At 71.1% G+C, this 114,772-nt stretch carries 96 protein-coding genes, 5 tRNA genes, 1 other RNA gene and 5 pseudogenes (1 of these 107 cut by a window edge); 45 read left to right on the top strand and 62 right to left on the bottom strand.

All coding sequences use genetic code 11. The annotated features are described in order from the left end of the window. The 5 genes in view from ACFHW1_RS22140 to ACFHW1_RS22120 are tightly spaced (at most 33 nt apart) and all read left to right on the top strand, a layout consistent with a single transcriptional unit that may run on beyond the window. Positions 1–2,163, top strand: partial view of an ATP-binding protein gene (locus ACFHW1_RS22140; RefSeq protein ID WP_416552046.1) — the 3' portion only. The gene continues 1,419 nt to the left of window position 1, outside the view; the window shows 2,163 of its 3,582 coding nt (coding positions 1,420–3,582); its start codon lies off the left edge, out of view; it ends in the stop codon at positions 2,161–2,163. Between the two features lies 1 nt (position 2,164). Beyond that, complete coding sequence (locus tag ACFHW1_RS22135) at positions 2,165–4,093, top strand: MFS transporter (RefSeq protein ID WP_416567928.1); 1,929 nt, start codon at positions 2,165–2,167, stop codon at positions 4,091–4,093. Positions 4,094–4,099: 6 nt separating this feature from the next. Continuing rightward, complete coding sequence (locus ACFHW1_RS22130) at positions 4,100–4,648, top strand: hypothetical protein (protein WP_416552048.1); 549 nt, start codon at positions 4,100–4,102, stop codon at positions 4,646–4,648. Beyond that, positions 4,645–5,772 carry a M23 family metallopeptidase gene (locus ACFHW1_RS22125; protein WP_416567927.1) on the top strand — a complete coding sequence of 376 codons (1,128 nt, stop codon included), beginning with the start codon at positions 4,645–4,647 and terminating at the stop codon, positions 5,770–5,772. The genes ACFHW1_RS22130 and ACFHW1_RS22125 overlap by 4 nt, the downstream gene beginning before the upstream one ends. Positions 5,773–5,805: 33 nt before the next feature. Then, on the top strand, positions 5,806–6,393 hold the full coding sequence (locus ACFHW1_RS22120) for a hypothetical protein (RefSeq protein WP_416567960.1): 588 nt from the start codon (positions 5,806–5,808) through the stop codon (positions 6,391–6,393). 10 nt (positions 6,394–6,403) lie between these two features. Here ACFHW1_RS22120 and ACFHW1_RS22115 read toward each other — a convergent pair whose 3' ends face one another. Beyond that, positions 6,404–6,955 (bottom strand): hypothetical protein, encoded by a 552-nt coding sequence (locus ACFHW1_RS22115; RefSeq protein WP_416567926.1) that lies wholly within the window; start codon positions 6,953–6,955, stop codon positions 6,404–6,406. Between the two features lie 216 nt (positions 6,956–7,171). Between ACFHW1_RS22115 and ACFHW1_RS22110 the strand changes: the two genes are divergently transcribed. Together ACFHW1_RS22110 and ACFHW1_RS22105 are read left to right on the top strand one after the other, a co-directional pair. Further along, positions 7,172–9,952: an FtsK/SpoIIIE domain-containing protein gene (locus ACFHW1_RS22110; protein WP_416552051.1), complete on the top strand. Its 2,781-nt coding sequence runs from the start codon at positions 7,172–7,174 to the stop codon at positions 9,950–9,952. Further along, a complete protein-coding gene (locus ACFHW1_RS22105; RefSeq protein WP_416552052.1) occupies positions 9,949–10,641 on the top strand; it encodes a hypothetical protein in 693 nt (230 codons plus the stop codon). The genes ACFHW1_RS22110 and ACFHW1_RS22105 overlap by 4 nt, the downstream gene beginning before the upstream one ends. Before the next feature lie 67 nt (positions 10,642–10,708). Here ACFHW1_RS22105 and folE read toward each other — a convergent pair whose 3' ends face one another. The 4 genes from folE to ACFHW1_RS22085 form a co-directional block, all read right to left on the bottom strand. Next, a complete protein-coding gene (folE, locus tag ACFHW1_RS22100) occupies positions 10,709–11,335 on the bottom strand; it encodes a GTP cyclohydrolase I FolE (RefSeq protein WP_416552098.1) in 627 nt (208 codons plus the stop codon). A 53-nt stretch (positions 11,336–11,388) separates the two neighbouring features. Then, entirely contained in the window at positions 11,389–13,428 is a 2,040-nt protein-coding gene (ftsH, locus tag ACFHW1_RS22095) for an ATP-dependent zinc metalloprotease FtsH (protein ID WP_416552053.1), read from the bottom strand. A gap of 274 nt (positions 13,429–13,702) precedes the next feature. After that, positions 13,703–14,278, bottom strand: a complete 576-nt coding sequence (gene hpt, locus ACFHW1_RS22090; protein ID WP_416616022.1) for a hypoxanthine phosphoribosyltransferase — start codon at positions 14,276–14,278, stop codon at positions 13,703–13,705. Positions 14,279–14,371: 93 nt separating this feature from the next. After that, positions 14,372–14,500, bottom strand: a complete 129-nt coding sequence (locus ACFHW1_RS22085) for a hypothetical protein (protein ID WP_416552055.1) — start codon at positions 14,498–14,500, stop codon at positions 14,372–14,374. A 199-nt stretch (positions 14,501–14,699) separates the two neighbouring features. On the opposite strand from ACFHW1_RS22085, the gene ACFHW1_RS22080 reads away from it, so the two are divergent. Then, positions 14,700–15,662 carry a GlxA family transcriptional regulator gene (locus ACFHW1_RS22080; protein WP_416552056.1) on the top strand — a complete coding sequence of 321 codons (963 nt, stop codon included), beginning with the start codon at positions 14,700–14,702 and terminating at the stop codon, positions 15,660–15,662. A gap of 3 nt (positions 15,663–15,665) precedes the next feature. On the opposite strand, the pseudogene tilS reads toward ACFHW1_RS22080, so the two are convergent. The 3 genes and pseudogenes from tilS to dacB all read right to left on the bottom strand — a co-directional run. Further along, a pseudogene (gene tilS / locus ACFHW1_RS22075) lies at positions 15,666–16,637 on the bottom strand (tRNA lysidine(34) synthetase TilS); the annotation flags it as partial. 7 nt (positions 16,638–16,644) lie between these two features. Then, entirely contained in the window at positions 16,645–17,718 is a 1,074-nt protein-coding gene (locus tag ACFHW1_RS22070) for a zinc-dependent metalloprotease (protein WP_416552057.1), read from the bottom strand. 51 nt (positions 17,719–17,769) lie between these two features. Beyond that, the gene (gene dacB, locus ACFHW1_RS22065) at positions 17,770–19,302 is read right to left on the bottom strand and encodes a D-alanyl-D-alanine carboxypeptidase/D-alanyl-D-alanine-endopeptidase (protein WP_416552099.1); all 1,533 of its coding nucleotides are present in this window, start codon (positions 19,300–19,302) and stop codon (positions 17,770–17,772) included. Positions 19,303–19,966: 664 nt separating this feature from the next. Between dacB and ACFHW1_RS22060 the strand changes: the two genes are divergently transcribed. Beyond that, positions 19,967–20,473 (top strand): inorganic diphosphatase, encoded by a 507-nt coding sequence (locus ACFHW1_RS22060; RefSeq protein WP_123603846.1) that lies wholly within the window; start codon positions 19,967–19,969, stop codon positions 20,471–20,473. 21 nt (positions 20,474–20,494) lie between these two features. Here the strand turns inward: ACFHW1_RS22060 and eccD are convergent, their stop codons facing one another. Then, complete coding sequence (gene eccD / locus ACFHW1_RS22055; protein ID WP_416616021.1) at positions 20,495–21,844, bottom strand: type VII secretion integral membrane protein EccD; 1,350 nt, start codon at positions 21,842–21,844, stop codon at positions 20,495–20,497. A 103-nt stretch (positions 21,845–21,947) separates the two neighbouring features. On the opposite strand from eccD, the gene eccCb reads away from it, so the two are divergent. Then, entirely contained in the window at positions 21,948–26,009 is a 4,062-nt protein-coding gene (gene eccCb, locus ACFHW1_RS22050; RefSeq protein WP_416590162.1) for a type VII secretion protein EccCb, read from the top strand. 39 nt (positions 26,010–26,048) lie between these two features. Then, on the top strand, positions 26,049–27,452 hold the full coding sequence (gene mycP, locus ACFHW1_RS22045; RefSeq protein WP_416552100.1) for a type VII secretion-associated serine protease mycosin: 1,404 nt from the start codon (positions 26,049–26,051) through the stop codon (positions 27,450–27,452). Here the strand turns inward: mycP and ACFHW1_RS22040 are convergent. The 6 genes from ACFHW1_RS22040 to ACFHW1_RS22015 all read right to left on the bottom strand — a co-directional run bounded on the left by ACFHW1_RS22040 (position 27,373) and on the right by ACFHW1_RS22015 (position 32,880). After that, positions 27,373–28,551 carry a MarP family serine protease gene (locus tag ACFHW1_RS22040; RefSeq protein ID WP_416552060.1) on the bottom strand — a complete coding sequence of 393 codons (1,179 nt, stop codon included), beginning with the start codon at positions 28,549–28,551 and terminating at the stop codon, positions 27,373–27,375. The two genes, mycP and ACFHW1_RS22040, sit on opposite strands and share 80 nt — an antisense overlap. A 62-nt stretch (positions 28,552–28,613) precedes the next feature. Next, positions 28,614–29,357 (bottom strand): NUDIX hydrolase, encoded by a 744-nt coding sequence (locus ACFHW1_RS22035; RefSeq protein WP_416552101.1) that lies wholly within the window; start codon positions 29,355–29,357, stop codon positions 28,614–28,616. 8 nt (positions 29,358–29,365) lie between these two features. Beyond that, a complete protein-coding gene (locus tag ACFHW1_RS22030; protein WP_416552061.1) occupies positions 29,366–30,088 on the bottom strand; it encodes a TlpA family protein disulfide reductase in 723 nt (240 codons plus the stop codon). Beyond that, positions 30,085–30,876: an endonuclease III gene (gene nth / locus ACFHW1_RS22025; RefSeq protein WP_416552102.1), complete on the bottom strand. Its 792-nt coding sequence runs from the start codon at positions 30,874–30,876 to the stop codon at positions 30,085–30,087. Before nth ends, ACFHW1_RS22030 begins: the two co-directional genes overlap by 4 nt. Before the next feature lie 86 nt (positions 30,877–30,962). Then, positions 30,963–32,072, bottom strand: a complete 1,110-nt coding sequence (locus ACFHW1_RS22020; protein WP_416552103.1) for a CapA family protein — start codon at positions 32,070–32,072, stop codon at positions 30,963–30,965. Between the two features lie 76 nt (positions 32,073–32,148). Continuing rightward, positions 32,149–32,880: an adenosylcobinamide amidohydrolase gene (locus ACFHW1_RS22015; protein WP_416552062.1), complete on the bottom strand. Its 732-nt coding sequence runs from the start codon at positions 32,878–32,880 to the stop codon at positions 32,149–32,151. A gap of 218 nt (positions 32,881–33,098) precedes the next feature. Between ACFHW1_RS22015 and ACFHW1_RS22010 the strand changes: the two genes are divergently transcribed. Next, complete coding sequence (locus ACFHW1_RS22010) at positions 33,099–33,776, top strand: Crp/Fnr family transcriptional regulator (RefSeq protein ID WP_123603854.1); 678 nt, start codon at positions 33,099–33,101, stop codon at positions 33,774–33,776. Positions 33,777–33,838: 62 nt separating this feature from the next. On the opposite strand, the gene ACFHW1_RS22005 is transcribed toward ACFHW1_RS22010, so the two are convergent. From ACFHW1_RS22005 to ACFHW1_RS21995, 3 genes are all read right to left on the bottom strand, one after another. Further along, positions 33,839–34,885: a hypothetical protein gene (locus tag ACFHW1_RS22005; RefSeq protein ID WP_416552063.1), complete on the bottom strand. Its 1,047-nt coding sequence runs from the start codon at positions 34,883–34,885 to the stop codon at positions 33,839–33,841. Further along, positions 34,882–35,832: a transporter substrate-binding domain-containing protein gene (locus ACFHW1_RS22000; RefSeq protein WP_416616020.1), complete on the bottom strand. Its 951-nt coding sequence runs from the start codon at positions 35,830–35,832 to the stop codon at positions 34,882–34,884. The genes ACFHW1_RS22005 and ACFHW1_RS22000 overlap by 4 nt, the downstream gene beginning before the upstream one ends. 149 nt (positions 35,833–35,981) lie before the next feature. Next, a complete protein-coding gene (locus tag ACFHW1_RS21995; protein WP_416552065.1) occupies positions 35,982–36,329 on the bottom strand; it encodes a hypothetical protein in 348 nt (115 codons plus the stop codon). Here ACFHW1_RS21995 and ACFHW1_RS21990 point away from each other — a divergent pair. Further along, positions 36,319–36,579, top strand: a complete 261-nt coding sequence (locus tag ACFHW1_RS21990) for a hypothetical protein (RefSeq protein ID WP_416552066.1) — start codon at positions 36,319–36,321, stop codon at positions 36,577–36,579. The two genes, ACFHW1_RS21995 and ACFHW1_RS21990, sit on opposite strands and share 11 nt — an antisense overlap. A 291-nt stretch (positions 36,580–36,870) precedes the next feature. On the opposite strand, the gene ACFHW1_RS21985 is transcribed toward ACFHW1_RS21990, so the two are convergent. The 6 genes and pseudogenes from ACFHW1_RS21985 to ACFHW1_RS21960 form a co-directional block, all read right to left on the bottom strand. Further along, positions 36,871–38,553, bottom strand: a complete 1,683-nt coding sequence (locus ACFHW1_RS21985; protein ID WP_416552067.1) for a serine/threonine-protein kinase — start codon at positions 38,551–38,553, stop codon at positions 36,871–36,873. Positions 38,554–38,605: 52 nt separating this feature from the next. Next, a complete protein-coding gene (locus ACFHW1_RS21980) occupies positions 38,606–39,058 on the bottom strand; it encodes a hypothetical protein (protein ID WP_416552068.1) in 453 nt (150 codons plus the stop codon). A 136-nt stretch (positions 39,059–39,194) separates the two neighbouring features. Beyond that, positions 39,195–42,791: pseudogene (locus tag ACFHW1_RS21975) on the bottom strand (adenylate/guanylate cyclase domain-containing protein); the annotation flags it as partial. Next, a complete protein-coding gene (locus ACFHW1_RS21970) occupies positions 42,788–43,684 on the bottom strand; it encodes an MBL fold metallo-hydrolase (protein ID WP_416552069.1) in 897 nt (298 codons plus the stop codon). The gene ACFHW1_RS21970 and the pseudogene ACFHW1_RS21975, both read right to left, overlap by 4 nt. Before the next feature lie 89 nt (positions 43,685–43,773). Beyond that, the gene (locus ACFHW1_RS21965; protein ID WP_416552070.1) at positions 43,774–44,235 is read right to left on the bottom strand and encodes a RidA family protein; all 462 of its coding nucleotides are present in this window, start codon (positions 44,233–44,235) and stop codon (positions 43,774–43,776) included. Further along, complete coding sequence (locus ACFHW1_RS21960; protein ID WP_123603862.1) at positions 44,232–44,387, bottom strand: DUF4177 domain-containing protein; 156 nt, start codon at positions 44,385–44,387, stop codon at positions 44,232–44,234. Before ACFHW1_RS21960 ends, ACFHW1_RS21965 begins: the two co-directional genes overlap by 4 nt. Before the next feature lie 148 nt (positions 44,388–44,535). Here ACFHW1_RS21960 and ACFHW1_RS21955 point away from each other — a divergent pair, with 148 nt between their 5' ends. From ACFHW1_RS21955 to ACFHW1_RS21945, 3 genes are read left to right on the top strand one after another with little or no spacing between them, the layout of a single operon-like run. Next, positions 44,536–45,207 carry a hypothetical protein gene (locus tag ACFHW1_RS21955; RefSeq protein WP_416552071.1) on the top strand — a complete coding sequence of 224 codons (672 nt, stop codon included), beginning with the start codon at positions 44,536–44,538 and terminating at the stop codon, positions 45,205–45,207. A gap of 28 nt (positions 45,208–45,235) precedes the next feature. Beyond that, entirely contained in the window at positions 45,236–46,246 is a 1,011-nt protein-coding gene (locus ACFHW1_RS21950) for an ArsA family ATPase (RefSeq protein WP_416616019.1), read from the top strand. Positions 46,247–46,283: 37 nt separating this feature from the next. Then, positions 46,284–47,429 carry an ArsA family ATPase gene (locus ACFHW1_RS21945; RefSeq protein WP_416616018.1) on the top strand — a complete coding sequence of 382 codons (1,146 nt, stop codon included), beginning with the start codon at positions 46,284–46,286 and terminating at the stop codon, positions 47,427–47,429. Between the two features lie 71 nt (positions 47,430–47,500). Here the strand turns inward: ACFHW1_RS21945 and ACFHW1_RS21940 are convergent, their stop codons facing one another. Further along, complete coding sequence (locus ACFHW1_RS21940; RefSeq protein WP_123603865.1) at positions 47,501–47,797, bottom strand: WhiB family transcriptional regulator; 297 nt, start codon at positions 47,795–47,797, stop codon at positions 47,501–47,503. A 394-nt stretch (positions 47,798–48,191) separates the two neighbouring features. On the opposite strand from ACFHW1_RS21940, the gene ACFHW1_RS21935 reads away from it, so the two are divergent. Beyond that, positions 48,192–50,636, top strand: a complete 2,445-nt coding sequence (locus ACFHW1_RS21935; RefSeq protein ID WP_416552104.1) for a penicillin-binding protein — start codon at positions 48,192–48,194, stop codon at positions 50,634–50,636. Positions 50,637–50,787: 151 nt separating this feature from the next. On the opposite strand, the gene ACFHW1_RS21930 is transcribed toward ACFHW1_RS21935, so the two are convergent. Continuing rightward, entirely contained in the window at positions 50,788–51,243 is a 456-nt protein-coding gene (locus tag ACFHW1_RS21930) for a GatB/YqeY domain-containing protein (protein WP_416552074.1), read from the bottom strand. A gap of 25 nt (positions 51,244–51,268) precedes the next feature. Between ACFHW1_RS21930 and ACFHW1_RS21925 the strand changes: the two genes are divergently transcribed. Continuing rightward, positions 51,269–52,162: a metallophosphoesterase gene (locus tag ACFHW1_RS21925; RefSeq protein WP_416616017.1), complete on the top strand. Its 894-nt coding sequence runs from the start codon at positions 51,269–51,271 to the stop codon at positions 52,160–52,162. Positions 52,163–52,271: 109 nt separating this feature from the next. After that, positions 52,272–52,348: transfer RNA gene (locus ACFHW1_RS21920), tRNA-Pro, on the top strand. 278 nt (positions 52,349–52,626) lie between these two features. Here ACFHW1_RS21920 and ACFHW1_RS21915 read toward each other — a convergent pair. The 4 genes from ACFHW1_RS21915 to ACFHW1_RS21900 are packed head-to-tail and all read right to left on the bottom strand — an operon-like array spanning position 52,627 to position 53,594. Then, on the bottom strand, positions 52,627–52,842 hold the full coding sequence (locus ACFHW1_RS21915) for a flavin reductase (protein WP_416552076.1): 216 nt from the start codon (positions 52,840–52,842) through the stop codon (positions 52,627–52,629). Continuing rightward, a complete protein-coding gene (locus ACFHW1_RS21910) occupies positions 52,839–53,042 on the bottom strand; it encodes a hypothetical protein (RefSeq protein ID WP_416552077.1) in 204 nt (67 codons plus the stop codon). The genes ACFHW1_RS21915 and ACFHW1_RS21910 overlap by 4 nt, the downstream gene beginning before the upstream one ends. Continuing rightward, positions 53,035–53,277, bottom strand: coding sequence for a hypothetical protein (locus ACFHW1_RS21905; RefSeq protein WP_416616015.1), 243 nt, complete (start codon positions 53,275–53,277; stop codon positions 53,035–53,037). Before ACFHW1_RS21905 ends, ACFHW1_RS21910 begins: the two co-directional genes overlap by 8 nt. Beyond that, positions 53,274–53,594, bottom strand: coding sequence for a DivIVA domain-containing protein (locus tag ACFHW1_RS21900; protein WP_416616014.1), 321 nt, complete (start codon positions 53,592–53,594; stop codon positions 53,274–53,276). The genes ACFHW1_RS21905 and ACFHW1_RS21900 overlap by 4 nt, the downstream gene beginning before the upstream one ends. Before the next feature lie 266 nt (positions 53,595–53,860). Between ACFHW1_RS21900 and ACFHW1_RS21895 the strand changes: the two genes are divergently transcribed. Beyond that, positions 53,861–55,267: a Tat pathway signal protein gene (locus ACFHW1_RS21895; RefSeq protein ID WP_416556614.1), complete on the top strand. Its 1,407-nt coding sequence runs from the start codon at positions 53,861–53,863 to the stop codon at positions 55,265–55,267. A gap of 423 nt (positions 55,268–55,690) precedes the next feature. On the opposite strand, the gene ACFHW1_RS21890 is transcribed toward ACFHW1_RS21895, so the two are convergent. Both ACFHW1_RS21890 and ACFHW1_RS21885 read right to left on the bottom strand, forming a co-directional pair. Next, entirely contained in the window at positions 55,691–56,770 is a 1,080-nt protein-coding gene (locus ACFHW1_RS21890) for an aspartate-semialdehyde dehydrogenase (RefSeq protein WP_416616012.1), read from the bottom strand. Between the two features lie 6 nt (positions 56,771–56,776). Beyond that, positions 56,777–58,042: an aspartate kinase gene (locus ACFHW1_RS21885; protein ID WP_416556612.1), complete on the bottom strand. Its 1,266-nt coding sequence runs from the start codon at positions 58,040–58,042 to the stop codon at positions 56,777–56,779. 276 nt (positions 58,043–58,318) lie between these two features. Between ACFHW1_RS21885 and ACFHW1_RS21880 the strand changes: the two genes are divergently transcribed. From ACFHW1_RS21880 to ACFHW1_RS21865, 4 genes and pseudogenes are all read left to right on the top strand, one after another. After that, positions 58,319–59,161: a hypothetical protein gene (locus tag ACFHW1_RS21880; protein ID WP_416556611.1), complete on the top strand. Its 843-nt coding sequence runs from the start codon at positions 58,319–58,321 to the stop codon at positions 59,159–59,161. A gap of 511 nt (positions 59,162–59,672) precedes the next feature. Next, on the top strand, positions 59,673–61,370 hold the full coding sequence (gene leuA / locus ACFHW1_RS21875) for a 2-isopropylmalate synthase (protein WP_416590197.1): 1,698 nt from the start codon (positions 59,673–59,675) through the stop codon (positions 61,368–61,370). Positions 61,371–61,466: 96 nt separating this feature from the next. Beyond that, positions 61,467–62,177: an HNH endonuclease family protein gene (locus ACFHW1_RS21870; RefSeq protein ID WP_416556610.1), complete on the top strand. Its 711-nt coding sequence runs from the start codon at positions 61,467–61,469 to the stop codon at positions 62,175–62,177. A 94-nt stretch (positions 62,178–62,271) separates the two neighbouring features. Further along, positions 62,272–62,514: pseudogene (locus tag ACFHW1_RS21865) on the top strand (hypothetical protein); the annotation flags it as partial. A 40-nt stretch (positions 62,515–62,554) separates the two neighbouring features. Here ACFHW1_RS21865 and ACFHW1_RS21860 read toward each other — a convergent pair. From ACFHW1_RS21860 to ffs, 9 genes are all read right to left on the bottom strand, one after another. Further along, entirely contained in the window at positions 62,555–63,646 is a 1,092-nt protein-coding gene (locus ACFHW1_RS21860) for an ABC transporter ATP-binding protein (protein ID WP_281552757.1), read from the bottom strand. Further along, positions 63,643–64,641, bottom strand: coding sequence for an ABC transporter ATP-binding protein (locus ACFHW1_RS21855; protein ID WP_416569250.1), 999 nt, complete (start codon positions 64,639–64,641; stop codon positions 63,643–63,645). Before ACFHW1_RS21855 ends, ACFHW1_RS21860 begins: the two co-directional genes overlap by 4 nt. Before the next feature lie 3 nt (positions 64,642–64,644). Beyond that, complete coding sequence (locus tag ACFHW1_RS21850; RefSeq protein ID WP_416556608.1) at positions 64,645–65,616, bottom strand: ABC transporter permease; 972 nt, start codon at positions 65,614–65,616, stop codon at positions 64,645–64,647. Positions 65,617–65,695: 79 nt separating this feature from the next. Next, positions 65,696–66,700, bottom strand: coding sequence for an ABC transporter permease (locus tag ACFHW1_RS21845; RefSeq protein WP_282232636.1), 1,005 nt, complete (start codon positions 66,698–66,700; stop codon positions 65,696–65,698). 140 nt (positions 66,701–66,840) lie between these two features. After that, on the bottom strand, positions 66,841–68,502 hold the full coding sequence (locus ACFHW1_RS21840; protein ID WP_416556607.1) for an ABC transporter substrate-binding protein: 1,662 nt from the start codon (positions 68,500–68,502) through the stop codon (positions 66,841–66,843). Positions 68,503–68,740: 238 nt separating this feature from the next. Beyond that, on the bottom strand, positions 68,741–69,334 hold the full coding sequence (recR, locus tag ACFHW1_RS21835) for a recombination mediator RecR (RefSeq protein ID WP_416556606.1): 594 nt from the start codon (positions 69,332–69,334) through the stop codon (positions 68,741–68,743). A gap of 10 nt (positions 69,335–69,344) precedes the next feature. Then, positions 69,345–69,653 carry a YbaB/EbfC family nucleoid-associated protein gene (locus ACFHW1_RS21830; RefSeq protein WP_416556621.1) on the bottom strand — a complete coding sequence of 103 codons (309 nt, stop codon included), beginning with the start codon at positions 69,651–69,653 and terminating at the stop codon, positions 69,345–69,347. 137 nt (positions 69,654–69,790) lie between these two features. After that, positions 69,791–72,172, bottom strand: coding sequence for a DNA polymerase III subunit gamma and tau (locus ACFHW1_RS21825; RefSeq protein ID WP_416616025.1), 2,382 nt, complete (start codon positions 72,170–72,172; stop codon positions 69,791–69,793). A 109-nt stretch (positions 72,173–72,281) separates the two neighbouring features. Continuing rightward, positions 72,282–72,372: signal recognition particle sRNA small type (gene ffs, locus ACFHW1_RS21820), an RNA gene on the bottom strand. Positions 72,373–72,459: 87 nt separating this feature from the next. Between ffs and ACFHW1_RS21815 the strand changes: the two genes are divergently transcribed. Continuing rightward, a tRNA-Ser gene (locus ACFHW1_RS21815) sits at positions 72,460–72,544 on the top strand. Between the two features lie 193 nt (positions 72,545–72,737). Here ACFHW1_RS21815 and ACFHW1_RS21810 read toward each other — a convergent pair. After that, entirely contained in the window at positions 72,738–73,280 is a 543-nt protein-coding gene (locus ACFHW1_RS21810; RefSeq protein ID WP_416556605.1) for a hypothetical protein, read from the bottom strand. Positions 73,281–73,609: 329 nt separating this feature from the next. Between ACFHW1_RS21810 and ACFHW1_RS21805 the strand changes: the two genes are divergently transcribed. Together ACFHW1_RS21805 and ACFHW1_RS21800 are read left to right on the top strand one after the other, a co-directional pair. Beyond that, complete coding sequence (locus ACFHW1_RS21805; RefSeq protein ID WP_416556604.1) at positions 73,610–73,828, top strand: hypothetical protein; 219 nt, start codon at positions 73,610–73,612, stop codon at positions 73,826–73,828. A gap of 115 nt (positions 73,829–73,943) precedes the next feature. Beyond that, positions 73,944–74,225 carry a hypothetical protein gene (locus ACFHW1_RS21800; RefSeq protein ID WP_416556603.1) on the top strand — a complete coding sequence of 94 codons (282 nt, stop codon included), beginning with the start codon at positions 73,944–73,946 and terminating at the stop codon, positions 74,223–74,225. 78 nt (positions 74,226–74,303) lie between these two features. Here ACFHW1_RS21800 and ACFHW1_RS21795 read toward each other — a convergent pair. Further along, a tRNA-Ser gene (locus ACFHW1_RS21795) sits at positions 74,304–74,393 on the bottom strand. Positions 74,394–74,483: 90 nt separating this feature from the next. On the opposite strand from ACFHW1_RS21795, the gene deoD reads away from it, so the two are divergent. Next, positions 74,484–75,191: a purine-nucleoside phosphorylase gene (gene deoD / locus ACFHW1_RS21790; RefSeq protein WP_416556602.1), complete on the top strand. Its 708-nt coding sequence runs from the start codon at positions 74,484–74,486 to the stop codon at positions 75,189–75,191. 41 nt (positions 75,192–75,232) lie between these two features. On the opposite strand, the gene ACFHW1_RS21785 is transcribed toward deoD, so the two are convergent. The 4 genes from ACFHW1_RS21785 to ACFHW1_RS21770 form a co-directional block, all read right to left on the bottom strand. Next, on the bottom strand, positions 75,233–75,706 hold the full coding sequence (locus tag ACFHW1_RS21785; protein ID WP_416616024.1) for a nucleoside deaminase: 474 nt from the start codon (positions 75,704–75,706) through the stop codon (positions 75,233–75,235). A gap of 85 nt (positions 75,707–75,791) precedes the next feature. Then, the gene (locus ACFHW1_RS21780) at positions 75,792–76,421 is read right to left on the bottom strand and encodes a tRNA adenosine deaminase-associated protein (protein WP_416556601.1); all 630 of its coding nucleotides are present in this window, start codon (positions 76,419–76,421) and stop codon (positions 75,792–75,794) included. Positions 76,422–76,614: 193 nt separating this feature from the next. Further along, positions 76,615–76,815, bottom strand: coding sequence for a hypothetical protein (locus ACFHW1_RS21775; protein ID WP_416556600.1), 201 nt, complete (start codon positions 76,813–76,815; stop codon positions 76,615–76,617). Between the two features lie 23 nt (positions 76,816–76,838). Then, positions 76,839–77,171 carry a hypothetical protein gene (locus ACFHW1_RS21770; RefSeq protein WP_416556618.1) on the bottom strand — a complete coding sequence of 111 codons (333 nt, stop codon included), beginning with the start codon at positions 77,169–77,171 and terminating at the stop codon, positions 76,839–76,841. Between the two features lie 235 nt (positions 77,172–77,406). Here ACFHW1_RS21770 and ACFHW1_RS21765 point away from each other — a divergent pair, with 235 nt between their 5' ends. After that, entirely contained in the window at positions 77,407–78,423 is a 1,017-nt protein-coding gene (locus ACFHW1_RS21765; protein WP_416556599.1) for a prephenate dehydrogenase, read from the top strand. A 47-nt stretch (positions 78,424–78,470) separates the two neighbouring features. On the opposite strand, the gene mtnA is transcribed toward ACFHW1_RS21765, so the two are convergent. Further along, positions 78,471–79,460 (bottom strand): S-methyl-5-thioribose-1-phosphate isomerase, encoded by a 990-nt coding sequence (mtnA, locus tag ACFHW1_RS21760; protein ID WP_416569254.1) that lies wholly within the window; start codon positions 79,458–79,460, stop codon positions 78,471–78,473. 63 nt (positions 79,461–79,523) lie between these two features. On the opposite strand from mtnA, the gene ACFHW1_RS21755 reads away from it, so the two are divergent. Beyond that, positions 79,524–80,597, top strand: coding sequence for a PHP domain-containing protein (locus ACFHW1_RS21755; RefSeq protein WP_416616011.1), 1,074 nt, complete (start codon positions 79,524–79,526; stop codon positions 80,595–80,597). Positions 80,598–80,729: 132 nt separating this feature from the next. Here the strand turns inward: ACFHW1_RS21755 and ACFHW1_RS21750 are convergent. Beyond that, positions 80,730–81,569 (bottom strand): annotated as a pseudogene (locus ACFHW1_RS21750) (DMT family transporter); the annotation flags it as partial. Between the two features lie 58 nt (positions 81,570–81,627). Between ACFHW1_RS21750 and ACFHW1_RS21745 the strand changes: the two are divergent. Further along, the gene (locus tag ACFHW1_RS21745; protein ID WP_416556596.1) at positions 81,628–83,295 is read left to right on the top strand and encodes a DUF885 domain-containing protein; all 1,668 of its coding nucleotides are present in this window, start codon (positions 81,628–81,630) and stop codon (positions 83,293–83,295) included. A 40-nt stretch (positions 83,296–83,335) separates the two neighbouring features. Here the strand turns inward: ACFHW1_RS21745 and ACFHW1_RS21740 are convergent, their stop codons facing one another. The 3 genes from ACFHW1_RS21740 to ACFHW1_RS21730 all read right to left on the bottom strand — a co-directional run bounded on the left by ACFHW1_RS21740 (position 83,336) and on the right by ACFHW1_RS21730 (position 84,945). Continuing rightward, the gene (locus ACFHW1_RS21740) at positions 83,336–83,743 is read right to left on the bottom strand and encodes a four-helix bundle copper-binding protein (RefSeq protein ID WP_416556595.1); all 408 of its coding nucleotides are present in this window, start codon (positions 83,741–83,743) and stop codon (positions 83,336–83,338) included. Between the two features lie 93 nt (positions 83,744–83,836). Continuing rightward, complete coding sequence (locus tag ACFHW1_RS21735; RefSeq protein ID WP_416556594.1) at positions 83,837–84,583, bottom strand: ATP-binding protein; 747 nt, start codon at positions 84,581–84,583, stop codon at positions 83,837–83,839. Beyond that, entirely contained in the window at positions 84,580–84,945 is a 366-nt protein-coding gene (locus ACFHW1_RS21730) for an STAS domain-containing protein (RefSeq protein ID WP_416556593.1), read from the bottom strand. Before ACFHW1_RS21730 ends, ACFHW1_RS21735 begins: the two co-directional genes overlap by 4 nt. A 261-nt stretch (positions 84,946–85,206) precedes the next feature. Between ACFHW1_RS21730 and ACFHW1_RS21725 the strand changes: the two genes are divergently transcribed. After that, on the top strand, positions 85,207–85,647 hold the full coding sequence (locus ACFHW1_RS21725) for a DoxX family protein (RefSeq protein WP_416556592.1): 441 nt from the start codon (positions 85,207–85,209) through the stop codon (positions 85,645–85,647). A 127-nt stretch (positions 85,648–85,774) separates the two neighbouring features. Here ACFHW1_RS21725 and ACFHW1_RS21720 read toward each other — a convergent pair whose 3' ends face one another. Beyond that, positions 85,775–90,160 carry an ExeM/NucH family extracellular endonuclease gene (locus tag ACFHW1_RS21720; RefSeq protein WP_416616010.1) on the bottom strand — a complete coding sequence of 1,462 codons (4,386 nt, stop codon included), beginning with the start codon at positions 90,158–90,160 and terminating at the stop codon, positions 85,775–85,777. 336 nt (positions 90,161–90,496) lie between these two features. On the opposite strand from ACFHW1_RS21720, the gene ACFHW1_RS21715 reads away from it, so the two are divergent. Next, on the top strand, positions 90,497–92,452 hold the full coding sequence (locus tag ACFHW1_RS21715) for a PhoX family protein (RefSeq protein WP_416556590.1): 1,956 nt from the start codon (positions 90,497–90,499) through the stop codon (positions 92,450–92,452). A 182-nt stretch (positions 92,453–92,634) separates the two neighbouring features. Here the strand turns inward: ACFHW1_RS21715 and ACFHW1_RS21710 are convergent, their stop codons facing one another. Beyond that, the gene (locus tag ACFHW1_RS21710) at positions 92,635–93,462 is read right to left on the bottom strand and encodes a helix-turn-helix domain-containing protein (protein WP_416556617.1); all 828 of its coding nucleotides are present in this window, start codon (positions 93,460–93,462) and stop codon (positions 92,635–92,637) included. Between the two features lie 250 nt (positions 93,463–93,712). Beyond that, complete coding sequence (locus ACFHW1_RS21705; protein WP_416556589.1) at positions 93,713–93,952, bottom strand: DUF397 domain-containing protein; 240 nt, start codon at positions 93,950–93,952, stop codon at positions 93,713–93,715. Positions 93,953–94,284: 332 nt separating this feature from the next. On the opposite strand from ACFHW1_RS21705, the gene ACFHW1_RS21700 reads away from it, so the two are divergent. The 3 genes from ACFHW1_RS21700 (at position 94,285) to ACFHW1_RS21690 (ending at position 97,098) form a co-directional block, all read left to right on the top strand. Then, positions 94,285–94,545, top strand: a complete 261-nt coding sequence (locus ACFHW1_RS21700; protein WP_416556588.1) for a hypothetical protein — start codon at positions 94,285–94,287, stop codon at positions 94,543–94,545. A 235-nt stretch (positions 94,546–94,780) separates the two neighbouring features. Continuing rightward, on the top strand, positions 94,781–95,926 hold the full coding sequence (locus ACFHW1_RS21695) for a hypothetical protein (RefSeq protein ID WP_416569257.1): 1,146 nt from the start codon (positions 94,781–94,783) through the stop codon (positions 95,924–95,926). Continuing rightward, on the top strand, positions 95,926–97,098 hold the full coding sequence (locus tag ACFHW1_RS21690; protein WP_416556586.1) for a 4-hydroxybenzoate 3-monooxygenase: 1,173 nt from the start codon (positions 95,926–95,928) through the stop codon (positions 97,096–97,098). The genes ACFHW1_RS21695 and ACFHW1_RS21690 overlap by 1 nt, the downstream gene beginning before the upstream one ends. On the opposite strand, the gene ACFHW1_RS21685 is transcribed toward ACFHW1_RS21690, so the two are convergent. Further along, positions 97,080–98,036, bottom strand: coding sequence for a 50S ribosomal protein L11 methyltransferase (locus tag ACFHW1_RS21685; protein WP_416616008.1), 957 nt, complete (start codon positions 98,034–98,036; stop codon positions 97,080–97,082). The genes ACFHW1_RS21690 and ACFHW1_RS21685 overlap by 19 nt on opposite strands. A gap of 82 nt (positions 98,037–98,118) precedes the next feature. Here ACFHW1_RS21685 and ACFHW1_RS21680 point away from each other — a divergent pair, with 82 nt between their 5' ends. Genes ACFHW1_RS21680 through ACFHW1_RS21670 form a run of 3 tightly spaced genes read left to right on the top strand, consistent with a single transcriptional unit; the run spans position 98,119 to position 100,637 of the window. Continuing rightward, complete coding sequence (locus tag ACFHW1_RS21680) at positions 98,119–99,348, top strand: nucleotide disphospho-sugar-binding domain-containing protein (protein ID WP_416616007.1); 1,230 nt, start codon at positions 98,119–98,121, stop codon at positions 99,346–99,348. Continuing rightward, positions 99,341–99,823 carry an NUDIX domain-containing protein gene (locus tag ACFHW1_RS21675; RefSeq protein WP_416556583.1) on the top strand — a complete coding sequence of 161 codons (483 nt, stop codon included), beginning with the start codon at positions 99,341–99,343 and terminating at the stop codon, positions 99,821–99,823. The genes ACFHW1_RS21680 and ACFHW1_RS21675 overlap by 8 nt, the downstream gene beginning before the upstream one ends. Then, positions 99,771–100,637, top strand: coding sequence for a DNA adenine methylase (locus ACFHW1_RS21670; protein ID WP_416616006.1), 867 nt, complete (start codon positions 99,771–99,773; stop codon positions 100,635–100,637). The genes ACFHW1_RS21675 and ACFHW1_RS21670 overlap by 53 nt, the downstream gene beginning before the upstream one ends. Here the strand turns inward: ACFHW1_RS21670 and ACFHW1_RS21665 are convergent. After that, positions 100,626–101,522, bottom strand: coding sequence for an SDR family oxidoreductase (locus ACFHW1_RS21665; protein WP_416556581.1), 897 nt, complete (start codon positions 101,520–101,522; stop codon positions 100,626–100,628). The two genes, ACFHW1_RS21670 and ACFHW1_RS21665, sit on opposite strands and share 12 nt — an antisense overlap. A gap of 135 nt (positions 101,523–101,657) precedes the next feature. Here ACFHW1_RS21665 and ACFHW1_RS21660 point away from each other — a divergent pair, with 135 nt between their 5' ends. Next, positions 101,658–102,083, top strand: a complete 426-nt coding sequence (locus tag ACFHW1_RS21660; RefSeq protein WP_416556580.1) for a winged helix-turn-helix transcriptional regulator — start codon at positions 101,658–101,660, stop codon at positions 102,081–102,083. A gap of 62 nt (positions 102,084–102,145) precedes the next feature. Here ACFHW1_RS21660 and ACFHW1_RS21655 read toward each other — a convergent pair whose 3' ends face one another. Together ACFHW1_RS21655 and ACFHW1_RS21650 are read right to left on the bottom strand one after the other, a co-directional pair. Then, positions 102,146–102,910 carry a DUF5995 family protein gene (locus tag ACFHW1_RS21655; protein WP_416556579.1) on the bottom strand — a complete coding sequence of 255 codons (765 nt, stop codon included), beginning with the start codon at positions 102,908–102,910 and terminating at the stop codon, positions 102,146–102,148. Between the two features lie 238 nt (positions 102,911–103,148). Continuing rightward, on the bottom strand, positions 103,149–106,244 hold the full coding sequence (locus ACFHW1_RS21650) for a helix-turn-helix transcriptional regulator (protein WP_416616005.1): 3,096 nt from the start codon (positions 106,242–106,244) through the stop codon (positions 103,149–103,151). A gap of 163 nt (positions 106,245–106,407) precedes the next feature. On the opposite strand from ACFHW1_RS21650, the pseudogene ACFHW1_RS21645 reads away from it, so the two are divergent. After that, positions 106,408–107,037: pseudogene (locus ACFHW1_RS21645) on the top strand (adenylate/guanylate cyclase domain-containing protein); the annotation flags it as partial. Between the two features lie 198 nt (positions 107,038–107,235). On the opposite strand, the gene ACFHW1_RS21640 reads toward ACFHW1_RS21645, so the two are convergent. Next, complete coding sequence (locus tag ACFHW1_RS21640) at positions 107,236–107,907, bottom strand: S1 family peptidase (protein ID WP_416616004.1); 672 nt, start codon at positions 107,905–107,907, stop codon at positions 107,236–107,238. A gap of 599 nt (positions 107,908–108,506) precedes the next feature. On the opposite strand from ACFHW1_RS21640, the gene ACFHW1_RS21635 reads away from it, so the two are divergent. The 3 genes from ACFHW1_RS21635 to ACFHW1_RS21625 all read left to right on the top strand — a co-directional run bounded on the left by ACFHW1_RS21635 (position 108,507) and on the right by ACFHW1_RS21625 (position 110,089). After that, a complete protein-coding gene (locus tag ACFHW1_RS21635; RefSeq protein WP_282232675.1) occupies positions 108,507–109,805 on the top strand; it encodes a multidrug effflux MFS transporter in 1,299 nt (432 codons plus the stop codon). An 85-nt stretch (positions 109,806–109,890) separates the two neighbouring features. Further along, positions 109,891–109,981: transfer RNA gene (locus tag ACFHW1_RS21630), tRNA-Ser, on the top strand. Positions 109,982–110,016: 35 nt separating this feature from the next. Further along, a tRNA-Arg gene (locus ACFHW1_RS21625) sits at positions 110,017–110,089 on the top strand. Between the two features lie 118 nt (positions 110,090–110,207). Here the strand turns inward: ACFHW1_RS21625 and ACFHW1_RS21620 are convergent. Further along, positions 110,208–111,386 (bottom strand): tyrosine-type recombinase/integrase, encoded by a 1,179-nt coding sequence (locus ACFHW1_RS21620; protein WP_416616002.1) that lies wholly within the window; start codon positions 111,384–111,386, stop codon positions 110,208–110,210. 643 nt (positions 111,387–112,029) lie between these two features. On the opposite strand from ACFHW1_RS21620, the gene ACFHW1_RS21615 reads away from it, so the two are divergent. Beyond that, positions 112,030–112,986, top strand: coding sequence for a hypothetical protein (locus ACFHW1_RS21615; protein WP_416616001.1), 957 nt, complete (start codon positions 112,030–112,032; stop codon positions 112,984–112,986). Between the two features lie 225 nt (positions 112,987–113,211). Here ACFHW1_RS21615 and ACFHW1_RS21610 read toward each other — a convergent pair whose 3' ends face one another. Beyond that, the gene (locus ACFHW1_RS21610; RefSeq protein ID WP_416616000.1) at positions 113,212–114,423 is read right to left on the bottom strand and encodes a site-specific integrase; all 1,212 of its coding nucleotides are present in this window, start codon (positions 114,421–114,423) and stop codon (positions 113,212–113,214) included. Positions 114,424–114,772: the final 349 nt, after the last annotated feature.

Raw genomic sequence — 114,772 nt, 5'->3', positions numbered from 1 at the left:
CTCGGCGACTCACTGTCCGAACGGGTGCTGCGGCTGTTCGGGCGCGGCGTCGCCGAGAGCGAACGCCGCCGGCTCGGCCGGATGGTCGAGCAGTTCGACGAGGTGCTGGGTGCCTTCGGCATGCGGGGTCGACGGGTCACCGCCGGCGAACTCGAATGGCTACTCTACCGGTCGGTCGCGCTCTGCATGAACCCGCCAACCATGCTCTCGCCGGTGCGGGACGGCAACTGGGACCGCGGCGACCTGCTCGCCCTCACCGAGCAGGTCGAGCGCTACCGTACCCCGTACGGCTCGACGCTCAAGCTGGTCAACCGGATGACCGGCGAGGAGCGGCACGTCGCGGTGCTGGCAGTCGGCCGAATGGAGCCGCTGGAGATCCCGGAGCGGCACGAGCCATGGATGCACTTCCACGAACGGCTGCCGTGGCCGATGGAAATCTCCTCCCGGATCGACCTGCTCGGACCAGCCGACTCGTTTCGCAACCTGGAGCACCGGCTCCGGATGATTCGCTCGCAGCAACTGGACTACGCCGAGCACGGCATCGACGCGCCGCCGGAGTTGGAACGGCTCGCCAAGCGGGCCCTGCACATCGGTGACGAGATGACCACCGGCCTGCCGGTCGAGTCCGCCCGAGCGCACGGCTGGCACCGGATCGCCGTCGGCGGCCGGACCCGCGAAGAGTGTCTGGAACGGGCCCGCCGGCTAATCCAGCTGTACTCCCGGGAGATGCGCATCTCGCTGCAGCATCCGAAGAACCAGGACTGGCTGGCCCGGGAGTTCATCCCTGGGGAGCCGGTGGCGAACACCGGATACATCCGGCGGATGCCGGTCAACCTGCTGGCCGCCGCGCTGCCGCAGGCCGCGTCGACGGTCGGCGACCGGCGCGGCGACCTGATCGGGCGTACCGCCGGCACCTGCCGCCGTCCGGTCTTCCTCGACCTGCACTTCCCGATGGAGGTCCGGGAACGTTCCGGGCTCGCCGTCTTCGTCGCCGAGCCGGGCGGCGGCAAGTCGACGCTGCTCGGCGCCCTCGGCTACCTGGCCGCCCGGCGCGGCGTGCAGGTCACCCTGCTCGACCCGTCCGGGCCGCTGGCCCGGCTCTGCGCCATGCCGGAGCTGCGGCCGTACTCGCGGGTGCTAAACCTGACCGGTTCCGAACAGGGCACCCTGGCGCCGTACTCACTCATCCCGACACCGGTGCGCGGCGAGTTCGCCACCGGAGCCGCCGGCGACCGCGAGTACGAGATTTCCGTATCGAACGCCCGGGCCGAACGCCGGATGCTGGTCCAGGACATCTGCATGATGCTGGTGCCGCCGCAGGTTGCCCGGGAGTCGTCGACGGCCACGCTGCTGCGGCACGCGGTCCGCCAGGTGCCCGCCGAGGAGACCTCCACCTTGGACGATGTGGTCGCCTGCCTCAGCGGGCTCGACGACGACGGCCGTGAGCTGGCCAACCTGCTGCTGGACACCGCCGAGATGCCGCTGGCCCTGCTGTTCTTCGGTGCACCGGAGCCGGGCCTGCTCGGTGCCGACGCCGCGCTGACCGTGATCACCATGGCCGGGCTACGGCTGCCCGACCTGAAGATCGAACGCGAGTACTGGTCGGCCGAGGAGGCGTTGGCGCTGCCGATGCTGCACACCGCCCACCGGCTGGCGGTACGCCGCTGCTACGGCGGCTCGATGGGGTCGCGCAAACTGGTTGGCCTCGACGAGGCGCACTTCATGGAGGGCTGGCGGTCCGGCCGGTCCTTCCTGGTCCGGCTGGCCCGTGACTCCCGCAAATGGAACCTGGCCGCGCTGGTCTCGTCGCAGAATCCACGGGACATCCTCGGGCTGGACGTGCAGAACCTGGTCTCCACCGTCTTCGTCGGCCGGATCGCCGAGGACGAGGAGATCGCCGCCGAGGCGCTGCGCCTGCTGCGCGTCCCGGTGGACGACGGTTACGAGGCGACGCTCGCCTCGTTGTCTAGCGTAGACAGTTCTTCCGCGAGCCGGCTGGGCTTCCGGGAGTTCATCATGCGCGACGTGGACGGTCGGGTGCAGAAGGTCCGGGTGGACGTCTCGTACGTGGACGGACTGCTCGATCATCTGGACACCACACCCGGTACGCCGCAGGCGGCACCCGCCGGTCTGCCGACCGCGCTCAGTGACCTGGAGGTATGACGTGGCGAGGACCGCGACCCGGTGCACCGCGCTCCTGCTCGCCGTCCTGACAGCCGCCGTGGCGAGCATCTCCTGGCCGGTGCTCGGCGCTACCCCGCCGGCCCAGGCCGCCCCGGTCGCGCCGGTCGCCCAGCTGCCCGCCCAGGCACCGGTCGACCTGTGTCCGGTCGAGGCCTGGCAGGCCGACTTCCGGGCCTGTCTGGACCGGCTGCAGGACGTCAGCTCGGCTCGTGCGCAGTGCCTCGACCCGCCGGCACCGAGCGCCCCCGACTCCGGCTTCGGCGGCTGGTTCGCCACCCAACCGGAGCAGACCGAAGGTGCCAGCGGGCTGTACATGAACTACGGGTACGCCGGCTACCGGTTCCCGACGTACGACCTCAACGGCGGGTGCGCCTCCTCGGTGGTGAACGCCGACGTCGGCGTGTTCAACGGGGTCGCCAACCTGGAGATGATGGTCGCCACCGCAATCGTCGGGGCGTCCAACGCGATCCGGGAACGGGCCTGGGACCCAGGGACCATGTACGCCTGGGCCGACCCGCTGGTGGCGCAGGCGACCACCGCGATCTACGACGAGGTCTTCACGGTCTTCGGGCTGATCACCCTCTGTGTGGTCGGTCTCTACCTGATCTGGCGGTCACGTCAGTCGGACATGAGCAACATGATCACGACGGCCGGCTGGGCAGTCCTGATCATGGTGGTGGTGACCGCGATCGCCGCTTGGCCGGTCCGCTCGGCGAACCTGGCGGACGACGCGCTGACCAGCACACTGGGTGTGGTCCACGAGGCTGTCGGACCGCGGGCCGTCGAGATCCCAGCCGAGGAGTGCCCGGAAGCTGACGCCAAACGCTGCTCCGATCAGCGTCCGCCAGCGGTCCGGGCCAGCGACACCATCACCTCGGCCATGTTGTACCGCAACTGGTTGCGCGGAGTACTTGGCTCGGCGGACAGCCCGACAGCGGAGAAGTACGGCTTCGCGCTCTACGACGCCCAGGCATTCACCTGGTCGGAGATCGAATTGATGCGTGCCGATCCACAGCGCCGGGATGCCATCCTTTCGCAGAAGAACCGGCAGTGGATGACGGTCGCCGAGCAGATCCGCACCGAGGATCCGGAAGCGTACGAGCATCTGCAGGGCATCCGGGAGATGGACCGGGTCGGCACCGGCCTGATCGCCATCTTCGCGGCAGCCATGTTCGCCATGTTCGACCTCGCCGCGTCGCTGCTGGTTCTGCTCGGGTTCCTGCTGTTCCGCTGGGCGGTCGTCGCCGCGCCGATCCTCGGGACCATCGGTCTGCTCCGGCCGGCCGGAGCGGGGATGCGTCGACTCGGCAACGCGGTCGTCGCCGCCGTCTTCAACATCGCGATCTTCGGCACCGGGGCGGCCGTCTACCTGTTCGCCGTCGACCTGATCATGAGCACGCCCACCTTGCCGGGCTGGCTGCAGGTGGTACTGATCTGGCTCTGCGGCATGGTCGGCTGGCTCCTGCTGCGTCCGTACCGACGGATCACCGACCTCGGCGGCCGGGACGGCGGCGGCAGTTCGTGGCACCTGCGGTACTTCCGGGAGACCCGGGAGACCCGCGAGCCCGAGCAGGTCGTGGTCAAGTCCAAGGACGGACGGGACCAGACCGTCGTCAAGCAGACCGTGGTGCGGCCGGAGGCCCGGTTGGAGGACCCGAGCAGCGACAGACCCGCCGGTGGTGCCGGCGGCACCGGACCGGCCAGGGATCGGCCGGACGGCCGGGAGGACGGCTCCGAACCCACCACCCTGCCCGGGTCGCCCCGACCATCGAGTCGCCCCCGTCGTGCGTCGACGTGGACCGCGCCCGACGTCCCAGCCGAAGAGCACCAGTACGCCGTCTACCGGCCCGACAGCACCCGCAAGTCCGACGAGGCGCCTAAGCCGCGCATCCGCACCGAGGCCCGGTGACCTGGAATGCGTACCGTCGTCGCCTTCCTGACCCGGTTCCTCTTCCGGTCCCGGGTCGGGCTGGCGGTCGTGCTGCTCGTCGTCGTGGTCAGCGTGGTCGGCGTCGGTCAGGTCGTCGGCCGTGATGACGGGACCAGCGGACCGCTACTGGGTGCACCGGGTCCGCAACCCGCGTTGACCATCGACCCGACCGCCGGTGACGACGGAATCCGGTCGGTGGCACCCGCACCCGATCCGGTGACCAGTCCCGGTGCCGCCGATCCGCCGACCGTCGCCGTCGCGTTCGCGACCGCCTGGCTCGACCGCGGCCTCGACGCCGAGCAGTGGCACGCCGGGCTGCGTCCGTACGCCACCGAGGAACTGGCCGGGAAGCTGGTCGGCGTCGATCCGGTGGCGGTGCCGGCCGAGCGGCTGACCGGTGAACCGGCGGTCATCCCGTACGGGACGAATCTGGTCGAGGTGGTGATCGAGGTGGATTCCGGTACGTTGCGGCTACGGTTGACCGGCCCCGACGGACAGTGGCTGGTCGACGGCGTCGACTGGGTGCGAGCATGAGCGACAACCCCGGCATGCGGACCCGTGCCGCCCGGCACGTCGCCTTGACCGTGGCGCTGACCGCGACGCTGGTGCTGCTCTGCTGCACCGGCGGGATCGGTGCCGTGCTGTTCAGCGACGACGAGCCGGACTCGGCGTTGTTCGCCACCTTCGGCTGCGGGCGGGACGGCCCGGTCGATCCCGACCAGGCACCCCGGGTCGGGCCGTACGGGCCGGACCAGGTCGCCAACGCGGCCGTGATCATCAACGTCGGTGCAGAGTTGTCGGTGTCACCGCGCGGCTGGGTGATCGCGGTGGCCACCGCCATGCAGGAGTCGGCACTGCGAAACCTGGGGCATCTCGGCGACCGCAACGACCACGACTCGGTCGGACTGTTCCAGCAGCGGCCCAGCCAGGGCTGGGGCACCCCGGAACAGCTACAGGATCCGGCGTACTCCTCGCAGAAGTTCTACCAGAAGCTGCTCACCATCGATGGCTGGGAGACGATGGCGCTGACCGACGCCGCGCAGCGGGTGCAGGTCAGCGCCTTCCCGGACGCGTACGCCAAGCACGAACCGTTGGCGACCCGGATCGTCAACATCCTCACCGGCGGCGCGGCCCGCGCGGTCGCCGGCCCGGACGGGCTGCTGCGCTGCGCCGCCGACGGCGAGGTCGCCGCCTCGGGATGGACCCGGCCGGTGCCGGGCAACGTCGGGTCCGGCTTCCGAACCAGCTCCCGGCCCGGGCACAACGGCGTGGACATCGCCCAGCCGAAGGGCACCCTGATCCGGGCCGCCTCGGCCGGCCGCGTCATCGTCTCCCGGTGCGACCCGGACCAGTACGGCCGCCTCGACTGCGACGTGGACGGCTCGCCCAGCAAAGGTGGCTGCGGCTGGTTCGTCGACATCCTGCACGCTGACCAGGTGATCACGAGATACTGTCACATGGTGAAGCGGCCGGAAGTTGACGAAGGCGACCTGGTCGACGCCGGACAGGTGATCGGCGAGGTCGGCTCCAGCGGCAACTCGTCCGGCCCGCACCTGCACTACGAGATCCACCTCAACGGAGACCGCAGCAGCCGCGGAGCCGTCAACCCGGTGCCGTTCATGCGGGAGCGGGGTGCACCGCTCGGCGAGAGTGGCTGACCGACCGGAGGAGCTGAGTTGACCCGGGAACCGATGCCGGATCCGTTCGCGGACCAGCCGGACTGGGCACCTCGACCGCCGCGACCGACGGCGCTGGTACCGGCCGCCGTCGCAGCCACGTTACGCGGCCGGCGGGTCTGGGTCGGCCTGCCGGGCACCGGATGGCGCGGCGACCTGCGCGGCGACGAGAAGGTCGTCCAGCGCAGCCGCACCTATGTGCCGGTGCTGCCGGAACAGGAGTGGTACCGGGCCGAATCGGAGGGGGTGGAGGTGTTCGCTCCCCTGGTGCCGGCCGACCGGGTCTGGGTCGAGCAGCCGGACGACACACTGACCGCCCCGGGGCGGGGCGACGTGCTGTCCCGGCTCGTGTCGCTGGATGCCCCGGCACCCCGCTTTCCGGTGCCGGTGGTCGACGCGGGGCCGTTGGTCGGCCGACGGCTGGTGCACATGGACGACGGTCAGGAACGCCGTGACCTACGCGCGGTGACCGAGTTGCACTCCGGCGCCGACGGGGACATCTGTGTCCGGGCGGCCACCGAGTTGGCCTGGTACCGGTGGGTGTGGACGGGCCAGCCGCCGGAGACGATCGAACTGCCGGTCCATCTGGTCTGGGTGGAGTGACATCGACCGGTCAGTCCAGCCGATCCACCTGGCAGACCCGCCAGTCGCCCTCGTCCACTGCAGTAATCCGCCAGCGGTCCGTCAGCCTGTTGATCAAGCCGCTGGAGGCCATCCGACGTTCGATCACCACCGTCAGAACCGCGTCGCTGTCCGTGGCGTTCTCGGTAGTGAGCTGCCCGATGGTTTTCGCGGACAGCGTCCCTTGGCGCTGCTCCCACTCGACGATGCTGTCGCGGTAGGCGGCAAGAGGTGCGATCGACGGATCCTCGCAGAGGTGCAGTGCGGCGACGGTGTCGTCGCGCTGTACCAGGTAGGCCTCGAGGAAGCCCAGCGTCGCTGATTCGGGGGTGCCCCGGTCGGGGGTGGTGACGCTCGTGTAGAGGACGAACGCGACGCTGACGCCACCGAGGCAGAGCAGCGCGGTGATCCCGGCGGCCAGCACCAGCGCCAGCCGTAGCCGGCGGCCGGGTGGCACCACGGGCGGTGCTCCGACGCCAGGAGCGGTCCGTTGCCGGGGCACCCGTTCGCGGCGTACGGGGGCCGCCGGCCGGGTCTGCTCCACCCCTCGACAGTATCCGCCGCGAACGTGAGACTGAATAGCCGGTCCGAGTCCTAATTGGTCGCATATCCGGCGAAGCACCCTGGCGAGTACTGATCGGGCGAGAAACGTCGGTCACCCCGCATCCGGTTGCGGACCGGCTGGGATACCGTCTCAGGTCTGAACTCAACCGGCGCCCACGGACGGGCTGCCGTACAGCGCGGTAGGCAGGTGGTCGACATGGGCAGGGACCTGGGCCGCGCCGCCGCGTTGCACCGCTCGGCGGCAGCCGTCGTCGCCGCGCTGAGCCAGGTGGAAGCGGCCGCCGGCCGACGTTCCACCGGCTCCGATCAGCATGAGGTCGCCGAGCAGCTCCGCAGCCTCGCGGCGCGGCTGGCCCCCGGCTGGTGGGGCGCTCCGCTCGACGCCCAGACCCCAGCAATGCCGATGGGCGGTCTCGACCACGTCGGCCACCTGCGGATCGGCATCGCCCAGCCACTGGACGACGCCCGGTTCCCGGTGGTCGTCCCGTTCCTCGGCAACGGTCATCTGACGCTCGACGGCGATATCCGCGACCGGCGGGTCGCCGGACTGCTGCGCGCGGTACTGCTCCGCCTGCTGGCCGCCGTACCGCCGCAACGGCTTTCGGTGCGTACGGTGGACGGCGTCGGCACTGCGGGCGAGGATGTACTCGGCCCCTTCCGGCCGCTGATCGGGGCCGGCGTCTTGCGTTCGGCCGCCACCGACGTCACCGGGCTGCGGGCCGCGCTGGCCGAAGCGGAGCAGTGGATCCGGCCGGCCCGACCGGCGGTCGCCCGACACCACCGGCAGGGCCGGTTCATGCTGCTGATGATCGCCTCGCTGCCCGAACTCACCGACGGTGCCGTACTCGACTGGATCGCCCGGCTTGCCCAGGTGGGCCCCGAGCATGGCCTGCATCTGGTCGTCGCCGGCTGGCCGCCACCTCCGCTGGACACCGAACAGGCCCGGGCCGACCTGCCGCGGAGCACCATGGTGCGGCTACGGAATCCGTACGTCCTAGTCGGTGACCCGCCCGGAGACACCTTCCGCGACCTGCCGGCCGGAGCAGGTGGTGACCACCTCGGCGGGCTCGACGCGCCGGTGTATCTGGACCGGCAACCGCCTCAGCAACTGATCGATCAGGTGTGCGCGGAACTCGTCACCCGGGCCGAGGCTGGTTCCCGTCCACCGCTAACCGATTTGCTGCCCGATCCGGTGGGCGGCCCGGTCGCCGAATCCGCCGCCGACGGGCTGATGGCCGCAGCGGGGTTCGACGGGCACCGCCCGGTCCTGCTCCGGTTCAACGACATCACCCCGCACTGGTTGGTGGCCGGCCAGGCCGGCTCCGAGGTGGACGGGTTCCTGACCACCATTCTGTACGGGTTGGCGGTTCGGCACGATCCCGCCGAGGTGACCGTACATCTGGTCGATATGTCGCCCGGCGAGTCGTTCGCCAGCGTACTGCCCGGCGCCACCGACCCGTCCGGGCTGCCGCACATCGCGTCGGCCGGGGTGGACGCCGACCCGGAGTACGGGCTGTCGGTGCTGCGTCAGTTGGCGGCGGAGGTCGACCGGCGATCCTTCCTGGCCGCCCGCAATGGGACGACCCGGTTCGCCGAGCTCGCCGCCGCCACGGGCACGACCCGCGTGCTCTGCGTCCTCAAGGACCCGGCTCCGATGCTGGACCTGAGCGAACCGGTCGCCGACGAGTCACTCGACCTGCTCGGACGGATCGCCAGGGGCGGACGCGGCAGCGGAGTCCACCTGCTGATCGCCGACTCCGGGACCGGCCCGGCTCCCAGGTCGGAGCAGAGCATCGGACCCGACGGGTCTGACGGGTCGGGCGGCTGGGCGGGGTCGGGCGGCTGGGCCGGCCCCGATCCGGCCGACAGGTCGACCGGCGGTGGCTGGTGGCGGCGGGAGTCGCTGCTGAGCCAGTTCCCGGTCCGGGTGGTGCTGGCCGGCGGTGACTGGCTCCTGGAGCCGAACAACGACGCCGCGGTCGGGCTGCCGGCAGGTCGGGCGGTGGTGAACACCGCAGGCGGGCTGGGCGGCCCGCGCGGGGCGACCCGCGGCCACGAACGCACCGTCGACTTTCCGGACCCGTACACCGACCGGCCGGGGTTGGCCGGGCTCCGCCGCAAGTTGTGGTCCCGCCGCGCGGCTGACGCCCGGCCGCCGCAGGTCTTCGCCGGCTACCGCCAGCCGGAACTCGAATCGGACGAGACATACCAGCGGGTGCTGGCCGACCCGCCGGACACCCCGGCCGGGCTCTTCGGCCGGGCCGTCGAGCTGCCGGGGCGGACAGCGGAGTTCCGGTTCGAACGCGCCCCCGGTCGCCACCTCGCCATCTTCGGCTCCCGGGACAGCACGGCGGATCTGCTGGCCACGGTGGTGCGCAGCGTCGCGGCGCACCACCGGCCCGGCACCGCCCGCATCCTGTTGCTGTCGATGGGCGAGCACGACCGGGAGCAGTTAGCCGGGCTCGCCCGAGCGGTCAACGGCCGTCAGCCAACCGAGGTCGTGGATCTGGAGGTACTTCGGACGCTGGGCGATGCGGCTGGCCCCGCGTACGTGGTCATCGCCACGGCCGACATTCTCGAACTCGGCGGGCCGGCCGCCGCCCGCCTGCGCAACCTGTTGGATTCCGGGCCGGCCCGCGGCATCCACCTGGTCTCCGGCTGGGAGCAGCCGGAGCCGTTCCTGGCATTCCTAGGTCCAAGTTCGGATCTGATCGCCGGGATCGTCCTGCTCGATCGACCAGTGACCGACCAGGTCGAGCGGGTCGCATCGGCTGGGTTGGCCGGTCCGACCAGGCCAGCTGGGTCGGGCGGGCTCGCCGGCCGGCTGCCGGCCTGGCGTCCCCGCCCGCAGCGTGGACTGTTGTACGACGCGCAGACCGACCGGCGCACCGTCTTCGTACCGTTCCAACCGGCCCGGTCCGTGGCCGGCACCGGGGAGGAACCCGCCGTGGCCGACACTGGGGAGGGCGCGGCGTGACGGGGAAAGGCACCGGAGGCGAGTGGGCGGAGTACGTGGCGGCCGCCCGGCGGCTGGCCCGGCTGCGCCACGGCCAAGGGCTACCGACGGACGGTCCAGCCGGCGACCGGCGCCAGGTGGACCTGACGGTGCTGCGCGACCGCCTCGCTGTCCAGCGGCGTCAGCTGGTCGGGTTCGGCGTACCGCCTGACGTGCTCGATCCGGTGCCGCCGGAGGTAGCCGCAGTCCACGCTGCGGTCAGTGCATCAGCCGAGGCTTCGGCCGGTGCCGCAGTGGGGATGCCTGCCTCCCTGACCGGCGAATCATCGGCTCGGCAGGCGGCGATCGCGCGGGCGCACGCGCAGATCGACGCCGCAAACGGCGACCTGGCCGTCGCAGCGGGTCCGTCCGGCGGTCCCCAGCCGTGGCTACGCAACCTGCTGGTGTACGGGCCGTTCGCGGCGATCGTACTGATGATCCAGTTGGCCATGTTCGTGGTTGCCGGAGACCGGGCGCCGGTGGGCTACGCCCTCGGCTGCGGACTGGTCCTGCCGCTGGTCGCGTTCGGCCTTGGTTGGCTGGCGATCGGTTTCGTGTTCGCCGGGCCGGGCCAACGGCCGGACCGCACACCGTTGGTGGGGGCGCTGGTCTGCGCGGTCCCGCTGGTGCTGGCGTTGGTGCTGGCGGCACTGATCTCGCTGCTCGGGTGAACCGGGCAACTGGTGTCAGCCGTGCGTGAACCTGAGCCGCCGGGCGAGAGACCGGAAACAGCCGGCGTCAGCTGTGGATGATCAGGCTCATCGCTTCGGCGCGGGACTTCGCGTCGCGTTGGAACACACCGCGGACGGCCGAGGTGATGGTGCGGGCGCCGGCCTTCTGGATCCCGCGCATCGCCATGCACATGTGTTCGCACTCCAGGACGGTCACCACACCACGCGGCTCCAGCCGGCTCATCAGCATGTCGGCGATCTGTGCGGTGAGCCGCTCCTGGACCTGTAGTCGTCGGGCGTAGACCTCGACCAGGCGGGCCAGCTTCGACAGGCCGGTTATCCGGCCGGTGGTGCCGGGGATGTAGCCGATGTGTGCCACGCCCCGGAACGGCAGCATGTGGTGCTCACACAGCGACATCACCTCGATGTCGCGAACCAGCACCAGCTCGTCGTGGTCAGCCTCGAAGGTGGTGGTGAGCACCTGGGCCGCGTCGGCCCGCAGACCCGCGAGCAGCTCGGCGTAGGCCCGGGCGACCCGGGCCGGCGTCTGGCGCAGCCCGTCACGGTCCGGGTCCTCGCCGACGGCGATGAGGATCTCCCGTACGGCGTGCTCGATCCGGGTCAGGTCGACGGAGCGCTCGACCGGCGTGCCGTTGAGTTTGCCGTTGATCAGCCGGGCGGCGAGATAGTCCAGCGCGTCGTCGTCCGGTTCGGTCGACGACGGGCTGGACGGTAGGTTCGGGCTGCTCAGGAGGTGCCGTCCGAGTTCGCGGACATGCCGCCGTCCGAGTTCGCGGACATGCCGCCGCCGAAGACGGCCTGTGCCCCGTCGGCGACCGCCTGCCGGCCGAGGTCCTCCTTCTCGGCCGGGGTCAGCACCGGCGGCTCGGTGGACGGTTGCCGCTTGCCGAAGCCGTTGAAGGGTGCCATCGGTGGCCGCTTGACCACTCGCTCGCAGATCCGGGCCATGTCGGACTGGGAGATGGTTTCCTTCTCCATCAGCTCCAGCACCATGGTGTCGAGCACGTCGCGGTACTCGACCAGGATCTCCCAGGCCTCGTCGTGGGCCAGCTCGATGAGGGCGCGGACCTCGCTGTCGATCTCGGCGGCGATCGAGTCCGAGTAGTCCCGCTCGTGGCCCATGGTCCGGCCGAGGAAGGGCTCGTCGCCGTTGGTGCCGTACTTGACGGCGCCGAGTTTGGCGCTCATGCCGTACTGGGTGACCATGGCCCGGGCCAGCGCGCTGGCCTTCTCGATGTCGTTGCCGGCACCGGTGGTGGGCTCGTGGAAGACCAGCTCCTCGGCGGCCCGGCCACCGAGGGCGTACGCCAGAGTGTCGATCATCTCGGCGCGGGTCTGGGTGTACTTGTCCTCGGTCGGCAACACCAGGGTGTGGCCCAGCGACCGCCCCCGGGACAGGATGGTCACCTTGTGCACCGGGGCGGCGTGTGGCAGGGCCCAGGCCACCAGGGCGTGACCGCCCTCGTGGTAGGCGGTGATCTTCTTCTCCTTGTCGCCCATCACCCGGGTCCGCCGCTGCGGGCCGGCGACCACCCGGTCGATCGACTCCTCCAGGGCCTCGTTGGTGATCGCCCGGGCGTCCTGCCGGGCGGTCAGCAGCGCCGCCTCGTTGATCACGTTGGCCAGGTCGGCACCGCTGAATCCGGGGGTGCGCCGGGCCACCGCGTCCAGGTCGACGTCCGGGGCGAACGGCTTGCCTCGGGCGTGCACCCGCAGGATCGCCTTGCGGCCCTCCATGTCCGGGGCGTCGACCGGGATCTGCCGGTCGAACCGGCCGGGGCGCAGCAGCGCCGGGTCGAGGATGTCGGGCCGGTTGGTGGCGGCGATCAGGATCACGCCGCCCTTGGTGTCGAAGCCGTCCATCTCGACCAGCAACTGGTTGAGGGTCTGCTCTCGCTCGTCGTGGCCGCCGCCCATGCCGGCACCACGGTGCCGGCCGACCGCGTCGATCTCGTCGACGAAGACGATCGCCGGGGCGTTCGCCTTGGCCTGCTCGAACAGGTCACGGACCCGGCTGGCACCGACACCGACGAACATCTCGACGAAGTCGGATCCGGAGATCGAGTAGAACGGCACACCGGCCTCGCCGGCCACCGCCCGGGCAAGCAGGGTCTTGCCGGTGCCGGGCGGGCCGAACAGCAGTACGCCCTTGGGGATCTTGGCGCCGAGGGCCTGGTACTTCGCCGGGTTCTGGAGGAAGTCCTTGATCTCCTGCAGCTCCTCGACGGCCTCCTCGGAGCCGGCCACGTCGGCGAAGGTGGTCTTCGGGGTGTCCTTGGTGATCACCTTCGCCTTGGACTTGCCGAAGTTGAGCACCCGGGACCCGCCGCCCTGCATCTGCGACATGAACAGCAGCAGCAGGATCACCAGGATGGCGATCGGCAGCAGGTTGACCAGCAGGGTGATGAAGATGCTGTCCGAGGAGACCTCGGCCTCGGCCGGGCCGGTGACCCGGCCGGCCTCCTTGGCGGCCAGCACGTCGGTCCAGATCTCGTCGCCGACCTCGTACGGGAACTGGGCCTCGATCCGGTCGGTCTCGGTGTCGCCGAACTCTTCCGGCTCGGCGAGGTCTAGCCGGAGTGTCTGCTCCCGGTCCTGGAATATCGCCTTGTCGATGCCGCCCCGCTCCAGCCGCTCCAGCGCCACCGAGGTGTCCACCTTGTGGTAGCTGGGGCCGTTGGTGAAGAACGAGCTGAGCGCTATCGCACCGATGATCACCAGGATGATCCAGACCACCGGCCGGCGGAAGAAACGCGTACGTTCCATACGTATGTCGAGCGCCGCAGCGCCCGGACCCTCCTGATCGACGTTCTGACCGTCTGGTTAGCCACTCCGGGGCGCCAACCGAGCGCCACGGTCATTCGAAGGTACACCGTGGTGACGAGGTGCGCGTCCGCGAGCCCGGTCGACCCGCGCTCCGTCCGCTGGTCCCACGTCGGCGCGTTCAGCTGACCCGCGCCACCGCATACCGTAGCGCTGTTTCCTGGGAGTGGCCTGGACGTCCCGGGGAGTTTCCCGACGGCTGACACACCAGCGGCGGTCAGCGACGGGCGTACACCTCGGGCTTGAGTACTCCGACGTAGGGCAGCTCGCGGTACCGCTCGGCGAAGTCCAGGCCGTAGCCGACCACGAACTCGGTGGGGATGTCGAAGCCGACGTACCGCACCGGGACCTGCGCCTTGACCGCCTCCGGCTTGCGGAACAGCGCGACCACCTCCACGCTCGCCGCCGACCTGGACGCCAGGTACTTCAGCAGCCAGGACAGGGTGAGGCCGGAGTCGATGATGTCCTCGACCACCACCACATGCCGACCGACGATGTCCCGCTCCAGGTCCTTGAGGATGCGGACCACGCCGGAGGAGGTGGTGCCCTGCCCGTAGGAGGAGACGGCCATGAACTCCAACTCGACGGGAGGGCCCTGCCGGCCGAGCTCGCGGGCGAAGTCGGCCATGAACATGACCGCGCCCTTGAGGACGCAGACCAGCAGCAGCCCACCCGTCACGTCGGCGTAGTCGGTGGCGATCTGCTTGGCGAGTTCCGCGGTCTTGTCGCGGATCTGTTCCTCGGAAATGATCACGTGGTCGATGTCGGCGTCGTACCAGGAGCCGTCAGCCATGCGCTAAGCCTGCCGCATCCGCCCGGCCGGCCGACACCGGGGCCGGCGGATGACCACGTGGCACCGATGGGTGACCGTGGGTCCAGCCGATGGTCACCGGGGCAGGCGGTCCCCGTCTCGGCTCGGCCGCCAGTCGGCCGAGTCACGGCTGTCCCGGGTGAGCCCGAACGCCGAGGCGGCGGCGAGCAGCAGGATGATCGATACGACGATGAGTAGTTCCATGGCGGCAGCCACCTTCACGCTGGTCCTGACGGGAGGTTCACCCTGGCCCCGATGGGTGTGTTCACCCTGGTCCTGGACGGGTGTGCCGCCGGTGCGCACCGGACGTCGATATCAGTCTGCGCGCCGACCTACGGAGCGAACAGCGGCAGAGATGCCACTGTTCATCGAAATCCTGCCACCGGTGAACTAGACTCGTCGCATGCTCCGTACCGTCGCGGTGATCGCGCTCGACGGCGTCGCCCCGTTCGAGCTCGGGGTGGTCTGCGAGGTCTTCGGGCTGGACCGCACCGCGGACGGCTTCCCTGGGTACCGCTTCGACGTCTGCACGGTCGACGGCGGCCCGGTCCGCACCAGCTCCGGCTTCTCGCTGCTACCCACCGCCGATCTGCGGCCGGTCGCCGACGCCGACCTGGTCGCCGTGCCCGCGGCCAGCTTCCACGACGCCGTCGCCGCACCGGTGGTCGACGCGTTGCGCGCCGCCGACCGCCGCGGCGCCACCCTGCTCAGCGTCTGCTCCGGCGCGTTCGTGCTCGGCGCCGCCGGCCTGCTCGACGGCCGCGAATGCACCACCCACTGGCGGTACGCCGACGAGCTGGCCCGCCGCCACCCGACCGCCCGGGTCCGGTGCAACTCGCTGTACGTGGCCGACGGCAACGTGCTGACCAGCGCCGGCACGGCCGCCGGGATCGACGCATGCCTGCACCTGGTCCGCCAGGAGCACGGCTCCGCCCTGGCGACCAGACTGGCCCGCCGGATGGTGGTGCCGCCGCACCGCGACGGCGGGCAGGCCCAGTTCATCGAGACGCCGATCGCGGACAGCCCGACAGCGGCCACGCTGGAACCAGTACTGGTCTGGATGCAGGAGCACCTGGACGCCACGATCAGCGTGGATGAACTGGCTGCCCGGGCACACATGGCGCCGCGTACCTTCGCCCGCCGTTTCCGCGCCGAGACCGGCACCACGCCGCACGACTGGCTCACCGGCCAGCGGGTGCTGCTGGCCCGCCAGCTACTGGAGGAGACCAGCCTGGGGGTGGAGACGGTGGCCCGACGGTGCGGCTTCGGTGACGCTGCGACCCTCCGGCACCACTTCGGCCGGCGGGTCGGTGCCACGCCCCAGGCGTACCGTGGCACGTTCCGCGACCGGGCCGCCGTCGGCTGAGCCGGCCAACAGTTCACCGCCGGCCCGGCGCACCTCGATACCACCCGGCAGGTGCACCGCCCGCTGCCCACGCCACCGCATGACCAGCGAGTCGAGGGCGGTGACATGCCGGTACGCCAGAGCCCCGGCCGGCGCGCCAAGCCGCAGCGCCCAGCGGTGCAGCACCCGGGTCCGCACCGCGTCCGGCAGCTCGGCCAGGACCGGTACCGTCAGCCCACCACCGGGTGTGACGGCTTGGGCCGACGCGGCGTCGGCCAGCCCGTCGAGCGCCGCGTTGTCGGCGGCTACCAGCGTGGCGGTGCGCGCCAGGTTCGTCACTACCGCAGCGCCGAGCGCGTCGACCAGGGCCGGCAGCACGTCGGCCCGGACCCGGGCCCGGGTGTACGCCGGGTCGGAGTTGTGCGGGTCGGTCCACGGGGTGAGGCCGAGCGCCACGCACGCCGCCCGGGTCTGCTCCCGACCCACGTCCAGCAGCGGACGCAGCACCGGCACGCCGTCGACCTGGCGCGCCGTCGGCATCCCGGACAGGCCGGCCGGACCGGCGCCCCGGGCCAGCGCCAGCAGCACCGTCTCCGCCTGGTCGTCGCGGGTGTGGCCGAGCAGCACCGCGGCCGCCCGGTGCCGGCGGGCAGCCCGGGTCAGCGCGGCGTAGCGGGCGGTCCGCGCCGCCGCCTCCGGGCCACCTTCGGCACCGACCTCGACGGCGACGGTCTCGACCGGGTCGAACCCGGCCCGGGCCGCCCAGCCGGCCACGTCCCGGGCCCGCTCGGCGGAGCCCGCCTGCAATCCGTGGTCAACGGTCACCAGTCCGGCGCAGACCCCGCAGCGGGGGGCGACGAACGCGACCGTGGCCGCCAGGGCCAACGAGTCCGGGCCGCCGGAGCAGGCCACCAGCACCAGCCGGCCGGCGTGCTCGCGCAGCACCTGCCGGACCGCGACACGCAGCTCGGCGACTGCTGGAGCGAGCCTGGGCACCTGCGACTCAGGCGACGGTCGGCGGTGAACCGGAGATCGGGCCGTGCACCCGGGCCACCCAGGCGTCCGGATCGCCCAACTCCTCCAGCCGGGGCAGGGTCAACGGGGAGTCGAAGACCTTGTTGAAGCCGGCCATGCCGACCCGGTCCACCACACCGTGCACGAACTTGCGGCCCTCGGCGTACTGGCGCATCTTGACGTCCACGCCGAGCAGCCGGCGGATCGCCTTCTCCAACGGGTTACCGGCCTCGCGGCGGCGGTTGAAGCTGGCCCGGATCTGCTCCACGGTTGGAATGATCTCCGGCCCGACCCCGTCCATGACGAACTCGGCATGCCCTTCCAGCAGGGTCATCAGCGCGGTCAGCCGGTCGAGTACGGCGCGCTGCGCGGGGGTCTGCACGATGTCCAGCACGCTGGCCCGGCTCTGCGGGTCGCGGATCGACTCGGCGAGGGTGCCGACCCCGCGCCGGACCCGGTCGACGAAGTTGTCGCCCCCGGCCTGTGAGGCGTCGACGAACGCCTGAACCTGGCCCAGGAAGTGGCCGCGCATCCACGGCACGGCGGTGAACTGGGTGCGATGGGTGACCTCGTGCAGGCAGACCCAGAGTCGGAAGTCGCGCGGATCGGCGTGCAGCTTCCGCTCCACTTCGACGATGTTCGGGGCGACCAGCAGCAACTGGCCGGGATCGCCGGAGAACACCTCGTACTGACCGAGCACCCGGCCGGAGAGGTAGCCGAGCACCGTGCCGGCCTGCACCCCGGTGACCCGGGAACCGATCGCGTCGGTGAGCGCGCCCGGCTGTCGGTCCCCGGCCGCCCGGGAGACCAGCGGTGTGATCACGTCACGCAGCCCGGCGATGTTGGCGACGGCCCAGTCCCGCCGGTCGACCACCCGCACCGGCGGGTGCGCGACCTGGGCCTGCAGACCGGTGTACGCCACGACGTGTCCGGCCGCTTCGTCGGTGAGCCGGCGGAGGTCGTTTACCACCTCGGTCGCTTCGTCGAGCGAAGCCTTCGGCCCAGACTTACTCAGCGCGCCGGCGGTTGCGGCGGCCAGATCCCAGTCCACGAACTGCGCCATGCACCCACCGTACCCGGGTGACGCCCGCCGACCCCGGTGATCATGCCCCGGTCAACGGCAACCGCACCTGACCAGGCTCGCGGCGATCCGGTCCAAGCCGGCCTGGGCGGCGTCGATGAGCAACGGCACCTCGTCGGCCAGCACCGCGAACGCCAGCAACCGGCCGTCAGCGGTGGTCAACGTGCCGGCCAACGCGTTGATGCCGGACAACGACCCGGTCTTGGCCCGCACCACGCCGGCGCCGATCCGTTGCGGGGCGTCCGCCGTCTGGTACCGACCCTGCAGGGTGCCGGACCAGGCGGCGACCGGCAGACCGGAGAACAGCCCGGTCAGCGCGGGATGGTCGCCGCTGCCGGCGAGCACGGTCAGCTCGGTCAGCAGCCCCGGGGTCACCCGGTTGCTACGGGACAGGCCGCTGCCGTCGTACAGGTCGCTCTGTTCGGCCGGCAACCCGAGTTCGGCCAGTACGGCGTCCATCGCGGCCGCCGCCCCGGCGAACGACGCGGGTTCGCCCCGGGCGATGGCGACCTGCCGGGCGAGCGCCTCGGCGAGGATGTTGTCACTGTCGGCGAGCATCATCTCGACCAGCCGGGCCATCGGCGGCGATTCGACCCGGGCCAGCTCGGCACCCGGACCGGCCTCCGTCGGCTGGTCGGGGTTCGCCCCCGACGACCGGCCGGGGGTCGCCGGCTGACCGGTAGCCGGCCGTCCGGTCGCCGACGAGGTCGGTGCGTCGACGACCGCGTCGGCGTCGCCCACGGGCTGCGCCGCCGAGCCGGAGAGCTGGCGGGTGTAGCCGGCCGGTGCGGTGTCTACCGCGTTAATCGGCAGCCCGAGAGCCCGGGCAAAGGCCCGGCCGGCCGCCAGGTCCGGTGCGGCCGAGCGCGGCGCCCAGCCTTTGGCGGCGGCGGGATCGGTCCGGGCACCGTCCACCATCAGCGCGGTGATCGCAGCCGCGTACCCGCCGGTCGGGATGTCGTCGTCCCACCCGGGCCCGAATGCCGGCCCGGAGAAGAGCGAACTGTCGATCAGCACCTTGGTCGGCGCCGTGTCGCCGAGGGCGGTACGGGTGGCGGCGGCCAGCACATCGAGCCGGGCGGCCCCCGGATAGAACCCGGTGTCGTCGATCGACACGGTTGGATCGCCGCCGCCGATCAGCACCACCTCGCCGGGCGCGGCTCCCGCGACCACCCGGGTCGGGATCTGGTGTGTCGGCCCGACCGCGGCGAGCACCGTCGCCGCGGTGACCAGCTTGGTGGTCGACGCAGGCACGGTCAGCACCGCCGGTTCGCGACCGTACAGGACCGCGCCGGTTGTCATGTCCCGGACCGAGACGTGCACCCGGTCACCGAGGCCGGAGCGGCTGATCGCCTTGTCCAGCGTCTCGGTCAGACCGGCCGCGGTGGGCATCGGGGCGTCGGCGGCCAACCCGGCCAGCACCGGGCCGGGCGTCGGCTCGGTGGACGCGCTCGGGCCAGGACTCACCTCGGCGGCGCCGAGCCAGCCGGCCACCGGCCCTGGTTGGAGCACCGCGATCGAGGTCCCGCCGGCCAGCAGGACGGCACCGGCGACGGCGGCGATCAGCGACCGGGCCCGGCGGTGCCGGTCAGGTGACGACTGGCCAACCGACGGCGCCGGCCCGGCCGGCGCAGACTCAGCCGGCGCAGACTCAGCCGGCGCAGACTCAGCCGGCGCAGGCTCGCCCGGCGGTACCGGTCTGGCGGTGTCACGAGCGGGCACTGACTCGCGTCCCCGGTGGCCGCCGGTCGAGACGTCGGCCGGAGCCGCGTCGGTGCCGCCGGTCGCGGTCGGCACGGTGGCCCGGCCGGTCACGGGCGCCGACCCGGTGACCGGCGGGGTCGCCGTAACAGATGCCGTACCGGTGGGCGGCGGCGGGGCGGCCGGCGGCGAGGCGGCCCGGCCCGATGCCGTTGGATCCGGATTGCGCACACCGGCCGGGGCGGCGGCAGAATCCTCCGACGGGACCACTCGGTCACTTTTCGCTGGCGGTCCACTACTCTGCGACGCGGGGTCGGGTGCTCCGCCAGCCCGATCGGGTTCACTGACGGCTCCAGCGGACTGTGAGTCTTCCCTCCCCACCGGCCCCACCTCCCAACTGACGAACGGACTAGGCGACACTACTTGTGTTCACAAGGCGAGCGGGAGCCGAAACGGTCGGGCGGGGCAACGCCCGGACGGCGTACCGCTCTATTTCCGTAGCCAGCGCGGGCGACGAGGGAGCGTGAGTATGGATTTCGACGTTACGGTTGAGATCCCCAAGGGTCACCGGAACAAGTATGAGGTCGATCATGCGACCGGCCGGATCCGGCTGGACCGCACCCTGTTCACTTCGACGCAGTATCCAGCCGACTACGGTTTCATCGAGGGCACCCTCGGGCAGGACGACGACCCGCTGGACGCCCTGGTGCTCGTACCGGAACCCACCTTCCCAGGATGCCTCATCCGGTGCCGGGCCATCGGCATGTTCCGGATGAAGGACGAGAAGGGCGCCGACGACAAGGTGCTCTGCGTGCCGTACGAGGACCCCCGTCAGGAGCACCTGCGCGACATCCACCACCTCGGCGAGTTCGACCGGCTGGAAATCCAGCACTTCTTCGTCGTCTACAAGGACCTGGAGCCGGGCAAGTCGGTCGAAGGCGCGACCTGGGTCGGCCGGGTCGAGGCGGAGGCGGAGATTCAGGCGTCGTTCCGCCGCCGGGAGGCCGCCTTGGAGCGCGGCGAGTCGGCCCACTGACCTGATCAGGCGTCGGGCTGCTCAGCCGGGCAGCCCGACCGCCCACCGGTAGAGCCCGAAGACGGCACCGGCCAGCGGAACGACGCAGATCAGCACGGTGATCTCCAGCAGGTCGGCCGCCCGGCTCAGGTACGGCGACGGTGACCGGCCGGCGTACCGGGCACCGGCTGCGGCGGTGGACACCGCGACCACGCCCCCAGCTACGACCAACGTCGGCGTCGACACCGGTAGGTACGCGGGCAGCACGCCGAACACGCACAGCGTCGTGGCCGCTGTCCCCGCCACGAGCAGCGGCAGCCGCTGCCGGGTACTGACGAACGTCCGCGAGCGCAGCGACATCGCCAGCCCGACGACGCCGACCAGCGCCACCCCGACCACCCCGCCGACCTGCACCAGCACCACACTGGCCGCGACGCCGGCGGCGGCGTACCCGATCAGCATCCCGGTGAGCAGCCGCTCGGCCCGGACCACGGTACGCGACACCAGGTCACCCGTCCCGACGACCGTCGGCACCTGGCCGAGCCGGACGGCGAGTCGGGGCAGCAACCCGACCCCGCAACCGACTACCACCAGCAGCCCGGCCGCCGCGCCGGACGCCCCGGTGACCGTCGACGCGGCGAGGGCCGCCATCGAGCCGAGCCCGGCCACGGTCGCCACGGCGACGAAGATCGGCCCGCCGGCGGCCACTGCGGCCCCAGCGGTCATCGTCGCGCCCAGCAGCACCAGCAACCCGGTCGCCATGGCCGCGGCGGTCGGCCAGTCGTCGGGACGGAGCCCGACCGGACCGCCGTCGCCGCCGGCGAGCAGACCCACGGCGAACGCGTACGGCAACGAGCCGGCCCCGAGCACGACGCCGGCCGCCGCGTCCCGCCGGACCCGCCCGGCCAGTACCCCGACGACCAGCACCGCAGCCCCGACGAGGGCCGCCGCCCATGCCCGCTCGGCCGTTGCGGTGCCGGCCCCGACCAGCACCAGCCATCCCACGCCGAGCCACAGGCCGGCCGCGCCGAGCGCGTACCCTCTGGTCGTCGCGGCCGACCAGACCCGGCCCTGCTGTCGGGCGGCGGCCGCGATCGCCTCGGCGACGTCGTCGTACTCCGGCTCCGGCCAGTAGATCCGCCCGGGCACCAGATGCAGCACGTCACCGTCGCGGACCCCCTGCTGGTGCAGCGCCTGCCCGGCGGACACCGGTACCCCGTCCGCCCGACGCAGCACCCAGCCGCCGTGCGGTTCACCGTCGTCGGCCAGCCCGTCCCCGTTGTGTCGCAGCAGTTCCGGCAGCAGTTCGGCGACCGGCACGTGTCCGGGCAGGGCGAGATCCAGTCGGCGGCGCGGTCCGCAGACGGTGATCCTGGCCAGGCTCACGTTCATCGTCCCTCCTCAACGCCGCACCGGCCGGGCCGGTGCCGGCCCGGCGACCGCCATCCACCGCCGATCCATTGCGGAACACTCTACGTAGGTGTTAGCTGACGCGATGACGGGCATCGTCCTCAAGAGATTCGAGCGTCGTCCGGCACCCGAGATCCCGGCTGGGGAGGTCCGCATCCCGCCGCCGCCGCAGGTCGCCGATCCGGACTCCGGCCGCTGGCAACGCCTGCTGGCCCTGCTGCCGATGGCTGGCGGATCGGTGGCGATGGCGGTGCTGCCGGGCCGCGACGGCGGGGTCTACCCGTACCTGATGGCTGCGGTGTTCGGGGTGTCGACGCTGGCCATGTTGGCGACCAGTTGGAACTCCACACCTGGCACCGGCGCGCGGTCCGCGACCGACCTGGCCCGGCGTCGCTACCTACGGCAGTTGGCCGGCCTGCGCAGCCAGGTCCGGGGGACCGTGGACCGGCAACGAACGGCGCTGAACTACCGGTACCCGGAGCCCGGTCGGTTGTGGTCGACGGCGGCGAGCAGCCGGGTCTGGGAGCGCCGACCGCAGGACCGGGATTTCGTGACCGTACGGGTCGGGGTCGGATCGCGCCCACTCGCCACCCCGCTCGTGCCGCCGGCCGACGACCGGCCGGTGGACGAGATCGAGCCGCTCACCGCCGCGGCGCTACACCGGTTCATCGACTCGTACTCGCTGGTACCTGGGTTGCCGATCGTGGTCGGACTGCGCGACGTCGCCCGAATCTTCGTCGTCGGACGGCCGGACGGCACCGACAGGTCCGGCGCCGAGCAGCTGCCGGCAGTCGACCCGGCGCTCGACGCCAGCGGGTCCGGCGACGATGCCCCGGACGGGGCGCCGGCCGCGCTGGTACGCGCGGTGCTGGCCCAGCTGGCCGTCCTGCACGCCCCGGACGACCTGCGCATCGCGGTCTACGCACCGGCCGACTGTCGCGACCGGTGGGAGTGGGTCAAGTGGCTACCGCACGCTGGTCATCCGCGGCGCGCCGACGCCACCGGCCCGCTGCGGTTGGTCACCGGCAGCGCCGTGGAGCTGGCCCGGCTGCTGGACTCGATGTCCCCCGCACACGTCGTGGTGGTGTGCGACGGCGCCGATCCAACCGGCGGGACCGGTGCGGACGACGGGACCGATCTGATCGACGGGGGCGGGAACGGCGTCACCGTGGTCCTGGTGGGCGTACCGGCACCACGGATACTCGACCGGGTCACCGTGGAGCTGTCGGTCGCACCGTCCGGTCGGCTGGTCGTCCGTGAGCCGACCGGGCCCACTCATACCGGGACGGCCGACAGGCTGGGTGTCGTCGAAGCGGAGGCCCTCGCCCGGCAGCTTGCCCCGTTACGGCTCGCGACGAACAGCGGGCCGGCCCGGTCCGCCGCAGTCGCCCAGGCGGACCTGGTCCAACTGCTCGGCTTCGGCAGCGGTGGGGCCGGCGCCCGCTGGTGGACGACGGCCGGACCGGACCGCAGCCCGTCAGTCGACCGCCACCTGCGGGTCCCGTTCGGGGTCACCGCCGAGGGGCACCCGGTCGAGCTCGATCTCAAGGAATCGGCGCTGCATGGCATGGGGCCACACGGGCTGGTGGTCGGCGCCACCGGCTCCGGCAAGTCGGAGCTGCTCCGTACGCTGGTCCTCGGGTTGGCGCTCACCCACCCGCCGGAGTCGTTGAACCTCGTCCTGATCGACTTCAAGGGTGGTGCCACGTTCGCCGCGCTGGATCGATTGCCGCACACCGCTGCGGTGATCACCAACTTGGCGCAGGAGCTACCGCTGGTGGACCGGATGGCCGACGCGCTGCACGGTGAGGTGGTCCGCCGCCAGCAGCTGCTACGCCGGGCGGGCAACCTGGCCAGCCGACACGACTACCTGCGGGCGCAGCCGGCCGACGAGACCCTGCCGCCGCTGCCGTCACTGGTGATCGTCTGCGACGAGTTCACCGAACTGCTCACCGCCAAGCCCGACTTCATCGACATCTTCCTGCAGATCGGCCGGGTCGGACGGTCCCTGGGGGTGCATCTGGTGCTCGCCGCACAACGAGTGGACGAGGGCCGGTTACGGGGACTGGACACCCATCTGGCGTACCAGATCGGGCTGCGGACCTTCTCGGCGCTGGAATCGCGGGCGGTCCTCGGCGTACCGGACGCGTACCACCTGCCCCGCGAGCCGGGCCACGGTTTCCTGCGGTACGGCGCCGGGGCACCGGTCCGGTTCCGGGCCGCCTACGTCTCCGGGCCGTACCGCCGACCGGCCCCGCGCCGGGCCGGTGGTCCCGGCTCGACGCCCAGGCTGTACGGCTTCCGGACACACCCGGTGCCAACGGCCGCCACCCGGCCGGAACCGGCAGGAGCGCCGTCGGGCGTCGACGCCAGCCTGCTCGAGGTGAGCATCGACCGGCTGGCCCGGTACGGTCCACCGGCGCATCGGATCTGGCTGCCGCCGCTGGGCGAGCCACCCCGGCTGGCCGACCTGCTCGGTCCGGTGCGGCTGGTGCCCGGTCGGGGTCCGGCCGTGGCCGATCCGGACCGGTCGGGGCGGCTGCGGGTGGCCGTCGCCGCCATCGACAAGCCGTACGAGCAGCGCCGGGATCCCTTGTGGTTGGATCTGGACGGGGCTGCCGGGCACGTCGCGGTGGTCGGCGCGCCGCAGAGCGGAAAGTCCCAGCTGATCCGGACATTGATCTGCGCCCTCGCGCTGAGCCGTTCCCCGGCCGAAGTGCAGGTGTACTGCCTTGACTTCGGCGGCGGGGCGTTGGCCGGGCTGCGGGACCTGCCACACGTCGGCGAAGTGACGGTCCGCGCCGAGCCGGCGACGGTACGGCGTACCGTCGCCGAGGTCACCGACCTGCTCGCGAGCCGGGAGCGGCGGTTCGCCCGGGACGGGGTGGAGTCGATGGCCGCGTACCGCGCCCGCCGCGCGACCGGGTCCGGCAGTACGCCGGACGACCCGTACGGTGACGTCTTTCTGGTCGTCGACGGCTGGACCACCCTGCGCGGCGAGTACGACGACCTGGAACCGTCGATCACCGACCTGGCCACCCGCGGCCTGTCGTACGGGGTGCATCTGGTCGCCTCGGCACCCCGCTGGGCTGACTTCCGGCCGGCGCTGCGGGATCTGTTCGGCTCCCGACTGGAGCTGCGACTCGGCGACCCGATCGATTCGCTGGTGTCGCACCGGTCGGCGGCCAACGTGCCACCGGGGTCGCCGGGTCGCGGGATCACCAGCGACGGCCTGCACTTCCTCGCCGCCGTAGCCTCGGTGTCCACCCTGGCCGATGCATTCGCGGACGGCTGGGCGGGGCCGGCGGCACCGCCGATCCGGCTGCTACCGAACCTGCTGCCGTACGCCGCATTGGACCGCACCGGCACGGCCGGGCTCCGGCTGCCGATCGGGCTGGCCGAGTCGGATCTGCGGCCGGTGTCGATCGACTTCGCCGCGGATCCGCACCTGCTGCTGTTCGGCGACGCGGAGTCCGGCAAGTCGAGTTTCCTGCGCGCCCTCGCCACCACCGTCGCCGGTCGGTTCGCCCCCGAACAGGCCCGGTTGATCATTGTCGACTACCGCCGCGGCCTGCTCGGCGCGGTGGACACCGACCACCTGATCGGTTACGGCGGCAACGCGTTGCATACCACCGACCTGATCGACTCGGCCGCGGATCATCTGCGTCGGCGGCTGCCCGGGCCGGACGTCACCGCCGCGCAGTTGGCCGGCCGATCCTGGTGGACCGGGCCCGAGTTGTTCGTCCTGGTCGACGACTACGACCTGGTCGCGGCCGGATCGGTGAACCCGATCCAACCGCTGTTGGAGTATCTGGTGCATGCCAGGGACGTCGGCCTGCACCTGGTGCTCGCCCGCCGCGTCGGGGGTGCCGGGCGGGCCCTGTACGAGCCCGTCGTCCAGCAGTTGCGCGAGTCGTCCGCCGCCGGCCTGGTGCTCTCCGGCGACCCCGACGAGGGACAACTTGTCGGCGGGGTCCGCGCGGCGCCGCTACCGCCCGGCCGAGGTCGGCTGGTCACCCGCCGGGACGGCATCCGACTGGTGCAACTGGCGTACCTGCCGGCGGCCGATCCGACCGGGCCCACCGGTGGCGCGAACCGGCTATCGGCTTCCCCCAAGACTGCTTCTGACAGTGCAGAATCGCGGTAACCTCCGTGCAGCAAGTGTCTGCTGGGGTGAGAAGGCCAGATTGTGACGTCGTTGCCGCACCATCCACGCAGCGCCGCCCGTTGGCTCGTCGGGGCGGTGCTGGTCCTGGTGACCGCCGTCAGCGGTCCGGCCGCGCCGCCCGGGCCAGAGCCGGGACGCACCGGCACGGGCTCCGCAGCGGCGGCGAGCGCCGCGCTTCCCACCCGGTACGACCCGATCCGGGACGAACAGTGGCAGTTGCGGGAGTTGTCGGCGACCACCGCCTGGCAGTACGCCACCGGCGCCGGGATCACCGTCGCCGTGATCGACTCCGGGGTGGACGCCAGCCACATCGACCTCGCCGGCCAGGTACTACCCGGGATCGACTTCGTCGACGACGGTGACGGCTGGTCCGACCCGGTCGGGCACGGCACCACCGTCGCCGCGCTGATCGCCGGCCGTGACGACGACGAGGACGGGGTGCTCGGACTCGCCCCGGACGCCCGGATTCTGCCGGTTCGGGTGCTCGACGAGGAGAACCGCTACGACGACGCGCTGGTCGTCGCCAAGGCGGTCCGCTGGGCGGTCGACAACGGGGCCCGGGTGATCAACCTGTCGCTGGGCGGCAGCGGCGACAGCCCGGCGCTGGCCGCCGCGCTGGACTACGCGTTCGCCAGCGACGTCGTCGTGGTCGCCTGCACCGGCAACGTATCGGCCAACGGCACGTCGCGGGTCTGGTACCCGGCCCGGGAGCCAGGCGTCGTCGCCGTCGCCGGGATGGACCGGGGCGGCGAACAACTGTGGTCCGGTTCGATCACCGGACCGGAGACGGTCCTCGCCGCACCCGCCACCGGGCTGGTCGGCGCCCGACCTGACGGCTACTGGCAGGTGCAGGGCACCAGTTTCGCCGCGCCGCTGGTGGCCGCGACCGCAGCACTGATCCGCTCCCGGTTCCCGGAGATGTCGGCGGGCACGGTGGTCACCCGGCTCATCGAGACCGCCCGTGATCTGGGCGCGCCGGGCCGGGACGACCGCTACGGCTTCGGCCTGGTCGATCCGGTAGCCGCGCTGACCGACGGGGTCGACGCGGTGCCGCGCAATCCGCTCGACGACAACCGGACCCCGGGTGTGGTCGGCTTCGGCCCGGCTCCCGGTCTGGAGTCCGCAGCGCCGACGTTGGCCGGCGGCTCGACCCGGATGGGCGGTCAGGACACCGGCGACCAAGGTGCCGGGTGGGCGATCGGGCCGATCAGCGGACAGCGCAGTGCAGGCGGCGGCCAAGGGCTGCTCAGCAGTGGTCTGCTGCTGCTGCTGGTCACGGCCGTAATCGGCACCTGGCTGGCCCGGCGGATGCGGATGGCGACGGCTGCTGCCCGCAGCGACGTCAGGCACACTCCCCGGTGGCGGTCCGGCGGGTACTCCGTACTCCCAGAACCGCCGCCGCCGACGCCTCCTCGGCGGTGACCGCGAATCCGGTGTTCGGGTCGTCCGCCGCCGCCGCGAAGATCACCCCGAGGACGAGTCCGTTGGCCGCGACCAGCGGCCCTCCGGAGTTGCCGGACCGGACCAGCGCGCGGATCGTGTAGACCTCGCGGAGGACCTCACCGTCGTCATAGATGTTCGGGCCGGTGATCGGTCCGACGTCGCGGACCCGGGCGGACTGTGCGTCGTACGGCCCGTCCAGCGGGAAGCCGAGCACGATCGCGTCGGCACCGGACGGGGCCGGACGGTCGGCGAACGGCATCACCGGAGCCGGCAGGTTCGGCACGTAGATGACCGCCAGGTCGCGCTCCGGGTCGTAGACCGTCACTCGGCCGTTGTGCCGCTCGCCCAGAACCTCCACCGCCACGGTCTGCGTACCGGCGACCACGTGCGCGTTGGTCATCACCCGGTCCTCGGCGTAGACGAACCCGGAGCCTTCGATCCGGCGGGAGCAGCGGGGCGCGGAGCCGAGCACCTTGACCACCGACCGCTGGGCGTTCGCCACCACCTCGGAACCGGCCAGCGCCGGGTCCGGGGCCGGTACCTCGCGGACCCGGGTCGGGGTGAGCCCGCCGAAGACGTTCGGGAAGCCCCGGGTGTCGACCGTGTCCCGCAGCGCGTTGGACAACGCCTGCGCCTGCGGTGGCATCACCCGGTCGATGCCGTTGAGCAGGGCGCTGTTGCGTACCGCCCCGGCCAGGCCGGGCATCGCGGAGGAGCCCAGCGGCACCGCGACCAGCCAGGCCACGAGCAGCACCGCCACCAGCGAGATCGCCGCCCCGCCCAGGTCGTCGGCCCGGCGCCCCACCGGGCTGGTGATGGCGTGCCGCAGCCGGGAGCCGGCCCAGCCGGCCAGTGCCTGGCCGAGGACGGCGAGGCCGAACACCGCGACCAGTGACACCACGACCCGGGCCACAGTGTCGACGAACTGTTCAGCCAGCAGCGGCCCAAGCTGCAGACCGACCAGTGCGCCGCCGATGAACCCGGCGAAGGACAGCACCCCGATCAGGAATCCCTGGCGGTAACCGCTGATCGCGAATACCAACATGAGCAGCAGCAGCACGACATCGACGGCGGACACCCGTCAAGACTACGGGCACCGGGCGAGCGGCCCGGCCGGCAGACGGACGTGGCGGCCGGCGGTCAGCCCGGCAGGCCGGCGGAGCCGTCCACAGTTGCCGCATCGCCGCCGGCCCGGTCACCGAGCGTGTCGGGCAGACCGGCGGCCGACGGATCGCCGCCGGACGACGGCTCGGGCGGCAGGTCGATGATCCGACCCGTCGGCCAGGCACCGGCCCAGCCGGCCATGTCCAGCAGTGCGGACAGCACCCCGGCGGTGAATCCCCAGACCAGCATGCCGCGCACCTGGAAGGCTGGTGACACCCAGCCGCTCGGGTGGCGTACCTGGAGTCGGTTGTCCGGATCCACCAGCTCATCGACCGGCAACCGAGTGACATGTGCCACTTCTTCCGGTTGTCGGGGGTGCACCGGATGTGGCCGATGCCACCAGCCGAGCACCGGGGTGACCACGAAGCCGCTCACCGGGATCCACAGCCGGGGCAGTTGGGCGAGCACGGTGACGCTGCCCGGGTCCAGCCCGACCTCCTCCTCGGCCTCCCGTAACGCGGTCGCCCGCGCGTCCCGGTCGTCCGGGTCGGCCGCGCCACCCGGGAACGCGGGCTGCCCGGCGTGGTTGCGCATGGTCGCGGCCCGCTGCAGCAGCAGCACGTCGGGCTCACCCGGCCGATGCTCGCCGAGCAGGACCAGCACCGCGCTCGGCCGACCACCCCGGGCCGGGGTCGCCAACCGGGTGAAATCGGCGGTACGGGCGGAGCGTACCCGGGTGAGCAACGGCTGCCACCAGGCCGGCAACGGTTCGGAGGACAGGGGGTCGGTCACGGGACCACCGTCAGGCCCAACTCGCGCTCGACCAGGTCGGCGAGCGTGGCGTCGTCGACGGTGCCCTCGTAGGTCCGCCGGATCTCTCCGTCTGCGTCGACGAACAGGGTCAGCGGCAGGCCGACCCGCTCGACCGCCAGCAGCAGCTTCCGGTCCCGGTCGACCAGGCTCGGGAACCGCAGCCCCAGATCCTCCGCGACGGCGACGGCGGGGTCCCGGTCGTCGTAGGTGTTGACGCCGATCAGGTGCAGCTGCCCGGCGGTACGGTCGGCGAGGCGTTGCAGCGCCGGCAGCTCCTCCCGGCAGGGCTGGCACCAGGAGCCCCAGAAGTTGATCACGGCGGGTCCGCGTACCGCCGCGACGTCTATGACCGTCCCGTCGGCGAAGCAGGCCAGGCTGACATCGGGCAGCGGGGTGCCGCCGCCCGGCGTACCGACGTCGGTCGACGGTTGCGGCGCGGCGACGGCCGCCGCAGCGGGCGGCGCGGTCAGGCCGGCGCAGTCGGCGAACGGGACCGGACCGGACGCTTTGGCAGCGTCGCCCGCCGCGGCACCCGGGTCGGTGGTGCAACCGGACGCCACCAGCAGCAACGGCACCAGGGCGGCGGCGAACCAGGACCCCGGCCCGAGCCAGCGGCCAAGCCCCAGCCGACGGCCAAGCCCCAGCCGACGGCGAGGTCCGGGTTGACGGCCGGGCCCCGACGGACGGCCGGCGCTCATGGCACCTCTGCTGTGACGGTCGCCTCCGGCACCAGGTCGGCGGGGATTCCGGCCTGCTCGGCCAGCTCCTTCGCGCGGGGGCCCTTGAGCAGCTTCACCGCCTCGGCGGGAGCGGTCGGACCGGTGCCGTACGCCGGGCAGAGCGGGGCGAGCGTACACGCGCCGCAGGCCGGTCTACGGGCGTGGCAGACCCGTCGGCCGTGGAAGATCACCCGGTGGGACAGCATCGTCCAGTACCGGCGCTCGATCAACGCGCCGACCGCGTGTTCGATCTTCACCGGATCGGACTCATCGGTCCACGCCCAGCGGCGGACCAGCCGTTGAAAGTGCGTGTCGACGGTGATGCCAGGGACCTCGAACGCGTTACCGAGGATGACGTTCGCGGTCTTGCGGCCGATCCCGGGCAGCTCGACCAGCTGCGGCAGACGGCGCGGTACCGCGCCCGCGTACCGCTCGGTCAAGGCCTGACCGAGCCGGATCAGCGAGCCGGCCTTGTTGCGGAAGAAGCCGGTCGGCCGGATCAGCTCCTCCAGCTCGGCTCGGTCGGCGGCGGCGTAGTCGGCGGCCGTCGGGTAGCGGGCGAACAGCTTCGGGGTGACCTCGTTGACCCGCTTGTCGGTGCACTGCGCGGACAGAATGGTGGCGACCGCCAACTGCAGCGGACCGTCGTGGTCGAGCTCGCAGTGCGCGTCCGGATGGATCTGCGCCAGCAGTCGCGCCATCCGCCGGGCACGACGTTTGCGCCCCAGGTCGGTCTCGGTGCGCACGGCCCGGGCCGCCACGGGCACGGTGGCTGCGGTTCCGGTGCCCGCGGCCGGGGCGGTCGCGGCACGGGGGGCTGGCGGTGTCACACCGGCCAGCCTACGTCGGCGGGTCAGTCAGACGGTGGTGAGATGGTGCCGTCGTCGTCGAACTGGGCGCCGGTCTGCGCAAAATCCGATCCGCTCAGCTCCCGGACCAGGTCGAGCCCGCGGCGTTGCTCGTCGACGACGGGCAGCCCGTCGCCGTTCATGTAGGTGGCGACGAACTCACCGTCGACCCAGTCGCCGTCCGGGTCGAGGGTCACCTTCAGCACCCCGCCCCAACCCAGCCGGCCGTTGTTGTTCAACGTGCCGCCGCCACCGGCGAAGTTGCCGAGGCTGTACGCGATCAGCCGGCCCTGGTAGAACTCCATGCCGCGCAGCACGTGCGGGCCGTGGCCGACGATCAGGTCAGCCCCGGCGTCGATCATCGCCCGCCCGAAGGCCATCGGATCGCCGCGGTTCTCTCCGGCGAACAGCTCGGTGCCCGGGGTGACCCGAGTCATCTCCGCTCCCTCGGCACCCATGTGGACCTGCACGACGACCAGGTCAGCCTGCTCGTCGGCGCGCCGGACCACCTCCGCCGCAGCGTCCAGGTTGATCAGACTGTTGTTCGGCGGGGAGTACGAGGAAAAGCCGGCCACCGCGACGCTGATCCCCTCGACGTCCAGCACGGTGATCTGGTCGAGCGCGCCGGTGTGCCGCATACCGTGCTCCTCCAGCGTCTGCTGGGTGTTGCGGTATCCGGCCTCGCCGTAGTCGTACCCGTGGTTGTTGGCCTGGTTGAGCAGCATGAACCCGGCGTCACGCAGGTGGGCCGCGTACTCGGGTGGGGCCCGGAACTGGTGGCACTGGGCGGCGCCCGGGGCGCACTTGCCGGTGCCGGTGTCGACCGTCAACGGCTCCTCCAGGTTACCCATCACCAGGTCGGCGGCGAGGGCCTCGGTCACCGAGTCGAAAAAGCCGGCACCGTCGTCGGGCGGCAGCCGGTTGGGCGCGTTGCCGAGCACGATGTCGCCGGTAGCCGACATCGAGACCTCCTGCGGCTCCGGCGACGTAGCGGCGGTCGGCGACGCGGCCGACTGCCACTGTGGTTCGGATCCGGACCGGTTGATCCCGCCGAGCGCTACGACTCCGACCAGCACGGCACCGAGCAGAACGGCGGTCAGCACGACGATCGACAGGACGGGTCGGCCTGCGGCGGGCTCCTGCCGCCGGCGCCCCCGGGCGGCACGCTGGGCGTCACTCACTGGCGTGAGCCTACCGGCCGGGGGTCCCCGGCGACGACAACCGTCCGGCCGGTTCGTCGCTGTGTCCGATCTGCCGTCTTTGCGAATCCGCCACGCCACCATGCCGGGAAGTGCCGCCGCGTACCGCCGCGTGCGCCACCCGGGCGAGCCGCGCGCCCCACGTCGACCGGGGACCGCCGTACCGCTGCTCCGGCCCGTCGGGCGGGCAGAGCACCACCACCGCGTCGGTCGCCGTGCCGGTGGCCCGCAATCCGAGCTCGACCAGCGCCTGGGTCTTCGCCTCGGTGATGGTGGCGACCGCGTTCACCAGGGCGGCCTCACCGAGCCGTACCGGAAGCGCCGCCACGATGTTGATCGTCCCGGCCAGCGGCGGTGCGGGGCCGGCGGCGCTCGGTGCGGCGGCCAGCACCGGGGTGCCGAGCCCGACGGTCGCCCACACCTGCACGCCGGCCTCGTCGCGGGTCACCATCCGACGCACGTCCACCCCGGTGAGCAGGCCGACACCGGGTCCGCGCAGGTCCGCCTGCTCGGCCAGATCGACGAGATGGGTGTCGGGGTCGTCACGGTGGTACGACATCGGCACGGTCGCGTTGATCACCCACCAGCGCAGCCCGATCCCGCCGCCGAGCGGGGCGGAACTGATGGCCAGTAGCGGCTCGGTGAGCGCCCAGCAGGCGTACGGCAGGGTCCGACCGTCCTCGGTCCGGGTGGTGAACCATGGTCGGGCGACGTCGGGAGACACCGGTCGACGATACGGCGTCCGCCGGCCGCACGGCGGTGACCGGTCGGCGCGCTTGGTGTCGCATATTAACGACGGATCCACCCTGTTGGGTTACGCTCCTGGATCAAGATTCGGAGGGTGCGCATCCGGCCAGGGGCGGAGTGCACCTAGACTGACTGCGCGCGGCTGGTCACGGCTGGGGTGCCGGGGAACGGACGCCGCGCAGGCGGAGGTGCGCGATGGACGAGGTGCTGGCTCGTAGCGGGATCTTCCAGGGCGTGGACCCGGAGGCCGCCGAGGCACTCGCCAAGGAGATGGAGACGATCGAGGCCCGCAAGGGCGAGGTCGTCTTCAACGAGGGTGAGCCGGGTGACAGCCTGTACATCGTGCTCACCGGCAAGATCAAGGTCGGCCGACGGGCGGCCGACGGGCGGCAGAACCTGATCGCCGTGATGGGCCCGTCGGACATGGTCGGCGAGCTGTCACTGTTCGACCCCGGGCCGCGTACCGCCACCGCGACCGCCGTCACCGACACCCGCCTCGCCCGGCTGCGCAAGCAGGCGCTGCGGCCCTGGCTGAACAATCGGCCGGAGATCGCCGAGCAGCTGCTGCGGGTGCTTGCCCGACGGCTGCGCCGGACCAACGACGCCCTCGCCGACCTCATCTTCACCGACGTACCGGGACGGGTCGCCAAGAACCTGCTGCAGATGGCCGGCCGGTTCGGCACCCGCGACGGTGGGGTGCTGCGGGTGACCCACGATCTCACCCAGGAGGAGATCGCCCAGCTGGTCGGGGCGTCCCGGGAAACGGTCAACAAGGCGCTGGCCGACTTCGCCTCCCGGGGTTGGCTGCGGCTCGACGGCAAGAGCATCATCATCCTCGACCCCGAGCGGCTCGCCCGGCGCGCCCGGGTGTGACCCGGCGGCGGATCTGCCCGGAGACCGGCGGCAGATCCGACCCTGATCGGGCAACGGCTGGCTCACCGCACCGAGGCGGTCGCCCGGCAGACCGCATCCACCGGGGTGACCGGTCGGACCTCCCGTCCCAACGCCTGAAGCAGCGAGTCCTCAATGTGGAACCCGTGCACCCAGAGGCGGTAGCGCGCTAGATCCGCCTCGCTCGGGCAGAGCACCTGCGCCTCCACGTCGTCGGTCGGCACGTACCGGACACCGCCCTGTTCCTGCAGAATGGCCACGCTCGCGTCGTCGACCGCGATCACGCTGCCCCGGATGTGCTCGGTCTCCCCGCCTGGCACCTCGATGGTGGTCACTGTGCTGGGCAGCACCGGCGCGGTGGCCACCGAGTACGACGTCCAGGCCAGCGCGATCATGACGGTGAGTTGACCGGACGCGACCAGCAGGTGCACCGTGCCGGGCAACACCGGGCCGGTCACCACGAGGGCCAGCAGCGGCGGCACGGCCAGGATCAGCACCACGAACCACTCCCCGGTGGTCGCGGCCTCGACCAGGGTCGGCGCGAGCAGACCGTAGTAGCCGAGTAGCAGCAGGGCGAACAGGGTCAGTCGGGTCGTCCGGCGGTCGTCCGGCGGGTCCTCGGCCGTGCGGCGCTCGTCCACCGTACGGGTCAGCAGTTGGGCGGTGGCCGCGATCGCCGGCAGCAGCAGCGGCAGATAGAGGATTTTCCAGGTCACCACCGCGACCAGCAGGGTAACGATCAGGAACCAGACGGGCACCACTCGCATCCAGCGGACCAGCAACGGCGGTTTCGGGCGGGCCCACCGCCGCTGGTCGTTGTCGACGCTGACGGTCAGCACCGCGCTGATCGCGAAGAGGGCCACCATCGCACCCGAAACCACCCGGCTCGCGGTGCTGACAAAGGCGGCGACCAGGTTCACCGGGTTGACGTTGGCGGCCAGCAGCAGGGTGGTCTGCAGCTCGCCGCCGGCCTCCACGACCAGCCGGAGCACCGAGATGATCGCCGGGGCGCCGACCACCACGCTCCAGAACTGCTGCGCCGCCCGGTTCCGCCGATCCGCCTCGTCGACCGGGCGTTCCGCGGCGGTCACCGCCGGTTCTTGTCGTCGTGGTCCACCAGATCGGGTGCGCCGTCCGGCCGGGGCTGACTGGCCTCGCCGAGCCACTGGCCCAAGTGGTTGTTGTACGCCGTCTCCCAGGCGTTCGCCTCGTCCCGCTGGTCCCGCTGGTAGCTCTTGTCCAGAAAGTAGCTGACCAGGTCACGAAGGTTCTCGTCCTCGACCGGCACCCCGATGCCCAGTTCTTCCTCGACGCCGAACGGCATGTCGACGATGGTGAGTTCGTCGGGGTTCTCCGAACGGAGTCCGGCGAGGATGGTCTCATCGGAGACCATCGCCTGGAAATCGCCGGCCAGGATGCCGTCCCGGCAGGCGGCCGGGTTGTCGGCCTGCTGGTGCGGGATCCCGCGTTCCCTGAGCATCGCCTCGGTGGTGGAGCCGCCAGCGACGCAGACGGTGTACTCCGCACTGTTCAGATCGGTGATCGTGGTGATCTCGTTGATGTACTCGGTGGCGACGAGCACCTCAGGTGTGGTGATCAGGTACGGGCCGGCGAACCCGACCCGCTTCTCACGTTCCTCGGTGATGGAGAAGCTGGCCACCACGATGTCGACCTCGCCGCTGCGCAACTTTTCGATTCGGTCCTCGGTGTCCAGTGGCACCCACCTGATGCTCTGGTCGCCGAAGCCGAGGGAGTCGGCGATGTAGCGGGCAATCTCGATGTCGAAGCCGTGGTACGCGTTGTTTCGCCGGTAGGACATAAGCGGGATGTCGACATTGACGCCGATATGCAACTCGGTCCGCTCGCTGATGGTCGAGGCCTCCCGGAGATCCCGCACAGTTGGCCGGTCCGGCGGCTGGTTGTCCTCGCACGCGACGAGAGCGACCAGGACCAGGGTCGAAGCAACGGCTATTGTGGTCATCATCTGCCGGGTGCGGTGGTTGATGTATGTGCGGAACCTGGTGGATTTGTCAGCCATGGCAACCTCGCGACTGCGACAGTCAGGATCGGTTACGTCTCGGACAGCCGTCCACATTGCCGGCTCTGTTTTAGAGTAGTGGCTGCCGGCTAGATCTGACCCCGTCGAGTTGCGCCACGCGAGATCAGGCGATCTTCATGCCGGTCGGTTCAGGCGATCTTCGTGCTCGGCGGGGTGGTCGACCGGGTCCGGGCCGACGGCCGGTTGCGGGTCAGCAGCGCGAGCAGGCAGCCGACCAACGTCCAGCCGCAGAGCACGAACCACTGCGGCAGGGTCGGCGCTTCCGGGAAGTACGAGATGCAGCGGATCAACGAGACGGACGCCCCGGGCGGAAAGAACTGGCCGATGGCGCCCCACGGCCGGGGCAGGAATTCGACCGGCAGCGTGGCGGCGGAGATCGGACTGCCGACCAGCATGATCAACACGGTGCCGACGCCGACGCCGTGCAGCCCGAACAGGTTGCGCAGGCCGATCACCGTTGCCGCGATGGCTGCCACGGTCAACCCGCTCGCGGCCGCGTTGAGCGGAAAGGATCCGGAACGCGTACTGGCCGACCACCGCGACCGCCGTACCGGCGATCATGGCGAAGACCGCCAGGGTGAGCAGCCGGCGGGCGGTGCCCTGGATGCCGATCGCGATGAAGATGCCACCTTTGAGACCGCCGAGCAGCAGCGGAAAGAAGAACGCGCTGAGCCCGGCACCCCGTTCGTCGTGCGGGGAGAGCGGTACGACGTCGGTGACCGGTAGCCGGGCGGCCGTGGTCTGCCCGGCCGGGTTCAGCACTACGGCGCCGTACACCTCGCGGTGTCGGATGGCCTGCACCGCCGCGTCGCGGTCGGCGTACCGACGGACGGTGAACTCGTGCGGCCGAACCTGCTCCAGCGCCGCGACGATCGTCGTCGACTCCGGCTGAGCCGGGACGGCCGCCCCGTTTCCGGCTGCTCCATCGGTCACCTCGGCCGCTCGGCGGTTGCGCAACTGCCAGGTCAGGCTAACCACCCGGGTAGTCGGACAGCCGAGACTTGCGCCAAATGCCAGTTACCGGGCGGCCAGGGTCGGACCGAACAGTTGACCGGGCCCCTTGCCCGCCAGGCACCGGTACTGGTGGTCACCGGCGGCGAGGTCCGCCGGTTCCGGCAGCAGCACCGTGTACTGCCAGTCGTTGGCGTCCATCCGCAGGGTGAACAGCCGGAAGCTCTCCGCCCCGCAGGCCTCGACGACGGCCGGGTCGGACCGGATCGCGGCATGGTCGGCAGCCCGCAACCGGGTCGGCAGCTCACCGACCGCGAACGTCTCCCAGGTGTGCCGGCCGGTGCAGGCGGTCGCGGTCAGGGTACGCGGAGAGTTCGACACCCGGCCGTTGAAGCATTCGAGATCGTCCGGACAGCGCAGCTCCGGTCGCAGCGTCAGGTGGCAGTTCGGCAGCGCCGCGCCCGCCGGACCGCCGCCGGTGGGGTCGCTGGCAGGGCTCTCACTGGCCACCGCACCGGTCGTCCGCTGGTCGGCTCCGGTGATCGGGGGAAACGTGCTGGGACCGGAGCCCTTGGCCACGATCCAGGTACCCAGGCTGGTCATCGCGAGCAGTACCAGCAGGCCGAGCCCGCCGGCAAGGGTCCGCAGCCAGGAACGGACGGCGTTGTCGGGCGAGGTACCCGGTCGGCCGACCGGCGGGTCGGGCGGATCGGCAGCCGACGGCGGCGGGCCGGGGCGTTGCCCGGGCACCTGACCCGGCTCCGGCGGGGGCGGCACCGGGACGCTCCAGGACGCGTTGCGCTCCGGCCGGGACGGCACCGGGGTCGTCGGGTCGGCCCAGCTACTCGACCCGGTCGGTGGCCCGCCGGAGACCGGGGCGATCGAGAACGGCGGCCGGTGCGGGGCGGCCGGGCTCCAGTGCTGACCGAGCGGCACCGCCGCCAGCATGTCCCGCAGCACGACCGCCGGAGGTCGGGCGGCGGGATCGTTCGCCATTCCCTGGCGCAGTACGTCGGTGAGCGCCGGGTTGACCCCGGGCAGGTCCGGCAGCGGCCGGTCGAACATCTCCAGGAGAGCCACCAGGCTCGGGTTGCGCTCGTCGTCCCAGCGGGGCGGCTTGCCGCGCATGATGGCGTACAGGGTGGCGCAGAGCGCGTAGACGTCGGCGGCGGCCGACGGCGGACGGTGCTGGAACGACTCGGGTGGCGCGTACGCCGGGGTCAGCACCTCCAGGGTGACCGAGGCATCGCGGTGCTCGACCAGCACGGCCAGGCCGAAGTCGGCCAGGGCCGGCTCATTGAACCGGGAGTAGAGGATGTTGGCCGGTTTGACGTCGCGGTGCAGGACGCCGAGATGGTGGGCGTCGGCGAGCGCGTCAGCGATCTTGACCCCGACGTCACGGGCCTCGAAGGCGTCCAGCGGGGAGGTGCGCATCCGGTCGGCGTACGAGCCGTCGCACATCTCCATGATCAGGTACGGATGGAGATCCCCGGTGACGCCGACGTCGAAGAGGTCCACCACGTGCGGATGCGACGACATCCGCCCGGCGGCACGCGCCTCCCGCATGAACCGGCGCTGGTCCCGCTCGTTGTCCAGAGCCCGGTTCTCCACCTTGACGGCGACCTCCCGGCCGACCGACTCCTGGACCGCACGGTAGACGGTAGCGTAGCCGCCTCTGGCAAAGACCGACAAATCTGACAGTCCAGGCACTGTGGGGAACGGCAGCGCGCTCGGCAGTCTGTCGTTCACACGGTAAACGGTACCCAAGACTCCGGACAGCCGGGGCGACCCCGGGCCCGGGTCAGCCGTCGCCAGCCGACCGGCCGGTGCCGGGCGACAGTACGCCCACCCGGCGGCGACGTTCGGTCAGCAACGCCACTCCGGTCACCACCGCGCCCAGCCCTTCCCAGGCCGCCACCCCGACGAACCGCACCGGAGCCACCTCGGCTACCACGACCACGGTGAACACCACCGTGGTGACCAGCCGAAAGATCACCGAGAACAGAAAGAACGGCCGCCAGTCGGTGACCGCCGCCAGCAGGTAGTAGACGCCCATGTTGAACGAGGCCATCGACGACGCTGCCATGAACGTACGGGTGTAGTCGCCGGCCGCCCGCTCCCCGGTGGGCAGTGTGTCGAAGCCGAGCAGTACGAACAGGACATCGGGCTGAGCCAGGCCGACCGCGCCCAGCAGCAGGGCCATCGCCCCGAACACGGCGACGGTCCACCCGGATACCGAACGGGGCAGCTTCATCGGGTTTCCTCCGGCCACAGTACGCCCACGGTGGAGCACAGTGGGGTCAGGCTAGCGAGCGCGCCGCCCGGCCGGCATCCCCGGGTCCGCCATGATCCACCCCGCCGACCAGGCCACTGTCATCCACAGTAGACCTTATCGCGTCGGCTGCGGCCCGTTCGCCGACCTGCTCGGTGCCGTACGCGAGACTGACCGCCCGGTCAGCTGCCTGCCGTGCCGCGACCTGCTCGCCGTTGGCGGCGAGCGCGGAGGCCAGCACACCGAACCCGACGACCTGGCTGCGGACGTCCTCCGCTGGCGAGTCCAACGCCCGCCGGGCCCAGTGCAGCGCCGGCTCCGGCTGCCCGTCGGCGAGCAGCGCCGCCGCGTACCGGGCCAACGTCTGACGCCGGGAGAACAACACCGCCGGGCTGTCCATCGCGGTCGCGACCGGTGCCAGCAGCCCGACCGCGGTCGGTGGGTCACCCGCCGCCAGCCGCGCCGAGGCGAGCAGCACCCGTGGCGCCACCTGGACGGCGGCCAACGGGTCATGCGGCTCGACCGACGTCAGCACCGACTGCGCCAACCGCTCGGCACCGGCCACGTCACCGCACTCCAGGGCGACGAAGCCGCGCAGCGTTCCGGCCATCCCGATCAGCAACGGGTGATCTATCCGCTCGCCCTGGGCCAGCGCGTCGGAGAGCAGATCGGCGGCGTGTTCCCACTGGCCGAGCCCGCGCGCGACCACCCCCCGCGCCAGCAACGCGAAGCCCCGACCCCAGTCGTCGGCCGCGCTGTCGAAATCCCGGTACGCGCGCCGCGCCGACTGGTCCGCCTCGGCCAACTCACCCAACTCGGCCGCGGCGAACGCCTCGACCGCCCGCAGCGTGCCGACCGCCCACGCCTCCCCCACCCGCTCGCCGAACGGCAGGAAAACCCGGGCCAACCGGCGGGCGTCGGCCAACCGGCCGGAGAGCAGCCGGGCGAACGCGGTGGTGCCCCGCAGCCAGGCCCGCCCCACCGGGTCGTCCAGCTCGACGAACAGCCGCGCCGCCCGGTTCAGCACCGCGTCGGCGCCGGCGAAGTCGCCGCGCATCGTGGTCACCCACGCCAGGCTCTGCAACGACCAGGCCTGCCCACGCCGGTCGCCAGCTGCCAGGTTCACCTGGTACGCCGCAGCGAACCGGCTGCTCGCCCGGCTGAGCCGGCCGGCCAGGAAGTCGGCCATCCCGAGTCGGCGCATCGCCTCCGCCCGCTCGGCGGGCAGCCCTACGTCGGTGGCCACCCGCAACGCCTCACGCCACACCGCCACCGCACGGGCGGCGTCGCCCACCGCCCGGTGGGCCCGACCGGACACCAGCAGGGCACCGGCCCGGGCTGCGGCATCCTCACCGGCGTTGGCGAGCACCTTCTCGGCGGCGGCCAACGCCTCGGCCGGCCGCCCGGTCTGCAGCAGCGCGCGGGCGTAGACCAGCCGGTCGGCCTTCGGCACCATGTCCCCGCCGAGCGCGGACGCCCGCTCGGCGTACTCCACGGCCAACTCCGGTTCACCGACCGCGATCGCCCGGCGGGCCGCCCGGCCCAGCGCCGCGACTCCCAGCGGCCCGACGGCGCGGGCCGCCGAGTCCGGGCGCAGCCCGACCGCCTCGGCCAGGCCGACGGCCCGTTCGACGTGATCGGCGACGAACACGTCCCGCAGCGCCGGACTCATCCCGCCCGGCCCACCGCTCGCCGGGCCGGTGCCGACCGCCGCTGGCGCGTCGGCCCCGGCCGCCCACCGGGCCAGACACGCGTGCCGTTCCGCCAGGTCGGCCTTGCCGATCCCGGCATAGGCGGCCTCCCGCATCAGCGGGGTCGGGAAGGCGAAACCGACCCGGGTGCGGTGCAGCATGCGTCGCTGCAGCAACTCCTCGACTGCCCGGTCGAGCTCGACCGCCACCACCGCCGCCGGCCGGCCGTCCCGCCGGTCCCGCAACGACTCCAAGGTGCCGTCCGGCACCACGTCGCCGACCACCGCAGCGTCACGCAGCACCGACCGGGCGTCGGCCGGCAACGCGTCGATCCGGGCGGCCAGCACTGCGGCCAGGTCCCGGGAGAGCAGCCGGCTGCTCAGCGACCCGGGTGCCAGCCGCCAGTCCGCGCTGTCGCCGCCAGCGGCGTCGGCGTCGGCCGACGGACCGGTCCGGGTCAGCGCGCCCCGCTCGATCAGCAGGGTGACCAGCTCGGCCAGGTAGAACGGGTTGCCCTGGGCGGTGGCCAGCAGCCGGTCCACGTCGGGTTGCGGCAGCCGCCCACCGCCCAGGTACGAGGTGAGTAGCCGGGCCGCGTCGGACCCGCGCAGCGGCGGCAATGGGTGCACCTCGGCGTCGGCCACCCCGGTCAGCACCCCGGCGGTACGCACCAGCTCGGGTCGGCCTAGCAGCAGCACCAGTACCGGACCGGTGAGCCGGGACAACGTCTCGCCGAGCACCTCGACGGTGTCCGGCAGAGCGTCGTGCAGGTCGTCGACCACGATCAGCAGCGGCGCCTCCCGGGCCAGGGCGCTGAGCAGGTCGGCCACCGCGCTCGGGATCGCCTCGGCGTCGAGCACCGGAGCGTCCGTGGTCAGGTCGGCCGGGCCCGACGACGGGTGCGCGGCGGCCGGTGGATCCGCGTACCCGAGCAGAGTCAGCAGCAGGTCGACGGAGAGCGGCGGCGGCTCCGGACGGACCCGGGCCAATCGTTGCCCGAGACGGCGCAGCCGCTCCTCGACCACCGGGCGGGTGACCGCGGTGGAGCTGTCCCGGGGCAGGCCGGCCGCGATCCGCACCAGGTCGGCCAGTGGGGCCAGCCGACGCCGCTCACCGAAGGCGGCGCAGCGGACCGAGAGCGCCCGCGCGCCGGTGGGTGCCGCGTACCGTCCGGTGCCGACGTCGTAACCGGCGGCGTACCGCTCGACCTCGACGGCGAACCGGGACTTGCCGATGCCGGCCTCCGCGGTGAGCACCAGCACCCGAGGGTCGCCGTGGTCGATCACCTCGGTGAGCCGGCCGGCCAGCCGGCCGATCTCGGCCTCCCGCCCGACGAACGGGGCCTGGTCGCCGATGCCCGACCGGGTGCCCGGTGCGTCGTGCAGACCGAGCAGCTCGTACGCCTCGACCGGGGCGCGTTTGCCCTTCAGCCGCAGCGGGCGCAGCTCCCGCCAGGCGGCGACGTGCCGGGTGCCGGTCACGGTGCCGGCGCCGGCGTACACCGCGCCGACCGCCGCCGCGTCGGCGAGCCGCGCGGCGGTGTTGACCGTGTCGCCGATCACCGTGTACTCGATGGCCGCCTGAATGCCGGCGACCACGTCACCGGTGTTCAGGCCGACCCGCAGGCCGAGCGGGGCGCCGCCGCCCCGCTCGTCGTCGAGCACCCGCCGCACCGCCCGCTGCATGCTGAGCGCGGCCCGTACCGCACGCTCGGCGTCGTCCTCGTGGGCGACCGGGGCGCCGAAGACCGCCATGATCCCGTCACCGGTCAGCTTGTCGACGTGCCCGCCGAACGTCTTGACCGCCCCGGCCAGGGCGGCGAGCACCCGGTCGGTGACGGCACCGACCCGTTCCGGGTCGAGATCCTCCGACCAGGAGGTAAAGTCGGATAAATCGCCGAAGAGCACGGTGACCACCCGGCGTTCGGCAGCCGGTAGGAAGGCAGCGGCCGGCAGCGCACCGCCACAGTTGTGGCAGAACCGCGCGCCGGGTACCGCGACGGTTCCGCACACCGGGCAGGTCACTGGCGGTCCAACCCGGTCCACCCCGGTGTCGATTCCCGGTCACCGGCCACGCTGTAGGTCAAGGCGTCCAGGTAGGCGAGCTGTGCCCGGACCGACCACTCGGCGGCCGGCCACAGTGCCCGGTCGACGGTGGCGTACACCTCGGCGACAACGGCCGCCGGTTCGGTCACGCCCCGGGCCACCACCTGGCGGACCTGGTCCAGCCGGGCCTGCCGGTGGGCCAGGTAGAACCGGGCGGCGGCGGCGCAGTCGGTCAGCGCCGGGCCGTGCCCCGGCAGCGCCGTGACCTGGTCGTACGCCGCGAGTCGCCGCAGGCTGGCCAGGTAGTCGCCGAGGTCGCCGTCGGGCCAGGCGACCACGGTGGTGCCCCGGCCGAGGATGGTGTCACCGGTCAGCACGGCCTCCCGCCCGTCCGGCCCGGCGACCAGGAAGCAGGCCGAGTCGGCGGTGTGGCCGGGGGTGGCCAGCACGGTGACGGTCAGCCCGGCGACGTCCAGCACGGTCCCGTCGCCGAGCCGGGTCGCCTCCGCCGCCCGCCGGTCGAGGGCTTCCCCGTCGCGGTCGGCGGCTTCGCCCCGTTCGTCGGCCGCCGGACCGCGTACCGGGGCCCGGAACCGCTCGGCGGCCGCCGGCACCGCCTCGACGTGGTCCGGGTGCCCGTGAGTCACCAGGATCATCGAGTACGGGCCGTGCGCCGCCAGCCGGTCGAGGTGGCCGGCGTCGGCCGGACCCGGGTCGACGAGAACGCCGTACCGCTCACCCGGCCGACGCAGCACCCAGGTGTTGGTGCCGTCCAGCGTCATCGGCCCGGGGTTGGGTGCCCGCACCAGGGTCGCCCAGCCCGGCAGATCACTGGCCAGGGCCGCGGCAGGGGTGGTGACGTGCGCGGTCATGGCTGCGATGGTACGGCCGCGCGGTGACTTCGCCGAGACTTCTTCAACCCGCTCGGGTGCCGGCCGGCGCTCGGCCGGCGCGGACCGGGTCAGGAGACCTCGACGACGACCTCCACCTCGACCGGCGCGCCGAGCGGAAGCTCGGCCACCCCGACGGCGCTGCGGGCGTGCCGGCCGGCATCGCCGAAGACCTCGCCGAACAGCTCGGATGCACCGTTGATCACGGCGGGCTGGCCGGTGAACCCGGCGGCCGAGGCGACGAACCCGGTGACCTTGACGATCCGGGTCACGGCGTCGAGACCGACCAGGGCGTCGATCGCGGCGAGCGCGTTCAGCGCACACCGAGCGGCAAGTTCCCTGCCCTGTTCGGGGGTGACCTCGGCGCCGACCTTGCCGACGGCGAGCAGCGCTCCGTCGGCCATCGGCAGCTGGCCGGAGACGTAGACCTGCTGACCGGAGCGGACCGCCGGAACGTAGGCGGCCACCGGCGGAACCACGGTCGGCAGGCTCAGCCCCAGTTCGGTGAGGCGGGCGTGCGGGCCGCCGGTCACGACTTCGGCCGCTTCAGGTACGCCACCAGCTGGTCCGGGTTGGGGCCGGGAATCACGGTGACCAGTTCCCAGCCGTCCTCGCCCCAGTTGTCGAGGATCTGCTTGGTGGCATGCACCAGCAGCGGCACGGTTACGTACTCCCACTTCTGCATCGCGTTACGGCTCCTAGCTCTGATTCGGCAACCGCCACAGCCTACGGCCAACGGCCGGGACGGTGATCCGGGTGCATCGGCCAGATACCCTGATCGTCTGGTGGCGGCTACGGTCCGCCCACGACGAGACCTGAACCTGGGGATGAGGATGACGCAACCGCCCAGTGGCGAGGCACAGCCACCGGACGCACAGCCACCAGCGCCGGACGCACAGCCACCGGCGCCGGACGCACAGCCGACCGAGGCGCAGCCGACAGTGCCGGGGCAGTCGATCCCGCCGCCGCCCTGGCAGCGTCCCACCGCTGCGCCGTTCGCGGCGGCACCGGGTGGCCCGCCGAGTCCGCCGCCGCCGGGTCAGACCGCCGCGGCCGCCGCCGGCCGCCGACGCGGCCTGCTGATCACCTCGGTGGTGCTCGGTGTCGTACTGCTGCTCTGCGGTGGTGGCGGCATCGCGGCATTCCTGGTGATCAACAACTTGGAGACGGGTAGCGGCGCGGCCGAACCGGTCGCCGCCGTGGACGATTTCCTCCACGCCGTGTACACCGACCGGGACGTCACGGCCGCAGCCGACCTGGTCTGCCGGGAGGCCCGGGACGAGTCCGCGCTGATTGAGAAGGTGGAGGAGATCGAGGGCTACTCGTCGACGTACCGCAACCCGCAGTTCGAGTGGAACGTGCCGACCGTCGATGAGCAGGACGAAGATCGGGCAGTCGTCTCGGTCACCGTGCGCATGGTCACCGAGGACGAGCGCAGCGCGGAGCAGGATCTCAGCTTCGTGGTGGTGCAGAAGTCCGGCTGGTTCGTCTGCGACGTCAACTGAGCCGCGCCGCGCACTAGTCTGGTTGGACGTGGGGGTCACCGAGCAGTCACCTGTCGCCGCCGTACCCGGCTGGCCGTCCCGGTTGCATGTGGTGACCGGCAAGGGCGGGACCGGCAAGACCAGTGTCGCCGCCGCGTTGGCGCTCGCCCTGGCCGGCTCGGGCAAGCGCACCCTGCTCGCCGAGGTGGAGGGCCGCCAGGGCATCGCACAGCTGTTCGACATCGGGCCGCTGCCGTACCAGGAGCGCCGGATCACCGCCTCGGCCGCCGGAGGCGAGGTCCGCGCCCTGGCGGTGGACCCGGAGGAGGCGCTGCTGGAGTACCTCGACATGTTCTACAAGCTGGGCGCGGCCGGGCGGGCGCTGCGGCGCCTGGGCGCCATCGACTTCGCCACCACCATCGCTCCCGGGCTACGCGACGTCCTGCTCACCGGCAAGGTGAAGGAGGCCACCACCAGGATGGTGGACCGGCGGCGGGTCTACGACGCGGTGGTGCTCGACGCACCGCCCACCGGGCGAATCGGCCGGTTCCTGAACGTGACCGCCGAGGCTGCCCGGCTGGCAAAGGTCGGCCCGATCAAGACCCAGAGCGAGGGCGTCGCGGTACTGCTGCGCTCACCGATCACCGCGGTGCACGTGGTGACCCTGCTGGAGGAGATGCCGGTGCAGGAGACCCTCGACGCGGTCGCCGACCTGACCGCGCTGGGCATCCCGGTGGGCAACGTGATCGTCAACTCGGCCCGGCCGCCGTTGCTCGCCGACGGGCCGGTCGGCCAGACGCAGCTTCGGCGCGGGCTGGCCGCAGCCGGGCTGCCGACCGACCGGGAGACGGTGACCGGCCTGCGGGCCGAGGCACAGGAGCACCTCACCCGCCGCACGCTGGAGGACTCGCTGCTGACCGACCTGGTCGAGTTGGGCCGGCCGATCGTCCGGCTGCCGCTGCTGCCGGACGGGGTCACCCGCGAGGGCCTGGACACGCTGGCCGCAGCGTTGCTGACCGGCACCGGGTCAGCTGCTGGAAGCGACCTCACAGCGACTTGATCGGCGAATCCTGGGCCGACCCCGATACGCTCGACAGGTGCCTCCTGATCACGCAGCGCCACCGCTGGACGTCGACCGGATCCTGGCGGATCCGGGCGTACGGATCGTGGTCTGCTGCGGTGCCGGCGGGGTGGGCAAGACGACGACCGCGGCGGCGCTGGCGCTGCGCGCCGCCGAGCGACACGGCCGGCGCACCGTGGTGCTCACCATCGACCCGGCCCGCCGGCTGGCGCAGTCGCTGGGCCTGACCGAGCTGGACAACACCCCCCGGCAGGTCAAGGGCATCGAGGTGGAGGCGAGCGGCGGCGAGTTGCACGCCATGATGCTGGACATGAAGCGCACCTTCGACGAGGTGGTGCTCGCGCACACCGACGCGGAGAAGGCCGCCGAGATCTTCGCGAACCCGTTCTATCAGGCCATGAGCTCGACCTTCGCCGGCACGCAGGAGTACATGGCGATGGAGAAGCTGGGCCAGCTGCACGCCGGCGGCGAGTGGGATCTGATCGTGGTCGACACGCCGCCGTCGCGGTCCGCGCTGGATTTCCTGGACGCGCCGGCCCGGTTGGCCCGCTTCCTGGACGGCCGGATGCTCCGGCTGCTGCTGGCGCCGGCCCGGGCCGGCGGTCGGAGCATGTTCAGCCTGGTGACCGCGTCGTTCGGGGTGTTCTCCCGGGCGGTGCAGAAGATCCTCGGTGCCCAGCTGCTCAGTGACCTGTCCGGTTTCGTGGCGGCGCTGGACTCGATGTTCGGTGGATTCCGGCAGCGGGCCGAGCAGACGTACCGGGTCCTGCAGGCCGACGAGACGGCGTTCCTGCTGGTCGCGGCGCCGGAGCCGGACGCGGTACGGGAGGCGGCGTACTTCGCCGGTCGGCTCGGGGCGGAGCGGATGCCACTGGCCGGGCTGGTACTCAACCGGGTGCACGAGCCGGCTGTGCCCGGGTTGTCCGCCGAGCGGAGCCTGACGGCCGCGCGGGAGCTGGACCGCGACGGCGGGCATCCGGCGACGGCGGAGGTGCTGCGGGTGCACGCCGCAGTGGCACAGCAGTCGGCGCGGGAGCGCCGGGTGGCGGCGCGGTTCACCGACGCGTTCCCGCAGGTGCCGGTAGCGACCGTCCGCGCTCAGCCCGCCGACGTGCACGACGTCGACGGGCTACGGACGATCGGCCACGCGGTCGCCGGCTGATCCTGGTCCCACGCAGCTCCCCCTGGTCCCGCGCATCCCCCTGGTCCCCGCGCAGTTGCCGGTTCAACGGGTCACTTGGTGGCGACGAGCACCTTCTCGCGGTCCCGCATGGCCGCTTCGAACATCTTGCGCCAGCTCGCCACCTGCGGGTGCCGGCGCAGCAGGGCCCGCCGTTCCCGTTCGGTCATGCCGCCCCAGACCCCGAATTCGATCCGGTTGTCGAGTGCGTCGGCCAGGCACTCGTACCGGACCGGGCAGCCCCGGCAGATGCGCTTGGCCACGTTCTGCTCAGCGCCCTGCACGAACAACGCGTCCGGGTCTCCGCTCTGGCACGCCGCCAGGCTGGGCCAATCAGCGATCATGCCCATCGTTCCACGTCCCCCCTAGCAATTTCCGCTTGCAACCGGTGGAGTCAGTCGGCAAGCCGGGCGGCCGACGCTGCTTTCCCCCGCAGCACGCCGCCGTGCGATCCTCGCCGGACCATCATGATCTGTAGTCGGATGATTGCGCAACGTTATCGACGAAATCCACCTATCCGGACACAACGCACTTGTCGGGCGCTCTGCCGGGCAGAGATACCCGAGGCGGAAACGGGGAAACCCCGCCACCCACACCTCCCGGGGGAGAAGTAGGCGACGGAGACCACAACCGGCGGACGGGTCTCTGCGTTTAGCACAACGAGGCCGGAGCCGGCAGGAAATGCACAGGTGCGCCACACGGCGACCTCTTAAGTCCCTCACGTACCCTGACTGGGTGACCTTGATGCGGAAGCGAGACCACAACCCACTGACCAACGCCGCATCGCTGCTGATCTGCGGGCTGCTGGCCGGCGTGGTGGTCGCCGCTGCCGCGTTCCCCGCGGTGGCGATGTCGGGCCTGGCAGCCAAGGCAGGCGCGGAGACCTTCGACAAGCTGCCCAGCGAGCTGACCGTCAAGCGGGCGCCGCAGATCAGCTACCTGTACGCCGCCGACGGCAAGACCACGCTCGCCGCGATGTACGACGAGAACCGCCGCGACGTCCCGCTCAAGGACGTCGCGCCGATCATGCGGGCGGCGATCATCGCGGCCGAGGACCACAACTTCTACGAGCACAACGGGGTCGACGTCAAGGGCGTCGCGCGGGCCTTCGTCGCCAACCAGGGTGCCGGCGAGACCACTCAGGGCGCCTCGACGCTGACCATGCAGTACGTCCGGCTGGCCATCGCCTACTCGGCGACCCACCCTGAGGACGTGATCGCCGCCACCGAGGACACCAACGCCCGGAAGCTGCGCGAGATGAAGTACGCGATGCAGCTCACCAAGGAGATGACCAAGGACGAGGTGCTGGAGCGCTACCTCAACATCGCCCCGTTCGGCAACGGCGCGTACGGCGTCTTCGCGGCCAGCCAGGTCTACTTCAGCAAGCAGCCGGCGGACCTCACCATCGACGAGGCCGCCATGCTCGCCGGCCTGGTGAAGGCCCCGACGGCGTTCGACCCGACCACGCCGGGTGGCTACCCACAGGCCGTCGACCGACGCAACTACGTCATCGACAACATGGTGAAGACCGGGGCGATCACCCAGGAGGAAGCCGACGAGGCCAAGGCCGTCGAGCTGGTCGTCAACGGCAAGCGCGCGCCGAACGGCTGCGTCGCCGCCAACAAGAACCACTGGGGCTTCTTCTGCGACTTCTTCTACCGCTGGTGGATGGAGCAGGAGACGTTCGGCGCCACCAGCTACGACCGGGAACGGCGGCTCAAGAGCGGTGGCTACCACATCGTCACCAGCCTCGACCTGCAGACGCAGGACGCGGCGAAGAACGCCGTCGAGGACGCGCTGAAGACCGGCAGCAAGCACGCGCTGATGGTGGCGGCGGTCGAGCCGGGCACCGGGTACGTCCGCGGCATGGCGGTCAACCGCAACTACAAGCTCGACGACCCGGACAACCCGAAGAACAAGCTCTCCAGTGACCCGAAGAAGGCCGACAAGGGCATCCGGGGCACCTACCCCAACACCACGAACCCGCTGCTCACCGGCGGCGGTGACATCACCGGCTACCAGTTCGGCTCGACGTTCAAGATCTTCCCGCTGGTCGCGGCCCTGGAGAAGGGCTACCCGCTGGAGTACACGATCAACGCGAAGAGCCCGTACGAGTCGAAGTACATCGTCGAACAGGGCAGCCCGGCCGCCTGCCCGGGCACCAACAAGTACTGCCCGCGCAACGCCAACTCCAGCATGAACGGCGTACACAACATGTGGAGCGCCTTCGGCGCCTCAGTCAACACGTACTTCGTGCCGCTGCAGGAGCGGGTCGGCGCGGCCTCCGCCGTCGATGTGGCGCAGCGTCTCGGCATCACCTTCCGGGCTGCCAACGACGCCCGGTTCGCCGCCGACCCGGAGGGCGCCAACCAGTGGGGCGCCTTCACCCTCGGCGTGTCCAGCACCACGCCGCTGGAGATGGCGAACGCCTACGCCACGCTCGCCGCCGACGGCAAGTACTGCAAGCCGATCCCGGTCAAGGAGATCCGCGACCAGGACGGCAACAGCCTGGACATCGCCCAGCCGCAGTGCAAGCAGGTGGTCTCCACCGAGGTGGCCCGGGCCGCGATCGACGCGGCGCGCTGCCCGGTCGGCGACAACTCGTCGACGTCGCAGTGCCGGGGCCGCACCGCCAACGGCGTGCGCAGCATCGTCGGGCACCCGGTCGCCGGCAAGACCGGCACCACCGACGCGGAGAAGACCGCCACCATGGTGGTGACCACCAAACAGCTCGCCGTCGCCGGGGTGCTGGCCGACCCGGACTGGGCCGACACCAACGCCACCATGTCGCACAACATCGTCAACCCGGCGGTCTACGAGACGCTGCGGGACGCGATGAAGGGCAAGGAGAAGCAGCAGTTCAAGGCACCGAGCGGCAAACTGGTCCGCGGCGAGCAGCGCTCCATCCCGGGCGTGCAGTGCCAGTCGATCGACAACGCCCGGTCCCGGCTGGCCGGCGCCGGATTCGAGGTCGAGGTGGACCGATCCGGTGCGGTCGACTCCACCTGCCCGGCCGGCACCGCCGCCGGCACCAGCCCCAGCGGCCGCACCATCAAGGGCGGCGTGGTGATCATCCGGGTCAGCAACGGCCAGGGGGCCCAGCCGAGCCCGGGCGACGGTGACGGTGACGGTGGTCCGGGCAACGGTCCCGGCAACGGGCCGGGCCGTCCCGGCAACCCGGACGACTGACCGACGGTAACGAACGGCGGGGCGGGCACCGATGATCGGTGCCCGCCCCTGTCGCTACTTCATGATCAGATTCGTCTCTTCGACGCGACACGCCGGGCGGGTATCAGATGAGGCGCATCGGATCATGCATGCGTACAGCGCCAGCCGACGCTCACAGTCCGAGCTGACGGCGTACCTCGGCTGCCACCCGGCCCCCCTCGGCCTGGCCGGCCACCGCGGCCTGGGCCGCCTTCATGGCCGGGCCCATCTGGGCCTTGCCGGCGAACCCACCCTCGGCCAACGCGGTGGCGACGATGCCGGCCAACGCCTCGTCGTCGAGCTGACGCGGCAGGTAGCGGTCCAGCACCTCGCCCTCTGCCCGCTCCTTGGCTGCCTGGTCGACCCGGCCGGCGTCGGCGAAAGCCGCAGCCGCCTCCCGGCGCTTCTTCGCCTCCTTGGTCAGCACGGCCAACGCCTCCTCGTCGGACAGCTCCCGCTTGGCCCTGCCGGCGACCTCGGCGTTGCCGATCGCGGCCAGCGCCATCCGCAGGGTGGAGGTGGTCAGCTCGTCACGGGCCTTCAACGCGGCCCGCATGTCAGCAGTCAGGCGGTCCTTCACGGTGCTCATGAGTGGCCAAACTACCCTGGTCGGCATGCGAAAGCGCACCGTATTCCGGCTCGCCGCCGGCACCACAGCACTCGGCGCCGCCACTCTGGCGTACGCCTCGCTCATCGAGCGCAACATGTTCACCCTGCGCCGGTTCGACGTGCCGGTGCTCGCGCCGGACGCGGAACCGCTGCGCATCCTGCACCTGTCGGACATGCACATGATGCCGGACCAGCGACTCAAGCAGGCATGGGTGGCGGCGCTGGCCGGACTGGACCCGGACCTGGTCGTGGTCACCGGCGACAACCTGGCCCACCCGGACGCCGTACCGGGCGCGCTGCGGGCCCTGCAGCCGCTGCTGGACCTGCCGGGCGCGTTCGTCTTCGGCTCCAACGACTACACCGGACCGGTGTGGAAGAACCCGCTGGGCTACCTGCTGCCCGAGCGGGACTACCGACCCGGCCCGGACCTGCCGTTCGAGGAGCTGCGCGAGGTGCTGGTCGGTGCCGGCTGGCACGACCTGAACAACCGGCGGGCGTCGTTCAAGGCCGGCGGCCGGCTGATCGACGCGGCCGGCGTCGACGACCCGCACATCGAACGCGACGACTACGCCGCCGTCGCCGGCCGGCCGTCGCCGGAGGCCGACCTGAGCCTCGGCCTGACCCACTCCCCGGAGCCCCGGGTGCTGGACGAGATGGCTGCCGACGGGCTCGACCTGCTGCTCGCCGGGCACACCCACGGCGGGCAGGTCTGCATGCCGTTCGTCGGTGCCCTGGTCACCAACTGCGATCTGCCCCGGTCGATGGCCAAGGGCCTGCACCGGTGGCCGGGCACCGACTCGTGGCTGCACGTCTCGGCCGGGCTGGGCACCCACCCGACCGCGCCGGTCCGGTTCGCCTGCCCTCCAGAGGCCACCCTGCTGACCCTGATCGCACGCTGACGCAGGTCAGCCGGCGTCCGGTGACGCGACGCCCCGGGGCGTCGGCGGCGCACCGGGGATACCGGATTTGCCCTGCCGGGCCGGTGGGCTAGTATTGCCCAGCGGACCTCGGGGTGTGGCGCAGTTTGGTAGCGCGCTTCGTTCGGGACGAAGAGGTCGTCGGTTCAAATCCGGCCACCCCGACCAGGTCAAGGGCCATGTCGAGCACATCGACATGGCCCTTCGCATGTCCAACTGCGTGTCTGAGCGCCCTGGCTGGTGCAGTCGAGTCTCCCACCCGGCAGCGGATCGCCGGATGAGACGGTAGCGAGGCGGCGGCGGGTCCGGACGCCCGCGATGCTCGTGTTGGTGTTCACGCACCTGGTTCTCCCAGATCTCCTGGTCGTAGTCAGGGTCGGGCGGGATCCAGCGGTGTGAGCCGTCGTCGTAGTGCATCGGTTCGTCGCCGGGGCGCAAAATCGACATCACAGCCAGCCGAGAAATCGCCAGTAGAGGTCGCCGCCGTGCCCGGTCGGCAGGTCGGTCATCGCCTCGATCAGGTTGGTGGCGAGGTAGACCGACAGGGAGACGCGGGCGTCGGCGTACTCGATCTTGAGTTGTTGTCGGCTGTCGAGGCACGGCCAGGCATGCCCGCAGCCGGCGCAGACCCAGCTCGGGCGGGTGGGGACGTGCATGCTCATCCGGCGTTCTCCGGCTGGTCGACGGCGGCGACGTGCACACCGAGGTCGCGGAGCCGGCTGAGCGCGACCTCGGTGCGCCAGCAGCGGCCGGTGGCGGTGAGCGGGTCGCCGCAGGCGCAGTCGTCGGCTCGCGGTGCGTGCCGGTCGACCAGCGCGGTCAGGTGGTCGATCTCGACCTGGCGGGGGACGGGGTCAGTCATCGGCCGGCGCGGTGCGGTCGCTGACCGGGTGGCCGCCGGCCGGGTCGGGGCCGGGGTCACCCCATACCCGGGTACGCAGCGACGGTCGGTCGGTGGCCGACAGCGTGGTTTCGGCGAAGTCGACGACGTCGAGGTGGGCCAGCGAGTCCCGCAGCGCGGCGGCGAACCGGGCGGCGGCTTCGATGCTGGTGAGCCGGGTCGGCAGGTGGATGGTCCAGCGCGGTTCGTCGCTCACCAGTGGCCTCCGTTGCCGGTCTGGCGCTGGTGTTCCGAGCGGTAGACGCCGGCGGGTGGGTCGTTGAACCGGCAGCCGACGTGGCGTTGCCGCCACTGCCGCAGCCCTTCGCGTAGCCGGTCGGCCTCGGCCCGGTCGACGGCGGCCTGCCGGGTGAGCCGGTCCAGCTCGTCGGCGACGTCGCGCAGGTACGCGTACACCGCCGCCGGGTCCAGCCCACGCCACCGGGTGTCGAACTGCATCGCCCTGACCTGCCACGGCTCGACGAGTACGCCCTGCCGAGGCACCACCCGCCCCCGCCTGCTCCGCTGCTCCATGACTTCTCCTCGTGAACTCGACACCAAACGCTCAGCCAACAGCCAGGGAAGGCCACGCTGATCGACAACTCGCATCTATGGATGAGCCGATTAGTAGTTCGAATCGCGAAGCGCAATCGTTCGCCATCCAATGATCATCGCCGCGCTCTACTCCGGTGCGGCAGGACCTGTTTGTAGTAAACGGATTGTCGGCGTCCTCCGGTAGCCTGTGAGGACACTGGACGCGTTGAACGCGTTGAACGCCGGTCCGACCAGGGAGGCTGCGGATGACACGGCAGCAGAGGAAACGCAACGAGCAACTGCGGGAAATGATCAAGGCGTGCCGGTGGTCATACGATGCCTGTGCCGCAGCAGTTCGAGTCATCGCCCGCGAGCACAACGACGACCTGCGATCCTGCGATCGGTCACACGTCGGCCACTGGGTCGCAGGGGTACGGCCAAGTGGTCGAACCCCTCGCTACCTCGCCGAAGCGGTCAGCCGTCGACTCGGTCATCTCGTCTCACCGACCGACCTTGGCTTCGACGTGGACGGTAGCCTGGAAGCCGACCTAGGCGGACTCGACTGGTGGGTGGACGACTGCGCCACCAACCTCGTGACGATCGGGAGGGCCGACTTGGAGCGACGAGCTTTCGCGCTCAAAGCCTTGTACTCGCTGGCTGCGCTCGCGGTTCCTTTCGAGTCCTGGCAGGAGGTCGCAGACCGAGGGCGACGCGCACAAGGCGGTGGGGTCGCGGTAGGCCGCAGCGAGATTGACGCCGTGCGAGACATGCTGGCGGTGTTCAGCCGAGCTGACGAGCGGTTCGGCGGCGGCCACGCCCGTCTTGCGGTCATTCAATACCTTTCGTCAGATGTCGCTGACTATCTGCGCGGCAGGTTCTCGTCCGACTCGGAACGCAGGGCAATGTTCAGCCTGGCTGCGGAGATGACCTACCTTGCCGGATGGAAAGCATTTGATTCGTCCCTGCACGGCCTAGCTCAGCGGTACTACGTCCAATCACTGCGGCTCGCGAATGAAGCCGACGACCGCGCACTTGCAGCGTTCACTCTGCGTGCGATGGCTCATCAAGCTGTTGACCTCGGTCACGGGCAACAGGCGCTCAACCTCGCGGAATCCGCTCTCGGCTGGTCAAAGGGAAGCTCCACCCCGGCCGCCACTGCTCTGTTCGCGATCCTAGTGGCGCGGGGTCACGCGGCAACAGGTGACCGTACACGCACCTCCACGGCGATCTCTGCTGCCGAGAAGCGCCTTGCGGAATCTGCACCGGACGAGGAGCCGCCGTGGATTCGGACCAGCGGTTTCACGGAAACCTCGCTTGCTAGTCAAGCTGGACAGGCCCTGCGGGATCTGGGAGATATGTCGGGCGCCGAGACGCAGCTCCGCCGGTCGATTGCGACTCGAAACTCAGATGTCTACCGCCGTATTCACACGCTGACGTTAGCCAACCTGGGCGACGTGCAGTGCGCGCAGGGCCGTCTCGGCGAGGCAGCCGCGAACTGGAACATGGCCATGGACGCGATGACTGGCGTCAAGTCGGGCCGGGCGCGTGCCGCCGTGAAGAACATGCGAGCGCGTCTGGGGGGCGTTGGCCAGCGCCTACCCTCATTCGCTAAACAACTTGATCAGCGCGGTGCCGCTCTTCTTCGTGATGGGAGTATCCCTTCGGGGACCTGACCAGATGCACGATCTTCTGGATCAAGCAGTACCGCCCGACCCGCCACCGTCCGTATGCGCCGTCAAGGTGTGGCGGGCAGAGCCGCAGCCTGCTCCGCAGGAGTGCGGGTAGACGGCACAGGGGAGGCAGGACGAAACAGACGTGATCCGGACTGGTGAGCGATTCGGAGTGGCAGAAGGCTACTGTTGGGAGGCTCGCAGCCGCCCGACTCATCGAGGTAGCAGAGGTGCAAGATTCTCCCTCAAACGCTAAGGCCGCCCGAAGGCGGCCTTAGGATGTGGTGTTCGGGTTTCCCCTAGGCACCGTTAGAAAAGTTCTGTATCAAGAAGAGCACACTTCGGCTGGCTGCTGCAACCTAAACACTGCGTTCAGTCACAGCTGAGGCCAAGCGCGGCAGCGTCTGCCGCACGTCAGCACGTCGGTCACCGACTGACGGACAGATCCCGGGCGATCAGTTCGGCGATCTGGATGGTGTTCAGCGCGGAACCCTTGCGCAGGTTGTCGCCGGTGACGAAGAAGTCGATGGCCCGGGGGTCGTCCATCGACCGACGGATCCGGCCGACCCAGGACGGTTCGGTGCCGACCGCGTCGATCGGCATCGGGAACTCGGCGTTCGCCGGGTCGTCGACCACGATCACCCCGGGCGCGTTGCGCAGCACCTCGCGGGCACCGTCTGCGGTCACCTCACTGCCGAAGACCGCGTGTACGGCGACCGAGTGCCCGGTCACCACCGGCACCCGCACGCAGGTGGAGGAGACCTTCAGATCCGGCAGGCCGAGGATCTTGCGGGACTCGTCGCGGAGTTTCAGCTCCTCGGTGGACCAGCCGGCGTCGGCCAGCTCGCCGGTGAACGGCACCACGTTGAGCGCCAGCGGCGCCGGGAACGGGCCGAGGTCGTCGCCGACCGCCTGACGTACGTCGCCCGGCCGGGAGCCGAGCGTGCGGTCGCTGGCCGCCCTGGTCAGCTGGCTGTGCAGCAGGTCCACGCCGAACCGGCCGGCTCCGGAGACCGACTGGTAGCTGGCCAGCACCAGCTCACGCAGGCCGTACTCGCGGTGCAGCGGGGCGATCGCGACGATCATGGCCAGGACGGTGCAGTTGGCGTTGGAGACGATCCGGCGCGGCCGGCGGCGTACCTGCTCGGCGTTGATCTCCGGCACGACCAGCGGTACGCCGGGGTCCATCCGGAACGCACCCGAGTTGTCGACCACGGTCGCGCCGCGTTCGGTGGCGACCGGTGTCCACTGCCGGGACACGTCGTCCGGCACGTCCACCATGACGACGTCGACCCCGTCGAAGGCTTCCGGGCTGACCTGGTGCACCGGGAGGTCCTCGCCCCGGCAACGCACCAGCCGCCCGGCGGAGCGGGATGAGGCCAGCAACCGGATCTCGCCCCAGACGTTGGCCCGGGAGGTGAGTAGTTCGCACATGACGGCGCCGACGGCGCCGGTCGCACCGAGCACCGCGAGGGTGGGCAGCGGGCGTGCCCTGGTGTCAGGCACCGGGGCTCACCGGCCGGTGCCTGCGTAGACCACCGCCTCCTCCGTACCGCCGAGGTCGAAGGCGGCGTGCACCGCGCGTACCGCCGCATCCAGGTCGGTGTCCCGGCAGACGACCGACACTCGGATCTCCGAGGTGGAGATCATCTCGATGTTGACGCCGGCGTCGGCGAGAGCGGCGAAGAAGTTGGCGGCCACGCCCGGGTGGGAACGCATCCCGGCACCGATCAGCGACACCTTGCCGACGTGGTCGTCGTAGAGCAGGCCCTTGAAGGCGATCCGCTCCTGCTCCTTGCCCAGCGCCGCCATCGCGGTCGGGCCGTCGGCCTTCGGCAGGGTGAAGGAGACGTCGGTGCGGCCGGTGCCCTCGGTCGACACGTTCTGCACGATCATGTCGATGTTGGTCTCCGCGTTGGCCACCGTCTCGAAGATGCGGGCGGCGGCACCCGGCTCGTCGGGAACGCCGACGATGGTGATCTTCGCCTCGCTCCGGTCGTGGGCGACTCCGGTGATGAGTGCTTGCTCCACGGAAAGATCCTCCATCGATCCGGTCACCATGGTGCCGGTGTTGGTCGAGTACGACGAGCGGACGTGGATCGGCAGGCCGGCCCGGCGGGCGTACTCGACGCTGCGCAGGTGCAGCACCTTCGCCCCGCAGGCGGCCAGCTCCAGCATCTCCTCGTAGGTGATCTGCTTGATGTGCCGGGCGTTCGGCACGATCCGGGGGTCGGCGGTGAACACCCCGTCGACGTCGGTGTAGATCTCGCAGACGTCGGCCTGCAGCGCGGCGGCGAGCGCCACCGCCGTGGTGTCCGAACCACCGCGGCCCAGCGTGGTGATGTCCTTGGTGTCCTGGGACACGCCCTGGAAACCAGCCACGATCGCCACTGCGCCCTCATCCAGGGCGCCCTGCAGCCGCCCTGGGGTGACGTCGATGATCCGGGCCCGGCCGTGCACCGAGGTGGTCAGCACACCGGCCTGCGAGCCGGTGTAGGACCGCGCCTCGTAGCCCAGGTTGTGGATCGCCATGGCGAGCAACGCCATCGAGATCCGCTCGCCGGAGGTGAGCAGCATGTCCAGCTCCCGACCGGGCGGCAGCGGGCTGATCTGCCCGGCGAGGTCGAGCAGCTCGTCGGTGGTGTCGCCCATCGCGGAGACGACCGCCACGACGTCGTCGCCGGACTTGCGGGCCGCGACGATCCGCTCGGCGACCCGCTTGATGCGTTCGGCGTCGGCGACCGAGGACCCGCCGTACTTCTGCACCACCAGTGCCACGGCGGTCCACTCCCCTCCAGCTGCTGCCAACCTGCCGGCATCAGGGTACCGGCGTCCGGAGCCCGCGCAGACAGCCGTTCCCACGATCCGGCCGGGTGCGGTCACCGCCCGTGTCCGTCGGGGACGGCCGGTCGTTCGGCCCGGCCCGGTTCGCGACACGCCGACGGCCCGCCGTCGGACCGTAAGGCCGCAGGTCGTCGGCGGGCCGGCGACGGAAATCGGCGTGTCCGTGGGCCGCCCGGCCGCAAAACCCGAGCGGGTACGCAGAATGGGCGGATGCGTTCCCGGGGTCCCGTAGCGTCACGAAACTCGCCTGCCGCGCTGGCCTGCGTGGCGTTCGTCACGTTGTCCCTGCTGGGCTGCGATTCCACCGATCCGGTGACGTCGCCGCAGGGCACGCCGACCGGCGAGCAGTCGCCGTCGGCGCCAGGGAGCACCCCGCCGGCCGAACCACGGGCGCAGTTGGCGGCGGCGGCCGCCGCCGCCAGCGACCTGCGGATGACAGCGTTCTACACGTTGCAGACCCCAGGTCGGCCGGACCGGACGGTGGCGGTGACCCTGGCCGAGGACGGCGGGTGGCGGGTGGACATTCCGGGCGGCGCCCCAGGCGGCGCGGGCGGTACGAGCAGCACGAGCGGCACGGGCGACGTCGCGATGGCACAGAACGACGATGGCCTGTTCCGATGTGCGCTGCCGTCGGCCGGAAACCCGGTGACGTCGTACTGTGTCCGGCTGGGCGACCCGGACGCGGCGGTCGAACCGGCGCTCGACCCTCGGCTGCACCACCTGTTCGCCGACTGGCGGGCGGTGCTGGCCGACCGGCGTGCCCCGCTGGCGGTGTCGGTGACCGAACCGCTCGACGGCGCCGACGGCACCTGCTTCTCCGTGGAGTCGACCACCACCTCGTTGCAGCCGCCACTGGACGTGGGAATCTACTGCTACCGCCCGGACGGCACCCTCACCGGCGCACGGCTGGAGCTCGGGACGCTGCTGTTGGCGGGCCAGCCGGGCGCGGCCCCGCCGTCGATCACGCTGCCGGGCCCGGTGACCACCGGGGTGCCGCCGAACGGTGCCGGCACCCCGCCGACGAGCAGCGGATCCACGACCGGCACCGGCTGAGATTTCCGGCCGGGCTTTGCCAACCCGCGATCACCACGTAGGGTGAGAGCCGTCATGTGGCAGGCGCTCCTCCTTCGCTGCCGCGACGAGGCCCCCGAGGCCGGCACCTCGTCGCGGAGTTGACCCGCGCCGCCTTGACCCCATCCGCGCCCACGCTGTCCAGCCGCTCCGGCACCGTTCGCCGCACCTGGGCGAGCGCGCCGCCCAGCTGACCGAACCGGGCCGCCGCCCTTCGCCGTACCGACGCGGCCACCGCGACCGAAACGGCCACCATGACCGACGCGGCCACCGCGACCGGATCGCCGCCGGGCCCTGCCGGCCGACCGGACCGAGGTGCCGCCGCCGGCCGGCGGACGCGACAGCGCGGGACCGTCCCAGACCAGGAGATCGCACCATGGCACAGCCAACCGCCGGCCCAGCACGGCAGTCCGTCGACGTCCAGCCCACCACCGATCGGGTCGCCACCGACCAGCCCGCCACCGATCCGATCGCCCGGCAGCAGCCGAGCCGGATGGCGTACCAGCGTTATCAGCCCTACCACCAGCAGTTCGCCGTCGACGTACCCGACCGGCAGTGGCCAACCCGCCGCATCAAGCAGCCGCCCCGGTGGTGCGCCGTCGACCTGCGTGACGGCAACCAGGCGCTGATCGACCCGATGTCGCCGGACCGCAAACGCCGGATGTTCCAGCTGCTGGTGCAGATGGGCTACAAGGAGATCGAGGTCGGCTTCCCGGCGGCCAGCCAGACCGATTTCGAGTTCGTCCGGCAGCTGATCGAGCAGGACCTGATCCCCGAGGACGTCACGATCCAGGTGCTGACCCAGTGCCGGGAGCATCTGATCGACCGGACCTTCGAGTCGCTGCGCGGCGCGAAGCGGGCCATCGTGCACTTCTACAACTCGACGTCGGTGCTGCAGCGCCGGGTGGTCTTCGGCCTGGACAAGGCCGGGATCACCGACATCGCCACCACCGGGGCGCGGCTGTGCCAGAAGTACGCCGAGATCCACACCCCGGACACCGACATCTTCTACGAGTACTCCCCCGAGTCGTACACCGGCACCGAGCTGGACTACGCGCTGGAGGTGTGCAGCGCGGTCATCGACGTGATCGCGCCGACCCCGGACCGGCCGCTGATAATCAACCTGCCGGCCACCGTCGAGATGGCCACCCCCAACGTGTACGCCGACTCGATCGAGTGGATGCACCGGCGGCTGCCACAGCGGGAGAGTGTGGTGCTGTCGCTGCACCCGCACAACGACCGGGGCACCGCCGTGGCCGCCGCCGAGCTGGGTCTGCTGGCCGGCGCGGACCGGATCGAGGGTTGCCTGTTCGGCAACGGTGAACGCACCGGCAACGTCGACCTGGTAACTCTGGGGCTGAACCTGTTCAGCCAGGGTGTCGACCCACAGATCGACTTCAGCCAGATCGACGAGATCAAGCGGACCGTCGAGTACTGCAACCAGCTGCCGGTGCACGAGCGGCACCCGTACGCCGGGGACCTGGTTTACACCGCGTTCTCCGGCTCCCACCAGGATGCCATCAACAAGGGCTTTGACGCGCTGGCCGCCGACGCCGACGCAGCCGGCGTCCAGGTCGACGACCACTCCTGGGGGGTGCCGTACCTGCCGATCGACCCGCGTGACGTGGGGCGCACCTACGAGGCGGTGATCCGGGTCAACTCGCAGTCCGGCAAGGGCGGGGTGGCGTACGTGATGCGCCAGGAACACAACCTGGACCTGCCCCGGCGGCTGCAGATCGAGTTCTCCGGCGTGGTGCAGGCCGTCACCGACGACTCCGGCGGCGAAATCGAGCCGCAGCGGATGTGGGACATCTTCGCCGACGAGTACCTCGGCGGTCAGCGGACCGGGCCGGCGGTGACCCTGGAGTCGTACGCGACAAGCACGGTCGACGGCAAGGTGGAAGCGACCTCGGTGGTCGTGGTCGACGGCGTCCGGCACACCCTGGACTCGGCGGGCAACGGCCCGATCGACGCATACGTCAACGCGCTGCAGGCGGTGAACGTCAGCGTGCGGGTGCTGGACTACCACGAGCACGCGCTTTCCGCTGGCGGCGACGCGCAGGCGGCGGCGTACGTGGAGTGCGAGGTCGGCGACCGTACGGTCTGGGGTGTCGGGCTGGACTCGAACATCGTGATCGCCTCGGTGCGGGCAGTGACCAGCGCGGTGAACCGCAGCCGACGCGCCGGCTGAGCCGGCGGCACCGAGCCAAGATCCACTTAGGTTCCGGCGAAACGCCGGAACGGCGGGTGCCTGGCGCTGACCGCCCGGCACCCGCAAGCTAAGCAGGTGCGAACCCCTTTTCGACAGCGTCCCTGGACCATCCGATTCGATCCGCGCCGGGCGGCGGTCGCGGTAGCCGCCGCCCTGGCGCTCGTCGCGACCGCCGGCTGCGGGTCCGTCGACATCACCCTCGGCTCCCCCACCGCCACGCCGCCCGGCGGGTCGGCAGACGGCTCCGGCGACGGCTCCGCTGATCAGGCGTCCGCGCTGCTCGACCAGTTGACCGTGGCGTCCGCCGGTGACATGCGGGGCTACAGCCGGGACCACTTCCCGCACTGGAGCTCCGCCGGCAGCAACTGCGACGTGCGGGACACCGTCCTGGAACGCGACGGCACGGCGATCGAGCTGGACGGCTGCAACGTGGTCGGCGGACAGTGGCTCAGCGCGTTTGACGGCGAGTCCTTCACCGACCCCGGCGACCTCGACATCGACCACATCGTCCCGCTGGCCAACGCCTGGCGCTCCGGTGCCGACGAGTGGGACGACGACCAGCGCCGCGAGTTCGCCAACGACCTGGACCGCCCGCAGTTGATCGCGGTCTCCGCGTCGACCAACCGGGCAAAGGGTGACCAGGACCCGTCGCAGTGGAAGCCACCGAACCGGGACTACTGGTGCCAGTACGCCCAGGACTGGATCACGGTCAAGCACTACTGGGAGCTGTCGGTCACCGAGCCGGAGAAGGCGGCGCTGGCTGACATGCTGACCACCTGTCCGTGACCGCGACCGGTCGTTGACACCGACCGGTCGGTGACGGCGGTACGGGTGGCCGATGAGAGGACAGGAGCTGACCATGGGCGAGCCGGTGGAGTCGAGCCGTACCCGGGACATCGTCACCGGGCCGGGCGGGGTGATGACCGACGAGGTCGGTGTGATCACCGGCGAGTTGACGCTGCGCACCGAGTTCGCCGCCGGCCAGGTCACCCTCCGCGTGCAGTACAAGGACGCCGCGGAGTGGTACGTGGTGACCGGCGGCCGGGCCGACCTGGCCGACCCGGCCGGCCTGGACGCCGTACACGCCATCGCGGTCGGCCTGCTGCACCGCCCGGACGGCTGAAACTGCGGACAACCCGTACGGCAGCGGCTCGCGCGAACGGCTACGGCAGCGGTTCGTGCGGGGCGGAGACGGTGGCCGGCGCGGTGCCGGCACCGGCGGGGGCGACCGCTTCCGGACTCGTCCGGTGTGGGCGCAGCGACCCGGCGGCGATCTGCTCGGCCCAGTGGCAGGCCACCCGGGACGGGCCGATCTCGCGCAGCACGGGCCGCTCGTCGGCGCAGCGGGTCGGCTGCGCCCACGGGCACCGGGTGTGGAATCGGCAGCCGGCCGGCGGGTTCGCCGGCGACGGCAGGTCCCCGGCCAGCAGGATCCGCTCCCGGCGGTCCTCCACCTCCGGGTCCGGCACCGGCACGGCCGACAGCAACGCCCGGGTGTACGGGTGCAGCGGCTCGCGGTAGAGCTGGTCCCCGGGTGCCTCCTCGACCAGCGCGCCGAGGTACATCACCCCGATGGTGTCCGAGATGTGGCGGACCACCGCCAGATCGTGGGCGATCACCAGGTAGGTGAGGCCGCGTTCGATCTGCAGCTCGTCGAGCAGGTTGATCACCTGGGCCTGGATCGACACGTCCAGGGCGGAGACCGGTTCGTCGGCGACAATCAGCTCCGGACCGAGGACCAGCGCGCGGGCGATGCCGATCCGTTGCCGTTGGCCACCGGAGAACTCGTGCGGGTAGCGGGACAGCGCCCAGCGGGGCAGGCCGACCGCGTCGAGCGCTTCGCCGACAATTCGTCGGCGCTCGGTGCGGTCGGCGCCGATGTCGTGCGCCTGCAGCCCTTCGACGAGGATCGACTCGACGTTCTGCCGGGGGTCCAGGCTGGACATCGGGTCCTGGAAGATCATCTGGAAGCGGCGGCGCATGGTGCGGAGTTTGGCCGCCGGCAGCCGGTTCAACGTCACTCCGTCGAAGACCACCTCGCCGCCGGTCGGCGGGGTCAGCTGCAGGATGGCCCGGCCGAGCGTCGACTTGCCGCAGCCTGACTCGCCCACCAGGCCGTACGTCTCGCCCCGGGCGATCCGCAGGTCCACCCCGTCGACCGCTCGGACGTGCCCGACGACCCGGTCCAGCAGGACGCCCCGGGTGATCGGAAAGTGCACCTTGAGGTCGCGGACCTCGACCAGTGGCTCATTCACCGGGCGGCCTCCACCGTGTCGTCGGTCTCGGGCGGGTTGACGCAGCGGAACGCGTGCCCGTCCGGCTCCCGGCGCAGCTGCGGCGCGGCGCCGAGGCAGGCGTCCACCTGGCGGGCGCAGCGCGGCGCGAAGGCACAGCCGTCCAGCCAGGGCAGCAGGTCCCGGACCGAGCCGGGGATGGGTCGCAGTCGCTGGCCGTGGCCCGCGTCGAGCCGGGGAATCGAGCCGAGCAGGCCCACCGTGTACGGGTGGCGCGGCGCCACGAACAGGGGTCGGCGGCGGGCTGTCTCGACCACCCGACCGCCGTACAGCACGTTGATCGTGTCGCACATGCCGGCAACCACCCCCAGATCGTGGGTGATCATCACCAGTGCGGTGCCGGACTCGCGGACCAGGTCCTTGAGCAGTTCCAGGATCTGCGCCTGGATCGTCACGTCCAGCGCGGTCGTCGGCTCGTCGGCGATCAGCAGCCGGGGTTGGCAGGCGACCGCCATCGCGATCAGCGCCCGCTGCCGCATCCCACCGGAGAGCTGGTGCGGGTACTCCTTCAACCGGCGGGTGGGGTCCGGAATGCCGACCCGGTCCAGCAGATGCTCGGCCTCGAGCCGGGCGGCCTCGCCGCGCATTCCCCGGTGCCGGACCAGCACCTCGGTGACCTGCACACCGATCGGTACCACCGGGTTCAGCGAGGAGAGCGGATCCTGGAAGATCATCGCCACGTCGCGGCCGCGTACGTCCCGCATCGCCCGGGGATCGAGCTGCAGCAGGTCGGTGCCGTCGAACGCGGCCTTGCCCTGGACCCGCACGCCCTTGCCGGCCGGCAGCAACCCCATGATGGCCAATGAGGTGACGCTCTTGCCGCAGCCGGACTCGCCGACCAGCCCGGTCACCTCACCGGCGTCGACCGAGAAGGACACCCCGTCGACCGCGTGCACGGTCCGCTGCCCCCGCCGGGCGAAGGTGACCGCCAGTTCATCCACGTCGAGCAGCGCCATGGCTCACTTCCGCAGTTTCGGGTCGAGGGCTTCGCGCATCGCCTCGCCCAACAGGGTGAAGCCCAACGCGGTGATGATGATGCCCAGCGCGGGCAGGATCGCCAGCCGGGGCGCGGCGTCCAGGTAGCGCTGCGCGTCGGCCAGCATCACCCCCCACTCCGGGATCGACGCGTCCGGGTTGCCCAGCCCCAGGAACGACAGCGCGGCCACCTCGATGATCGCGGTGGCCAGGGTGAGCGTGGACTGCACGATCACCGGGGCGAGTGAGTTCGGCAGGATGTGGGTCAGCGCCACCTTGCTTCGCCGGACCCCCAGGGAGGTGGCGGCGAGGACGTAGTCGCTGTTCGACTGGGCGAGCATCGAGCCGCGCAGCAGCCGGGCGAAGATCGGCACCGAGACCATGCCGACCGCGATCATGACGGTGGTCAGGCTGGCCCCGAGCAGCGCCGCGATGCTGATCGCCAGCAGCAGGCTGGGCAGCGCCAGCAGCATGTCGACGATCCGCATCAGTACGGTGTCCACCCAGCGGCCCCACCGCCCGCCGAGGCCGGCGGCGGCGCCGGCGAGGCCACCGATCAGCGTGCCGACGGTCAGCCCGATCATGGTGGCGACGACGCCGACCAGCAGGGTCTGCCGGGCGCCGACGATCATCCGGCTGAACTCGTCGCGGCCGAGATGGTCCACGCCGAACCAGTTGGCCGCGCGCGGCCCCGGGTAGAAGGCCTGCGCCTCGCGGATCTCGTCCTTCCACAGCTGCGCCGCCGGATCGTACGGCACCAGGAACGGGCCGACCAGGGCGACCAGCAGGAAGACGCCGAGGATGACGGTGCCGACGATCGCCGCCGGGTTGCGGCGCAGCCGGCGGAACGCCTCCTGCCAGAGGCTGACACCGCGCTCGTCGTCGTGCGCCGCGGAGAGCTCGGCGAGCCGGTCCAGCTTCGCCTTCTTCCGCCCCGGGCTCAGTAGGTCACTCATCGGGCCGCCTCCGTCCGCGCGGCTGCGGGCCACGCTCGCCGCAGTCCTGTCCACCCCGTACTACCGGTCAACCGCCCGCTCACCGGACCCGCACTCTCGGGTCGATGAAGGTGTAGGAGATGTCGACCAACAGGTTCACCAGTACGTAGACCAACGCGATGATCAAAATGAAGCCCTGCAGTACGGGGTAGTCCCGCTGGCTGATGGCGTCGGCGACGAACGCTCCGATGCCGCCGAAGGCGAACACGGTCTCGGTGAGCACCGCACCGGACAGCAGCCCACCGGTGAGCAGGCCGATGCTGGTGGCCACCGGCAGCATCGCGTTGCGCAGCACGTGCCGGCGGCGGATCACCCGGCCGGTCAGGCCCTTGGCCTGGGCGGTACGGACGAAGTCCTCGCCGAGCACCTCCAGCACGCTGGCCCGGGTGATCCGGACGATGATCGCTAGCGGAATGCTGGCCAGGGCCAACCCTGGCAGCACCAGGTGCCACAGCGCGTTGAGCGAGGCATCCCACTCCCGGGTCAGCAGTCCGTCCAGCACGAAGAAGTTGGTCACCCGGGTGGCGTCGATGCGGGGGTCCTGCCGGCCGCTGGACGGGAACCAGCCGAGGTTCACCGCGAAGATCGCCTTCAGCACGTACGCCAGAAAGAAGACCGGGACGCAGATGCCGATCAGCGATCCGGCGACCGATCCGTGGTCGAGCAGGGTCCCGCGGCGGCGGGCGGCCAGGTAGCCGAGCGGGATGCCGACGCCGATCGCGATCAGCATGGCGGCGGCGGTCAGCTCGACGGTGCCCGGGAAGCGTTGCAGGAACTCGGTGGTGACCTCACGTTTCGTGGAGATCGAGGTGCCGAGGTCGAGCTGCAGCAGCCGCTTCATGAACCGGCCGTACTGGATCAGGATCGGCTCGTCGAGCCCGAGGTTGCGACGGATCGCCGCGCGCATCTCCGGGGTGCCGCGTTCACCGAGGATCGCGGACTCCGGGCCGCCGGGCAGTCGGTGCAGCCAGATGAACAGCAGCAAGGAGAGGCCGAACAGCGTGGGTACGAGTTGGAGCAGTCGTCGGACGATGAAGCGGAACACGGTGCCTCGGCAGGGGGTGTGGAGGGTCGCGTGGGCGGGCGCCGCCGCCACCCGGACTGGTGGCCCGGGTGGCGGCCGACGCCCGCCCTCGTTCCGTTCGCTAGTTCACTCGTGGATTTTCGCTAGTGCATTCGTGGATTTCAGGACTTGAACTCGGCGGTGGCGAACCGCTCGTCGGTGAGCGGGCTGGCCTGCACCCCGATCACGTCCTCGGCGAAGACGATCGCCGGCGGGGAGTGCGAGACCGGCACACCCGGCAGGAACTCCATGATCTCGGCGTTGATGCCCCTGTAAAGCTCGTAGCGGGCCTCGATGTCGGCGGTGCCGTCGGCCTCGGCGAACTTGGCGAACAGGTCCGGGTTGTCGTAGCCCCACTCGTCCTTGGGCCGGTCGAAGAACGTGCCGATGAAGTTGTACGCGTCGCCGTAGTCACCGGTCCAGCCGAGCAGGTGCAGGTCGTGCGCGTTGCCGGAGGTGGTGGCGTTGAGGTAGTCCGGCGACCACTTCAGCGGGATCGGTTCGACGGTGATACCGGCTTCCCGCAGGTCGGCGGCGAGCAGCTCGAAGATGTCCTTCGGGTTCGGCATGTACGGCCGGGTGACCTCGGTCGGGTAGTGGAACCGCAGCGTGAGGTCCGAGTGGCCGGCGTCGGCCAGCAGCTCCTTGGCCTTGGCCACGTCGTAGTCGTAGGTGGTGACGCCGGAGTTCCAGCCCTCGACGGTCGGCGGGACGAACTGGGTGGCGACCTCGGCACCCGGCGGCATCTTCGAGTCGACCAGCGCCTGACGGTTCAGCGCGTGGGCGATCGCCTGCCGGACCCGGATGTCGGCCAGCGCCGGGTTGCCCTGCTGGTTCATCGCCAGGTAGAGAACGTTGAACGCCGGACGGGTGAGCACGTTGAAGCCGTCGTCCTTGAGCGGCTGCACGTCGGCCGGGCCGACCAGGTCGTAGCCCTGGATGCCGCCGTTGCGCAGCTCCTGCTTACGGGCGTTCTCGTCGGAGATGGTCCGGAAGATCAGCGTCTTGACCTTCGCCTTCTCACCGGTGTAGTCGTCGTTGCGGACCAGGGTGAGGGTCTTGTTGGCGATGTCCCAGCTGTCGAACTTGAACGGCCCGGTGCCGGTGGGGTGCTCCAACGCGTACGCCGGGTAGGAGATGTCGTCGGCGCTGCCGGTCACGTCGCTGGCGTTGTGCTCCTGCAGCGCCGTCGGCGAGTGGATGGAGAACGACGGCAGCATCAGGGCCGCCGGGATCTTGCTGGACACCCGGGTGAAGGCCAGGTCCACGGTGGTGTCGTCGACCACGGTGCACGACTCGAACAGGCTTTCCGGCAGGTCTTCGCTCTCGTTGTTGGCGAAGCCGCCCATCACGTCCTGCCAGTAGGCGGTGACGTCGGGGCTCTGCATCAGGCCGGTCGCGTTGTACCAGCGGTCGAAGTTGACGCAGACCGCCTCGGCGTTGAAGTCGGTGCCGTCGTGGAACTTGACGCCGGACTTCAGCTTGAACGTCCACACCGTGCCGGACTCGTCCGGGGTCCAGCTCTCGGCCAGACCGGGGGTGATCGCCGTACCGCCCTCCTCGGGACGGACCAGGGTCTCGAACATCTGCCGGGCCACCCGCAGCGACTCGCCGTCGCTGGCGAAGCTGGGGTCGAGGACCTTCGGGTCACCGGCTACGCCGAAGACCAGGGTGGCATCGCTGGAATCGCCGGAGTCGTCACGCTCGCTCTCGGCGCAGCCGGCTAGGGCAAGCGCCGCGACCGCGACGGCCGCGATGGCGGCCTTCGGCCTGGGTGCACGCATGGGTGCTTCACCTCGTCCTTTGGGTACGGACAACGTAGTGACGGGGGTCACCGATGGCGAGACCATAGCCGGCGTTCGGCGCGACCGGAAACCAGCCGGAACGCGGTTGGTACCGGATCGTGTCTTAACTGTCCCGTCAACGACGATCGGACCTTACAGCGCCGATGATAGGTCAGATATGTCCAGAATTGAGCTATACCAAGTTGTTACATGTTTCGCGTGTTTCGCCGGCCCGGTGTCAGACCGAGCGCCGGCCTTCGAACGCCCTGCCCAGGGTAATCTCGTCGGCGTACTCCAGGTCGCCGCCGACCGGCAGGCCACTGGCCAACCGGGACACCGCGATCCCCATCGGCTTCACCAGCAGCGCAAGGTAGGTCGCGGTCGCCTCGCCCTCGGTGTTCGGGTCGGTGGCCAGGATCAGCTCTTTGACCGTCCCCGAGCCCAATCGCAGCATCAGCTCCCGGATCCGCAGGTTGTCCGGGCCGACCCCCTCCAACGGATTGATCGCCCCACCGAGCACGTGGTAGCGTCCCCGGAACTCACCGGTGCGCTCGATCGCCACGACGTCCTTCGGCTCCTCGACCACACACAGCACGTCGTCGTTGCGCCGCTGGTCGCGGCAGATCCGACAGTGCTCGGTCTCCGCCACGTTGAAACACACCGTGCAGAACTTGACCAGGTCCTTCACCCGGCGTAGCGCGGTTACCAGCCGGGTGACGTCCGCCGGGTCGGCGGAGAGAATGTGGAACGCGATCCGCTGGGCGCTCTTCGGCCCCACGCCGGGCAGCCGGCCCAGCTCGTCGATCAGGTCCTGGATAGCGCCTTCGTACATCTGCGGCGGCTCAGAACCCGGGTAGCCCGAGACCGCCGAGGCCGCCCGTGACCGGGCCCATCTTCTCCTCGGTCAGCTTGCGGACCTCGTCGTTGCCGTTACGGACCGCGGCCAGCACCAGATCCTCCAGCGTCTCCACGTCCGCCGGGTCCACCGCCTTGGGGTCGATCTTGATGGACCGGATCTCACCGACGCCGGAAAGGGTCACCGTGACAAGGCCCCCGCCGGCCGCGCCGGTGACCTCCGCCTCGGCCAGCTCGGCCTGAGCGGTCGCCATCTGCTGCTGCATCTTCTGCGCCTGCTTCAGCATCTGCTGCATGTTGGGCTGTCCACCGGGGCGCACGGCACCGCTCCTTCGATCAGTGTGGCCGGACCGTGGCCAGCCTAGTCCGTCCCGCCGGATCAGCAGCGCCCGGCACGGAAGCCGCACACCTGGTCACCGCGAATCGGTCTCGGTCACCGCGAATCGATCTCGCCGATCTTCTCCGCGCCGAGCGCCTGACGCAGCAACTGCATCGCCTGCTCCTCGCTGCTCTGCCGGGCGGTCTGCTCGTCCACCACCTCGTCCAGCGGCTCGTCACCCGGGTCGAAGCCCTCGTAGACGGGGCCGCGCGGCGGCCCGGACGCGGCGCCGGACCGCACCGGCCCGTCGTAGTCCGGGTCGTACGGCGGCTCCTCGGCGGACGACCCGTCGGCCCAGACACCGCCCCCCGCCGACGGTGCCGGTCGGCCAGCCGTCGCGGTCGCCGGCCGACCGACCGACCGCGACGCCGGGCCGTTCTGCTGCCCCGGGCCGCTCTGCTGCGTCGGTGCCGGCCGGTGCCCCGGCCCAGGGCCGGTGGACGCGCCCCCACCACCCGGTCGGGCACCGTTAGCGGCCTGCCTGGTGCCGCCCGGCGGTGGGCCACCACCGGACGGGCGGTCGTTCACCGGCGGGGCGTTGCCGCCGCCCGGTCGGGCCGGTTCCGGCCAGTCGGAGTCGTCACCGCCGCCGGCCGGCTGGCGACCACCGGGGCGGCTCGCACCCGGCCGGCCGGCAGCCCCGCTACCCGAAGCCGCCGCGCGGGCGGCGCTGGCCGCAGCCGACCGGGTGGCGGCCGGCGGGCCGGCGGTGGCCGGACCGTTGGCAGGTGGGCCGGCGGCGGGTGGCACCGGGCCCGACCGGGCCGAGCTGGCCCGGGCCGGACCGGACGCCGCACCGGCGGTCTCGCAGCGGATCTGCCACCGAACCCCGAGCGTCTCGTAGATGGCTTCGAGCAGCAGGTCCGGCGAGGCGGACAGCATGGTGGCGTGCACGCTGTGCCGGAAGGTGAGCACCAGCACGTCACCGTCGACCTCGCGTACCGTCGCCTCGCGGACCACCGCGGCGGCCCGCTTGCTCCGGTTGCCGACCATGGCGAGGATCTGGTCCCAGGACCGCCGGACGGTTGCCGCGTCGAGCGCGCCCGGCGCGGCCGGGGCCGGCTGCGGCTCGGCGACGGCCGGGTCGGGCATCACCGCTTCCGGCGGTACGGCCGGCGCGGCGGCCGGTGGTCGCTCAACCGCCGGCGGCGCGGCCGGCATTTCAGCGGGAGGCGGCGCGGCGGCTGGTGGTCCGGCCGGTGCCACGGCGGGGCCGGCGGTCGGCGCGGCGGCGGGAGCGGAGGCCACCGGCGCAGCAGCAGCCATTGGTACGCCGGCTGCCAGCCGACGCTCCATCCGCTCCATCCGCTGCAGCAGCGCCCCGGTCGACTCCTCGGCCCCGGGCAGCAGCATCCGAGCGCAGACCAGCTCCAGCAGCAGCCGGGGCGCGGTGGTGCCGCGCATCTCCACCAGGCCGTTGTGCACGGTGTCGGCGCACCGTGACAGGGTCGCCGGGCCGAGCCGCTCGGCCTGGGCGGTCATCCGGTCGATCTGGTCGGGCGGCCCGTCGATCAGCCCTTTGCTGACCGCGTCCGGCACCTGCTGCAGCACGATCAGGTCCCGCAACCGCTCCAACAGGTCGGAGGCGAACCGGCGGGGGTCGTGCCCGGCCTCGGCGACCCGGTCGACGGTCGCGTAGGCGGCGGCACCGTCGCCGGCGGCGAGGGCGTCACACATCTCGTCCAGCAGTGCGCTGTCGGTGACGCCGAGCAGGGCCACCGCCCGCGGGTAGCTGACCCCCTCCGGGCCGGCACCGGCGATCAGCTGGTCGAGCACCGACAGGCTGTCCCGGGCGCTACCGCCGCCGGCCCGCACCACCAGCGGGAAGACCGCCGGGTCGACCTTGACACCCTCGGCGGAGCAGAGCTGCTCCAGGTACGGCCGCAGCACCCCCGGCGGGATCAGCCGGAACGGGTAGTGGTGGGTCCGCGACTTGATCGTGCCGAGGACCTTCTCCGGCTCGGTGGTGGCGAAGATGAACTTGACATAGTCCGGCGGCTCCTCGACCAGCTTGAGCAGCGCGTTGAAGCCGGCCGACGAGACCATGTGCGCCTCGTCGATGACGTAGATCTTGAACCGGCTGCTGGCCGGCGCGAAGAAGGCGCGTTCGCGCAGCTCACGGGCGTCGTCGACGCCGCCGTGGCTGGCCGCGTCGATCTCGATAACGTCGATCGAGCCGCTGCCGTCGGCGGCCAGGGCGCGGCACGAGTCGCACTTGCCGCACGGCTCCGGCGTCGGCCCCTGCTCGCAGTTGAGCGAGCGGGCCAGGATTCGGGCGCTGGAGGTCTTGCCGCACCCGCGCGGCCCGGAGAAGAGGTACGCGTGGTTGAGCCGCCCGGTCCGCAACGCCTGCGACAACGGCTCGGTGACGTGCTCCTGGCCGATGACCTCGGCGAACGTCCTCGGCCGGTACTTGCGGTAGAGCGCCAGTGCCACCCTCACCGCCTCCTTCCGACCAGGCAGGGTTCCACGCCGGGAGCCATTCTGCGCGGGCGGGCCGGCGACCGCCACCCCGGGGGCAGGTCCCCCGGCCGGCCCGGAGACGAAAGGCCCCCCGTGCACCCGCCAGAGCTCGCTTATCCTTGCTGCCTTCCGGCCCTGGGGAGGTTCACGAGATGCACGCCGCACGAGGGGTTGGCCCCACTGTACCCCGGGCGGTGGGCGGCCGTCGGCGACCCCGGCCCGTGCTGACCGCCACGTCCGCAGCCTGTATCGTGTCGGGCGGAGGATTCGCCTAGAGGCCTAGGGCGCACGCTTGGAAAGCGTGTTGGGTTCACACCCTCACGAGTTCGAATCTCGTATCCTCCGCTCACTGAGCAGCCACAACGCCGCTGGCCGGTCCCGAGACGGGACCGGCCAGCGGCGTTCGCACGCCTCGGCGTCTGGGACGCTCCCTGCCGCTACACGACGAGGTCAGCCACCGACGTTCAGAATCATTCCGCGAATGGCCTGTGTCGCAGGAGACCCCGTTGCCTGGTCGAGCGGCTACGCCTGCCGAGGTTCAATGGCAAGGGTCGCTACCTGGTCTGCGGCGGAATCGGTGCACCACTGGCAGTCGCGCCACAACCCACACATGTACGGCGGCCCAGGCCGTCACCGCTAGCCCGCCGGTGCGACCGATCACCGGGTAGGGGTACGTCCGAGCACTCTCGACCAGCGCGAGAACCCGCCGTTGCGTCGGCACGGCATCCGCCACGATGAGCTCCTGGAGCCCGTCGGTGGGCAGGAACGCCTGGACCGCCAGCCAGCAGAGGTAGCCAGCTATCAGCACACTGACCACCGCCCAGCCCAGCAACCGAGGATTGGCCACCACCTCGCCGGGCCCGGTCAGCAGCAGCAGGCCGACCAGTGCGGCGGTCACGCCCATACTCGCCAGTAGCAAGGCGCACCACGCGGTCCGATGGTGCACCGCCGCCAGATCGAACAACTCTGCGTTGGTCGCCGCCCTCGATGCGCCATCGTCCAGGGACCGGTACCCAGCCGCCCTGGTGAGAGCCGCAGCCGGCACCAGCAGCGCACCGCCGACGGCTAACCAGATCGACACCCTAATGCGCGACTCGCCCCACTCCACACCGGTCGACTTTAAGCCCACCATTCTCAGCCGGCTTCACGAGATCGGGCCACCGGCGACTGCAGGCACCTGATCGGATGCGTCTCAGCTGACCGTCTCCGGCGTGTCGCGTCGATGGAGCGCAGCGGTTCATGAGCCTACTCAGCAGATTTCGTCGCTGCTACCGGCATGGGACCGGCCAGCAGCGTTCGCACAGCTCTTCGCCTGGAGTATCAGCATCGGACCCAGCCGCCGGGTCAGGTCACGTCAGTCAGACCTGCAGCACAGAAGACAGGGAAGACCATCGATGCACTGAGGTCTCGATGATCGACGATCGATCCGGCGGACCGGTGCCAGATGAAGGGCTACCAGCCGAAACCCGACGACGGATGATCGAACTACTCGCCGCCGAGTTCGGCGCGGCGCGGCAGGCCGCTGTGGCCGGCGGTGCGGACCCTGACGAGTTGGCCGAGAACGTCGACGACCGCCGTCGTACCGTGGAATCGATTCCGGAGCCGGATGACCGCGACGATTGTCGTTAGCCCAGACGACACAGCGCAACGGCACACCATCGCGTCCAGCCGACCGGACCGGAATCCTCCGTGACCACCGAGTCGGCATCGGCCACCGAATACGATGTGGCACGCGGCGGCGCGGGTGGCTCTTTCATCGGCCGCGCCGCGGAGCACGCCCCGGCTGACCGGACTGCTGACCGAGGCGGCGGGCGGTGCCGCCGCGACGGTCTTCCTCGGCGGTGAGGCCGGCGTCGGGAAGAGCCGGCTGCTCGAGGAGTTCGCCGCCGGCACGGGTGCCGAGGAGATGGACCGGTCACCCGGTGGTGGACCGGCCGCTGACGAGCGGGTCGACGCCCTGCTGGCCGACTCTGCGGCGATCGACCGGATCGCCAGCGCCGTCGTCGAGCTGATCGCCGACCGATGAGGACCGGTGCGCCGAAACGCCCGGCCGATCCTCGCGGACCTGCCGGGCGTTCAACTAGCAGGATGGTCGCCTGCTCAGTGGCGGTGGCGGCGGGATTTGAACCCGCGGAGGGCGTGAACCCTCACACGCTTTCGAGGCGTGCTCCTTAGGCCACTCGGACACACCACCGCCGAGTAGGCTACCTGAAGCGCCTGCCGACCGTCACGGCGGTACCGCCCGAGCGTGGGCAGCACCGGCCGCACTGGCAGGATCATGGCCATGAGCACGCATATCGGAGCCAAGCCCGGCGACATCGCCGAGCGGGTCCTCATGCCCGGAGACCCGCTGCGCGCCAAGTGGATCGCCGAGAACTTCCTCGAGGACGCCACCTGCTACTCGAACGTGCGCGGCATGTTCGGCTTCACCGGCCGATACGCCGGGACGCGAGTGTCGGTGCAGGGGTCGGGAATGGGCATGCCGTCGGCGTCGATCTACGCCCACGAGCTGATCAACGAGTACGGGGTCCGGACGCTGATCCGGGTCGGCTCCTGTGGCGCGCTGGCCGAGGATCTGCAACTGCGGGACGTGATCGCGGCCAATGGATCGTCGACCGACTCGAACATGAACCGGGTGCGGTTCGCCGGGCTGGTCGACTACGCCCCGGTGGCGGACTTCGGTCTGCTGCGTACGGCGGTCGACGCGGCCCACCGGCACGGTGTCGACCTGCGGGTCGGCCCGGTCCTGGCCGCCGACTCGTTCTACACGGACCGGCCGGACCTGTACGACACGCTGGCCGACTACGGGGTGCTGGCGGTCGAGATGGAGACTGCGGCGCTGTACACCATCGCCGCCCGGTTCCGGGCCCGCGCATTGACCATCCTCACCGTGAGCGACCACATCCGTACCGGCGAGAAGATGAGCGCGGACGACCGGGAGCAGACCTTCAGCGAGATGGTACGCATCGCACTGGACACCGCGATCGCCTGACGCCACCGGGTTCGGCCGACGATACCGGCGGGCCGCCCGGCTCAGCGAAAGAACGCCCGCAGCGCAGCGGCGCACTCGTCGGCCAGCACCCCGGCGTACACGGTCGGCCGGTGGTTGAGGCGGCGGTCGCGCACGACGTCCCACAGCGATCCGACGGCACCGGTCTTCGGCTCCCACGCGCCGAAGACCACGGTCGAGATCCGGGCCAGCACCACCGCGCCGGCGCACATGGTGCACGGTTCCAGGGTGACCACCAGGGTGCACCCGTCGAGCCGCCACCGGCCGAGCCGGGCGGCGGCCCGGCGCAGCGCGAGGATCTCGGCGTGCGCCGTCGGGTCGCCGGTCAGTTCGCGTTCGTTGTGGGCGACCGCGAGTTCGTGGCCGGCCGCGTCGTAGACGACCGCACCGACCGGCACGTCAGCCGCACCGACGGTTACCTCTGCCGTGCCGGGCGGCACACCGACCGGGCGGGCGCCGGCGGTCGACCCGCCGGCCACCGACAACGCCCGCCGCATCCAGCTCTCGTGCAGCGGGTCGCGGTGCCGCCGGGCCGTCGGCACGCCGTCGCCCCGCCCGGTCACGCCGTCGCCCCGCCCGGCCTCATGCCTCGCGCAACTCCTCGATTTCGTCGCCGCAGCCGACCGTCTGGCAGATCTCGGCGGTCACGTCGGCCGGCAGCATGCCGTCACGGGCGCACAGTGCCAGCAGCCGTCGGGCCGACAGGCCGAGATCGGCGAGCAGGTCGGCGTCCCCGACCGGCTCCGCGTCCGGGTCGGCGGCCGGCTCATCGTCGTCCTCCTCGTCGGCCAACGCGTCGACGTCGTCGGAGTCGTCCAACGGGTCGCCGACCAGGTACCCACCGGCACGGGAGCCGGCCGGTGCGGCAGCGGCGGCGGACATCGAGCCGCCGCCGGCACCGACCACGACCGGTTCGAGGTCTACCTCGACGGCCGGAGTACGGATGTCGCCGATCAGCAGCGCGCCCAGCCGCGACTCCTCGGCGAACGCGGCGTCCGAACTGAAGATTCGCAGATCCTCGCCCTCGTCGAGGCGCAGGATCACCAGGTAACTGTCGTCCGATTCGACGAACAGCAGTGACACCTCGGCGTCGGCATCGACCTCACGAAGCCGGTCGACCACCTCGTCGATGTCGGCGACCCCACCGAGGTCGAGCTCGGCGCCGGACCAACCGGCCGGGCCGCGTACGGCAGCGGCAGCAAAATAGGGCACGGTCCCCCCAATGGTCCCTGCGGTTACCGGGCGGCGCGGCATCCCCGCCGCCGTCGGTGACCGCCGATTCTGTCGTCAGAATGACGGTATCGGCTCAGGTCGGTCGTTGACCCCGCAACGCCCCGAACAGTCACTGACCGGCAGGGACGGGCGCGCCTCAGCGCGTCGACGTTCGGTCAGATGAGGCGTTCGGTCAGTTGACCAGTCGGCGGGCCGCAATCAACTCGCGCAACTGCTGCCCTCGGACCTTACGGGGCCGGATCCGTTCGCGGCCGAGCTTGGCGCCGGCAAGCTCGGCGAGGATTTGCAGTCGGCGCCGATTCCGCTCGGAATCGAGCCGGTGCCCGGTGTTGGCCATGCCGCCGAGCGTGCCGACCGCCGCCGTGTTCGTCAAGCCCGGAATCCGCCCACCGCCGGTCACCACAGTGGCCAGTCGCTGGTCGCCGCCCAGTGTGTGGCGAGCGCCACAGTCGTGATGCTCCAGCCGGCCGACATGGCGAGTGCGATGCCGGTCGCCACGCCCCGGTCGCCGACCCGGGCGAGCAGGATCGCGACGGCCCAGGCGAGTGCGCCGCAGAGCAGCGTCGACAGGGCGTACCCGCGCAGGTCCTGGCCGATCAGGCCGGTCAGCAGCAGCCACAGCGCGGTGGCCAGCGCCCCGAGCGCGACGGCTCCCGGGCGTACCGGGTGCGGCTCCCGGTAGGTCGGCCGGGACGGGGCCGGTGGCCATGCGGGCGCGGCCGGAAACATCCCCGGCGGGTACGGGTGCTGCCCACGTGGTGAACCCCAGCCGGCCACCGGCGGGTGCCAGCCGGCCGGCACACCGGGCCAACCCGGCGGGCTGGTCGGTGCGGGTGAGGGCCAGTCGATCGGCCGGTCCGGCATCTCGTCCCTCCCTCCTGCGGCCGGGGCGGCGGCTCGCGTCGGTCCACCAACGTGCCAAGTCAGCGTACCGACGACGGCTGCCCGACCGCGCCCTGGCTCGATGTGGCAGAGTCACCGCGTGCGAGTGGCGGTGATCGGGCTGGGGCTGATCGGCGGCTCGGCGCTGCGCGCGTTCGCCGCCGCCGGACACCGGGTTTTCGGGTACGACGCCGATCCCGCGACCCGGGCCACCGCGCGTACCGCCGCCGCGCGGGCGGCACCCGGCGCGCGCTGGCAGGTCGCCCCGACGGTACGGGACGCGGTGGCCGACGCCGATCTGGTGCTGCTGGCGGTGCCGCTGCCGGCGGTGGGTCCGGTACTCGACGAGATCGCCGCGGTCGGCTACTCCGGGCTGGTCACCGACGTCACCTCGGTCAAGGAGCCGGTGCGGCGGCTGGTCGACCGGCGGCTGCACCGCCAGCACGACCGGACCGCCGGGTTCGTCGGCGGCCATCCGATGGCCGGTCGGGAGACCTCCGGGTTCACCTCCGCCGATCCGAAACTGTTCACCGGCTGCGCCTGGGTGCTCTGCCTGGAGCCGCCGGTGACCTCGGTCGACGACTGGCTGACGGTGGCGACAGCGGTGACCGGGCTGGGCGCCCGGGTGGTACCGGCCACCGCCGAGGAGCACGACCGGGCCGTCGCGGCGATCAGCCACGTACCACATCTGCTTGCGACCGCCCTGGCCGCCACCGCGGTTACGGACCCGCTCGCCTGGTCGTTGGCCGCCGGGTCCTTTCGGGACGGCACCCGGGTCGCAGCCAGCCGGCCGGAGCTGGTGGCGGCGATGTGCGGCGGCAACGCCGGGGCGGTCCGGGCCGCCCTGGACGAGGTGCTCGCCACCCTGACTGCGGCCCGGGCGGCGCTGGACGCGCAAGACCCGGTGCAGGCTCTGGTGCCCTGGCTGACCCCGGGCAGTTCGGCCCGGGGCGGCTGGCCACCACAGCCGGGCCGGCCGCTGGAGCTGCCGGCCCGGCCGGACGCGCTGCTGCGGCTGGGGCGAGCCGGCGGTTGGATCACCGCCGTGGCCGAGGACCGACGTACCGTGACGGCGGTCCGGCCGGCGCCGGTCGACTGACCCGGCCCGGCTGGCCGGCGGTGGACCGGCTTTCTACCGGCGGCGGCTCAGATTTGTTCGCCCCGGTCGAGCCGGATCACCCGGCGGTCGGTGACAACGGCGGTCACCAGGTCGGCGGGCGTCACGTCGAAGGCGGGGTTGACCGCGCCGGCCCCGGCCGGCGTGGTCCGGGCAGCGGCGAAACTGACCACCTCGGCGGATCCCCGGTCCTCGATCTCGACCTGTGCGCCGGTGGCGGTCGCCGGATCCACCGTCGATTCGGGAGCGACCACCACGAACGGCAGTCCGGCCCGCCGGGCGCCGAGCGCATGGGCGTACGTGCCGATCTTGTTGATCGTGTCGCCGTTCGCACAGATCCGGTCGGCGCCCACGACGACCGCGTCGACCCGGCCACGGGCCATCAGGAACGGCCCGGCCCCGTCAACGGCGACCCGGAAGTCGACCCCCGCCCGGTCGAGTTCCCAGGCGGTCAGCCGGGCACCCTGCAGCAGCGGACGGGTCTCGCTGGCGATCACCGATTCCAGCCCGCCGCGTCGGTGCAGTTCGACGACGACCCCGAGCGCGGTTCCTCCGGTAACCGTGGCCAGCGCGCCGGTGTTGCAGTGGGTCAGCAGCCGGCACCGGGGCGGGCAGAGCTGCCCGAGCAGGTCGGCCCCGAGCCGGGCCATCGCCACCGACGCCGCCTCCTCCTCGTCGCGTAGGGCCACTGCTTCGGCGAGTACGGCCGACGGGCTCTCCGCGAGCCGGGCCGCCGCCCGGTCGACGCCCCGAGCGAGGTTGACCGCGGTCGGCCGGGCGGTGCGCAGCCGGTCGACGGCGGCGGCCAGCCGGTCCGGTTCGTCGTGGTGCAGCCGCCTGGCCAGCGCCACTCCGAGTGCACCGGCAACGCCGAGCGCCGGCGCGCCGCGTACCGCCAGGGACCGAATCGCGTCGACCACCTCCTCGACGGTGGACAGCCGCAGTACGGTGGTCCGGTCCGGCAACGCGGTCTGGTCGATGATCTCGATGGCGTCGTCGACCCAGTCGATGGTCCGCATGCGACGACCTTAGTCGGCTCCGGCCGGGCGACAGTACCGCCGAAGGGGCCTATGGTGACCGGTGTGAGCAATGCCCGGGACCCGATCGCCGACCTTCGTCGGATCGCTTTCCTGCTGGAGCGGGCCAACGAGGCGACCTACCGGGTACGCGCGTTCCGGTCCGCCGCCACGGCACTGGCCGGACTGCCCGCTGCCGAGTTGTCGCAGCGGGCTGATACCGGCACGTTGACCGAGTTCGCCGGGGTAGGCGAGGTGACCGCCCGGTGTGTGGCCGAGTCGCTGGCCGGCGAGGAGCCGGTCTATCTGCGCCGGCTGCTGGCTACCGAGGGCACCGACCTGGACGAGGCGGCGGCGGCACTGCGCGCCGCGCTGCGCGGCGACTGCCACACCCACTCGGACTGGTCCGACGGCGGTTCGCCGATCGAGGAGATGGCGTTGGCCGCGGTCGAGCTGGGCCACGAGTACCTGGTGCTGACCGATCATTCACCCCGGCTCACGGTCGCCCGCGGGTTGACTGCCGTCCGTCTGCGGCGCCAACTCGACCACGTCGCGGCGCTCAACGCCGCCCTGCCGGAGGGGTTCCGGATCCTGACCGGCATCGAGGTGGACATCCTGCCGGACGGCTCCCTCGACCAGTCCGACGAACTCCTCGACCGGCTCGACGTGGTGGTCGGCTCGGTGCACGCCAATCTGCGTGACGACCGGGCGCGGATGACCCGACGGATGCTGACCGCGGTCGCCAACCCCCGGCTGGACATCCTCGGTCACTGCACCGGTCGGATGGTGACGTCCCGGCCGCCGGGGGTGATCGGCCCCGGCGACCGCGGCCACCGACGGCGGTCCCGGCCGCCAAGCGACTTCGATGCCGAAGCGGTCTTTGCCGCCTGCGCCGAACACGGCAAGGCCGTCGAGATCAACTCCCGGCCGGAGCGGCAGGACCCGCCGAAGCGGCTGATCCGGCTAGCGGTCGAGACCGGCTGCCTGTTCGCCATCGACACCGACGCCCACGCGCCGGGTCAGCTCGACTGGCAGCGGTTCGGGTGCGCCCGGGCCGCGCTCTGCGGTGTCGATGCCGACCGGGTGGTCAACACCTGGTCGGCCGGGGAGCTGGTCAACTGGGCCGCTGCCCATCACTGAACCGCTGTCCGGCAGCGGGCCGCCGGGCAGCGGGCCGGAACGGGCCGTTCGGGGCGGCCCGGTGCCCTGTGCGATGGCCACTCCGGCCAACACGATCAGCGCCCCGACCGGCTGGTGCCAGACCAGCCGCTCGCCGAGGACCGACACCCCGGCCGCGACCGCGACGACCGGCACGACATAGGTGACCGTAGCCGCCGTACTGGCGCCGACCAGCCGGATGTTGCGCATGTGGATCACGAAGGCCAGTCCGGTGCCGACCGCCCCAAGAATCAGCACGCTCACGATCACCGCCGGGGAGAGCCGGGTCGGCGTCGGCGGGGCCCCGGCAACGATCGGTGCGACGACGGCCAACTGGCCGGTGGCCAGGATCAGCTGGGTCGCGGCGAGCGCGACGCCGCTGTCGGACCGGCCGGCGACAAACCGCTTCTGGTACGGGATCGTCGCGCCGTAGCAGGCGGCCGCGCCGAGACACATCAGCTGCCCGGCGAACTGTCCCCCGCCGACGCCCTGCCAGACCCCGAGCACCACCAGCACGCCGACGAAGCCCAACCCGGTGCCGGCCAGCCGGCGGGCCGTCATTGCCTCGGTGCGGAACACCAGCGCCGCCAGCGGCAGGGCGATCAGTGGGGTGGTGGCGTTCCAGATGCCGGCGAGCAGCGACGGGATCCGCTGCTCCCCGTACCCGATGAGGGTGAACGGCAGGGCGACCCCGACCGCCGCGACGACGCACTGGTGCAGCCACAGCCACGGATCCCGGGGCAGCCGGTCGCCGATCAGTGGCAACACGATCAGCAGGGTGAGCGCACCGGCGGCGACCCGGGCCAGGGTCACGTGGATCGGATGCAGCTCGGCGATGCCGATCTTGATCAGCAGGAAACTGGTGCCCCAGATTCCGGCGAGCAGCAGAAAGCCGGGCAGCCAGCTGGCGAGCCGGGGACCGGGTGGTGGGCCGGCCGAACCGGGTTCCTGCATTCCCGTTCCCCCTTTCGGCTGCGCCGGCCCCACCGACCTGCCGCGTAGGGTCATCAGCATGGGACGTGTGGATGACATCAGCAACAGCTTTGTCGAGCAGTGGGCGCGGCTGAATCCGACCGGAGCCACCTACATCGGCGTCGACGGGTACGACGACCAGCTCGACGACCTGTCACCGGACGGGTACGCCGAACGCGCCGCCCTGACTCGCGACACGTTGCGGCAGCTCGGTGTCGCCGATCCGGAGTCGGAGGCCGAGCGGGTGGCCCGGGACGCGATGGCGGAGCGGCTCGGGCTGGAGCTGGCCCGCTACGAGGCGGGCGAGGAGACCAGCGAGCTGAGCGTCATCACCAGCGGTCTGCACCAGCTGCGCCAGGTCTTCGACCTGATGCCGACCGAGGGCACCGATGCGGTGGCCAACATCGCCGCCCGGCTGGACAATTATCCACAGGCTCTGGACCAGGTACGGGTCACCCTGCTGGACGCGGCCCGGGCCGGGCACGTGGCACCCCGGGCGCAGATGCTCAAGGTCGCCGACCAGTGTGACGTCTGGACCGACCCGGAAGCGGACGACTTCTTCCACGCCCTGGTCGGCCGGCTGTCCGCTCCGGCCGCCCTCACCGCGGACCTGCGCCGCGCGGCCTCGGCGGCCACTGCGGCGACGATCGCGTTCGGCCGGTTCCTGCGTACCGAGCTGGCCCCGTTGGGGCGGGACACCGAGGCCGCCGGCCGGGACCGATACGAGCTCGCCTCCCAGTACTTTCTGGGCGCGCGGATCGACCTGGACGAGACGTACGCCTGGGGCTTCTTCGAGTTGGATCGCATCGAGCAGGAGATGCGCCGGGTCGCTGCCGAGATCGCCGGGCACGGCGCCAGCATCGACGACGCGGTACGCGCCCTGGACGCGGACCCGGCGCGGACCATCGCCGGTGGTGAGGCGTTCCGCGACTGGATGCAGGCGCTGGCTGACAAGGCCATCGGGGACCTGCACGGCTCCCACTTCGACATTCCGCAGCAGATCCGGCGGATCGAGTGCTGCCTCGCGCCGACCAGCGACGGCGGCATCTACTACACCGGGCCGAGTGAGGACTTCTCCCGACCGGGCCGGATGTGGTGGGCGGTGCCGCACGGGCTCACCGAGTTCTCGACCTGGCGGGAGGTGACCACGGTCTACCACGAAGGGGTGCCCGGACATCATCTGCAGATCGGTCAGACGCAGGTCCGTGCCGATCTGCTCAACCGCTGGCAGCGGCTGCTCTGCTGGTGTTCCGGGCACAGCGAGGGCTGGGCGCTGTACGCGGAACGGCTGATGGACGAGCTGGGCTACCTGGCCGACCCCGGTGACCGGCTCGGCATGCTGGACGGGCAGGCGCTGCGGGCGGCCCGGGTGATCGTGGACATCGGCCTGCACCTGCAGTTGACCATCCCGCCGAACTCGTTCAACTTCCATCCCGGCGAGCGGTGGACTCCGGAGCTGGCGTGGCAGTTTCTGCGGGCGCACTGCCAACTGCCGGACGAGATCCTGCGGTTCGAGCTGGACCGGTATCTCGGCTGGCCGGGGCAGGCGGCGGCGTACAAGGTCGGGGAGCGAATCTGGCTGCAGGCCCGAGCCGACGCCCGAACCCGCAAAGGTGCCGCCTTCGACCTCAAGGAGTTTCATCAGGCAGCGCTGGACCTGGGCGTACTCGGTCTCGACCCGCTGCGGACCGCGCTGGCCCGGATCTGACCACCGGCCCCGCGAGCCACGCCGAGGGCGGGGGGCCGGCTCAGCCGAGCGCGGCCATCAGGTCCCGGCAGGCCTGCTCGCACCGACGGCAGGCCTCGGCGCAGACCTGGCAGTGCTCGTGCTCGCTGGCGTGTAGCTGGCACTCCTCGCCGCACGAACGGCATGCCTGGATGCATGCCTGCAGCATCACCCTGGTGGTGTTCGCGTCATAGCCGGTGTGCCGGGAGAGCACCCGGCCGGTGGTGGCGCAGATGTCGGCGCAGTCGAGATTGGTGCGGATGCACTTGACCAGTTCGGCGACCGTGTCCTCGCTCAGGCACGCATCAGCGCAGGCGGTGCAGGCCTGAGCGCAGTCGAAGCAGGCGTCGATGCAGTCGGCGAGTGCCTGCTGGTCGACGTGTCCCAGATCGAGCGGATAGGTTTCCAGCATCTCGGTTGCTTGCGTCATGGTGACCTCCACAGGTGTGACCGTTGAGGTCGGGTACCCGCTGCCCGGCCCGACTAACACCGGACCGGCCGACACCGGTCGGGCAACGGCCGGTCAGTCAGGCAGCCGCAGTGCCGCCCAGACCGTCTTGCCGTCGGCGAATCCGGCGTACCCCCAGTCGCTGGCGAGCGCCTCGATGATGGCCAGCCCTCGACCACGGCCGGGTGCCGGACCGGGCCGGGGCCCGGTGGCCGGTCGGGGCAGCTCGGCAGCGCGGTCGCGGACGCTGATCCGGATCGCTCCGGCCTGCCGGGTGGTAGTGACGTCCAACTCGGTGCCGGCATGTTCGACCGCATTGCTGACCAGCTCGGAACCGATCACCATCGCATCGTCGAGCAGAGCGGTCAGGTGCCACGAGCGGCAGGCACCGCCGATCAGTCGGCGGGCCTGTCCCGGTGAGTGCGGGTGCGGAGGCAGGTATTCGTGCCACCGGTACGCGGACCTTGGTGCTGATTCGACCAGTTTGGTGGCATCGATCACGCTGTCCTGCACACTCACCAGGTCGCCCATGCTGTGCCGGGCGAGCCGGCCGGTGGGTGAGTCGGGCCGGGCACACAGGTGCACCACCGGACGGTGGCTGGCGTCGCCGCCCTGCACGATGGCGAAGACCCGCAGCCCGATCGGGCTGGCCACGGTCACCTCGTCCAGCTCGACGAGCAGCGCCAACGGCTCCTCCAGCAGGCAGCGGCGCAGCACCGGGGCGAGCCGGACCAGTTCGGTGTCGGTCAACGCGCCGGTCAGCCGGATCCGGGTGACACCGCTGGCGAGGTCACGCGCCACCAGCCAGGTGAGGGTGTTCACCCGTGGTCCCCGTTGTCCGGTCTACCACCGTAGACGGTTCCGGTGTGGTCCTGCGGCACGATGCCAAGCAGTGGCGCGACTCCGGTCACCCGCAGCACCCGGGCGACGATCGGCTGCGGGTTGCGGACTATCAGGATCTGACCCTGACCGGCGGCCGCGTGATGCGCGTCGACCAGTTCCTTGACCGCACTTGAATCGATCAGTGTGACGGCGTCCAGGTCGACGATGATCCAGGTCGCCTGCCTCCGGTCGACCACCTGCACGGCAGCACTGAGCTCTCCGGTTGCGGTCATATCCAGCTCGCCGGAGGCTTCGATGACGCAGTGCCCGGCTTCGGGTGACGACACCCGGATCTCGTGCATGCTGGTCTCCGTCTGGCGGGTCGCGACTCCGACCTGCGGTGGCGCCCGTAGGCCCGCGCGGCGGAGTTGGGCTGCTCGAAGCGCCCAGCCTACGCGACGCCACCCGCCCGCTGCGGACAGACCGGGAGACCACCGATTCGGGTTAGCGGACCACCTAGTCGATCATCACACTGGGTGAGAGATCGTTGACTGAGATTAATTTCTGTCGATATGATCCGGGCGCCGTGGGACCAGTGTTCCCAGATTCACGAGGAGTCCCCCATGCCCGTATTCACCCGCCTGCCGGAGATCGTCCCCACGCTGTTCCGCGTGGTGGTCGGTCTGCTGTTCGCGCTACGCGGTACCGCCTCGATCTTCGGGATCTTCGGCGGCTTCCGGGGCACCGGTGAGGCACTGGAGATCGGCGTCTGGCCCGGGTGGTGGGCCGCGCTGATCCAGCTCGTCGGCGGTCTGTTGGTCCTCACCGGACTCGGCACCCGGGTGGCCGCCGTCATCTGTTCCGGATCGATGGCGTACGCCTACTTCGTGGTCCATCAGCCGGACGCACTTCTCCCGCAGAACAACGGCGGCGAACTCGCCGCGCTGTTCTGCTGGGCGTTTCTGCTGGTGGCCGCGCTGGGGCCAGGCCGGTACTCGCTCGACGCCATGTTGAGTCGACGCCGTACGGCCGCCACGCCGGCACCGGAGCCCGCGACGGTCTGATCCCGCGGCAGCAGCCGGACCCGGCAAGGCCGGTACCGCCCGGCGGACCAGTCAAGGTCCGCCGGGCCGTACCGTTTCTCAGGGCCACTTCTCAGCACTGCTTCTCAGTGCTGGCGAACCGGGCAGCTCACAGCCGGGCGCACTGCCCGGACACCGGGCCCTGCACCGTGTTCACTCGGTCCTCGTCAACCGGCATCGGGCTGTTGCCCTGACAGTGCAGCGGGCCGCGGATCGTGTTCCCCGCGACCACCACCGGCAGCTCGTCGTGCTTGTTGTTGACCAGCCGGACCGGACCGGAGATGTCAGCGCCGTCCAGCCGCAGACCGCCGTCACCACCAGTCACCTCCAGCGGACCCCGGATGGTCACCCCGGTCAACGCCACCGCCCCGGTCACGCGCAGCAGGGCCAGCGGCCCGGAGACGCTCGTGCCGGTGAAGCTGACCGCCGCCGGACGGTTCGCGGTGAGCGGACCGTTGATCGCACCGTCAGTGGCGAGCAGCGTCGCACCCGGGCGGACCGTGACCGGGCCGTTGACCGTCGCCGACTCCAGGCAGTAGGTCATCCCCGCCTTGACGATCAGCCCGCTGTCGTGCTTGCCGGTGACCGTCACGTCGCAGGTCGGTCCGGGCTGGCCGATCGCCGACCGCGTCTTGATGTCCGCGGTGACCGGCGAGTTCTCGGCGAAGTACGCGACCAGCATGGTCAGGTCGTTGTCCCCGGTGGTCGAGGTATCCGTGCCGTCGGCCAGGGTGGTGAAGTTGTCGCCACCCGCCGCCAGGAACGAGTTGACCGTGACCCGGTAGGTCCCGGTCGGCGACACCGGCTGACCGTTGAGGGTCATCGAGGTGATCCGCTCGCCCTGCGGCAACGTCGGGTCGTACGTGTAGAAGAAGCCCTCCGACACGCCGAGCCACAGTAGCGGACGCGACGCCCCGGCCGGCTGCCACTGCTCCTCCAGCACCCGCTTGACCTGGGCACCGGTGTAGGTCCGGGTGACCATGTCGTTGGCGAACGGCTGGGTCGAGAACGCCTCCGCGAAGGTGACCACGCCGTCCTCGCCGGACAACAGGTCGGCCCGCAGCCCGCCCGGGTTCATGAAGGCGATCTGCGCACCACCCCGACCCGGCTCCCGGGTCCCGGCGAGCTGCACGTCGGCGATGAAGTTGCCGAGCACCGACTCCTTGCCCCGGTCCTCGTTGCCGTTGGTGTACGCCCGGGTGATGTCGGCGGTGATCGAGCCCAGCGGCCGCTGGCCGAGCACCTCGGCGTTGGCCTTCGCCGCCGCCACGATGTCGGCGACCTCCTGGTTGACCGGCGCGCCGACCACGTCGACTATCTCGACGGTGTCCGTCTCGACCGTCCCCGCCTCGACGTCCACCTGCAGCACGATCCGGCCGAGCTTCTTTCCGTAGTCCTCGGCCTGCAGCACCGGCCGGGTCTCGTCCGTGCCGGGCACCGGCACCTCGAAGGCGTACGGCTGGTGGGTGTGCCCGCTGAAGATGACGTCGACCTCCGGAACCGTCCGGGTGAACGGACCGAACACCGGGTCGCTCATCAGCGCCTCGGGCGAGTCGATGTTCTCCGTGGCCGCGCCCTCGTGGGTGAGCAGCACCACCACGTCCGCCTCGCCGTTGCTCTCGTCGCCGTCCTTGAGCGCGGTGGCGACCAGGTCGGCCTCGGGTGCCGGCGGGCGGAAGGTGAGCCCGGCGATACCGTCCGGGCTGACCATCACTGCGGTCTGCTCGGTGACCACACCGATGTAGCCGACCCGGATCCCGCCGATTTCCTGCACGTGGAAAGCCGGCAGCGCCCGCTCGTCGTCGCGGTACACGTTGGCGCCGAGCTGCGGGAAGTCCGAACGCGGGATCACCCGGTCGGTCAGGTCCGCCATGCCCTTGTCGAACTCGTGGTTGCCGACCGCCGTCACGTCGAGACCGGCGGCGCTGAACGCGTCGAGGGTCGGGTTGTCGTCGTCGATCGCCGAAACGAACGTCGACGCGCCGATGTTGTCACCGGCCGAGACGAACACCGTGTTCGGGTTGGTCGCCCGGTACTGGTCGACCAGCCCGGCCACCTGGGCCACGCCGCCGACCGGCTGCCCGTCGACCGTACCGACGGATTCGAGCCGGCCGTGGAAGTCGTTGATCCCCAGCAGCTGCAGCTCGACCGGACCGCCGGCGCCGGTGTCCAGCCCGATGATGATCGGGTTGTGGTCGCTGGCCCGGAACGGACCCGGGTCGAAGAAGTTCGGGGAACCGTTGTACTGGAAGGCGTACGACTCGACCGCGTTGATCTGCCAGACGTCGGCCCCGGTGACCCGGGCGGCCAACGACGGCGAGGCCAGCGCGTGGTCCAGCGAACCCGACTCACCGGCGAACACGTAGGTGCTGCGTCCGGTGTCGTTCAGGTTGACGTAGTCGGCGTCGTAGAGGGCCCGCATCGGGTCCTCCTGGGTGTACGAGTTGAAGTCGCCCAGCAACAGTACGTCGTCGCTGCCGCTGTCGGTCACCAGCCCGTCGACGAAGTCGGCCAGCGCGGCGGCCTGCCGGGTCCGGTCACCGTTGTACGCGCCCTGCCCGTCACCGGTGTCGACGTTGTCGCCGGTCGGCGGCGTCGACGTGCTCTTGGACTTGAAGTGGTTCGCCACCACGGTGAAGGTCAGCTCGTCGGCGGTGAACGTCTGCGCGATCGGCTCCCGCGCGTTGAACCAGACGCTCTCGTCGTCGACCGACCGGGACGGCCCGACCGGGGTCACCGCAGCCGGCTTGAAGATGATCGCGTTGCTGATGAAGTCCTGCTGGGCGGCGCCCGGCAGGTCCGCCGGGGAGCGGACGTAGTCCCAGGTCCCGGCACCGTCGGCGGCGTTCAGCGCGCCGACCAGCCGGACGAGTGCCTTCTCCGGCTCGCCCGGCGCGAACCGCACCGAGTTCTCGATCTCCTGCAGGCCGACCACGTGCGCGTCCAGCGCGGTGATCGCCGCAACGATCTTCGCCTCCTGTTTGGCCAGCGCGGCCTCGTCGGCCGCACCACGCGCATCGCCACCGAAGTGGACGAAATAGTTCAGCACGTTGAAGCTGGCCACCCGGATGTCGCCACCGACCGGAGCCGGGGCGGCGGTACGCGGGTTCGTCACCTTGAACGTGGTCCGCTCGGTGGCCGGGGTGTCCGCGTCGACCGGCAGGGTCGGCTGCAGCCGCCACTCGTCGAAGCCGTACGACAGCACGCTCGGCCCGAACGCCTCGACCGAGTCACCGACCCGCAGCGGCTGGTCCGGCGAAACGTACGGCGGGGCGATGCCGGCGTCGGCCAGGTTGGTGGTGCGGCCGTCGTCAACCAGGATCCGGTTGAGCCGGTTGTCGGCGGCGATCCGCTCGGCCTGGGCGCTGCCCGGCTGCGCCACGTCGGTGGGGATGACCGCCGGGGTGTCACCGGCGGTCAGCACGACCTCGCCGTACCGGTTGGTGTTGTAGACCTCGGCGACGGCGAAGTCACCGACCGGGGCCACCAGCATCGACTCGACGGACTCCCGGTCGCCGGCGGCCAGTGGCAGGGTCAGCGCGACCGGGGTGGGCAACGGATTGTCCCGGTCACAGATCTGCACGTCGGTCCGCGCGCCGATGCTCACCTGGGTCAGTCCGAAGTACTCACCGGCGTGGCCGGTGACCCGCACCCGGTCACCGATCGCGACCCCCGGGTGGTTGGCCGGGTTGCTGGTCAGGTAGACGAAGATCCCGTCGCTGGCGGTGCCGGCGGCAGCCGTACGGGACCCGCCGGTGCCGGCGGTCTGCAGGTAGACGCCGTTGTAACCGCCGACGCGGTGGTCGGCGACGACGATGCCCTCGACGGTCACCTCGGTGCCGGCCAGCGGCGTGCTGTCACCGGTGCCCTGCACCTCGGCGATGCTGTTCGTCACCGTGACGTCGCAGCCCAGCTCGGGGTCCGGGTCCGGGTCCGGGTCGCCGGTCCCGTTACGGACGCCGAAGGTGTTCGCCACCGGCTGCCGCCAGTCGCCGTCGACCTTCTGCAACGAGTGCCCGGCCGGGGTGTCGGAGGCTTCCGCGACACCGATGTCGACACTGGCCGTGCCGTCGGCGGGGCCGCCGGCCGCGGTCAGGGTGCCTTCGTAGCTGAGAAACTCGACCACGGAGCCGGCCGGGTCGACCAGGGCCACCCCGTCCGGGGACCCGTTCTGGATGCCGTTGGCGGGGTACTCGGCGACGACCACGCCGGCCGCGGTGACGGTGCCCGCGAGGGTACGGGTGTCGTAGACGGTGCCGTTGCTTCCATTGTAGAGGACGATCTGCCAGCCGGTCAGGTCGAACTCGGCCGGGGCTTCGATCTCGATCGCCTCGCCGGTGTCGGTGCCGGCGTTGTCGTAGTGGATCTCGCTGATGAACGGGTCACCGGCGGCCGGTGCGGCCATGGCAGCGGCACTGCCGGGCACGCTCAGCGCGCCGGCCCCTACGACCGCGGTGATGATCTTCCAGGTGGCTATGCGTCTGTGCTGGCGCATGTAGGCGTTCCTCCGGTCAGAGGGTGAGTTCAGTAAATCTAGGAGACGCGGGTTTCGAAGCACAGACGGGTCGGTGGTGACCTGCTAAACATTCGGGTCCCGTTACCCCTTCGTGACAAGGGACGGTCCGGCGACACCCAGATCAGGACATCGATCGTTCATCTCGACGTCGCCGGCAGGTCGCACACGCGTTCGCGGACGGTCCCGGTCCGCTGCATACCGTCCCGGTGCCAGCGACGCCGTCCCGCCCGGACCGCCGCTGGCAGAACCGGTCCGCGCGCCGCGCACGATGCGGCACCGGACCGGGCGGCCCGCTTCCGACCGAGCGAGGATCACATGTCAATCGACCATGACAGCCAAACCCACACCGACCCGGACGACATCAGCTCGAACCCGTCCGGCAACCGTCCGTTCCGTGCGGTGCTCGCCGCCCGCGCCGGCCGCCGCGACATCGTCCGCAGCGGTACGGTGATCGCCGCCGCGGCCTTCCTCGGCGCAGCCGGCGGTGCCCTCGGCACCGACGCGCCGGCCAGCGCCGGCGGCCACGGGCACGGCAAGGGCAAGCCCGGCCGGCGTGGTCTGCTCGGCTTCGACCCGGTGCTGCCGAACACCGACGACGCCATCACCGTCCCGCCGGGCTACACCGCCGACGTGCTCATCCCGTGGGGCACCCCGCTGCGCAGCCGGGGACCGGCCTGGCGCAAGGACGCCACCAACACCGCCGCCGAACAGGCCGAGCAGGTGGGCAGCCACCACGACGGCATGCACTTCTTCCCGCTGGGTCGCGGCCCGCTGGGCAGCCGCCGAGGCCTGCTGGTGCTCAACCACGAGTACGTCGACCGGACCCTGCTCTACCCCGACGGCGACGCGGAGATGACCCGGGAGAAGGTCGACAAGGCACTCGCCGGCCACGGGGTCAGCGTCGTGGAGGTGGAACTGTCGCGGGGCAGGTGGCGCAACGTCGACTCGCGGTTCAACCGTCGGGTCACCGGCACCACCCCGGTCGTCTTCTCCGGCCCGGTGTCCGGCCGGCACCCGGCGCTGCGCTCGAACAACCCACCGATGGGTACGTTGAACAACTGCTCGCACGGAGTCACCCCGTGGGGCACCTACGTGGCCTGTGAGGAAAACTGGAACGGGTACTTCGGCACCGAGGACCCGCAGTGGTCACCGACGCCGGAGCAGGCCCGGTACGGCGTGAACGCCGCCGGATTCGGCTACCGCTGGCACTTGGCCGACCCGCGCTTCGACGTGGCGCGCAACCCCAACGAGCTGAACCGCTTCGGGTGGCTGGTGGAGATCGACCCGATGGATCCACGCTCCACCCCGGTGAAGCGGACCGCCCTCGGCCGGTTCAAGCACGAAGGCGCCACCTTCTGGGAGTCGCGCGGTCGGGTCGTCGTCTACAGCGGCGACGACCAGGACGGTGACTACCTCTACAAGTTCGTCGGTGACGGCCGGTGGCGGATGCAGCGGGCGCTGGGCCGCAGCCCGCTGGACCACGGCACGCTCTACGTCGCCCGGTTCGACGACGACGGCAAGGGCGTCTGGCTGCCACTGAAGCACGGCAAGGGACCACTGACCAGGGCGAACGGCTGGCACGACCAGGCCGATGTGCTGCTGCGTACCCGGGAGGCGGCCGACGCGGTCGGCGCCACCCCGCTGGACCGTCCGGAGTGGGTGGCGGTCAACCCGAAGAACAACGACGTCTACCTGACCCTGACCAACGGCACCGGCTCGCCCGGTGCGGTCAACCCGCGTACCCCGAACCCGTACGGGCACATCGTCCGCTGGCGCGAGCGCGGCCGCGACAACACCGCGACCAGCTTCGAGTGGGACGTGTTCATACTGGCCGGTGACCCGGCGTACGACCCGCAGGTGCAGCTCGACGAGACGAACATCTTCGGCTCGCCGGACGGGATCTGGTTCGACGGTGACGGACGGCTGTGGATTCAGACCGACGTGTCGAATTCGACGCAGAACCGGGCGGACCGGGGCCACGACAACATTGGCAACAACGCGATGCTGGCCGCCGACCCGCGTACCGGTGAGATCCGGCGGTTTCTGGTCGGCCCGCGCGGCGCGGAGATCACCGGTGTGGTCACCACCCCCGACCAGCGGACCATGTTCATCAACGTGCAGCATCCGGGCGAGTCCACGACGTACTGGGGCAGCCCGACGCCGGAGGACCCGCGGGCGGTGAGCAACTGGCCCGACTTCGACCCGGCCGGCCGGCCCCGGTCGGCGACCGTGGTCATCCGCAAGGCCGATGGCGGCGTCATCGGCACCTGACCGCTCCGGTCCACCTCTGCTCAACATCCGAGCCCGACGTGCGGGCTCCGGGAGCCGCGGCCGATCTCGCCGACCGGCGACCCGGCCGCCAGCCGGTTGCCGGCGGGTCCGGTCCCGGTTGCGGGCGTGACACCTGCGGTCACGCCCGCGACACCGGGTCCGTCGGCGCAGGTTGTCTCGGCTCAGTCCAGGTCGCGCAAGATCTGGTGGAGCAGGTCCTGGGTACGGGCGGGCGGGTCGGCCTCGACGCAGAGCCGCTCCATCGCGGCGGCGTAGTGGTCGACGTCCTCCCGCTTGTCCAGGTAGATCGCGCTGGTCAGCTGCTCGATGTAGATGATGTCGGGCAGGTCCTGGTCGGCGAAGCGCAGGATGGTGAAGGCTCCGCCGGCGGCGGCGTGCCCGCCGGCATCGAACGGCACGACCTGCAGCCGTACGTTCGGTAGCTTGGTCGCCTCGACCAGAGCGTTGATCTGGTCGCGCAGCACGGCGGGGCCGCCGATCGGCCGTCGCAGCACCGCCTCGTCGATCACTGCCCACAGGTTCGGTGGCTGTGGCCGATGAAGCAGTTCCTGGCGCTCCATCCGCAGCTCGACCCGGCGTTCCACTTCGTCGGCCGGGGCCCGACCGTGTCCGAGTAGGACCACCGCTCGGGCGTAGTCGCGGGTCTGCAGCAGGCCGGGTACGAACTGGACCTCGTAGCTGCGGATCATCTTCGCGGCCGCCTCCAGCCCCAGGTAGGACTGGAACCAACTGGGCAGGATGTCGCCGTACCGGTGCCACCAGCCGGGCGTGTTCGCCTGCCGGGCGAGCCCGAGCAGCGCTGTGCGTTCCCGTGAGTCGGTCACCCCGTAGAGGGTGAGCAGGTCGGTGACGTCGCGTTCCTTGAAGCCGACCCGGCCGAGTTCCATCCGGCTGATCTTCGATTCGGAGGCGCGGATGTGCCAGCCGGCCGCCTCCCGGCTCACTCCCTGGCTCTCCCGGAGCCGCCGCAGCTGCGCGCCGAGCAGCATCCGCAGCACGGTCGGCCCGGTCGCCGATCCGCCATCTGGCTGGGCCGTCATCGTCACCCACCGACCTCCGGACACCGTCGCGTCGTATGGCAGCTACTCTTGGCGAGTAAGCATGCCATGACCCGAGGGTGATCCCTAAGGCCCCCGTCGATACCGGTCCGATCAGTGGCCACCGCCGTGCGGTGCGGACGGTCGTCACCAGCAGAGTCCGGACGGGCCCCCACGGCGCAGGCCCCCGGCCGGATCGATGCTAGCGAATCAGGTCGTCGAAGTCACCGTCTCGGGCGCCGAGGATGAACGCCTCGATCTCCGCACGGGTGTAGATCAGCGCTGGACCGTCCGGGTAGCGGGAGTTACGCAGAGCGATCCCGCCACCACCGGGCAGCCGGGCAAGCTCGACGCAGTTCCCGCTGGGGTTGCTGCGGCCACTCTTGCGCCAGGCGAGGGTCGGCAGGTCGGTACTTGGAACGTCACTATCCGGCTTATGCATACATACAATCCAAATCGGACATTGTCGCAACAGACGTAGGACTCCAGGGTCGGCCGCGCCTCGTCACGGAAGGGTCAAATGCACGTGCATCCGCTCTTGCGCCTGCAAGGTATTGCGAGCATGATAGCGCACGTGAACTTGTATCCGGCGGTTTACCCATTGTGATGAGTAATCGGACATTCGACGACATCACCCCCGATAAGGCTAGGGGTGGCGTAGACAACGACGCACGCAGAGTCACCGCTTTGCGGGCCGGTCAGCTGCCTCCGGCGTCATCCGACGGCAGCAGCCACGAGACACACCGCGCGCAGCGAGACAGGAGGGCGATGAGCATGCCGGCTCCCATCCTCAACCCCAACCAACGCGATCCCCGGGACGTCTACCCGACCGACCGGTACCAGCCGTCCGACCCGGTCTGGGTTTACCGCGGCGGCACCTGGTGCGCCGGGATCGTCGAGACCGCCTCAGCCAGCGCGGCGACCGTCACCTACCGCCCCACCGGCTCGCGCGGCACCGGGGTGGACACCATCACCGCGCCGTACGTGCTGCCGCGGGCCGAGACCGACCCGATGCTGGACCGAGTACACCGTTGACGGTCGCCCTCCAACCGGAGGGCACCGTCGGTCGCCCGACTCAATATCGCGCCGCTGACGTGCACAAAGTCACTACTCAGTAGGCGAAAAACTACACAGGGATTGACAGCCATCACAGCAGCCGCGAGAATTTGCGAGCATTGTGGATCACCGGCGGCGCGGTAAATTGGCCACTCCGCCGGCACGGTATTGCGACACCGTACCCATGCCCGGAAGCCACCAGAAGGGCTGCCCTGTGTCTGATGGTGCACTGTGCCTACCCTATCCGGAGCTGCTGCCGGCCAACCGGCACCGACTCCGTGCTGCGATCGCCGACGGCCCCCACACCTCGGCCCCGGAGCCGCTCGACGGCGCGACGTCGGGCGTCCGGGCCGACCCGGTCACCGTCGACTACCAGCAAGTCGACTATCAGGAACATGACCGCTACTTCCAGATTCGCCGTACGCACCAAGCACCGGAATCAGCGTTTCTCCACGCCTTGGCAATAACGCATCTGGCAGTTCGGAACAACGTCGACGCGAATGGGCTTTCGCAGCTCAGCAACGGCTATGTCGCCCAGCTGTGGCTCGGGCTGGAAAGCCTGTACCGGTACGCTGGCCACGACGTCGACAACCAGCCGATCGGCGTTCTCGACCAGTCCGTCCAACGCCCGCCGCACCCACAGTCGAACGGGACGGACCCGGGTGACTCCGACGCCGCCGCCGACCGGTGGCTGATCGGTCACCAGTTCTTCTTCACCCTGATGCAGGGGGCGATCACCGGGCTGAACTGCTTCCTCGGTGCCAGCGCCGACGGCGACGAGGCCGAGGCGCGAGCCGCGCTGCGGGTCGCCACGGCGTTCATGTGCAGCTCGGCGGCCGCTTTCCGGTTCACCTCGGACTTCTCGCCGGTCGACTACGAGCGACTGATCCGTCCGGCGATGGCACCCCCAGCGGTGCAGGCCGGCTTCAGCGGACTGCAGACCCGCGACCACGCCCACCTCATGGCGCTGTTCGCCGAGGTCCGCGCGATGCGATCCAAGATCGGCCCGGCCCGGTTGGGTAGCGCCTTCGACGAGTTCGTCGAAGCGACCGTCGAGGCGTACGAGGCGCACCAACTGATCTGCGCCCGGTTCGGCGGCGACGTGCTGCCCAGCCTCCGGATGGCCGCCCGGTCGGCAGGGCGCAGCACGTCGCCAGGGGTGCAGGTGGTACGGCAGATGATGCGGGCCCGGCTGTTCGCGCTCCACGGCAGCCACCGGGACCGAACCGACAGGGGCGGGACACCCGGTGGGCCCGAAGGCGGCGGGACGCCGGACACCGGCCTGGGTGGCTACGGAGACGAAACGCCGGGCGCGGACGCCGGTGGGCAGGTCGACCAGCCGGCCGGCGGTGACCGGTGATGAACGAGCGTACCCAAGTCGGCGTCATCGGTGCCGGGCCGGCCGGGATGCTGCTGGCGGTGCTGCTACGCCGGGCCGGGGTGGACTGTGTGGTGCTGGAGCGTCGGGACCGCGAGTACGTCGCCAACCGCGCCCGGGGCGCCACCGTAGAGCACCGGGTGGTCGACCTGCTCCGCCGGCACGGCCTGGCTGGCAACCTGTTGCGGACCGGCGCGGTCGAGGACGCGGTGGAGTTCCGGCTCGGCGGGCGGCGCTACCCGATCCGCTATGAACCGCTGGCCAACGGCCGCAGCCACTACATTTACCCGCAGCAGTTCCTGGTCCGCGATCTGGTCGACGCCTACCTCGCCGACGGCGGTGACCTGCGGTTCGAGACTGCGGCGGGGGCGATCGACGACCTGGCCGGGCAGCCCCGCATCCGGCTCGCCGACGGCCGTGAGCTGCGCTGCGACGTGGTGGCCGGCTGCGACGGCGAGTACGGCGTCGCCCGGCGGGCGGTCCCCGCCGGGGCGCTGCGCTGCGCCGACTACCAGTACGACTACGCCTGGTTGTCGGTGCTCGCCGAAGCCCCGCCGTCCAGTGACTGCGTGATCAACGCTTTGCATGAGTCGGGGGCCTGCGTACACGTCCGCCGGACGCCGACGGTGAGCCGGTTCTACCTGCAGTGCGGTCGGGACGAGACCCGGGCGGACTGGCCGGACGAGCGGATCTGGAAGGAAATCCGGATCCGACTGGCGCTGGACGAGCCGTGGACGCTGCACACCGGGCCGGTCACCGACACCGGCACCGTCCGGATGCGCGGCCTGGTCTGTGACCCGATGCGGTACGGGTCGCTGTTCCTCGCCGGCGACGCCGCGCACATCGTGCCGCCAGTCGGCGGCAAGGGCTTCAACCTGGCCCTGGCCGACGCGGAAGAGCTGGCGCTGGGGCTGATCGAGCGGTTCACCGCCGGGGACCACCGCCGGTCGGACGCCTACTCGCAGCACCGGCTGGCCCGCATCTGGCGGGCCCAGGAGTTCGTGCACTGGATGATGGACCTGGTGAACACCCCCGGATACGGCACGGCCGACGCGGCCTTCCTGCACCAGGTACAGGCGGCGCGGCTGACCCGGCTGGTCGACTCACCGGCCTACCTGGCCGCGTTCTTGGAGGACTACGTCGGGTGGTGGTGACTGAGGACGTTCGTCGCCCGCCACGTCGCACCGGTGCCGAAGACCAGTTCCTGCCCGGGGTCGACGTGGCGCGGGCCGCCCAGCGGGCTGTACGACTCACTGGTCCACAGCGGCGCCCCGGCGTACCGCAGCTGCTGGGTCCAGATCACCCCGGTCAGCCGCCCGGCGGCGGTCGTGGTGAGCCGCACCTGGTCGGGAAACCCGTCGAACGGCGGCGCCTGGTAGTCCACCGTCACCCAGTCCTCGGCGGCGGTGAGCAGCCGCACGTCGTTTCGCGGGAAGCGCAGCGCGCCGGACCGGGTCGGCGACCGCCAGGCCGGGGCGACCCCTTTGGCCGGCCGGGCGGAACGCGTCGCGACCCCGTCGCGGACCGCGTCCACCAGCGGTTGGAAGTCCCAGCCGTACGCCCCCTGCAGCGTCTCGGCAACCTGTGCCAGGTCGGCCAGCTCGGTCGGCAGGTCCCAGTCCAGCCGGTCGCAGCCGGTGGCCAGGTAGCGCACCTCGCCCGGCAGCACCCGGCAGTCGGCCGTGCCGAACCGGCGACGCAGCTCGACGACCAGCCGGGAGCGCTCCTCGTCCAGCAACGGGTTGTTGGTGTGGATCATGCCGAGCAGTACGTCGAACCGACCGCCGAGATCCTCCGGGTCGAGATCGGCGAGGTCGGATTCGACGAAGGTGATCCGGTCGGCGACCCCGTTGTGCCGAGCGATCCGCTCGGCCATACCGACATGGTGCCGATCCACCGCGACCACCTCGGCGGCGCCCGCGTCGGCGGCGACCAGCGCCAGCAGCCCGCTGCCAGTGCCAGCGTCGAGCACCCGGTCACCGGTCCGCACCGCGCTGCGGACCGCGCGCTGCACGTTGTGCCCGCGGTCGATGCTCAGTAGCAGTCGCAGGTGCAGCTCCGGCGTGAACGGGATGTCCGTCGGCCCAGCCATCGATGAACTCCCTCTCGCGAAACCGGATCAATCACGATAAATTATCCATTGTCGACTCGAGTGTCAACCGGAAGGTTCCCCGGTGCGTGTCCTGTTCACCAGCCCGCCCGGAGTCGGGCATCTCTTCCCCACCGTGCCGCTGGCCTGGGCGTTGCGGGCGGCCGGCCACGACGTACTGGTCGGCACAGCGGCAGAAGGACTGGCCGGCGCGGCCCGGGCCGGTCTGCCGGCGGTGGACGTCGCTCCCGGCGCCCCGATCGCCGCCGTGTTCGGCACCGGCACCGGCACGACGGCCGAACTGGCCGCCCGGATGCGCGAGCGGGGCCAGCGGATCGCCGCCGCCGGCAGCCGTACCGACCCGTTGCTGCTGGAGACCTTCGGGCGGGTCTCCGACCTGATGGCGGACGGCACGCTGACGCTGGCCCGCTGGTGGCGGCCGGACCTGGTGGTGCACTCCCGGCTGCATCCGGCCGGACTGATGGCCGCCCGCGCGCTGCGGGTGCCCGCCGTCGAGCACGGATTCAACCTGTTCCGCGAAGAGGCGCTGGCCGCCCGGTTCCTGCCGTACCTGGCGGCGGCGCACGAGCGCAACGGCGTACCGCTGGAACTGCCCGACCGGGTGGTCCTGCACCTGGCACCGCCCGAGCTGATGATCGGCGACGGCGACGGATGGTCGATGCGGTACGTGCCCTACAACGCCGGCGGTGCGCTGCCGGACTGGCTGCGCCTGCCCGCCACGCGCCCCCGGGTGCTGATCACCCTCGGCACCGTGGTGCCGGCGCTGGCCGGGTTGACCGGTCTGCGCCACACCATCGACGCCGCCGGGCAGACCGCCGCGGACTTCGTGCTGGCCCTCGGCACAGACGCCGACGTGACCGCGCTCGGGCCGCTGCCCGGCAACGTCCGGCCCGCCGGCTGGCTGCCGCTGCACCAGGTGCTCGCTGGCTGCTCCGCCGTGGTGCACCACGGCGGCTCCGGGACGATGATGGGCGCGATCTGTTCCGGGGTACGGCAACTGGTCCTGCCGCACGGCGCCGACCAGTTCAGCAACGCCGACCTGGTCCGACGGCACCGGCTCGGCCTGGGCTGCGCACCCGAGGAGGTGACCCCGCAGTTGCTCGCCGAACTGCTGGCCGAGGGCGGTCCGGCCAGCGGGGTGGCGGACGCGGCCGAGTTGATGTCGAGACTGCCGGCACCGGCCGAGATCGCCACCCGACTCGCACATCCGGGTGGAATCGACCGCCACGCCGACCAGCTTTCGGCGCTCGCCCCCGCTACCGGCGGCTCGGCCGCACACTGGACCGATGGGTGACGTCGCCGCAGTGCTACTGGTCGATTCGGCGGGTTCCGTCCTGCTGCAGCTACGGGACGGCAACGCGCCGAGCCATCCGCACGCCTGGTGCGTGCCGGGCGGGCACTGCGAGCCCGGGGAGACACCGGAGCAGGCGGCGCTGCGCGAACTCGCCGAGGAGACCGGGTTACGGCCCGAGCACGGGTTGCGGTTGTTCTGCCGCCGGCAGCTGAACCCACAGCGTACGGCGCACTACTACTTCGGCTCCACCCGTGCCCGGCAGTGCGACGTCCGGCTCGGCGAGGGTGCCGCGATGGAGTTCCTACGGCCGGACCAGATCAGCGACGGCCGGCCGTTCGCTCCCGGCTCGGCGAGCCTGCTCGCCGAGTTCCTCGCCTCGCCGCACTACGCCTGGCGGGTCACCGCCCCGTATGATCCGCTCCATGATCCGGGCCGGCGCCAGGTCCGCGCGCTCCACCACCAGGGCGGACGGTAGATCGTTCCTCAAGTGGGCGGGCGGGAAGACTCGGTACGCCGCCGCCCTCGTCGCCGCCGCGCCACCGTTCACCGGCAGCTACCGGGAGCCGTTCCTCGGCAGCGGAGCGGTCTTCTTCGAGCTGGCGCCGCGGCGGGCGGTGCTCAGTGACGCCAACCCGGAGTTGATCATCTGTTTCCGGGAGGTAGCCCGCGACCCCGAAGCGGTGATGCGGCTGCTGGACGAGCAACCGAACACGCCGGAGCACTTCGCGGCGGTCCGCCGTCGCTCGCCGACAAACTGTTCCGATCTGGAACGCGCGGTCCGGGTGATCTATCTGAACAAGACGGCGTTCCGTGGGCTGTGGCGGGTCAACCGACGGGGCGAGTTCAACGCGCCGTACGGCGCCTACAACCGGCCGTACTACAACCGGCGGGTGCTGCTGGACGCCGCGCAGGCGCTGGCCGGTGCCGAGCTGCGGGTGGCCGACTTCGCCGAGCAACTCGACGAGGCCACCGCCGGCGACTGGGTCTACCTGGACCCGCCGTACGTACCGCTCGGCGGGTGGGCGGACTTCCGGCGGTACACCTCGGCGCAGTTCGGGCCGGCCGATCACGTGCGGCTGCGGGACGCGATGGTACGGGCCAGCCGGCGCGGTGTCCGACTGACCCTGACCAACAGCGACACGCCGTTCGTACGGGAGCTGTTCGGCGCGGATTTCCTGATCGCCCGGATGGCGACCCGCCGGGACATCAACCTGCAGTCGGCGAAGCGGGGCAGCTGGGATCTGCTGGTCACCAACTACCAACTGCCGAACGGCGAATCAGCCCGGTAGGCTGGCCAGGGCGGCCCGGAGAGCGCCGCCGAGCGACGTGGTGGGCCGGCCGATCAGTCGGGCGAGGTCGCCGCTGTCGGTGGTCAGATCGCCCCGGGAGATGCCGACGTCGGAGGCGGCCAGCATGCTGGCGAACGCTTCCGGCACGCCGGCGTCGGTCAGCGCCCTGGCGTACACGTCGGCCGGAAGATCCTGGTAGCCGACCTCCCGTCCGCTGTGCCGGCTGATCTCGGCGGCCAGCTCGGCCAGGGTGAAGGGTTCATCACCACCGAGCTCGTAGACGGTGCCGGCCGTTCCGGCGGTGTCAGCGCTGCCGGCTGTTGCTGGCGCGGTCAACACTGCGACGGCGGCGGCGGCGAAGTCGGCCCGGGTCGCGGCGGCGACCCGACCCGAGCCGGCAGCGCCCAGCACGCTGCCGGTGGCGAGCGCCTGCGGCAGCACCGAACCGGTGTAGTTCTCCAGGTACCAACCGTTGCGCAGCAGCACGAACGGCAGGCCGCTGTTTCGGATCATCTGTTCGGTGGCGAGGTGTTCGGCGGCCAACGGGACGCTGCTGGTGTCCGCGTTGAGGATGCTGGTGTACGCGATCAGGTCGACTCCGGCCGCCTTCGCCGCCGCCACGGCGTTGCGGTGCTGGTCGATTCGCCGGCCGACCTCGCTGCCGCTGATCAGCAGCAGTTTGCGGGTCCCGACCAGGGCCGGCCCGAGGGTCAGCGGCTGGTCGTAGTCACCGTGCCGGACCTGTACGCCGCGCGCGGCGAGGTCGCCGGCCTTTTGCGGGTTCCGTGCGACGGCGACGATCTGCGCCGGTGGCAGTCCGCTGTCCAGCAACTCATCGACGACCAACCGGCCCAGCTGGCCGGCGGCACCGGTGACAGTGATCATGTCAGCTCCTAGGTCCCTGCGGGGCGGCCCCACGATCGCCCTCACCCACCAGCCTGCACTAACTTTTCGGAAGCGCAAGCAGTTCAGGAAGTGCTGTGGCCCATTCGACGCATCGCTGGGAGATACCCTGGGAACATGGCCAGCCGGTCCGCGCCCGCACCGCACAGCGAATCCAGCCCGCCGACCGACGACCCGACGGCCGCCCTGGTGACCGACGTCTTCGCCCGCAGCTGCCCGTCACGAGCCACCCTAGACCACATAACCGGCAAATGGGGCACGCTAGCGATGGCCGCCCTGTTCGCCGGCAACTACCGGTTCAACGCGCTGCGCCGCCGGGTCGACGGCATCAGCGAGAAGATGCTGGCTCAGACCCTGCAAGCGCTGGAGCGCGACGGGATGGTCGTCCGGGACGTCCAGGCCACCATCCCGCCCCGCGTCGAGTACAGCCTCACCCCGCTCGGCCGCGCCGTCGCCGGCAAGCTGGTCGACCTGATCGAGCTGGTCGAACGCGAGATGCCGACGGTGCTCGCGGCCCGGGACAGCTTCGACCGGACCGCCTGACCACGGGTGCCCGGCCACAGCGGACACCACCGGCAGCGGACCGGCAGGCACCCGGCCGGGCGTCACTGCAGCAGGCTGCCCACCGGCGAGAGCAACGCCCAGCCCAGGAAGGCGGTGTGCCGGTCCATCCGCAACCGCTCGCTCTCCAGCATCGTCGGGTTGTCCCGCATCGGCCACATCCGGGCCGCGTCCCGCCAGGCGATGTCCCGGGTGAACTCCACCAACCGGTTCTGGTACCAGTCGTCGACCTGCCCGTTGAGCCGGTCGAGGCAAATCTGCCAGCTACTCAGGTAGCTGCGCCGCAGCTGCGGGATCCGGTCGAAGAAGATCTCATTGATGTAGAGGTAGTCGCGGTGCTGCTCGTCGTTGTCCGGGCTCGACCCGAGCTTGGCCCAGGTGCTCAGCAGGGCGAACGGTAGGTCGTAGTTGATGTGCGCGTTCACCCCGGCGGCGGCCGACGGCAACGACCGTACGCTCTCGTCGCGCAGCCGGCTGAACAGCACCTCCCAGGCCGCCGGGGTGTCGCCCCGGTTGCCCCAGCAGCGCAGCGCCGCGAAGTACCGCTCCGCGAACTCGATGTCCAGCAAGGTGAGGAAGGCAGGGTCGGCGAACTCACCGGCCTGCAGTCGCTCGTCGATGGTGCTGGTGATCACCCAGTAGAGATGGTTGAAGTCGGCCACCGGATTGTCGCTGTCACTCGGCGTGGCTGACTCGAGCAGCTTCTGCAGCGCCGCCAGATCCTCGACCACGCCGGCGACGTCGATCGGCCGGTGGTCGAGGACCTCCATGACCTGGTCGTGCACGTGACCCCAGCGGAGTTCTGACATCGGACACCTCCAGTCTGCAGTGCTCCCTCGCCCCGGGCGGCGGGCGGTCGTCACCGAAATGGTCGGTCCCTACAGTGGCAGCCGCTGCCAACCCGCAGGTATCGGCGCAACGACGGGTGTCTCACTGGCCGATCCGCTGCCCCGGTGTGCGGTTTTCCGGCCGAGACGTCAACCGGCCGGGGTGGACCGACCGGTCGGCGGCCGCCACGCACCGGACTGGCAGGTTCACAGTCGGGTGTCAGGCACGCGGCTGGTTACGCATGAACACCCGAGTCGCCTCCACTCGCGTCCTCACCTGCAGCTTGTTGAGGATGTTCGACACGTGCACACCGACCGTACGTTCGCTGATGAACAGCACCTCGGCCGTCGCCCGGTTGGTCCGTCCCTCCGCGACCAGCTCCAGCACCTGACGCTCCCGGTCGGTGAGCGCCGCGAGCTCGTCCGGACCGCCCGGGGCGAGCACCTGACCGGCCCGCTCGACCATCGAGGTCCGCTTCACGCGGTCGTTGACCAACGCCCGAGCCACCCGTTCGCCGACCGTCGGCGGGCTGGTCAGACCGGCCCGCAGGGTGACCCGTTCCTGGCTGTCCATCTCGGGCATCGGCTCCGGCTCACCCGCGCCCAACGCCACCCGGGCACGGGCGGCCAGGGCCTTGATCTCCTCGGTGAACGGACGGGCACCGAGCCGTCGGGCGGTCCGGTACGCCGCCTGCAGCGCCCGGGTCGCGTCCGCGTTACGGGTACGGATCGCGTACAGCGCCTCGGCCTGGCGCAACCGGGCGTACGCCGCCGGGTACGGATGGCACCGCCGCTCCCAGACCTCGGCGGCCCGCGACCAGAACACCGGGTCCGACCGGCCGTCGATCCGGCTGATCTCCGCGGCGCAGAGCTCCCGGTAGCCGATCACCGCGTCGCGTACCGGTGCCGCAGTCTCCGTGTTGCTGCTGCGCTCCATCCGGCCGACAACCTTGACCAGACGCTGCACCGCCTGCGGGTCGGTCGGTGCCCCGCTGGACCGGGCCTCCGCCTCGGCCCGCAGCCCGTGCCAGACCAGCGGCGCCTGCAACCAGACGTCACCCGAGTGCCGCTCGGCCAGGTCGATGCCCTGCTGTACCGCCTCCCGCGCCTCAGCATGCCGGCCACGCCACATGGCCAGCCCGGCGCGCAACGTCAGCAACGGCAGCATGTGCCGCATCCCACCGCCAGCGGCCAGCAGGGTCTCGATCGCCTCCAGGTCGGACTCCGCACCATCAAGATGGCCGAAACCCACATGAATCCGACAACGGGCCAGCAGCAGCTCGACCGCGTCCGCCCCGGACGGCCGATGCCGCAGCGCGGCCGTGATCACCTCCTCGGCCTCGCTCCACCGGCCGAGCCGGAACAGCCCGTTGGCGGCGGCGGAGAGCAACCGGGTGCCGTAGGTGCGGGCCAGCCCGACCCGCTCGGCCCGTTCCGCGCCGTGGCGGGCGACCGCGACTCCCTCCTCCAACTCGTTGAGGTGTCCACTGAGCAGCTCGGCGAGCTGCAGGTCGGCGACGGCGACGTCCGCCGGGCCGCCGGTCAGTTCGGCGGTACGCCGCGCCTGCCGGACCGCTTCCTTGCCCGCCGCCGGGTCGTTGAGGTATGCCTGGCTATAGCCGAGGGTCACCCCGGCCAGCACCATCGCCGAGGCGCAGTCGGGCGCCCCGGCAGCCAGGTCAAGTGCCTCCTGGGCCCGCCGGCCGGCGTCGGCGTACCGGCAGAGTTGCAGCAGCAGATCGGCGGAGTGTGCGGCGGCGGCGACCCGCTCGCCAGCGTCGGCGTCGGCCGCAGCCAGCGTCCGGTCGTACTCGCGCTCCGCCTCGGCCAGCTGACCGACCGCCGTCAGGTACCGCGCCCGCAGGGTGTACAGCCAGGACGGCGGCGGACCGAACAGGTTGGTGGCCAACTGCTCCAGCAACGCCAGCGCGCGCTCGTGCTCGCCGCTGCGGTGTGCCGCCTCCGCCGCGCGTCGGCCCAGCATGGTCGCGTCGAACTCGACCAGCCAGGCAGGCGGGACCTGGTTGGCCAGGTCGACCGCGCTGGCCCAGTGCTCGAACGCCTCGGCGAAACCGTACAGGCGCTCCGCTTCCTCGGCGGCGGCGACCACGGCCGGCAACGCCCGGGTGGTCTCGCCCGCCTCCCGCCAGTGGTACGCCAACCGGGCATGCCGCAGGTCACCGGTGGGGCCGGCGACGAGCGCCTCGGCGTACCGCCGGTGCCACCGGACCCGCTCCCCCGGCAGCAGCCGCGGCTCCAGGACCTCCCGGATCAGCGGGTAGCGGAACCGGTATCCGTCCGGCTCGGACAACAGCACCCGCTGGCCGACCGCCTCGCGTACCGCCTGCAGCAGCCGGTCCTCGCCGAGCTGGGCGACCCGGTCCAGCAGGTCGTGGGCGACCGGCTCGACGCCGGCGGCGACCGCATGTGACACGAGCTGGGCGTCGGCCGGCAGGGCGTCGACGTGGGCCAGGGCGATCTCGCGCAGGGTCTCCGACAGGCCGTCCCGGCCGTCCCGGGCGTCCCGGGCCAGCTCCTCGGCGAGGAACGGCACCCCACCGCTGCGCCGCCACACCGACTCGGCCAGGTCCGGCTCCGGGTCGCCGCCGAGCAGCTCCGCGACGAGTTGGGCGGTCTCCGTCCGGTCCAGCGGCTCCAGTTCCAACACGTCGACCGCGCCGGAACGCGACCGGGACCGGCGTAACTCCAGCAGCATGCGGCGGATCGGGTCGTCGCCCCGCAGCGTCTCGGTCCGTGCGGCGCCGAGCAGCAGCAGCCGGACGTCCCCCAGCCCGGCGAGGAGGTACAGCAGCAAATGCCGGGTGGTCAGGTCGGCCCACTGCAGATCGTCCATGACCAGCACCAGGGTCCGTCCGGCGGCGACCGCGCCGAGCCCACGGGTTAGCCGTTCCAGCAGGTCACCAGCTCCGTCGGGGTGCCGAGCCTCGCCGTCCAGCACCGAGATCAACTCGCGGGCCGCAGCGCCGGACAGAACGCCGGCCCGGCCGGCCGCCGGCTGATAACGCCGCAGAGCCTGCCGAAGTGGGTGCAGTGGTGATGAGTCCCCAATGTCCAGACATGCCCCGGACAGCACCAGCGCACCGGCAGCACGGAGCCGGTCGCTGGCCGCGCTCAGCAGCCGCGACTTACCGATGCCGCTCTCGCCCATGACGAAGACCGCGGCCGTGCTCCCCCGCTCGACCCTACGTAGCGACTCGTGCAACACCTGCAGCTGAGCCTGCCGCCCGACGAAGGGAACCTCGTCGGAGCTGGGGGCCAGCGACCTGCCATCGCGTGACTGTGTCAATCCGATCACCGACATAAAGGGTGGGAGTATCTGACATACGTCGTTCTACAGATCCTAGGGCTGCGCTGGGCTGCGACCGTTTCAGCCATCCGTCCCGTACGCCGGTCCACACGGACCGGATCAGGTCCACCCGGGAGCGGACTAAAGCACCATCACCGCGCAGGAGGCGATCATGAGGACGCTCCGCCGCAACTACCGCCGCCCCACCGGCCCGACCCACGCAGCCGGCCCGATCTGCCGTACCCCCGTAAGGTCGACCCACCGTTACTGTCCCAACTGCGGAGCGCGACGGAAACCGCCGTCTGGCTGGTCCGTTCCAGCCGCCCGGACCCGCCGTCGCACGGTCAGCGTGCTTTTCGTCGACATGGTCGGCTTCACCGCCCTGTCCGATCGGCTCACCCCAGAGGAGGTTCGCGACGTGCAGCTGCGCTACTTCCACGCGGTGCGGACGGTGATTCGACGGTGGGACGGAGTGGTGGAGAAGTACATCGGAGACGCGGTGATGGCGGTCTTCGGCATCGCCGGCAACGACGATGACCATGGCGATGGCGGCGCGTACCCGGCGGTGCGGGCCGCTCTCGAACTCGCCGCCGCGGTCCGCCGTACCGACTTTCCCGACAGCGCGCGGGTACGGATCCGGGTCGGAGTGGCCACCGGATCGGCGGCCATCGACACTGCGGGTGCAGTCGACGGCGGAGTCGGATTCCTCACCGGCGACTTGATCAACGTAGCCGCTCGGCTGCAGGCGCATGCCGCCCCAGGCCATGTCGCCGTGACCGCGGAAACCTACCGCGCCGCCGGCACGAGGCTCAGGTTCCACCAGCAACCACCGATGTCGATCGCCGGCCGGAGCGAGCCGGTACAGGTATGGCAGCCGGCGCCGGTTCGGTGGCCGCTGCGAGCAGCGGCCACCGAACCGGCGGATCAGGTGGTACGCGGGACGCCTACCGACCGCCCGCGTACCGAACGGCCGTTGTTGGCCGCCGCGGTCGTCACAGCCTCAGACCCCGGTCACCGAGCGGATCCAGCTCCGGCTGGACGCCACCGAGGCGTAGTTCTGGTACGTCGACCCGTTGCCGGTCGAGCAGACACCCACCTGCTGCCCGTTGTAGAACTGCGGACCGCCGGAGTCGCCCCGCCAGGCCACGCCGTTCACCCCGGTGCTGCGGATCGCCGGGCCGCCGTACGCGTCGGACGCGCCGTTCGTCGTGGTACGCACCGAGGCGACCTTCAGCTGCGCCGAGGCGTCACAGTTGCTGCAGGTCCGGCCCCAGCCGTAGATGGTGTTCGTCGAGCCGACCGGCGGGTTGCTGGACGCCAACATGACGTAGCTGGTGGAAATTGCCGAGCTCAGGTAGAGCAGGCCAAGGTCGTACCGGCCGTAGCTGGCGCTGACCGTGCTGGTCGCGCCGCCCGAGGAGCGGTAGACGCTGCCCACTCGCACCGACATCGACCCGCCGAGACAGTGCCGCGCGGTCAGCACCCACCGTGAGGCGATGATCGAGCCGGAACAGGCGAACGAGCCGTTCTGGAAGACGGCGGCCGCCCACGGTGCCGAGGAGACCGTGCCGCCGCCAATGATCTGTTGCGGTGCCGCAGCCGCGGCGGACGGGGCCACGAACGCGCCGACCAGCGCGGTCGCGGCAATGGCCAGGGTGAGTCGGATACGCAAGGCTGGCTCCTTAACCGAAGGGGTTGCCCCGGGGGATTCCGGGCCGGTCGGGCCGGTGTTCCACGACGGGGTTCCGTCGATGGACACCTGCTGTCCGGCGACGCCGGGCAGGCGCCGCACCGGCGACGCGAGTCGCGCATCGGTGATGCCAGAGATTAGGCTTCGACGGTTCCCACGACAAGACTCCGGACCGATTATTTCTGATAGCGCCCTACGGAGCGACCTGCCGCACGAAGATATGACGTACACAATATGCATTGTCGTCTGTCATAGTCAGTACGATGATCGGGTGGACGCCCGCCACCCAGCGTTGGCCTGGGTGGCCGGTGGACCTGGGTGGGCCGGTGGGCCTGTTCCCGCCGCGGGCACCGCCGACGGCGGCCCTCCACACGTGCAGTAGCCGACATCCGGGCCACCGAGTGCCTTGTTCGCGCCGCTGTGACACGCCACACCGTTCGCCGTAACGGGAATGGCAAGCGCGACGGCCAGCTTGTGAGATTGGCTGCGCGCCTGCACAGCGGCAGCACTGGCCCACCAGACGGGTCGCGACGACCCGCGCCTACCGTGCGCAGACGACGCGCCTCCGCGGAAGAGGAATCATGACAGCGCTCGCCCAACGGCCCGGCGGGTCCGCGCCAGTCCCCGTCGTGGAGCCGACTCCCGGTGAGTCGCTCAGCCCATGGCAGCGGATCCGGCTGATCCTGGTGCTCGGCACACTCATCGCGGTCGGCCCGTTGACCATCGACATGTACCTGCCGGCACTTCCGGCAATCAGTGATGATCTGCAGACCACCGCGGCCGGCGTCCAGTTGACGCTGACCGGCACACTCGCCGGGCTGGCCATCGGCCAGTTGATCATCGGGCCGCTGTCGGACGTGTGGGGTCGACGCCGGCCGCTGCTGGTCGGCACCGGTCTGCACGTGCTCGCCTCGGTCCTGTGCGCCGTTGCGCCGAACATTGCGGTGCTCGGCACGCTGCGGATCGTCCAGGGCTTCGGAGCCGCCGCGGCGGCGGTGATCGCGATGGCGGTCGTCCGGGACATGTTCAGCGGGATCGCCTTCGCCCGCGTACTGTCCCGACTGCTACTGGTCATGGGCGTCGCGCCGGTCCTCGCGCCGACCCTCGGCAGCGCGCTGCTCAGCTGGACGCACTGGCGGGGCGTGTTCGCCGCGCTCGCTGTGTTGGGTCTCGCCCTGATCGCGGTGACCGCCCTTGGGCTGCCCGAGACGCTGCCGCCGCACCGCCGCCGTCCGGCCCGGGTGCTGGACACCCTCCGGGTGTACGGAGGCCTGTTCCGGGACCGGATCTTCGTCGGCCTGGTGCTCGTCGCCGGCTTCTCGATGGCCTCGCTGTTCGCGTACGTCGCGGGCTCGTCGTTCGTCCTGCAGGACCAGTACGGGCTCGACGAGCAACAGTTCGGTATCGCGTTCGGGGCCGGGGCGGTCGGCATGATCACTGCCACCCAGCTCAACGTACGGCTGCTCCGCCGCTACTCACCGCAGCAGATCCTGCGGACCTCACTGATCGCCGGGCTGGTCTGCGGGCTGATCCTGCTCGGCTTCGCGGCAACGAACGTCGGCGGGCTACCAGGCGTCCTGATCCCGCTGTGGGCCGTTCTCGCCGCAGCCGGGTTCGCGCTACCGAACGCTCCCGCGCTGGCCCTGGCCGGCCACGGGGAAGCTGCCGGAACCGCATCCGCGATGCTCGGGGCGGTGCAGTTCGGTGTCGGCGCACTCGCCGCGCCGGTCGTCGGGCTACTCGGCACCGGCAGCATCGCGATGGCGACGGTGATCACCGGAGGCGTGCTGGCCGCGCTGATCGTGCTCCTGGTCGTCGTACGTCCAGGCCGTCTGCCCGTTCCCGACCGGACGGCGCCGACATCGGTCGCGCCGCACTGACGTTGGCTGCGGCCGGGGAGGTGCTTTGCCCCGGGCGCGGCGTGCCCTGTATCCTCGACCGGCGGTGGTCTGGAGCGGCCGCCGGGGAGACTTCGCCTAGTCTGGTCTATGGCGCCGCACTGCTAATGCGGTTGGGGTCTTAAAGCCCCTCCCGGGTTCGAATCCCGGAGTCTCCGCGCTTCGGCGAGGCGTGTATGCTTGCCAGGCACCTGCGCCCGTAGCTCAACGGATAGAGCATCTGACTACGGATCAGAAGGTTAGGGGTTCGAGTCCCTTCGGGCGCGCAAGATCAACAGGGGTCTGACCTGCCGAAACGCAGATCAGATCCCGTCATTGTTGATGGAGTGTGGACGTTCGTTGCCACACCTGTGTCACATCTGCGCCATCACTCTCTGTAGTTACTCAGTGATCATCATGGCCTTGACCTGGTGTTCGACGGTCCTCCGGCTGGTCCGGCTCCGTTGGGCCTCCTGGTTTTTTCGCCGTCCTGGCGGCCTTGCGGGCGGCGCGCCTGATAGCGGCGCGGCGTTCCCGGGCTGCATTGCGGACGAGTTCAGCGGTGACCACGGCGGCCTGATGTTGGGCTGCTGGTAGCACGCTGGTGTACACGTCTGCGGTGGTGTCGATCCGCGAGTGGCCGAGCTGGGCTTGGATGGTTTTGAGATCCGCGCCGGAGTTGTGGGCGAGGGACGCGGCGCCGTGCCGCAGGTCGTGTAGCCGGATGGGTGGCAGGGTGGATTTCTGGACCAGAGTTGGGAACCGTTGGGTGAAGTAGCCGGGGTGGTAGGGCTGGCCGTCGGGTCGGGTGAAGACGTAGCCGGTGTCGCGGTAGGTCTGCCGGGCTTCGATCCGTCGGGCGGCCTGTTGCTGTTGTTGCTGGCGGTGGTGGGCCAGGGCGGTGGCGGTGGCCTCGTCGAGGGCGACGACCCACTGTCCTGACGCGCTCTTGGGTGGCCCCTCGTAGACGTGGTGTCTGGCGGACGTTCGCTGCTGGTGGATGGTCAGCTCGTTGGCGTCGAGGTTGGTGTCGGACCAACGCAGGCCGGCGACCTCGCCCCTGCGGAGCCCGCGCAGGCCGATCAGGCGCCAGAGGGCGTGGAGCGGATCGTTGGCGGTGAAGTCGAGGAACGCGGCGAGTTGGGGTGCCGTCCAGACCGAGACCGCCGGCCGGATGCCGGTTTCCTGCCAGGCCGCGACGTTTTCGTCGGTCCAGATGTGCGCTCGGGTCTGGGCCGGGTTGGGCAGTTCGACGCGACGTGCGGGGTTGTCGGTGAGCAGGTCTTCCCGGATCGCCGCGTTGAGGGCGGCGCGGAGCGTGGCACGGACGTGTCTCAGTGTCGATGCCGAGTGGGGCCGGTCGTACTTGTTGCGTTGCCGCGCGATGGCACGGAACGCCGCGTTGAGCTGGCTTGAGGTCAGCTCCGACAGGAGCGTCCGTCCGACGTGCGGGATGAGGAACCGTTCGATGTCGCGGGTGTAGAGCAGCTTGGTGGTCGGGCGCAGCCGTGTCCGGGTCTGGAGCCAGTGCTCAAGCCACCGCGCCACTGTCCAGCTCTGCGCGGTACGGCGCTCCGATGACATCGCCAGCAGTTCGTCACGGGCGCGACGGGCCGCGGCCTGCGACGGGAACCCGCCCCGGCGAACCCGTTGCGGACGGCCGAGAATGTTGGTGGTGGAGCAGTGGAAATACCAACTACCGTGACCGCGATCGTTCAGCCGGGAACAATGACCGCCTCGGTTACCTCCTGTCACGCGGTCGGAGCATGCGCAACGCTTGAAGATGCGGCCTCTGGATTTCATGGCTCCCCGTTCCGTTGAGATTCCCGCCTATCTGGCATCCACTGGACCTGCGGGAATGTGGGTACTCGGGTGGCCAACGCCGTCGTGGCAACGCCTGTTCCCGACAGGAGTCACCCCGAGAGGCCGCTGGTGTCGGCGAGACAAACGAGAACACGGAGAGTTATGATTCGATTGGTTGGTGAACCACGCCATCATTCGATGATCACCAATCCCCAATCCCGGTTGTGGTGTTCCTGACGGCGCACCCCGGGACTCGCGCACGTCGGGATCGTGTGTATCGCGCGCCGGGGACGCGGTTACCGCAGGCGATGGTCTGTTGGCGTGTCGTAGTGGGTGCGGTGTGGGGCGGTGCGTAGCCTCCATCAACGGCGACTCGCGGCGGACGTGACCGCCTCGCCCCATCACCTGCCGGAGGAGAGCGCCAGTGAGGCAGACCAGCGAGCTTCCTGACCATGCGGCGTCGCCGGCGCTCTCGGGGATGACCGCCGAGGCCGTCGAGGCCGTCCTGGCGGACCTTGCCGCGGTGGCCGACCGTCTCATCGAGGAATGGGCCGTGGCCCAGCGTGAAGTCGATGAACGCAACGACGACAACGAGCGCTGGCTTATCCAGACCGGGACGCCGGCCGGCTATCGAAGTTGCCCGAACCCGCGGCGGGCGCTGTCCTCGGTGCGCTTGGACCACGCCGTCCACCGCGCCCGCCTCCTACGACAGTCGAGTCGGGAGATCGTCGCGTGGTGGGCGGACCTGGCAACCCATGCCGCGTTGTCCGCCGCGGCGGGTCAACCGGTCAACCCTGTGCGCGCTGCCGGTGCCGATCCCAGCGCCTATCTCATTGAGGAGGAGCTTCGCCACCTGCCGGGATGGTCCGACAAGGACAGTGCGTTGGCCGAGCTCGTCGCGCTGTTCACCGTCCCGCCCATGAATCCGGAAGCCACCGACATCTCCTTGGACGCTGGCGAGTTCGCCGCCTGGGCGGGACCGATGGCGCAACGCTCCCCGTCGGGAGAGCTGATCGCCGCTGATGAAACCTCGCCGGGTGCCCGCCTGCCGCGCATGTGGGGTGACACGTGGGTCGCCTACCAGATGCCGGCGCTGCCGCCTGCGGACAGACTCGCCGCAGCGTTCACCACCGCCGGTGTGCCGCCGACCGTTGTCGAGGCCATCCGGGAAGCGACCAGGGCCGTCGACGACGCACTCGCCGCCGCGGTCCGGATCGCCGAGCCGGAGGTGGTCGCGGAGGAAGAGGCTCTGTGGGACCACGTCGAACGGTCAACGGAGATCCTGGCCGCATACGCCCGGACCCTGACCAACCACCTGCCCGCGATCCGCACGGCAGCTCAACACCCGCGTCCGATCCTGACGACCACCCAAACCGGGTAGCAGATCCGGGTGCAGGACACCAGCCCAGCCCGCCCTGCACCCGAATCTGCCCGGGCCCCTGACGCACCCCGCACTGTCCACCGGGATCGGCAACAGCCCCGGCTCCGTCACCGGATCACTGCAGCTACCCGAATCGCCGCTCGATCTTTGACTCCCCGGTGGACGCGACACCACGATTCGTCATCCACTGCCTGGCCGTCAGAGGCCTACAGGCCCGCTGCACGGCTACAGGCATGGCCCAGGTTTCGTGACCGGAGGCTCGGGGACGCGGCCGCGATCCATCTGCTGCCTGACCTGCGCGCCCGGCCTGCCAGCCGCGAGGAGAAATGAGGCCGTGGCCTCGGCCGCTTCCCGCGCCGTCGTCGGCAGGACCGTGGTGTAAACGTCGGCGGTGAGGCGGATGTTCGCGTGCCCGAGCTGGTCCTGGACGGTCTTCAAATCCGCACCCGCAGCGTGCGCGAGCGTGGCGGCGCCGTGCCGCAGGTCGTGCAGCCGGATCGGTGGAAGCCCTGCCCTGCCGACCAGGAACCGCAGACGCTGGGTGAGGTAACCGGGGTGCAGCGGCAGCCCGTCGGCGCCGGTGAACACGTAGCCGCTCAGGTGGTACACCTTGCCCGCGCCGACACGGCTGGCGTGCCGTTCCCCCTGCCGGGCGTGGTGGCGCCTCAACACCTGCACGCTATGCGTGTCGAGAGCGACGGTGCGGCGGCTGGCCGCGGACTTGGGTGGGCCCTCGTACACGTCGTACCCGGCCGTGGTCCGCTGCCGGACCACCGACAACTGCCCCTCGTGCAGGTCGACGTCGACCCACCGCAGCCCTGCCGCCTCGCCACGGCGCAGCCCACGTAGGGCGATCAGCCACCACAGCGCGTACAGGGTGTCGTCGCGGACGTAGTCCAGGAAATCGGCGAGCTGCGCAGCCGTCCACACCGCCACTGCGGGGCGCGTGCCGCTGACCCGCCATTCGGCGACCCTGGCCTCGGTCCACACCAGGGCCTGCGGCCGCTCTCTGGCGGGCAGTTCCACCCGGCAGGCCGGGTTGTCCACGATCAGCCCGTGGCGGACCGCGGCGTTCAGGGCCACCCGCAGGGTGCTGTGGATGTGCTGCAACGTGCACGCCGTCTGCGGCTGACCGACCCGGTTACGGGTAACGGCGATCCGCGCGAACGCGGCGTTGAGCTGCCGCGAATTCAGGTCACCGAGCACCAGATGCCCGATGTGGGGAATCAGGAAGTTCTCGACATCGCGCGTGTAGTGCATCTTCGTCGTGGGCCGGATCCGTTTCCGGGCCGACAACCAGTACCGCATCCACCGGGCGACCGTCCACGACCGGCCGGCCTGTTTCTCCCGCGACAGCGCCAGCAGGCCATCACGCGCCTGACGGGCCGCCTCCTCGGACGGGAAACCACCCCGCCGGACGCGCTCGACCCGCCCCAACAGGTCCCTCGTCGAACACTGGAAATACCAACTCCCGTGCTCGCGCTCCGACAGCCTCGAACACGCCCTACCCAGAGGACGCCCGGTCGCCGAACTCAGGCAACCACACCGCTTCACGACCACACCCCGACTCTTCATTCTCCGTCTCCCCTCCGACTGCTTGTAGGCACACCCTGCCGCCGCGGCACCCACCGAACATCCGATGTGGGAAATATTGAAGGAATATGACGAAATACTCCGGTAATTAACTATGCGTCGTGCAACATCTGGTCGGGCTCGCAGGCCTTGCTAGTGCCGTGTCAGGGAACGTTTGCCTCGTGACGCGCCGTGCGGGTGCTGGTCCGGGCGG

The sequence above is a fragment of the Micromonospora sp. LOL_014 genome (assembly GCF_048060245.1).
Classification (GTDB): Bacteria; Actinomycetota; Actinomycetes; order Mycobacteriales; family Micromonosporaceae; genus Micromonospora_E.
This window is presented reverse-complemented; position numbering and strand designations above follow the sequence as displayed.

Coding starts and splice junctions, on each gene's coding strand:
- hpt (WP_416616022.1), bottom strand. CDS start 14,278: ATGGCTGACGGCTCCTGGTACGACGCCGACATCGACCACGTGATCATT.
- ACFHW1_RS22000 (WP_416616020.1), bottom strand. CDS start 35,832: ATGGCTGACAAATCCACCAGGTTCCGCACATACATCAACCACCGCACC.
- ACFHW1_RS21805 (WP_416556604.1), top strand. CDS start 73,610: ATGATCGACGATCGATCCGGCGGACCGGTGCCAGATGAAGGGCTACCA.
- ACFHW1_RS22085 (WP_416552055.1), bottom strand. CDS start 14,500: ATGGAACTACTCATCGTCGTATCGATCATCCTGCTGCTCGCCGCCGCC.
- mtnA (WP_416569254.1), bottom strand. CDS start 79,460: ATGCGGACCATCGACTGGGTCGACGACGCCATCGAGATCATCGACCAG.
- ACFHW1_RS21635 (WP_282232675.1), top strand. CDS start 108,507: ATGACAGCGCTCGCCCAACGGCCCGGCGGGTCCGCGCCAGTCCCCGTC.
- ACFHW1_RS21910 (WP_416552077.1), bottom strand. CDS start 53,042: ATGACTGACCCCGTCCCCCGCCAGGTCGAGATCGACCACCTGACCGCG.
- ftsH (WP_416552053.1), bottom strand. CDS start 13,428: ATGGAACGTACGCGTTTCTTCCGCCGGCCGGTGGTCTGGATCATCCTG.
- ACFHW1_RS21925 (WP_416616017.1), top strand. CDS start 51,269: ATGCGAAAGCGCACCGTATTCCGGCTCGCCGCCGGCACCACAGCACTC.
- ACFHW1_RS21930 (WP_416552074.1), bottom strand. CDS start 51,243: ATGAGCACCGTGAAGGACCGCCTGACTGCTGACATGCGGGCCGCGTTG.
- ACFHW1_RS21970 (WP_416552069.1), bottom strand. CDS start 43,684: ATGACCGCGCACGTCACCACCCCTGCCGCGGCCCTGGCCAGTGATCTG.
- ACFHW1_RS21700 (WP_416556588.1), top strand. CDS start 94,285: ATGCCGGCTCCCATCCTCAACCCCAACCAACGCGATCCCCGGGACGTC.
- ACFHW1_RS21785 (WP_416616024.1), bottom strand. CDS start 75,706: ATGCGGCGGGCGTTGTCGGTGGCCGGCGGGTCGACCGCCGGCGCCCGC.
- ACFHW1_RS21980 (WP_416552068.1), bottom strand. CDS start 39,058: ATGAAGCTGCCCCGTTCGGTATCCGGGTGGACCGTCGCCGTGTTCGGG.
- ACFHW1_RS21710 (WP_416556617.1), bottom strand. CDS start 93,462: ATGCTGCTCGGCGCGCAGCTGCGGCGGCTCCGGGAGAGCCAGGGAGTG.
- ACFHW1_RS22070 (WP_416552057.1), bottom strand. CDS start 17,718: ATGGCGCAGTTCGTGGACTGGGATCTGGCCGCCGCAACCGCCGGCGCG.
- ACFHW1_RS21900 (WP_416616014.1), bottom strand. CDS start 53,594: ATGGAGCAGCGGAGCAGGCGGGGGCGGGTGGTGCCTCGGCAGGGCGTA.
- eccCb (WP_416590162.1), top strand. CDS start 21,948: ATGACGGGCATCGTCCTCAAGAGATTCGAGCGTCGTCCGGCACCCGAG.
- ACFHW1_RS21660 (WP_416556580.1), top strand. CDS start 101,658: ATGGCCAGCCGGTCCGCGCCCGCACCGCACAGCGAATCCAGCCCGCCG.
- ACFHW1_RS21665 (WP_416556581.1), bottom strand. CDS start 101,522: ATGATCACTGTCACCGGTGCCGCCGGCCAGCTGGGCCGGTTGGTCGTC.
- ACFHW1_RS22130 (WP_416552048.1), top strand. CDS start 4,100: ATGCGTACCGTCGTCGCCTTCCTGACCCGGTTCCTCTTCCGGTCCCGG.
- ACFHW1_RS21720 (WP_416616010.1), bottom strand. CDS start 90,160: ATGCGCCAGCACAGACGCATAGCCACCTGGAAGATCATCACCGCGGTC.
- ACFHW1_RS21690 (WP_416556586.1), top strand. CDS start 95,926: ATGAACGAGCGTACCCAAGTCGGCGTCATCGGTGCCGGGCCGGCCGGG.
- ACFHW1_RS21770 (WP_416556618.1), bottom strand. CDS start 77,171: ATGTTTCCGGCCGCGCCCGCATGGCCACCGGCCCCGTCCCGGCCGACC.
- ACFHW1_RS21675 (WP_416556583.1), top strand. CDS start 99,341: ATGGGTGACGTCGCCGCAGTGCTACTGGTCGATTCGGCGGGTTCCGTC.
- ACFHW1_RS21940 (WP_123603865.1), bottom strand. CDS start 47,797: ATGGGCATGATCGCTGATTGGCCCAGCCTGGCGGCGTGCCAGAGCGGA.
- ACFHW1_RS21895 (WP_416556614.1), top strand. CDS start 53,861: ATGACACGGCAGCAGAGGAAACGCAACGAGCAACTGCGGGAAATGATC.
- ACFHW1_RS21715 (WP_416556590.1), top strand. CDS start 90,497: ATGTCAATCGACCATGACAGCCAAACCCACACCGACCCGGACGACATC.
- ACFHW1_RS22010 (WP_123603854.1), top strand. CDS start 33,099: ATGGACGAGGTGCTGGCTCGTAGCGGGATCTTCCAGGGCGTGGACCCG.
- ACFHW1_RS21935 (WP_416552104.1), top strand. CDS start 48,192: ATGCGGAAGCGAGACCACAACCCACTGACCAACGCCGCATCGCTGCTG.
- ACFHW1_RS21655 (WP_416556579.1), bottom strand. CDS start 102,910: ATGTCAGAACTCCGCTGGGGTCACGTGCACGACCAGGTCATGGAGGTC.
- recR (WP_416556606.1), bottom strand. CDS start 69,334: ATGTACGAAGGCGCTATCCAGGACCTGATCGACGAGCTGGGCCGGCTG.
- ACFHW1_RS21730 (WP_416556593.1), bottom strand. CDS start 84,945: ATGCACGAGATCCGGGTGTCGTCACCCGAAGCCGGGCACTGCGTCATC.
- deoD (WP_416556602.1), top strand. CDS start 74,484: ATGAGCACGCATATCGGAGCCAAGCCCGGCGACATCGCCGAGCGGGTC.
- ACFHW1_RS21915 (WP_416552076.1), bottom strand. CDS start 52,842: ATGAGCATGCACGTCCCCACCCGCCCGAGCTGGGTCTGCGCCGGCTGC.
- ACFHW1_RS21745 (WP_416556596.1), top strand. CDS start 81,628: ATGGGACGTGTGGATGACATCAGCAACAGCTTTGTCGAGCAGTGGGCG.
- ACFHW1_RS22080 (WP_416552056.1), top strand. CDS start 14,700: ATGCTCCGTACCGTCGCGGTGATCGCGCTCGACGGCGTCGCCCCGTTC.
- ACFHW1_RS21620 (WP_416616002.1), bottom strand. CDS start 111,386: ATGTCATCGGAGCGCCGTACCGCGCAGAGCTGGACAGTGGCGCGGTGG.
- ACFHW1_RS21955 (WP_416552071.1), top strand. CDS start 44,536: ATGACGCAACCGCCCAGTGGCGAGGCACAGCCACCGGACGCACAGCCA.
- ACFHW1_RS21960 (WP_123603862.1), bottom strand. CDS start 44,387: ATGCAGAAGTGGGAGTACGTAACCGTGCCGCTGCTGGTGCATGCCACC.
- ACFHW1_RS21670 (WP_416616006.1), top strand. CDS start 99,771: ATGATCCGGGCCGGCGCCAGGTCCGCGCGCTCCACCACCAGGGCGGAC.
- ACFHW1_RS21880 (WP_416556611.1), top strand. CDS start 58,319: ATGCGTTCCCGGGGTCCCGTAGCGTCACGAAACTCGCCTGCCGCGCTG.
- ACFHW1_RS21840 (WP_416556607.1), bottom strand. CDS start 68,502: ATGCGTGCACCCAGGCCGAAGGCCGCCATCGCGGCCGTCGCGGTCGCG.
- ACFHW1_RS21685 (WP_416616008.1), bottom strand. CDS start 98,036: ATGGCTGGGCCGACGGACATCCCGTTCACGCCGGAGCTGCACCTGCGA.
- ACFHW1_RS22060 (WP_123603846.1), top strand. CDS start 19,967: ATGGATTTCGACGTTACGGTTGAGATCCCCAAGGGTCACCGGAACAAG.
- ACFHW1_RS21830 (WP_416556621.1), bottom strand. CDS start 69,653: ATGCAGCAGATGCTGAAGCAGGCGCAGAAGATGCAGCAGCAGATGGCG.
- leuA (WP_416590197.1), top strand. CDS start 59,673: ATGGCGTACCAGCGTTATCAGCCCTACCACCAGCAGTTCGCCGTCGAC.
- ACFHW1_RS21705 (WP_416556589.1), bottom strand. CDS start 93,952: ATGCATAAGCCGGATAGTGACGTTCCAAGTACCGACCTGCCGACCCTC.
- ACFHW1_RS21765 (WP_416556599.1), top strand. CDS start 77,407: ATGTGGCAGAGTCACCGCGTGCGAGTGGCGGTGATCGGGCTGGGGCTG.
- ACFHW1_RS22125 (WP_416567927.1), top strand. CDS start 4,645: ATGAGCGACAACCCCGGCATGCGGACCCGTGCCGCCCGGCACGTCGCC.
- ACFHW1_RS22110 (WP_416552051.1), top strand. CDS start 7,172: ATGGGCAGGGACCTGGGCCGCGCCGCCGCGTTGCACCGCTCGGCGGCA.
- ACFHW1_RS21855 (WP_416569250.1), bottom strand. CDS start 64,641: ATGGCGCTGCTCGACGTGGATGAACTGGCGGTCACCTTCGCCCGGCGG.
- eccD (WP_416616021.1), bottom strand. CDS start 21,844: ATGAACGTGAGCCTGGCCAGGATCACCGTCTGCGGACCGCGCCGCCGA.
- ACFHW1_RS22030 (WP_416552061.1), bottom strand. CDS start 30,088: ATGAGCGCCGGCCGTCCGTCGGGGCCCGGCCGTCAACCCGGACCTCGC.
- ACFHW1_RS21850 (WP_416556608.1), bottom strand. CDS start 65,616: ATGAGTGACCTACTGAGCCCGGGGCGGAAGAAGGCGAAGCTGGACCGG.
- ACFHW1_RS21740 (WP_416556595.1), bottom strand. CDS start 83,743: ATGACGCAAGCAACCGAGATGCTGGAAACCTATCCGCTCGATCTGGGA.
- ACFHW1_RS21725 (WP_416556592.1), top strand. CDS start 85,207: ATGCCCGTATTCACCCGCCTGCCGGAGATCGTCCCCACGCTGTTCCGC.
- ACFHW1_RS22120 (WP_416567960.1), top strand. CDS start 5,806: ATGCCGGATCCGTTCGCGGACCAGCCGGACTGGGCACCTCGACCGCCG.
- ACFHW1_RS21990 (WP_416552066.1), top strand. CDS start 36,319: ATGGCTGCCACGGTCAACCCGCTCGCGGCCGCGTTGAGCGGAAAGGAT.